104 protein-coding genes and 1 riboswitch (2 of these 105 only partly in view) are annotated in these 115,343 nt (G+C 36.3%); of the genes, 50 read left to right on the top strand and 54 right to left on the bottom strand.

What is annotated here, in order from left to right:
• The 3 genes in view from ACEN25_RS06030 to ACEN25_RS06020 are tightly spaced (at most 17 nt apart) and all read left to right on the top strand, a layout consistent with a single transcriptional unit that may run on beyond the window.
• Positions 1-1,292: the final stretch of a gliding motility-associated C-terminal domain-containing protein gene (locus ACEN25_RS06030; RefSeq protein ID WP_441802125.1), read on the top strand. The gene continues 2,458 nt to the left of window position 1, outside the view; only the last 1,292 of its 3,750 coding nucleotides appear in the window; its start codon lies beyond the left edge, outside the window; the stop codon is at positions 1,290-1,292.
• Between the two features lie 13 nt (positions 1,293-1,305).
• Positions 1,306-2,250 (top strand): PorP/SprF family type IX secretion system membrane protein, encoded by a 945-nt coding sequence (locus ACEN25_RS06025; protein WP_441802124.1) that lies wholly within the window; start codon positions 1,306-1,308, stop codon positions 2,248-2,250.
• A gap of 17 nt (positions 2,251-2,267) precedes the next feature.
• Positions 2,268-4,139, top strand: coding sequence for an OmpA family protein (locus ACEN25_RS06020; protein ID WP_441802123.1), 1,872 nt, complete (start codon positions 2,268-2,270; stop codon positions 4,137-4,139).
• 106 nt (positions 4,140-4,245) lie between these two features.
• Here the strand turns inward: ACEN25_RS06020 and ACEN25_RS06015 are convergent, their stop codons facing one another.
• From ACEN25_RS06015 to ACEN25_RS06005, 3 genes are all read right to left on the bottom strand, one after another.
• A complete protein-coding gene (locus ACEN25_RS06015) occupies positions 4,246-5,709 on the bottom strand; it encodes a magnesium chelatase (protein WP_441802122.1) in 1,464 nt (487 codons plus the stop codon).
• A gap of 23 nt (positions 5,710-5,732) precedes the next feature.
• Positions 5,733-6,854 carry a vWA domain-containing protein gene (locus tag ACEN25_RS06010; protein WP_441802121.1) on the bottom strand — a complete coding sequence of 374 codons (1,122 nt, stop codon included), beginning with the start codon at positions 6,852-6,854 and terminating at the stop codon, positions 5,733-5,735.
• Positions 6,855-7,029: 175 nt separating this feature from the next.
• A complete protein-coding gene (locus ACEN25_RS06005; protein ID WP_441802120.1) occupies positions 7,030-7,629 on the bottom strand; it encodes a fasciclin domain-containing protein in 600 nt (199 codons plus the stop codon).
• 180 nt (positions 7,630-7,809) lie between these two features.
• Between ACEN25_RS06005 and ACEN25_RS06000 the strand changes: the two genes are divergently transcribed.
• Complete coding sequence (locus ACEN25_RS06000) at positions 7,810-11,034, top strand: WD40/YVTN/BNR-like repeat-containing protein (RefSeq protein WP_441802119.1); 3,225 nt, start codon at positions 7,810-7,812, stop codon at positions 11,032-11,034.
• A 70-nt stretch (positions 11,035-11,104) separates the two neighbouring features.
• Here the strand turns inward: ACEN25_RS06000 and ACEN25_RS05995 are convergent, their stop codons facing one another.
• Complete coding sequence (locus ACEN25_RS05995) at positions 11,105-12,082, bottom strand: App1 family protein (RefSeq protein ID WP_441802118.1); 978 nt, start codon at positions 12,080-12,082, stop codon at positions 11,105-11,107.
• A gap of 64 nt (positions 12,083-12,146) precedes the next feature.
• Between ACEN25_RS05995 and ACEN25_RS05990 the strand changes: the two genes are divergently transcribed.
• The 6 genes from ACEN25_RS05990 (at position 12,147) to ACEN25_RS05965 (ending at position 18,205) form a co-directional block, all read left to right on the top strand.
• A complete protein-coding gene (locus tag ACEN25_RS05990) occupies positions 12,147-13,022 on the top strand; it encodes a diacylglycerol/lipid kinase family protein (RefSeq protein WP_441802117.1) in 876 nt (291 codons plus the stop codon).
• 105 nt (positions 13,023-13,127) lie between these two features.
• Entirely contained in the window at positions 13,128-13,715 is a 588-nt protein-coding gene (locus ACEN25_RS05985; protein ID WP_441802116.1) for a superoxide dismutase family protein, read from the top strand.
• An 88-nt stretch (positions 13,716-13,803) separates the two neighbouring features.
• The gene (locus tag ACEN25_RS05980) at positions 13,804-14,334 is read left to right on the top strand and encodes an RNA polymerase sigma factor (RefSeq protein WP_441802115.1); all 531 of its coding nucleotides are present in this window, start codon (positions 13,804-13,806) and stop codon (positions 14,332-14,334) included.
• A gap of 1 nt (position 14,335) precedes the next feature.
• Positions 14,336-15,145, top strand: coding sequence for an anti-sigma factor (locus ACEN25_RS05975; protein WP_441802114.1), 810 nt, complete (start codon positions 14,336-14,338; stop codon positions 15,143-15,145).
• Positions 15,146-15,596: 451 nt separating this feature from the next.
• Complete coding sequence (locus ACEN25_RS05970) at positions 15,597-16,802, top strand: LETM1-related biofilm-associated protein (protein WP_441802113.1); 1,206 nt, start codon at positions 15,597-15,599, stop codon at positions 16,800-16,802.
• A gap of 74 nt (positions 16,803-16,876) precedes the next feature.
• Positions 16,877-18,205 carry a DUF2254 domain-containing protein gene (locus ACEN25_RS05965; protein ID WP_441802112.1) on the top strand — a complete coding sequence of 443 codons (1,329 nt, stop codon included), beginning with the start codon at positions 16,877-16,879 and terminating at the stop codon, positions 18,203-18,205.
• On the opposite strand, the gene ACEN25_RS05960 is transcribed toward ACEN25_RS05965, so the two are convergent.
• The 5 genes from ACEN25_RS05960 to ACEN25_RS05940 form a co-directional block, all read right to left on the bottom strand.
• On the bottom strand, positions 18,202-18,960 hold the full coding sequence (locus ACEN25_RS05960) for a LytR/AlgR family response regulator transcription factor (protein ID WP_441802111.1): 759 nt from the start codon (positions 18,958-18,960) through the stop codon (positions 18,202-18,204). The genes ACEN25_RS05965 and ACEN25_RS05960 overlap by 4 nt on opposite strands.
• Before the next feature lie 41 nt (positions 18,961-19,001).
• The gene (locus ACEN25_RS05955) at positions 19,002-19,337 is read right to left on the bottom strand and encodes a 2TM domain-containing protein (RefSeq protein WP_441802110.1); all 336 of its coding nucleotides are present in this window, start codon (positions 19,335-19,337) and stop codon (positions 19,002-19,004) included.
• Positions 19,338-19,354: 17 nt separating this feature from the next.
• Positions 19,355-19,669, bottom strand: coding sequence for a 2TM domain-containing protein (locus tag ACEN25_RS05950; RefSeq protein ID WP_441802109.1), 315 nt, complete (start codon positions 19,667-19,669; stop codon positions 19,355-19,357).
• Between the two features lie 102 nt (positions 19,670-19,771).
• Positions 19,772-21,109 carry a 2TM domain-containing protein gene (locus tag ACEN25_RS05945; RefSeq protein WP_441802108.1) on the bottom strand — a complete coding sequence of 446 codons (1,338 nt, stop codon included), beginning with the start codon at positions 21,107-21,109 and terminating at the stop codon, positions 19,772-19,774.
• A 12-nt stretch (positions 21,110-21,121) separates the two neighbouring features.
• On the bottom strand, positions 21,122-21,286 hold the full coding sequence (locus tag ACEN25_RS05940) for a hypothetical protein (protein ID WP_441802107.1): 165 nt from the start codon (positions 21,284-21,286) through the stop codon (positions 21,122-21,124).
• Positions 21,287-21,511: 225 nt separating this feature from the next.
• On the opposite strand from ACEN25_RS05940, the gene ACEN25_RS05935 reads away from it, so the two are divergent.
• The 3 genes from ACEN25_RS05935 to ACEN25_RS05925 all read left to right on the top strand — a co-directional run bounded on the left by ACEN25_RS05935 (position 21,512) and on the right by ACEN25_RS05925 (position 27,075).
• On the top strand, positions 21,512-25,177 hold the full coding sequence (locus ACEN25_RS05935) for a hypothetical protein (protein ID WP_441802106.1): 3,666 nt from the start codon (positions 21,512-21,514) through the stop codon (positions 25,175-25,177).
• A 91-nt stretch (positions 25,178-25,268) separates the two neighbouring features.
• Positions 25,269-26,687 carry an MBL fold metallo-hydrolase gene (locus tag ACEN25_RS05930; protein ID WP_441802105.1) on the top strand — a complete coding sequence of 473 codons (1,419 nt, stop codon included), beginning with the start codon at positions 25,269-25,271 and terminating at the stop codon, positions 26,685-26,687.
• 4 nt (positions 26,688-26,691) lie between these two features.
• Entirely contained in the window at positions 26,692-27,075 is a 384-nt protein-coding gene (locus tag ACEN25_RS05925) for a rhodanese-like domain-containing protein (RefSeq protein WP_441802104.1), read from the top strand.
• A 138-nt stretch (positions 27,076-27,213) separates the two neighbouring features.
• On the opposite strand, the gene rpiA is transcribed toward ACEN25_RS05925, so the two are convergent.
• A complete protein-coding gene (gene rpiA, locus ACEN25_RS05920; RefSeq protein ID WP_441802103.1) occupies positions 27,214-27,891 on the bottom strand; it encodes a ribose-5-phosphate isomerase RpiA in 678 nt (225 codons plus the stop codon).
• Positions 27,892-27,932: 41 nt separating this feature from the next.
• A complete protein-coding gene (locus tag ACEN25_RS05915) occupies positions 27,933-28,514 on the bottom strand; it encodes a nucleotidyltransferase family protein (protein ID WP_441802102.1) in 582 nt (193 codons plus the stop codon).
• 150 nt (positions 28,515-28,664) lie between these two features.
• Here ACEN25_RS05915 and ACEN25_RS05910 point away from each other — a divergent pair, with 150 nt between their 5' ends.
• Entirely contained in the window at positions 28,665-29,126 is a 462-nt protein-coding gene (locus ACEN25_RS05910) for a (2Fe-2S)-binding protein (RefSeq protein WP_441802101.1), read from the top strand.
• A 10-nt stretch (positions 29,127-29,136) separates the two neighbouring features.
• The gene (locus tag ACEN25_RS05905) at positions 29,137-31,293 is read left to right on the top strand and encodes a molybdopterin cofactor-binding domain-containing protein (RefSeq protein WP_441802100.1); all 2,157 of its coding nucleotides are present in this window, start codon (positions 29,137-29,139) and stop codon (positions 31,291-31,293) included.
• A gap of 72 nt (positions 31,294-31,365) precedes the next feature.
• Here ACEN25_RS05905 and ACEN25_RS05900 read toward each other — a convergent pair whose 3' ends face one another.
• Together ACEN25_RS05900 and ACEN25_RS05895 are read right to left on the bottom strand one after the other, a co-directional pair.
• Entirely contained in the window at positions 31,366-33,738 is a 2,373-nt protein-coding gene (locus ACEN25_RS05900) for a TonB-dependent siderophore receptor (protein ID WP_441802099.1), read from the bottom strand.
• Positions 33,739-33,957: 219 nt separating this feature from the next.
• Positions 33,958-34,647: a VIT1/CCC1 transporter family protein gene (locus tag ACEN25_RS05895; protein ID WP_441802098.1), complete on the bottom strand. Its 690-nt coding sequence runs from the start codon at positions 34,645-34,647 to the stop codon at positions 33,958-33,960.
• Between the two features lie 129 nt (positions 34,648-34,776).
• On the opposite strand from ACEN25_RS05895, the gene ACEN25_RS05890 reads away from it, so the two are divergent.
• The 3 genes from ACEN25_RS05890 (at position 34,777) to ACEN25_RS05880 (ending at position 38,250) form a co-directional block, all read left to right on the top strand.
• On the top strand, positions 34,777-35,355 hold the full coding sequence (locus ACEN25_RS05890) for a non-canonical purine NTP diphosphatase (protein ID WP_441802097.1): 579 nt from the start codon (positions 34,777-34,779) through the stop codon (positions 35,353-35,355).
• Positions 35,356-35,531: 176 nt separating this feature from the next.
• Positions 35,532-37,391, top strand: coding sequence for a DEAD/DEAH box helicase (locus ACEN25_RS05885; protein ID WP_441802096.1), 1,860 nt, complete (start codon positions 35,532-35,534; stop codon positions 37,389-37,391).
• 73 nt (positions 37,392-37,464) lie between these two features.
• Positions 37,465-38,250 (top strand): carboxypeptidase-like regulatory domain-containing protein, encoded by a 786-nt coding sequence (locus ACEN25_RS05880; RefSeq protein ID WP_441802095.1) that lies wholly within the window; start codon positions 37,465-37,467, stop codon positions 38,248-38,250.
• Between the two features lie 74 nt (positions 38,251-38,324).
• On the opposite strand, the gene ACEN25_RS05875 is transcribed toward ACEN25_RS05880, so the two are convergent.
• Positions 38,325-38,981, bottom strand: a complete 657-nt coding sequence (locus ACEN25_RS05875; RefSeq protein ID WP_441802094.1) for a TrmH family RNA methyltransferase — start codon at positions 38,979-38,981, stop codon at positions 38,325-38,327.
• Positions 38,982-39,173: 192 nt separating this feature from the next.
• Here ACEN25_RS05875 and ACEN25_RS05870 point away from each other — a divergent pair, with 192 nt between their 5' ends.
• Complete coding sequence (locus tag ACEN25_RS05870; RefSeq protein WP_441802093.1) at positions 39,174-39,854, top strand: SIR2 family NAD-dependent protein deacylase; 681 nt, start codon at positions 39,174-39,176, stop codon at positions 39,852-39,854.
• Here the strand turns inward: ACEN25_RS05870 and ACEN25_RS05865 are convergent.
• Positions 39,823-40,296 carry a heme-binding domain-containing protein gene (locus tag ACEN25_RS05865; protein WP_441802092.1) on the bottom strand — a complete coding sequence of 158 codons (474 nt, stop codon included), beginning with the start codon at positions 40,294-40,296 and terminating at the stop codon, positions 39,823-39,825. The two genes, ACEN25_RS05870 and ACEN25_RS05865, sit on opposite strands and share 32 nt — an antisense overlap.
• 36 nt (positions 40,297-40,332) lie before the next feature.
• On the opposite strand from ACEN25_RS05865, the gene ACEN25_RS05860 reads away from it, so the two are divergent.
• Together ACEN25_RS05860 and purB are read left to right on the top strand one after the other, a co-directional pair.
• A complete protein-coding gene (locus tag ACEN25_RS05860) occupies positions 40,333-40,887 on the top strand; it encodes a hypothetical protein (RefSeq protein WP_441802091.1) in 555 nt (184 codons plus the stop codon).
• 86 nt (positions 40,888-40,973) lie between these two features.
• Complete coding sequence (purB, locus tag ACEN25_RS05855; protein ID WP_441802090.1) at positions 40,974-42,317, top strand: adenylosuccinate lyase; 1,344 nt, start codon at positions 40,974-40,976, stop codon at positions 42,315-42,317.
• Between the two features lie 171 nt (positions 42,318-42,488).
• On the opposite strand, the gene ACEN25_RS05850 is transcribed toward purB, so the two are convergent.
• The 6 genes from ACEN25_RS05850 to ACEN25_RS05825 form a co-directional block, all read right to left on the bottom strand.
• On the bottom strand, positions 42,489-43,676 hold the full coding sequence (locus ACEN25_RS05850) for an acetate/propionate family kinase (protein ID WP_441802089.1): 1,188 nt from the start codon (positions 43,674-43,676) through the stop codon (positions 42,489-42,491).
• 27 nt (positions 43,677-43,703) lie between these two features.
• Complete coding sequence (gene pta / locus ACEN25_RS05845) at positions 43,704-45,797, bottom strand: phosphate acetyltransferase (protein ID WP_441802088.1); 2,094 nt, start codon at positions 45,795-45,797, stop codon at positions 43,704-43,706.
• Between the two features lie 163 nt (positions 45,798-45,960).
• Positions 45,961-46,503, bottom strand: coding sequence for a DUF4252 domain-containing protein (locus ACEN25_RS05840; RefSeq protein ID WP_441802087.1), 543 nt, complete (start codon positions 46,501-46,503; stop codon positions 45,961-45,963).
• A gap of 1 nt (position 46,504) precedes the next feature.
• The gene (locus tag ACEN25_RS05835; RefSeq protein WP_035899307.1) at positions 46,505-47,029 is read right to left on the bottom strand and encodes a DUF4252 domain-containing protein; all 525 of its coding nucleotides are present in this window, start codon (positions 47,027-47,029) and stop codon (positions 46,505-46,507) included.
• A 17-nt stretch (positions 47,030-47,046) separates the two neighbouring features.
• Positions 47,047-47,484, bottom strand: coding sequence for a hypothetical protein (locus ACEN25_RS05830; protein WP_441802086.1), 438 nt, complete (start codon positions 47,482-47,484; stop codon positions 47,047-47,049).
• Positions 47,471-47,980, bottom strand: coding sequence for an RNA polymerase sigma factor (locus ACEN25_RS05825; RefSeq protein WP_028374869.1), 510 nt, complete (start codon positions 47,978-47,980; stop codon positions 47,471-47,473). Before ACEN25_RS05825 ends, ACEN25_RS05830 begins: the two co-directional genes overlap by 14 nt.
• Positions 47,981-48,088: 108 nt before the next feature.
• Here ACEN25_RS05825 and ACEN25_RS05820 point away from each other — a divergent pair, with 108 nt between their 5' ends.
• A complete protein-coding gene (locus ACEN25_RS05820; protein WP_441802085.1) occupies positions 48,089-49,531 on the top strand; it encodes a S41 family peptidase in 1,443 nt (480 codons plus the stop codon).
• 54 nt (positions 49,532-49,585) lie between these two features.
• The gene (locus tag ACEN25_RS05815) at positions 49,586-51,073 is read left to right on the top strand and encodes a S41 family peptidase (protein ID WP_441802084.1); all 1,488 of its coding nucleotides are present in this window, start codon (positions 49,586-49,588) and stop codon (positions 51,071-51,073) included.
• Positions 51,074-51,154: 81 nt separating this feature from the next.
• On the opposite strand, the gene ACEN25_RS05810 is transcribed toward ACEN25_RS05815, so the two are convergent.
• A complete protein-coding gene (locus tag ACEN25_RS05810; protein ID WP_441802083.1) occupies positions 51,155-52,198 on the bottom strand; it encodes a YncE family protein in 1,044 nt (347 codons plus the stop codon).
• Between the two features lie 9 nt (positions 52,199-52,207).
• Positions 52,208-54,046 (bottom strand): TonB-dependent receptor plug domain-containing protein, encoded by a 1,839-nt coding sequence (locus ACEN25_RS05805; RefSeq protein WP_441802082.1) that lies wholly within the window; start codon positions 54,044-54,046, stop codon positions 52,208-52,210.
• A 30-nt stretch (positions 54,047-54,076) separates the two neighbouring features.
• Positions 54,077-54,357, bottom strand: a riboswitch (cobalamin riboswitch).
• A gap of 99 nt (positions 54,358-54,456) precedes the next feature.
• On the opposite strand from ACEN25_RS05805, the gene ACEN25_RS05800 reads away from it, so the two are divergent.
• The 6 genes from ACEN25_RS05800 to ACEN25_RS05775 are packed head-to-tail and all read left to right on the top strand — an operon-like array spanning position 54,457 to position 59,804.
• A complete protein-coding gene (locus ACEN25_RS05800) occupies positions 54,457-55,599 on the top strand; it encodes an ABC transporter substrate-binding protein (RefSeq protein WP_441802081.1) in 1,143 nt (380 codons plus the stop codon).
• The gene (locus ACEN25_RS05795) at positions 55,592-56,620 is read left to right on the top strand and encodes an iron chelate uptake ABC transporter family permease subunit (RefSeq protein WP_441802080.1); all 1,029 of its coding nucleotides are present in this window, start codon (positions 55,592-55,594) and stop codon (positions 56,618-56,620) included. The genes ACEN25_RS05800 and ACEN25_RS05795 overlap by 8 nt, the downstream gene beginning before the upstream one ends.
• A 3-nt stretch (positions 56,621-56,623) precedes the next feature.
• Positions 56,624-57,415, top strand: coding sequence for an ABC transporter ATP-binding protein (locus ACEN25_RS05790; RefSeq protein ID WP_441802079.1), 792 nt, complete (start codon positions 56,624-56,626; stop codon positions 57,413-57,415).
• 41 nt (positions 57,416-57,456) lie between these two features.
• Positions 57,457-58,791, top strand: a complete 1,335-nt coding sequence (locus tag ACEN25_RS05785) for a DNA recombination protein RmuC (protein ID WP_441802078.1) — start codon at positions 57,457-57,459, stop codon at positions 58,789-58,791.
• Positions 58,792-58,836: 45 nt separating this feature from the next.
• Positions 58,837-59,205: a hypothetical protein gene (locus tag ACEN25_RS05780; protein WP_028374860.1), complete on the top strand. Its 369-nt coding sequence runs from the start codon at positions 58,837-58,839 to the stop codon at positions 59,203-59,205.
• A gap of 53 nt (positions 59,206-59,258) precedes the next feature.
• A complete protein-coding gene (locus tag ACEN25_RS05775; protein ID WP_441802077.1) occupies positions 59,259-59,804 on the top strand; it encodes an acyl-CoA thioesterase in 546 nt (181 codons plus the stop codon).
• A 56-nt stretch (positions 59,805-59,860) separates the two neighbouring features.
• Here the strand turns inward: ACEN25_RS05775 and ACEN25_RS05770 are convergent, their stop codons facing one another.
• The 3 genes from ACEN25_RS05770 to rpmH all read right to left on the bottom strand — a co-directional run bounded on the left by ACEN25_RS05770 (position 59,861) and on the right by rpmH (position 63,703).
• Entirely contained in the window at positions 59,861-60,454 is a 594-nt protein-coding gene (locus tag ACEN25_RS05770) for a T9SS type A sorting domain-containing protein (RefSeq protein WP_441802076.1), read from the bottom strand.
• A 127-nt stretch (positions 60,455-60,581) separates the two neighbouring features.
• On the bottom strand, positions 60,582-63,434 hold the full coding sequence (gene carB / locus ACEN25_RS05765) for a carbamoyl-phosphate synthase large subunit (RefSeq protein ID WP_441802075.1): 2,853 nt from the start codon (positions 63,432-63,434) through the stop codon (positions 60,582-60,584).
• Between the two features lie 107 nt (positions 63,435-63,541).
• On the bottom strand, positions 63,542-63,703 hold the full coding sequence (gene rpmH, locus ACEN25_RS05760; protein ID WP_028374856.1) for a 50S ribosomal protein L34: 162 nt from the start codon (positions 63,701-63,703) through the stop codon (positions 63,542-63,544).
• Positions 63,704-63,921: 218 nt separating this feature from the next.
• Here rpmH and ACEN25_RS05755 point away from each other — a divergent pair, with 218 nt between their 5' ends.
• Positions 63,922-64,479 (top strand): DUF2892 domain-containing protein, encoded by a 558-nt coding sequence (locus ACEN25_RS05755; protein ID WP_441802074.1) that lies wholly within the window; start codon positions 63,922-63,924, stop codon positions 64,477-64,479.
• A 171-nt stretch (positions 64,480-64,650) separates the two neighbouring features.
• Positions 64,651-65,355, top strand: coding sequence for a TlpA family protein disulfide reductase (locus tag ACEN25_RS05750; protein ID WP_441802073.1), 705 nt, complete (start codon positions 64,651-64,653; stop codon positions 65,353-65,355).
• 87 nt (positions 65,356-65,442) lie between these two features.
• Here the strand turns inward: ACEN25_RS05750 and ACEN25_RS05745 are convergent, their stop codons facing one another.
• Both ACEN25_RS05745 and ACEN25_RS05740 read right to left on the bottom strand, forming a co-directional pair.
• Positions 65,443-66,399, bottom strand: coding sequence for a lytic transglycosylase domain-containing protein (locus tag ACEN25_RS05745; protein ID WP_441802072.1), 957 nt, complete (start codon positions 66,397-66,399; stop codon positions 65,443-65,445).
• Between the two features lie 37 nt (positions 66,400-66,436).
• Positions 66,437-67,087, bottom strand: coding sequence for an alpha/beta hydrolase (locus ACEN25_RS05740; RefSeq protein ID WP_441802071.1), 651 nt, complete (start codon positions 67,085-67,087; stop codon positions 66,437-66,439).
• A gap of 152 nt (positions 67,088-67,239) precedes the next feature.
• Between ACEN25_RS05740 and ACEN25_RS05735 the strand changes: the two genes are divergently transcribed.
• Positions 67,240-67,539 (top strand): GNAT family N-acetyltransferase, encoded by a 300-nt coding sequence (locus tag ACEN25_RS05735; protein WP_081817300.1) that lies wholly within the window; start codon positions 67,240-67,242, stop codon positions 67,537-67,539.
• Positions 67,540-67,586: 47 nt separating this feature from the next.
• On the opposite strand, the gene mtaB is transcribed toward ACEN25_RS05735, so the two are convergent.
• Positions 67,587-68,927, bottom strand: a complete 1,341-nt coding sequence (gene mtaB / locus ACEN25_RS05730) for a tRNA (N(6)-L-threonylcarbamoyladenosine(37)-C(2))-methylthiotransferase MtaB (RefSeq protein ID WP_441802151.1) — start codon at positions 68,925-68,927, stop codon at positions 67,587-67,589.
• A gap of 214 nt (positions 68,928-69,141) precedes the next feature.
• On the opposite strand from mtaB, the gene ACEN25_RS05725 reads away from it, so the two are divergent.
• From ACEN25_RS05725 to ACEN25_RS05705, 5 genes are all read left to right on the top strand, one after another.
• Entirely contained in the window at positions 69,142-70,761 is a 1,620-nt protein-coding gene (locus ACEN25_RS05725; protein WP_441802150.1) for an ABC transporter substrate-binding protein, read from the top strand.
• A gap of 551 nt (positions 70,762-71,312) precedes the next feature.
• Positions 71,313-71,936, top strand: a complete 624-nt coding sequence (locus ACEN25_RS05720) for a TetR/AcrR family transcriptional regulator (protein ID WP_441802070.1) — start codon at positions 71,313-71,315, stop codon at positions 71,934-71,936.
• On the top strand, positions 71,926-73,254 hold the full coding sequence (locus tag ACEN25_RS05715; RefSeq protein WP_441802069.1) for a TolC family protein: 1,329 nt from the start codon (positions 71,926-71,928) through the stop codon (positions 73,252-73,254). The genes ACEN25_RS05720 and ACEN25_RS05715 overlap by 11 nt, the downstream gene beginning before the upstream one ends.
• A gap of 14 nt (positions 73,255-73,268) precedes the next feature.
• On the top strand, positions 73,269-74,351 hold the full coding sequence (locus tag ACEN25_RS05710) for an HlyD family secretion protein (RefSeq protein ID WP_441802068.1): 1,083 nt from the start codon (positions 73,269-73,271) through the stop codon (positions 74,349-74,351).
• A 4-nt stretch (positions 74,352-74,355) separates the two neighbouring features.
• Positions 74,356-75,945, top strand: coding sequence for a DHA2 family efflux MFS transporter permease subunit (locus ACEN25_RS05705; RefSeq protein ID WP_441802067.1), 1,590 nt, complete (start codon positions 74,356-74,358; stop codon positions 75,943-75,945).
• Here the strand turns inward: ACEN25_RS05705 and ACEN25_RS05700 are convergent.
• Both ACEN25_RS05700 and rpsA read right to left on the bottom strand, forming a co-directional pair.
• Positions 75,942-77,120, bottom strand: a complete 1,179-nt coding sequence (locus ACEN25_RS05700; RefSeq protein WP_441802066.1) for a GlmU family protein — start codon at positions 77,118-77,120, stop codon at positions 75,942-75,944. The genes ACEN25_RS05705 and ACEN25_RS05700 overlap by 4 nt on opposite strands.
• Before the next feature lie 271 nt (positions 77,121-77,391).
• Positions 77,392-79,245 carry a 30S ribosomal protein S1 gene (gene rpsA, locus ACEN25_RS05695; RefSeq protein WP_028374843.1) on the bottom strand — a complete coding sequence of 618 codons (1,854 nt, stop codon included), beginning with the start codon at positions 79,243-79,245 and terminating at the stop codon, positions 77,392-77,394.
• Between the two features lie 194 nt (positions 79,246-79,439).
• Between rpsA and ACEN25_RS05690 the strand changes: the two genes are divergently transcribed.
• Entirely contained in the window at positions 79,440-80,276 is an 837-nt protein-coding gene (locus tag ACEN25_RS05690; RefSeq protein ID WP_441802065.1) for an alpha/beta hydrolase, read from the top strand.
• 63 nt (positions 80,277-80,339) lie between these two features.
• Here the strand turns inward: ACEN25_RS05690 and ACEN25_RS05685 are convergent, their stop codons facing one another.
• From ACEN25_RS05685 to lon, 5 genes are all read right to left on the bottom strand, one after another.
• Positions 80,340-81,770, bottom strand: a complete 1,431-nt coding sequence (locus ACEN25_RS05685) for an NAD-dependent succinate-semialdehyde dehydrogenase (RefSeq protein WP_441802064.1) — start codon at positions 81,768-81,770, stop codon at positions 80,340-80,342.
• Between the two features lie 303 nt (positions 81,771-82,073).
• Positions 82,074-83,234: an MFS transporter gene (locus ACEN25_RS05680; RefSeq protein WP_441802063.1), complete on the bottom strand. Its 1,161-nt coding sequence runs from the start codon at positions 83,232-83,234 to the stop codon at positions 82,074-82,076.
• A gap of 21 nt (positions 83,235-83,255) precedes the next feature.
• Positions 83,256-83,951: a (d)CMP kinase gene (cmk, locus tag ACEN25_RS05675; protein WP_441802062.1), complete on the bottom strand. Its 696-nt coding sequence runs from the start codon at positions 83,949-83,951 to the stop codon at positions 83,256-83,258.
• Between the two features lie 52 nt (positions 83,952-84,003).
• Entirely contained in the window at positions 84,004-85,023 is a 1,020-nt protein-coding gene (gene porQ / locus ACEN25_RS05670; protein ID WP_441802061.1) for a type IX secretion system protein PorQ, read from the bottom strand.
• 117 nt (positions 85,024-85,140) lie between these two features.
• A complete protein-coding gene (gene lon / locus ACEN25_RS05665; protein WP_441802060.1) occupies positions 85,141-87,591 on the bottom strand; it encodes an endopeptidase La in 2,451 nt (816 codons plus the stop codon).
• 227 nt (positions 87,592-87,818) lie between these two features.
• Between lon and ACEN25_RS05660 the strand changes: the two genes are divergently transcribed.
• Genes ACEN25_RS05660 through ACEN25_RS05645 form a run of 4 tightly spaced genes read left to right on the top strand, consistent with a single transcriptional unit; the run spans position 87,819 to position 90,751 of the window.
• Positions 87,819-88,376, top strand: coding sequence for an RNA polymerase sigma factor (locus ACEN25_RS05660; RefSeq protein WP_396512044.1), 558 nt, complete (start codon positions 87,819-87,821; stop codon positions 88,374-88,376).
• A 5-nt stretch (positions 88,377-88,381) separates the two neighbouring features.
• Positions 88,382-88,921 (top strand): hypothetical protein, encoded by a 540-nt coding sequence (locus ACEN25_RS05655; protein WP_441802059.1) that lies wholly within the window; start codon positions 88,382-88,384, stop codon positions 88,919-88,921.
• Entirely contained in the window at positions 88,902-90,002 is a 1,101-nt protein-coding gene (locus ACEN25_RS05650) for a hypothetical protein (protein ID WP_441802058.1), read from the top strand. Before ACEN25_RS05655 ends, ACEN25_RS05650 begins: the two co-directional genes overlap by 20 nt.
• 20 nt (positions 90,003-90,022) lie before the next feature.
• Complete coding sequence (locus ACEN25_RS05645) at positions 90,023-90,751, top strand: head GIN domain-containing protein (RefSeq protein WP_441802057.1); 729 nt, start codon at positions 90,023-90,025, stop codon at positions 90,749-90,751.
• Positions 90,752-90,812: 61 nt separating this feature from the next.
• Here the strand turns inward: ACEN25_RS05645 and ACEN25_RS05640 are convergent, their stop codons facing one another.
• The 6 genes from ACEN25_RS05640 to ACEN25_RS05615 form a co-directional block, all read right to left on the bottom strand.
• On the bottom strand, positions 90,813-92,147 hold the full coding sequence (locus tag ACEN25_RS05640; RefSeq protein WP_441802056.1) for an MFS transporter: 1,335 nt from the start codon (positions 92,145-92,147) through the stop codon (positions 90,813-90,815).
• Positions 92,148-92,229: 82 nt separating this feature from the next.
• Positions 92,230-93,042, bottom strand: coding sequence for a M48 family metallopeptidase (locus ACEN25_RS05635; RefSeq protein WP_441802055.1), 813 nt, complete (start codon positions 93,040-93,042; stop codon positions 92,230-92,232).
• An 86-nt stretch (positions 93,043-93,128) separates the two neighbouring features.
• Positions 93,129-95,522 carry a glycoside hydrolase family 31 protein gene (locus ACEN25_RS05630; RefSeq protein ID WP_441802054.1) on the bottom strand — a complete coding sequence of 798 codons (2,394 nt, stop codon included), beginning with the start codon at positions 95,520-95,522 and terminating at the stop codon, positions 93,129-93,131.
• Between the two features lie 107 nt (positions 95,523-95,629).
• Positions 95,630-97,552, bottom strand: a complete 1,923-nt coding sequence (gene glgB / locus ACEN25_RS05625; RefSeq protein WP_441802053.1) for a 1,4-alpha-glucan branching protein GlgB — start codon at positions 97,550-97,552, stop codon at positions 95,630-95,632.
• Positions 97,545-99,182, bottom strand: a complete 1,638-nt coding sequence (locus ACEN25_RS05620; RefSeq protein WP_441802052.1) for a trehalose synthase — start codon at positions 99,180-99,182, stop codon at positions 97,545-97,547. The genes glgB and ACEN25_RS05620 overlap by 8 nt, the downstream gene beginning before the upstream one ends.
• Positions 99,183-99,217: 35 nt before the next feature.
• Positions 99,218-101,152, bottom strand: coding sequence for an alpha-1,4-glucan--maltose-1-phosphate maltosyltransferase (locus ACEN25_RS05615; protein ID WP_441802051.1), 1,935 nt, complete (start codon positions 101,150-101,152; stop codon positions 99,218-99,220).
• A gap of 179 nt (positions 101,153-101,331) precedes the next feature.
• Here ACEN25_RS05615 and msrB (ACEN25_RS05610) point away from each other — a divergent pair, with 179 nt between their 5' ends.
• The 5 genes from msrB (ACEN25_RS05610) (at position 101,332) to lpdA (ending at position 104,961) form a co-directional block, all read left to right on the top strand.
• Positions 101,332-101,802 (top strand): peptide-methionine (R)-S-oxide reductase MsrB, encoded by a 471-nt coding sequence (gene msrB / locus ACEN25_RS05610; RefSeq protein WP_441802050.1) that lies wholly within the window; start codon positions 101,332-101,334, stop codon positions 101,800-101,802.
• Positions 101,803-101,878: 76 nt separating this feature from the next.
• Entirely contained in the window at positions 101,879-102,280 is a 402-nt protein-coding gene (gene msrB / locus ACEN25_RS05605; protein ID WP_441802049.1) for a peptide-methionine (R)-S-oxide reductase MsrB, read from the top strand.
• Between the two features lie 81 nt (positions 102,281-102,361).
• Positions 102,362-102,907: a collagen-like protein gene (locus ACEN25_RS05600; protein ID WP_441802048.1), complete on the top strand. Its 546-nt coding sequence runs from the start codon at positions 102,362-102,364 to the stop codon at positions 102,905-102,907.
• 22 nt (positions 102,908-102,929) lie between these two features.
• Positions 102,930-103,499: a uracil-DNA glycosylase family protein gene (locus ACEN25_RS05595; RefSeq protein ID WP_441802047.1), complete on the top strand. Its 570-nt coding sequence runs from the start codon at positions 102,930-102,932 to the stop codon at positions 103,497-103,499.
• An 85-nt stretch (positions 103,500-103,584) separates the two neighbouring features.
• Positions 103,585-104,961 carry a dihydrolipoyl dehydrogenase gene (gene lpdA / locus ACEN25_RS05590; protein ID WP_441802046.1) on the top strand — a complete coding sequence of 459 codons (1,377 nt, stop codon included), beginning with the start codon at positions 103,585-103,587 and terminating at the stop codon, positions 104,959-104,961.
• A gap of 120 nt (positions 104,962-105,081) precedes the next feature.
• Here lpdA and ACEN25_RS05585 read toward each other — a convergent pair whose 3' ends face one another.
• The 7 genes from ACEN25_RS05585 to ACEN25_RS05555 form a co-directional block, all read right to left on the bottom strand.
• Positions 105,082-105,807 (bottom strand): diphthine--ammonia ligase, encoded by a 726-nt coding sequence (locus tag ACEN25_RS05585; RefSeq protein WP_441802045.1) that lies wholly within the window; start codon positions 105,805-105,807, stop codon positions 105,082-105,084.
• Between the two features lie 6 nt (positions 105,808-105,813).
• Positions 105,814-106,239: a type II 3-dehydroquinate dehydratase gene (gene aroQ / locus ACEN25_RS05580; protein ID WP_028374822.1), complete on the bottom strand. Its 426-nt coding sequence runs from the start codon at positions 106,237-106,239 to the stop codon at positions 105,814-105,816.
• 51 nt (positions 106,240-106,290) lie between these two features.
• Positions 106,291-106,479, bottom strand: coding sequence for an outer membrane beta-barrel protein (locus tag ACEN25_RS05575; protein ID WP_441802044.1), 189 nt, complete (start codon positions 106,477-106,479; stop codon positions 106,291-106,293).
• Positions 106,480-106,482: 3 nt separating this feature from the next.
• The gene (locus ACEN25_RS05570; protein WP_441802043.1) at positions 106,483-106,863 is read right to left on the bottom strand and encodes a hypothetical protein; all 381 of its coding nucleotides are present in this window, start codon (positions 106,861-106,863) and stop codon (positions 106,483-106,485) included.
• Between the two features lie 82 nt (positions 106,864-106,945).
• Complete coding sequence (locus tag ACEN25_RS05565) at positions 106,946-107,473, bottom strand: outer membrane beta-barrel protein (RefSeq protein ID WP_441802042.1); 528 nt, start codon at positions 107,471-107,473, stop codon at positions 106,946-106,948.
• A 195-nt stretch (positions 107,474-107,668) separates the two neighbouring features.
• Positions 107,669-108,271, bottom strand: a complete 603-nt coding sequence (locus ACEN25_RS05560) for a porin family protein (RefSeq protein WP_441802041.1) — start codon at positions 108,269-108,271, stop codon at positions 107,669-107,671.
• Between the two features lie 339 nt (positions 108,272-108,610).
• Positions 108,611-109,222, bottom strand: coding sequence for a porin family protein (locus ACEN25_RS05555; RefSeq protein ID WP_441802040.1), 612 nt, complete (start codon positions 109,220-109,222; stop codon positions 108,611-108,613).
• 108 nt (positions 109,223-109,330) lie between these two features.
• Between ACEN25_RS05555 and ACEN25_RS05550 the strand changes: the two genes are divergently transcribed.
• Entirely contained in the window at positions 109,331-110,227 is an 897-nt protein-coding gene (locus ACEN25_RS05550) for a site-specific tyrosine recombinase (protein WP_441802039.1), read from the top strand.
• A 55-nt stretch (positions 110,228-110,282) separates the two neighbouring features.
• Here ACEN25_RS05550 and ACEN25_RS05545 read toward each other — a convergent pair whose 3' ends face one another.
• The 4 genes from ACEN25_RS05545 to ACEN25_RS05530 all read right to left on the bottom strand — a co-directional run bounded on the left by ACEN25_RS05545 (position 110,283) and on the right by ACEN25_RS05530 (position 113,382).
• Positions 110,283-110,654, bottom strand: coding sequence for a hypothetical protein (locus ACEN25_RS05545; RefSeq protein ID WP_441802038.1), 372 nt, complete (start codon positions 110,652-110,654; stop codon positions 110,283-110,285).
• A 185-nt stretch (positions 110,655-110,839) separates the two neighbouring features.
• On the bottom strand, positions 110,840-111,202 hold the full coding sequence (locus ACEN25_RS05540; protein ID WP_441802037.1) for a hypothetical protein: 363 nt from the start codon (positions 111,200-111,202) through the stop codon (positions 110,840-110,842).
• Between the two features lie 228 nt (positions 111,203-111,430).
• Positions 111,431-112,627 carry an ADP-forming succinate--CoA ligase subunit beta gene (sucC, locus tag ACEN25_RS05535; RefSeq protein ID WP_028374816.1) on the bottom strand — a complete coding sequence of 399 codons (1,197 nt, stop codon included), beginning with the start codon at positions 112,625-112,627 and terminating at the stop codon, positions 111,431-111,433.
• 98 nt (positions 112,628-112,725) lie between these two features.
• Positions 112,726-113,382 carry an LON peptidase substrate-binding domain-containing protein gene (locus tag ACEN25_RS05530; protein WP_441802036.1) on the bottom strand — a complete coding sequence of 219 codons (657 nt, stop codon included), beginning with the start codon at positions 113,380-113,382 and terminating at the stop codon, positions 112,726-112,728.
• A gap of 148 nt (positions 113,383-113,530) precedes the next feature.
• Here ACEN25_RS05530 and lysA point away from each other — a divergent pair, with 148 nt between their 5' ends.
• A complete protein-coding gene (lysA, locus tag ACEN25_RS05525; RefSeq protein WP_441802035.1) occupies positions 113,531-114,748 on the top strand; it encodes a diaminopimelate decarboxylase in 1,218 nt (405 codons plus the stop codon).
• Between the two features lie 5 nt (positions 114,749-114,753).
• Here the strand turns inward: lysA and ACEN25_RS05520 are convergent, their stop codons facing one another.
• Positions 114,754-115,143, bottom strand: coding sequence for a glyoxalase superfamily protein (locus ACEN25_RS05520; RefSeq protein ID WP_441802034.1), 390 nt, complete (start codon positions 115,141-115,143; stop codon positions 114,754-114,756).
• 139 nt (positions 115,144-115,282) lie between these two features.
• Between ACEN25_RS05520 and ACEN25_RS05515 the strand changes: the two genes are divergently transcribed.
• Positions 115,283-115,343 carry the 5' end (the start) of a DUF4159 domain-containing protein gene (locus tag ACEN25_RS05515; RefSeq protein ID WP_441802033.1) on the top strand. It continues 587 nt past the right edge of the window, so the window shows 61 of its 648 coding nt (coding positions 1-61); its start codon is at positions 115,283-115,285; its stop codon lies beyond the right edge, outside the window.

Raw genomic sequence — 115,343 nt, 5'->3', positions numbered from 1 at the left:
CTCTTGATGCTCTAACCTTAGCTAATGCAGGAACAACTACTTTGACTATTAAGTCAATTACAAGCACAGCGTCCACCTGTATTAACGATACAAGTTTAACTACATCTTTTGAGGTGAATCCTATTCCAGAACTTGCTGATGAAAGCGTGATAGCTTCAGATATATGTGTAAATGAACCAGGATTAGTTAGTATTGCAAATGCAGCAGATCTTACTGATGGCACGTATACAGTAACTTATGATTTGTCTGGCACGAACACAGCCTCAGGTCTTTCGGCAACCGTAACTGTAACAAACGGAACCGGAGTATTTGAAATACCAGCTACTGCTTTAACACAAACAGGGATTACAACCATAGCTATTACAAGGGTTACAAGCGCATCAAATTGTGCTTCTGGTACTTTAACTGTGAGTGATGATTTTGAAATATACGGTTTACCAGACGCTACCGGTGTTGTAGTAACTGGTAGTGATGTTTGTTTTGGAGAACCGGTATCTGTATTAATAAGCGGTGCTTCAGCATTAGTAGATGCAGATTATTTAGTTACCTATGCGCTTAGTGGAGCTAACACAGTACAGTCTGTAACTGCTACATTGCCTTTCACAGCAGGCGCTGCGACCTTGTCTATAGATTCTTCAGTACTGATAAGTGCAGGCGTTACGACCGTAGAAATTATAGATATTCAAAATTTTACAACATTGTGTAGTGCTTCAAATTTAACTGCTAATCCTGCTGTAATAAACCTTGAAGATCCTACTACCCCATCACTTACCGCATCAGGAAATGTGTTTTGCGTTAACGACGATCCTACCGTAGCTGATCTTTTAGCAAATGCAAGCTCAGGTTTTGACATCTTAGTTTACGATGCTGCAACCGGCGGCTCTCTTGTAAGTTCAACCACCGCTTTAACTGCAAATACAACCTATTATCTTGCTGCTCAAAACAGTTCTTCAGGTTGTGAAAGTTCACAACGATTAGCTGTAACAGCAGATTTAACGGGTTGCGATTCGGTATTTATACCTGATGGTTTCTCTCCTAACGGCGACGGAATAAACGATCTGTTTGAAATGAAAAATATAGATATTATTTACCCAAATTATACTATTGAGATATTTAACCGTAACGGTAATGTCGTGTTTAAAGGTAATGCCTCTACAGGCTTCTGGAACGGACAGGCAAATCAAAACCGCTTAGGAGGAAACACACTTCCTAACGGTACCTATTTCTACATTATCAATTACAACAACGGCCAAACAAATTCTAAACAAGGTAAAGTTTACCTAAACAGATAAAAGGATGATCTCAATGAAAACTTCAACTTCAAAATTTACGTTTTTTGCAGTGCTTGTCCTTTTTTGCACAAGTATGTTTGCACAACAAGACCCAGAATACACGCAGTATATGTATAATATGAGCGTAATTAACCCAGCTTATTCATCTGTAAATAAAGCTAAAATAGGTGGCATTTACAGAGCACAGTGGGTAAGTATAGATGGTGCTCCCACAACTGCCAGCTTTTTTGGCCATTTACCCGTCTCTGATAAAGTAGAGCTGGGTCTAAATATTGTTCACGATGAAATAGGCGATGTAGTACAGGAAACTAATTTAAATGCAGATTTTGCTTATAAATTACCCGTACAGGAAAATGCTACACTTGCCTTAGGTATTAAAGCCGGAGCTTCGTTTTTTAGTACAGACTTTAGCAGACTTCAACTAGGCAGCGGTGGTCCTGCAACAGACCCTTCTTTTGATCAGAATATAAACCGCACGTATCCTACAATAGGAATTGGAGCTTATTATTTTTCAGATAAATATTATTTAGGAATTTCTGCACCTAACCTTGTAGCCTCTCAACATCTTGAAGATCAAAATGGCGTTCAGCGTCTGGGAAGTGAAAACACACATTTCTTTTTTACCGGTGGTTATGTATTTGAGCCGTCTTCAGACTTTCAGATTAAACCTTCATTTATGGCGAGATGGGTAAATGGCGCTCCGGTAAGTATTGATGTTAATGCCAATGTGCGTTTTTATCAACGTTTTGAAGCAGGTATAGGCTACCGAATTGATGACGCCGTAACCGGAATGCTAAATTTTGAGGTAACGCCAGGTGTTCGCGTAGGCTATGCTTATGACTACACCACATCAAATTTAGGAGCATACAATAACGGAAGCCACGAAGTTATGGTTCTTTTTGATTTTGACCTGTTAAGCAAATTACCATCGTATCTTAAATCTCCTCGCTTCTTTTAATTTACAGTATTATAACTATGAGAACTTATACCATTCTATGTATTCTGCTGATTGTTTTTCAAGTGGGATTTTCACAAAGCAAAACATTAAAAGAGGCCAATAAGCTTTTTGCTAATCAGGCATACGCCGAAGCAATACAAGCTTATGAGACAGAAGAAACTTTAGATTCTACAGCTACCTTAAAATTAGCTGACGCTTATTATTACACTGCAGATGCTCAAAACGCTTCTGCCACTTATGAAAAAGCGTGGATGCTAAATCCTAATCAAAGCCTAAATACTTATTTTAGATATGCAGATGCCGCAAAACGCAACAAAGATTATGACAAGGCAAATGAATTGTTATCTACTTATACAGGTGAAGCAATTTCTATATTAGAAACTACTGAAGCTAACGATCTTAAACTTCCACAGTATTTTATGCCTACGGTTTTAGATGCAGCTTCTGCTTATGACGATTTTGGAGCCGCTTATTTTGACAGACAAATCGTATTTGCTTCAAATCGTAATGCAGAACGACCGCTTTATGCCTGGACCGGAAAACCCTTTCTAGATTTGTATTATGCTAAAGTTTTGGGAAGTACGATAACTGATGAAGGTTTGTTTCCGGGAGCGATTAATACAGATACGCACGAGAGTAATGCGGTATTCACGGCAGATGGTAAACGTATGTATTTTACACGTACCAGCTCACAATTAAGTAGAATCGACAAAAGTAAAGTAGGTGTTCTACAAATTTACAGTGCTGAGCTGGTAGGTACACAATGGTCTAATGTAAAACCTATTGAAATTAATAATCCGTTATATTCAATAACCCATCCTGCACTTAGCTCAGATGGCAGCACACTATATTTTGCCAGTGATATGCCTGGTGGTTTTGGTAATTTTGATATTTATAAGGCAGAAATAAATCCTGATGGCAGTATAAGCAATCCTGTAAATTTAGGGCCTCAGATAAATACAGATAAATTAGAGCAGTTTCCATTTGTATCAGAATCGGGCAACCTGTATTTTGCCAGTAATCGCGTAGAAGGTCTGGGTGGTCTAGATGTTTACCGAAGCGACTGGGAGTCTGGTGATTTTCAAGAAGCATTCAATCTGGGCTCATCCATAAATTCAAATGCAGATGATTTTGCTCTTATTTTAAAAGAGGGATATGGCTCTGGATTTTTCTCTTCTAATCGAACCGGAAAAGACAAATTATATGCCTTAGAAATCTATCCTAACGTTGATTATGTGGTCTTGGGAAATGTAGATGATAAGACTACCTTGAAGCCTATTCCAAGCGCAGAGGTAACGATGTTTAATACTAAAACCGGTACCATTACTAAAACTCGTTCTGCTGAAGATGGAAGCTTCAAATTTGAGGTTCGCCCTAACAGTTCCTATAAATTTAAAGCAAATAAAGAACTTTATGTTCCTACCGAAAAGGAAGTGAAAATTGAATATTCGCCACTTACTAGAACGGTTATTAAATTAGAGATGCTTGCATACGCAGATTCAGACAGTTTAATTGTTTTTAATAAGCGTAATCAAACAACACAGATAAATCTTGAGAAAATATTTTTTGATTTTGACAAGGCAACTATTCGTCCTGATGCTGCTAAAATCTTAAATAAACTCGTTGAGGTAATGCAAAAATATCCTAATATGAATATTGAAGTTGCATCGCATACAGATAGCAAAGGTTCTGATAGTTATAACTTACAATTGTCTGAGCGTCGAGCACAGGCTACAGTAGCCTATTTAATTTCTCAGGGTATTAATGAAAGTCGTTTAACCGCTAAAGGTTATGGAGAAACCGATTTGATAAACGATTGTAATTCTATGAATTGTACAGATGCTCAACAGGATGTAAACCGAAGAAGTGAGTTTACCATTTTAAAATAATACGCAAATTATTTGAGTCTTCGATTACAGAAGTACTTCTATTATCTCATTAAAAAACCCCGCTAAGTAAATTTAGCGGGGTTTTTAATTTTAAGTTTTAATAAGTCTAAAGACCGTTTATGTAACTACCGTATAAATCTTTAAAACGCATCCCTTCAGACATACGGTATTTGCTTAATTTCTTAAACTCTACCAGTGCCCAAAGAATGAACTCTTTCATAAAGTACTGATCTTTTTTATCAAGATCTGCCTGGTAGGTATTTATAAGTGTTTGCAAAGGCGCGACATCATCTAGCATCTTTTTATATTCCGCTTCATTTAAATCGTCAAGCAATTCAAAATCGGTTTGATCAAAAAACCAGGCTATAATGGGGTCGTAGGGGTTATTTTCATTCTGTTTTTCGAGCTTTTTAATTTCGGGGAAATAACTAATAAATAAAGTCTTTATCGCATCTCCTATCAAGGTATGTGCTACAGAAGCTGCTCCCTCCTGCTCTCCTTCGTAAACTAACTCTACCTTACCGGTGATTGCAGGTATCATTCCCATAAAATCTCCCAGACGTACAGTCGTGGTCTCCTCGCCTGCCAGTAATGCTCTGCGTTCTGCAGTACTTAGAAGATTCTCGTAAGCAGTAATGCTCATACGTGCACTCACCCCACTTTTAACATCTATATATTCACTATCACGGGCCTCAAAGCTTATTTGCTCTAAAAGATCTTTTGCTAATGAGGGTACATAAATCTGCTCTTCATTACGACCGTCTCTGCGTGCTTCTTGCTGCGTTATGGTGCGCGCTATCTCTATAGTTTCAGGATAATGTGTAAGAATTTGAGAACCTATACGATCTTTTAACGGTGTTACAATACTTCCTCTATTTGTATAATCTTCAGGATTTGCAGTAAATACAAACTGAAGATCTAAAGGCAAACGCAATTTAAAACCACGTATTTGTATATCTCCTTCCTGTAAAATATTAAACAAGGCTACCTGAATACGAGCCTGTAAATCTGGTAATTCATTAATAACAAAAATGCAGCGGTTTGCACGAGGAATCATCCCAAAGTGAATCACGCGATCATCTGCATAACTTAGTTTTAAATTAGCAGCTTTAATAGGATCTACATCCCCAATTAAATCTGCTACGGTAACATCTGGAGTTGCTAGCTTTTCAGCAAAACGATCGTCTCTGTGAAGCCAGTCTACTTGTGTATCGTCTCCTTTTTCATTAATTAATTCTTTAGCATAACGCGATAAGGGATTAAACGGATCATCATTTAATTCTGAACCTTCAACAACAGGTACCCACTCGTCTAACAGTTGAACCATTAAACGTGCAAGACGTGTTTTTGCCTGCCCTCTTAAACCCAATAAATTAATATTGTGCTTGGAAAGAATTGCGCGCTCTAATTCTGGTATTACCGTATATTCATAACCATGAATACCTTCAAAAGAGTTTTTTCCTTCTTTAATATTTCTAAGTAAATTTTGACGAAGCTCATCTTTAATACCACGACTGGCATAGTTTGCTTTCTTTAACTCACCTAATGTTTTAATAGCTGGTTTGCTCATAGTCTTTTCTTTATTTCCTTTTTCTAGCGTATTTTCTTTTTTCTATTAGTCTCATAATCTTCAAAAATCATTTCTCCCAGTCCTTTAAGGCCTGTGTAAAATGCTTTTCCTTGATTAGCTTCAGTAAACTGGCGTACAAACTGCATCAGATACGGGTCTTGTGCAATCATAAATGTAGTTATAGGTATTTTAAGTTTACGCGCCTGGCTGGCCTGGCTGTAACACTTATTTACTATATATTCATCTAAGCCCACACTGTTCTTATAATAACGACCGTCTGCTTCACGTATACAACTAGGCTTACCATCTGTTATCATGAAAATCTGCTTATTGGTATTACGTTTACGACGCAAAATATCCATAGCGAGTTGCAAGCCGGCAACGGTATTGGTGTGGTACGGCCCTACCTGCAAATACGGTAAATCTTTAATTTTAATAGGCCACGAGTCATTACCAAAGACAATAATATCAATAGTATCTTTAGGATAGCGGGTCGTAATCAATTCGGCGAGAGCCATCGCTACTTTTTTAGCAGGTGTAATGCGATCTTCGCCATACAAAATCATACTGTGACTGATATCTATCATAAGCACCGTACTCATTTGCGCTTTATGCTGAGTTTCTTCAACAATAAGATCTCTTTCGGTTAAATCAAAATTACCCATACCATTATTGATCTGAGCATTTTTGAGACTTTCCGTCATAGAAACCCGTTCAAGACCATCACCAAAACGATACTCCCGGGTTTCACCAGTATGCTCATCGCCATTACCTACTCTATTGGTTTTATGGTTTCCTAAACCACCACGTTTAAGCTTACCGAAGATTTGATCTAGAGCACGTTGTCGTATTGCCTGCTCTGTTTTAGCAGTAATTGATAAAGAACCTTTTCCGTCAAGTTCTAGTTCTTCTTTGAGATAGCCTTTATCTTTAAGTTCCTGCACAAAATCATCTAATGTATAATCTTCATTAGTTAATTTATATTCCTTATCCAATTCCTTAAGCCAGTCCATTGCCTCATCAAAGTCTCCCGAAGTATGCGTTATCAGCTCTTTAAAAATTTCAAAAAGTTGATCAAACAACGACTGTTCGGGGGCTTCGTAAGTTTTAAAGACAAATCCCTTACGTATATTTTGTTTTTTCATAGCGACTTAAAATTACGGAATTTTAGACTTTTGACCACGCCCAGAATAGAAAAGCTAGACTTAAAAATTAGCCAATTTTAGAATAAGTTTAGACGTTTAAAACTAAACGGGATTACACTAAAAACAAAAAAACCCTTCATTGCTGAAGGGTTTTATAAAGGACTTATATATAGTCTTACATTTTTGGCATCACAACTGCATCAATTGCGTGTATCACACCATTTGAAGCATCTACGTCTGCCATAACAACTTTTGATTTGTTACCATTAGCGTCAGTAATAATAACATTGTCACCATCTAGAGTAGCAGTTAACTCACCACCTTGTACAGTTTTGATCACAAAACTTCCGTTATTATCATTAATTGCTTTAACTACATCTGCAGCCATATACTCTCCAGAAACAACATGGTATTTTAAAAGACCAGCTAATTTCTCTTTGTTTTCAGGTTTTGTCAAATCCTCTAATGTACCTTCAGGTAATTTATCGAATGCATCATTAGTAGGAGCAAAAACAGTAAAAGGACCAGCACCGTTTAAAGTCTCTCCTAATTCTGCAGCTTGTATAGCCGTTACAAGAGTTGTAAAGTTCTCATTGCCCATTGCTATAGTAGCGATAGTTTGTTGCTCTGGCATTTCTTCTTCAGTAGTTGCTTCAGCTTCCATAGCCATTTGCTCTTCGGTCATAGCTTCATCAGCTTCTTTGTTTTCATTGTCTTTGCAAGAAGTAAAAGCTAAAGTAGCAAGTACTGCCATACTTAAAAATATCTTTTTCATAAGTGTTGTTTTAAATTTTAGTTGCTCAAAAGTATAATGAATTTCTCAAGTTTTTACGTTCAGGTTTATAAGCTTCTGTTAATTGTATTTTTTTTATGTTAAGATGACCTAAAAATGCAAATCAGATCAATATTTTTAAGTTTTCCTTAACTTAGAAAAAAATTCATCATATTTTAAACTATGAAAAAAACACTACTACTCTCCTTTTTAGCATTGTCACTAGGAATGTCTGCCCAAAAAGTAAATCTCTATTTACTCAAAAATATAAAACCACGTAGCGTAGGACCTGCCGGAATGAGTGGCCGTATTACATCAATAGATGCGGTTACTGCAAACCCAGATATAATTTATGCAGGAGCTGCGAGTGGTGGTATCTGGAAATCAACCTCGGGTGGCGTAACCTGGAAACCGGTTTTTGAAAACGAAGCAACCGCTTCTATAGGGGCTGTTGCAATTCAACAGTCTAATCCAGCTGTAGTTTGGGCCGGTACAGGAGAAGGAAATCCCCGTAATAGTCTAAATGGTGGTTTTGGAATTTACAAAACTCTTGATGGTGGTAAAACCTGGAAATGTATGGGGCTTGAAAATACCCGTCATATATATAGAGTACGTATTAACCCAACAAATCCTGATATGGTTTATGCCGCTGCAATAGGATCGCCCTGGGGCGAACACGAAGAACGCGGTGTTTACCGCACGCAAGACGGAGGTAAAAGCTGGGAGAAAATTCTTTATGTAGATTCTAAAACTGGAGCTGGTGAACTTATAATGGATCCTACAAACCCTAACAAATTAATTGCTGCAATGTGGCAACACAAGCGCGACCCCTGGTTTTTTAATAGTGGTGGTCCCGGGTCTGGCTTGTATATTACCTATGACGGCGGTGATACGTGGAAAGAGATTACTTCTAAAAACGGGCTGCCGGAAGGCGATTTAGGGAGAATGGGACTGGCAATTGCCGCTAATAAACCCAATATCGTCTATGCATACATAGAGTCTAAAAAGAATGCCTTATACCGTTCTGAAGATGGTGGTGAAAACTGGAAAAAAGTAAATGATAATACAGATGAAATAGGAGATCGCCCTTTTTATTATGCAGAAATTTACGTCGCCCCTAATAATGAGAATAGAGTGTATACCGTTTTTACCTACATAAATGTATCTGAAGATGGTGGTGCCAGCTTTAAAGAACTTATGCCTGCCTATGGAGTTGAAAATGGTGTTCACCCAGATCATCATGCGTGGTATATACATCCTACCAACCCTGATTTTATGATAGACGGGAATGATGGCGGACTTAATATTACACGAGATGGTGGTAAAACGTGGCGCTTTGCTGAAAATATTCCGGTGGGTCAATTTTACCATATTGCTGTAGATAACGAATTCCCCTATAATGTTTATGGCGGTATGCAGGATAACGGGAGCTGGAGAGGTCCCGCATATGTTTGGAAAGATCAGGGAATACGGAATGCTTACTGGCAGGAAATCTCTTTTGGTGATGGCTTCGATGTAGTTCCAGATAGAGACAATTCACAATACGGGTGGTCTATGAGCCAGCAAGGTTTTGTAAGCAGATACGACTGGGTTACAGGTAACAATTATTCAGTACGACCTACACACCCGGATCCTGAAGTTGAACTACGCTTTAACTGGAATGCAGCAATTAATATCGATCCGTTTGACAACAGCACACTTTACTTTGGAAGTCAATTTGTACATAAATCAACAGATAAAGGACTAACCTGGGAAGTTATATCGCCAGATCTCACCACTAATAATCCCGAAAAGCAAAAACAAAGTGAAAGTGGTGGATTAACGATGGATGCTACAGGAGCCGAAAATCACACAACAATTCTGGTTATTGAGCCTTCTCCTGCTGAAAAAGATATGCTCTGGACTGGTTCTGACGATGGTAAGGTATTTTTTACTACAAATGGTGGTAAGAACTGGACTGATGTTTCAAAGAATATTAAAGGGCTACCAGAAGGCAGCTGGATTGCACAGATTAAAGCTTCAGCCACCAAAAAGGGTGAGGCGCTACTCGTTGCAAATAATTACCGAAGATTTGATTACAAACCGTATGCATATCGCACTACAGACTATGGTAAAACCTGGAAAAGTATTGTAGATGTTGATGATGTAGGTAGCTATACACTCTCTATATTAGAAGATAAAAAAGAACCTAATCTTATGTTTTTGGGTACAGATGATGGCTTGTATATCAGTTTTAATGCCGGTACAGATTGGCAAAAATGGACAAACGGCTTCCCTACTGTTCCTGTTAAAGATATGGTGGTTCAGGAGCGTGAAGATGATCTTGCCATTGCAACTTTTGGCAGATCAATCTGGGTTTTAGATGATCTTAAACCCTTACGCGCACTAGCGGGCAATAAAGATTTAATCGCTAAAATGAGTAGCTCAGAAACACCTACTCTTGAGGTTTTCCCTCCTGCCGTTGCCTATCAAAACGCTTCACAGCAACCTATGGGAAGTAGATTTGGTGCAGATGCTACCTTTAATGGCGAAAACCGAAGCAGCGGCGCTCAGATAAAATACTTTTTTAAACCCAAAAAAGACGAAGCAAAGAAAAAAGAAGATGTAAAAGAGAATATTGAAGATGAAGAGATTTCTGAAACTGCTGTAAAGTGGGATAGCATCACACTAACTATCTACGATGGTGAGCGTCTTATTAGATCTTTAAAAACAAAAACTCCAGATAGTGCAGGTACGTATAGCATCCGCTGGTATATGGATGAGAAAGGCAGCGACAGACCTTCGCGTACACTACGCAAGCGTACATCAGAATCTGGCGGAGTTTCGGTAAAACCAGGAACTTACAAAGTGGTGCTTAACTATGGTGATCTAAAAGATAGTCAAACCATAACAGTTAAAAGTGACCCGCGTTTAGATATTTCAGCAAATGCTATAAATGAAATATATGCTGCTGAAAAGAACCTGGAAGAAATGATTCAGGTTTCGGCAGATGCTGTAAAACAACTTGTTGAAAGTAAAAATATAGCAGATAACTATATATCAGATTTAAAGAAACTCGATAAAACCAAATACAAAGTTCAGATTGATAGTTCAAAAGCCATTACTAAAAAAATAGATGCTCAAATCGCATTATTCTTAGGTAAGGAAGACGATAGACAAGGAATCACCAGAAATAAAGAAGTCACGGTGCTTAACCGTATTTATTCGGCTCGTGGCTATGTAGGAAGCAGGCCTAACGGCTTAACTAAGACTGAAAATATTCTAGTTACTCAGGCAAAAGAAGAATTGACTCAAGCTTTAGCTGCTGTTAATACCTTTTTTAATGAAGACTGGAAAACTTATAAAGCAGAAATGCAAAAGCTAGAACTTGATCCTTTTAAAGAAATTGAAACGTTTGAGTTTAACTAACCTGATTATTAATTTATATAAAAGCCCGGAAGCACAATACTTCCGGGCTTTTTTTACAACCTGATGAGTTTCAATTTTTGATAATTCCCACTTCTTTAGAATGTGAAATAGCCTGATTACTTTTTTTAAAATAACATGTCGCTACTTGCAGGCGTTCCATTTTAGAGAGTGCCTCTTGTACTTTTACTTTTTTAGAGCGTCTGGTTTGTCTTAAATAAACAGCCCTAATATTCTTAGGAAAGGTTTTACAGATACGCTCATAAATAAACGCATCTTGTTGTGAGTCGTCACCCAAAAGCACGTATTGCTGTTTTGGATAAAACGAAATTATATCCTTTATTTTTACAAATTTGTGATCGTGATCTCCGCCTCCTGTCGTTAAGAAATCTGAGATCCCGGTTTTGATATCCTTCAATTTTATTACAGCTTTAGGTAACCGCTGTAATTTTGTAAACTGTACGATAAAATCATACAAATTCCATTCGCTACTTGACACATAAAAAAAAGAATTGCTTTGTCCCTCTGCTTTATGCCCGCTGTTACTTAAAGCGTCATAATGTTTAACAACGTCTTCAAAAGTTTTTCTTTTATTCACATTACGCGCCAGCATCACATAAAGTTTTTTAAATAGGTTTCCGCTATGCGAAATCAAAAAAGTATCGTCTATATCTGAGATAATACTTAGTTCGCTTTCAAAAGGCTTTAGCAAATCTGCCTTCTCAACAATTCCGTACGTTGCTTCTTCGGGTTTGCAACTCACCTCATACTTGTGCCAGCCACTTTCCAGACTATCGGTAAATGGAACCGTAAATCGAAAATACCCGTCCTGCATGGTCAACGTTGTAATGTCGAGGTTTTTAAACTTAAGTCGTACTTCAACATCTTTTAAGGGTGAAATTCTAAACATATGAAGTACAGAAAAGGCATGTTTAAAACCTTTACGATCTACCTGATATTTATCTGGAGCCCAGGATTTAAACACATGTCCAAAAACAATGAGTTCACCTTCATTTACATAACCTCTATATAATTGTAAATCTAGTTTCACTATTGGTAGTTTGTTAACGTTTTCAGGTGTTCAAAATACCTAATTTTAAATCGAAATTTACTTAATGAAAGCACAAAAGACCATTCTCCTTGTCATTAATCCCATTGCGGGAGGTACAGACAAAAAGCCCATTATTGAGGCTTTTAAAAATCACGTTAATGATAACGGGAATACTCCTGTAGTCTATGAGACCACTGGTGATGATGATAATGAGGCTATAAATAAACTTATTGAATTACATCAAATTGATAGGGTACTCATTTCAGGCGGTGACGGTACTATACGCGAAGTGGCCGAAATTTTAAAAACAAAAGATTTAAAAATAGGTTTACTCCCTTCGGGCTCTGCAAACGGATTAGCTTCTAATTTTAATATTCCTGAAAAATTACAAGATCAGCTTAACATCGCGCTGGGTAATAATTATATAAATCTTGATATTATAGAGATTGATAAAATTACCTGTTTGCACATCGCAGACTTAGGTGTCAATGCAAAATTGATAGAAAATTATGAAAAGTCTGAAATACGTGGCAAACTAGGCTATTTTTTACAAGCTATACCTACTCTATTAAATTCAGATTATCCTTTTGATGTTGAAATTTATGCTAATGGTAAACATTATAAAGAACAAGGTGTTTTAGTTGCAATCGCCAATGCTAATAAATTTGGTACCGGGGCAAATATTAATCCCAAAGGCAAAATGGATGACGGTATTTTTGAAGTTTTAATTTTTAAAAATTTAAGCGTCAAAGGAATTATTGAAACCTTTTATGATGACGCAGCGCTCAATCCAGATTTTGTAACTGTAATCTCGTGTAAAGAAGCTGAGATAACCTGTAAAAAGCCAATAGCTTTTCAAATTGATGGAGAATTTATAGGTGAAAAAACTTCAGTAAAGGCAATTATGACTCCGCATCATTTATGTATTGCGATTCCCTAACAATTAACATCTTCTTAATACTTTTGTTAAGCTATATATAATTCTTTGGTAGGCGTTATTCAATCCTTTACTTTAGTACTCTACTAAACAATCAAAATTATCATTATGAAAAATTACGCAATACTTTTTTCACTTGCTTTAGCTTTAGGTTTTACATCCTGTAAAAACGACAATAAAGACAAAGAAACAGAAGAATTAACAACAACTGAAACTACGGAGGCTGTACAAGAAGCACCAGCAGTTAAAAAAATTACGGTAAAATTAGATTCAAAAAGTGGTAGTACTGCAGAGGGGTCTGCTGTATTTAAAGAAGAAGATGGTAAAGTTACGATGACAGCTGTTTTTGAAGGTCTAGAACCGGGAATGCACGCAATACATATTCATGAAAATGCAGACTGTTCTGCAGACGATGGTACATCAGCCGGTGGTCACTGGAACCCTACTAAGGAGCAACATGGTAAATGGGGTGATGCTGCAGGTTATCATAAAGGAGATATAGGTAATTTTCAGGCAGATGAGAATGGAAACGGTACAATCACTATGACAACAGATGAGTGGTGTATAGGTTGTGAAGATAATATGAAAAATATCGTAGGTAAAGGTTTAATTGTACACCAGGGTGCAGATGATTTTAAAAGTCAGCCTAGTGGTGATGCAGGAGCTCGTGTGAGCTGCGGTGGTATCATTGAATAATACAAGCCTTAATATATAATACTAAAAGCAGCCAGATGGCTGCTTTTTTAGGTTTTATTTAATACATTTAAACCAACTAAATTTAGCTATGCAGCCAGACGATTTAATACTGAAATTACAACAAAGAGATGAAAAAGCGTTTGAGCGTTTATACAGTCTCTACTCTCAAAGCATTTTTGGAGTTATTAATAGTGTTTTACACGATACAGAAGCTTCAGAAGAAGTTTTACAAGATGTTTTTATTAAAGTATGGGACAATTGTGACTCCTATTCTTCAAAAAAAGGGCGTTTTTTTACCTGGCTTCTCAACATAGCTCGCAATGCGGCTATAGATAAGACACGTTCTAAGTCATTTAAGAATCAAAAGAAAAACCTCACACAAGAATATTTCGTAGATATAATTGAAAGCAAGAATAGCTTTTCAAACAAGATGGATGCTATAGGAATTAGCAAGTACATTAAGACATTAGGTGAAGAATGTAAAAAGGTTATTAATCTATTATTTTTTAAAGGTTATACCCAGAAAGAAGCTTCAGAAGAGCTTAACATGCCTTTAGGTACTATTAAAACCCGTAACAGACTTTGCATTAACAAATTAAGAGAAATATTAGTAGAGTAAGATGAATATACAAGAATATATAGATTCTGGAATCCTCGAATTATATGTATACGGGGCTTTGACTTCACAAGAAAGCGAAGAAGTATCAAAGGTACTTATGCAATATCCTGAGGTTGAAAGTGAAGTTTCAGAAATTGAAGAAGCTTTGCAAAGCCTCGCAACGGCAGCTGCACCTTACAATCCTGAAGAAATGTTAGCTGCTATAAAAGCAAAATTGCGTAATCATAATGGGGTAATACAACTTCAGCCTACAGCAGCAAGCAAACGTACTAAGCTTATCTCGTTTATAAGTGTGGCGGCTTCGCTTATCTTTTTAATAGGAATATTTGTTCTCTTAAACAGAACAAACAACTTACGCCAGGAGTTGAGAGTTGCTGAAGCTCAAAAAGCGATAATGGAGACTAAAATGCAAGATGCTGAAAATTCATTACAACAGACTAAAACTATTTTAGCTGTAATAAGAGATCCTAAAGTGACTAAGGTTCCTTTGGCAGGTCAACAAGTTGCCCCAGATGCTTACGTAAATGTATTTTGGGATAAAGATCAGAATAAAGCATATATAGATGCAATGGGATTACCAGAACCTCCAGAAGGTATGGTTTACCAGGTGTGGTCCTTAAAACTTGATCCGTTAACTCCTACGAGTATGGGACTATTAGATGACTTTAGCGCAAATGAAAACAAGGTGTTTACATTTGATAATCCAAATGAGTCACAAGCCTTTGGGATAACATTAGAACCTGCAGGTGGTAGTGATACCCCTACGATGGAACAACTCTATACATTAGGGGTTGTTAGTACAAATGCTTAAAACTCATCGTTAATTCAATAAAAATGCCTCTAAACAACTAGAGGCATTTTTTTATGTTTAAAACCTTCAAAAAAAGGGCATAAAAAAAGAACCACCTGCCTTCTCCAAAACATGGTGGTTCTCCAACTAACAAAAAATCCAAAAAAACTAATCAACTAACCAATTGATTTCCTTTCCTTTTTCATATTACCCCCCGATAAATCGAGAAACTGGATTTTTACATAGTAAAAAGTTAAATGCCCAATTTAACTTATTCACTACATTTACGTAAAAGAAAAGCGTATGGTTTTGTAGAATCTAAACTTTCTGCTAATAATACTGTTAAAGTTTTTTAGTTGAGTTGCTCTAGGTATAAATCCTGGATAAGCATCCTTCTTAAAAATAATTAAGTGGTTTATTATCAAAACTTTAAGCTGAACAAAACCAAATTGAACTTTATAAATAGAATTGTATGAATCCCTCATCTCCCGGATGGATTACAAAACATCAATCTGTAATTAAAAAATTGCTGCACGCAACAGAACCTAATTCTGATGTTCTTTACAGTCAACTTTTACAAACCGGCTTTATTTATGGCGTTTCTGTAACAACACTGAGTTATGGTACTAATGAACCTTTACAGTGGACGGAAATTGAGCGTGCTAAACTCAACTTCTTTGACTGTTTATACTATATCTATTTTAAACACAATAGAGACGATACCCATTTTTATGCGGCTGTGATAGACTTCTACTCGCAGATTAACCCTAAGGAGTATCAGTATTTCAGCAGTTTTAAAAACCCTAAACCCAATTCCGCTTCATTAGAAAAAATCATACAGGAGCGTATACAAACTAATGAGCCTATTCTTCAGAAAAACTTTAGCAATGTAATTACTAATGCACTGCTATTTCTTGACGTTATCGCTTTTGATTATTTTTTGAATCAAGGAGAGAACAGCATTGCATTTGCTCAGGAATTAGAGGCAACGCTAATGAATACAATTTGGCTCGCGCTAATGCAAAAAGAAGAGAAAGAGCATTACGACAAACTGCTCCTCAAGTTATTTGAGAAATCACTGCGGTACACGCGTAATTTAATGCGAGAAGTACAAAGTATTGAAGATTTACCCTTAGTTCACTTCCCAAAACTTACGCAACGCAGATATTTGTTAGACCTTGCAGCGCTTGCCATTTGGGATGATGCCAAATTAGATTATACAGAATATCTCTTTCTTAAGAATTTTGGTAAATTACTGGAGTTGCCTACAGAAACTATTAATACTTCGGCAACCTATATACATGAATTTATTGTTAAAAACCGAAAGAAAATATCATACCTCAACTATAGTAATCCGGTAAAACACTTTTACAATCAAACCAGTCAAACCGTTAAAATTCTAATTCTTAGAAATAAAAAACGCTTAATACAGGAGCTTTCAGAAAGTAAAGATTTAGTTATGTTACTCAGCCAATCAACTTTTAGAGATTTAAGCAAAGCTGAAAAGAAAAGAGTTAAATCACAACTCTTAAGTATCTGCAAAAGCATACCATCTCTTGCAATTTTTATACTTCCCGGAGGTGGTATCTTATTACCACTGCTTGTTAAATTTATACCTGAGTTATTACCCAGTGCATTTAACGAAAATAGAATAGACTCAGATTTTGATGAAAACTAACATTTAGTGTCTGTAGGTGTTAAGAGAATACAAATAAGACTGTAGGTTAAATAATTAAATTAGAAATTCGTTCAATGCGTCAACTTGTTACAAAAATCAAACTCTTTATTGTCAATCTCACCGGAAAAATAGGCTTTTATCCTTCTGTTATCGCTTTAATAGGTCTAATTGCCGGTTTTATTATGCTTTATGCAGAAAGCCGTGGCATTTCAGGTTTTCTTATAGAGCATGTTCCTAACCTTGTCATTAATGATGCAGATACCGCAAGAACACTACTAAGTACCTTCATTGGAGGAATTATCTCTCTTATGGTTTTTAGTTTCTCTATGGTTATGATTCTTTTAAACCAGGCATCAAGCAATTATTCCCCACGTATTTTACCCGGACTTATTTCTAATAAAAAGCATCAATACGTTTTAGGGTACTATATAGCCACACTTATTTATTGTATCCTCATTTTATTAAGTATTGAACCTACAGAAAATAAATACCAACTTCCAGGATTTTCTGTACTGGTAGGTATTGGTCTTAGCATGCTTACACTTGCCCTATTTATCTATTTTATACATTCAATTTCTGAAGCCATACAGGTTAACCGTATTGTTGAAAATATTTACAGCAAGGCAAAATCACGACTTGATCAGATTATAGCGAAATCTGCAAATATCTCAAATCACCCTGATTTTCCTGATACCAGTGACTGGCAGGAAATACGAATAGACAAAACCGGCTACCTGCAAACAATAGCTATTGATACGCTACTTGACATTTGTAAAGAGAAAGACTGCAAAATACATATTATGCAACCTAAAGGGACATTTATACTTAAAAACATCCCAATAGCACGCTGTTCTATAGATCTAAATGATGATTTTAAAGAGCAGGTGTTGTCTTGTTTTGGGTTTTCACGTAGCGAAATTGTAACTCATAATTATGTTTTGGGTTTTAAACAATTAACAGAAATCGCAATTAAGGCAATGAGTCCTGGTATTAACGACCCCGGCACGGCTATTACCTGTGTTGATTACCTTTCAGAACTCTTTGCATTACGCTTAAAAAAAGAAGATTATAGTTTTATACGTAATGAAAATGACGAGGCAGTTATAAGTCTACGTACTTTAAATTTTGAGGAACTCATCTATTTTGTTTTTGTGCCTCTGCGCGTATATTGTAAACATGATGTGATAATGCTGCATAAAATGTTAACAGCATTATACTTTCTACTGCAGGTAGAAAGCGTAATTAAAAATGTAGATCAAACCCTCATCAGGGAAGCTAACCTTATTCTGGAAGATGCAAAAAAAGCCATTGACAACCGCACAGATTTAGAAGGTATATTTACCATCGCCAAAAAAATACAGGCTGTAAATAACACAGATGTAGCTGTTCTCAGCTTAGATTAAGAAATCCACAGTTTAAAATCCTTGACGCGCTCCCTACTTACAATAATTTCTAAATCATCAGCAGATTTAAGTTTTATTTGCAAACGCGAATTGGTATAGCTAATGATATCTTGTATCGCCTGTACGTTTACAAAATACTTTCGGCTTACTCTAAAAAAAACATCTGGAGCAAGCTCATTTTCTAAAAGTTCTAGTGTAGTGTCTAGAAGATAATCGCGTTTATCTAAAGTACGCGCATACGTGCCTTTGTTTTCACTGTAAAAACACACTACATCTTCAATAGTAATCATTTTAAGATGTTGCCCTATCTTAACGGTAAAACGCTTTTTATATTCGCGCTCAACCGGATTTACACCTAATAATTTGCGTATATCGTCAAAGTTAAGTTTAACATCCTGAGTTGTAGTATTCTGTTTTCTGAATTTTGTTACCGCCGCTTCAAGCTCTTCATCATCTATAGGTTTTAATAAATAATCTATACTATTCAGTTTAAATGCCTGCAATGCATACTCATCATAGGCTGTTGTAAATATGATTGCACTTGTAACGTCTACAGCATCAAAAATCTCAAAAGACAATCCGTCACTTAATTGAATATCTAGAAAAATGAGATCTGGATGTTTATTTGAAGAGAACCAATTTACTGCTTCCTCTACAGAATTTAATTGTGCCTGTACATTTAACGCTAAAGCTTCAAGCATTCGCGTGAGTCGGCGTGCTGCGGGTTTTTCATCTTCGATGACGAGTACATTCATAGTTTAAAAAATGGTTCTATAATTTAAATTGTTCTGTATCATTATTCCCAACGATCTAAAGAAGAAACACGCTCTTCTTCACGTTTTAGATACTCTTCTATTTTACGATTTTCCCATTGTTTGTAATACGATTCAAAGAATCTTCCGTGTTTAAGGTAAATGGAATAGCCTACAAGACTTAAACCATAACCAACTACCATACACACAGGTGACCAAAATGGAATGTATTGACTAAATCTACCTCCGTCAAAAGCACCCAGACAAAAAGCAACATAAAGTGCAGATATGATAATATAAACAGGAATATGATTGTATAAATTTTTAAGCTGTTTCACACGGTTTACAACTTCTTTGTAGGTTTTGTCTTGATCTTTCATAATATGCGAAATTTTAGTTATTCCCAACGGCCCATATTAGATTGTGACTTTTCTTCACGCTCCATAAACTCCTTTATCTTTCGGTTTTCCCAATCTTTACTTACAATAGGGTTCCAGTTAAATGCTTTAGCTGCTTGAAACAATAAACCTACTCCCCATCCTAAAGCTGCCCAAAGAAACCAGGGGTACCTAAAATTGTTTGTATAATAATTAAGTGCTGCTAAAGCTCCTATTACAAGCACATAACTCATAAGGCTACCGTAAAATTTCTTGATTTCTGCTACTTGTTCTTTAGCTTGCAAGTATCTGTTTTCTTTGTCAAAATTTTCCATTTTATTTTGTTTTATTGTTTATACTGAAACAAATTTGCTGCGATTTCAGGTTAAATTCAATTTCAAATTACCCGATTGTCATTTTAAGTGACTCAACTGTAATTACTTTCTTTTTTGTTGATCCATCAACTGTTTAATTTTTCGTTCTTCCCAGCTTTTACCTAATAGAAAATTCCAGTTAAAAACATCTGCACCATGAAAAAATACCCCTAACCCCCAGCCCAATGCCGGAAAAATAGCCCAGGGAAATGAGCCACTGTACAGGTTTAAACCTATTAATATGGGTATAATTAAACAGTATAGACCAAAGTTTATATAAAAGCCCTTTAACTTTTCTACGTGTTCTTTAGCCATCGCATATTTCTTTTCTGAGAGGTAATATTCTGTATTCATAACCGGTTGTTTTAATTGGTGAGTGAGTGTGGGTATTTTAATTATAAACGCTGTTTCAGTAGTGTTAATTTGAACAGTTCGTGATGTTAATAACGCATAGCGCTGTTTGATATTTATAAGTCCTACACCACTGCTCTTTGACATTATTTTTTTAGGCTGAAGATTATTTTTTACTATGAGATAGTTACCTACTTCTTCAATAGTAATATGGAGTTTATGCTGGTCACTAACAACATTGTGTTTAACGGCATTTTCTAGTAGCAGCTGCAAAGCCAGTGGCACTACTTTAGCATCAGGATTAATAACGTGTTGTGGCATAGTAAACACAATACTATCTTCGTATCGCATCTTAAGCAAGGTCATATAGGTTTTAGCAAATGCAAGTTCTTCTTCAAGCGAAATAAGCTCCTTATTCTTTTGTTCTAATACATAACGATATACTTTAGAAAGCGAGGTGGTAAACTTTTGTGCCTGCTGCGGATTTTCTTCAATTAAACTGGTGAGAACATTAAGACTATTAAACAAAAAATGCGGATCTAATTGATTCTTTAATGCATCAAACTGTGCCGATGCAGTACCAGCGATAATTTTCTGCTCCTTTACCTGCCGGTCTTTTTTATACCGGTAGTAAAAGAAAAAGTAGAAAATTAGATTACAAACAAGCGCGATAAAAAGAGGCATCCAATATCCTGAATAAGACTCCTCCTGTACAAATTTTATAAGATCTATTTCCTGTGTTACAGACTTAAGAAACATACGTATTAAAAAAATACCAAAAACAGTAACTACAAGACTTGCCGTTATGGCTCTAATTTGATGCTTATACGAGTACAAATTGTTTAAATTTTTACCATAGTAATATTTAAAAACACTCATATTAAGTAGATACAACACCACTGAATACACCATACTTTGTGCAAAATCTTCAGCTAGTGTTCTATTAAATAACAAGGCATTTCCGCCTCCTAGATGAATGATTAAAAAGACAATATAGATAGCAATTCCTACTATAACAGCTTTTCCTAATTCCTTTAAAAAATTGGTCATACTTAAATTTTGTTAGGGTAATCTTAATGATATTTCCCCCGTTTTAAAGTTATTACAATCTCCAGAACTCTCGTAGACTACTTCAGTCACTAATTCATTTAAAACGTTTTGCGCATAGCCCTCACGAGTAGTTACTAATGTAGATTGTGGCATTGTTGATAAAGCAATTGCATGCACTAGCCAGATAAATAATTTAATCATAACTGTTCAAATTTTTGATTAGACACCTCAAAGTTTCTAATAAGATCAGCATTCAATAAATCTGTCTTACTCAATTGTTGATTTTAAATGCCCAACTGTAAACTATTAAGGTACTAGTGAATAACGTTAACAATTACACAAAAACTTTAAGCGTAGAGCAGATTTAATAATTTTGCTCAAATACGCATACATAGCCCCATAATGAAACAGAAACTACATACCTATTCCCTACTGCTAATTGCTGCATTTTTAATTTATTCCTGCGCCAGTAAACGCACGCAATTTCTCGATTCAGAATTTAAAATAGGGGTTTCATCTATAGACACTACTGCTTACCGAAGCGTTTTTCTACTAGGAAACCTGGGCTCTAGCAAAAAAGGACCTAATAGAGACCTTTTGACTGGTTTTAAAAATTTTCAAAAGGAAAGAGCGCATCAAGACGATTATCTGATGATTCTGGGAGATAATGTTTATGCTAGTAAGCTAACCGAAGATAATAATGAAGAGCAGCTTAAAGATGTAATTGAATTAATTGAAGACTTTAACGGAAAAACACTTGTGATTCCCGGTGAAAATGAATGGAACGATCACGGTGTTGCAGGTCTTGAGAAGATTGAAGATTTTATAGAAAAGAAAATGGGGAAAGACAACCATTTTCAACCAGAAAATGGGTGTGCTATCGAAACGATTTCTGTAGATGAGGAAACCGAAATAATTATTGTAGATTCTCAATGGTATATCGAAGACTGGAGTAAGCACCCGGGTTTTAACGACAAATGTGGAATTAAAACGCGCGCACAATTTTTGACTATTTTAAAAGATGAGGCGCGTAAAGCACGACATAAAAATGTGCTTCTGGTGATGCACCATCCCTTATATTCTAACGGAATTTATGGTGGTGAGATGAGTACCCGTGCTTTATATAGACCTTCTGCCGAAAATGCTTATATACCTGGTGCCGGCTTCATTTGGGCTTTTGCCCGTACACAGGGCGGCATATCAAAACAAGATCAATTTAACCCGTTAATGAATAGCTTGATGCAGGAGCTTAAAACGATGGCTATAGATCTTCCCAGACTGTTTGTACTTTCTGCACACGAGCGCTCTATGCAGTATATAGAAAACGGTTCTATACGCCAATTAATAACAGGCACAGGAAGTAAAACCGAATATGCAAGATTGGGTAAAGACGGCTTATTTGCTTCGGTAGAACCGGGATTTTCAGAAATACGTTTGTTTAAAGATGGTGCCTCAACAGTACATTTTTATACCTTAAATACTCAAAAACAAATCGTCGAGACTTTTTCAAAAGAAGCGTTTTTAAAACCAAAAGCCTACCCTGTAGATTCGTTACCCGTAACATTTCCGAAGACAAAAAAAGCACGTATTTATCCTAAAGAACTGGTTGAAGTTTCTAATAAATATGAAAAAAAATGGGGTAAACATTATAGAGATTTATATGGTGTTGAGATTGAGGCTCACGTTGCACTACTCGATACACTTTATGGCGGTCTAAAGGTTGAACGTGCCGGTGGCGGACATCAAACGCAGTCATTACGACTGGTAGACAAAGACGATAGAGAATACAATATGCGGGCTTTAGCTAAAGATCCATTTGCATTTTTAAAATCTTCTGGCTATGATGATCTGGATGCTCAGGTATATTTTAAAGGGACCTTACCTGCTCGCCTTATTGAAGATTTCTACACCGCATCACATCCTTATGGCGCATTTGCAATACCTAAACTTGCAGGCGCTGCAGACCTCAACCACACCCATCCTAAGGTATTTTATGTACCTAAACAGAAAGAATTAGGTGATTTTAATGAAACCCACGGGGATCGCCTATATATGATTGTAGAAAAGCCTGACGCCGATTTTAATGGGGATCATATGTTTGGTTTTAACGAAGATGTTGAGAGCACCACAGACCTATTTGAAGCCATACGTGAAGATGAAAAGAATGTGGTTGAAGAAAATGATTACATACGAGCACGAGTTTTTGATATGCTTGTGGGAGATTGGGACCGTCACGAGGACCAGTGGCGCTGGGCAGAACGTAAAGACAGTGCAGATGTAGCAACATATATTGCAATACCCCGCGATCGCGATCAGGTGTTTTCAAAATTTGATGGTAAAATTATCAAAATGCTTCAAAAATTTATGGCAAGTACCCGCGAACTCGCTAATTACGGTCCAGATATAGAATTTATTGAGAAGTTTAGTGAAAGTGCAATCACGTTAGATCGCGCTATATTGCAGAAAAGCACAAAAAAAGAATGGCTAGACGCTGTTGATTACATTCAAAAACAAATTACTCCTGAAGTGGTTGCAAAAGCTTTTGCAGACATTCCTGACGAAATTCAAGATGAAGATTGGTTGCAACTACAAGATGATTTGCTAAAGCGCAAAAGCAACCTTAAAGACATCGTTGAGCGCTACTATGCATTCTATATTAAGTTTCAAACACTCAAGGGAACAGATAAAGATGATCATTTTTATATTACCCGCAATGATGATGGCACAACGCGTATAAAAGCAGTTAGAATTGAAGATGATCAAGATGGGACTTTGCTCTTTGACCGCACATTTAATCCTCAGGAAACTGCCGAAATATGGATTTATGGTCTTGATGATGATGATGTTTTTACAACAAATGGTAACGGAAAAAGCAGCATTAAATTAGTTATTGCAGGTGGGCTTGATGACGATACTTATGATCTTAAAAATGGAAATAATCTAACCATATACGATCAGCCTAAAGGCAATAAAATAGAATCTAATAATGGGGCTCGTATTCGTTTTAGTTCGGTTTATGAAAACCATATTTATGACACAGAACGTCGTCCCGGAGAGGCAAAAAAAATAGGTCTGGAGTTACCCTATAATCCAGACTGGGGAGTGGCACCACATTTACGATTTGCACGTCAAAAATTAGGTTTTGAACGCAACCCGTTTACCTCACAATTTGTCTTAGATGCGCAGTATTTTTCACTTACGCAGGCAGCAATTTTTAAAGCCGAAGTACATTTTGCAAATATTTTTCCGGAGTGGAATTTTAAAATTTCTAGTCTTGCAACAACAAATAATTATACAGAAAACTTTTTTGGCTTCGGAAATGAAACTTTAAATGATGCCACAAATTTTGATTTTAACCGCATCAATATGCAGAAATTTGAGGGCGGCGCAGGCGTGTATTATAACGGTGAATATGGTAGTTCATTTGAAACCTTTCTTAAGTTTCAAAAATTTGTACTTGATCCTTCACTTTTAATAAATACAGCTAACAATCTCATTAATAATGAATATGCTACCGTTAGCGCAATTTATTCCTACAAGAGCATAGACAACATAAATTTTCCTACACGAGGGATGTTTTTTGAAGCTTCGGGGTATTATAGTGATAACTTAAATTCTGCTGAGACCGTTTTTGCTGCAGACCCCAAAATCACTTTTTGGAATGCGATAGACAGCTCAAGAGATTTGGTTTTAAAAACACAGGTTGACGGGCAACTGCGTTTTGGTAATGACATTCCATTTTATCAGGCGGCTCGTTTAGGAGGTAGTTCCGGTTTGAGAAGTTACCGTCTAGATAGGTTTACAGGAGACCAATCGCTTCGTGCTTCCGCAGATATTTTATATCAATTTAAACCCTTAAAAACCGCTCTTTTTCCCGTACGTTCACACCTGTTTGCAGGTTATGATTTAGGTCGCGTATGGCTCAATAATGAAGACTCAAAAATGTGGCATACCAGTTATGGAGGCGGTCTTAATTTTAGTATAGGTGCATTTTTAAATAGTAGCTTTAGTTACTTTACAGGTGATGAGGGTGGCCGCTTTCAATTCGGGTTAAAATTTGGTGCTTAAACAAAAAAATCAATTCTGTTAAATCAATGTAACACGAGTTACCCAGATACCACAACAGGTGCCTTATCTTTGTAATAGAAAATTAGAACAGATGAACATAGAACAGATTTATACCGGTTGTTTAGCTCAGGGAGCCTATTACATAGAAAGTCAGGGCGAGGTTGCCGTTATTGACCCACTTCGGGAAGTAAAACCCTATATCGAGCGCGCAGAAGCAGACAATGCAAAAATCAAGTATATTTTTGAAACTCATTTTCACGCAGATTTTGTTAGCGGGCATGTAACACTCGCTAAAGAAACGGGTGCGTCTATTATTTATGGCCCCAATGCAAACCCTACTTTTGATGCAGTTATCGCAAAAGACAATCAGGAATTTAAATTAGGTGCTATTACTATAAAAGCGCTTCATACGCCGGGACATACTATGGAGAGTACTACCTACCTTCTTATAGATGAAAATGGAAAAAATCACGCTATTTTTAGTGGAGACACTTTATTTTTAGGTGATGTGGGACGTCCTGATCTGGCTCAAAAGGCTAAAGAATTAACTCAGGAAGATCTTGCCGGTTTTTTATACGATAGCTTACGCGAAAAAATTATGCCTCTGGCAGATGATGTCATTGTATATCCTGCTCACGGCGCAGGCTCTGCTTGTGGTAAGAATATGATGAAAGAAACCGTTGACACGCTGGGAAATCAAAAGAAGGTAAATTATGCCTTGCGTGCAGATATGACTAAAGAAGAATTCATTAAGGAGGTTACAGATGGTTTATTACCGCCTCCCTCTTACTTTCCGCTTAACGTAAAAATGAACAAAGAAGGCTACGACGATATTGATGATGTAATAGAACGCGGTACACAGGCTTTATCTCTAGATGCATTTGAAACTGCAGCAAATGAAACCGGCGCCGTTATTCTAGATGTGCGCAATCAGGCTAGTTTTGCTGAAGGCCATATCCCCAGATCTATATTTATAGGTATAGATGGTGGTTTTGCTCCCTGGGTAGGTGCTCTTATTGCAGATACCGCACAACCTATTTTACTAGTTGCAGAAGAAGGTCGTGAAGAAGAGACAATTACGCGTCTATCTCGAGTAGGATTTGATGGGACTATAGGATATTTAAAAGGCGGATTTAAAGCCTGGGAAGCTGCTGGCAAACAAACCGATCACGTAAAATCTGTTACAGCTACCGAGTTAGAAGCTGCTGTACTCGCTGATAAAAACACCTCTGTTTTTGATGTAAGGAAGCCGGGCGAATTTGAAGCAGAACACTTAGAAATTGCATCAAGTACGCCCTTAGATTTCATAAATAAACACTTAAGTGAATTCCCAGATACTGAAGAATTCTATATTCACTGTGCAGGAGGGTATCGCAGTATGATCGCAGCAAGTATTTTAAAAAGCCGCGGAATTCATAACTTAGTAGATGTGCAGGGTGGTTACAAAGCTTTAAAAGAAACCAACTTAAAAACAACTAACTTTGTATGCCCTTCAACTCTTAAAAAATAAAATTATGAAAGTATTATTAACTTTTTTCCTTTTTGTTTCGCTTGCTTTTCAAGCGAACGCGCAAGAGTCTAAACACGAAGTTTTAGACAAAGCTACTTTTAAGAGTAGTATTGAAAATAATACTGTAGCATTAGTTGATGTTCGTACAGCTTCAGAATTTGAAGCTGGTCATATTGATAATGCAAAAAATATCGATTTTTTAGATACCGCAACATTTAATAGTAAACTACAAACCTTAGATAAATCTAAACCTGTTTATATTTATTGCCGTTCTGGAAATCGCAGTAGTAAAGCTGCCGAAGTGATGAAAGACTCTGGTTTCACGACAATTTATGAACTTGAAGGAGGTTATTTTAATTGGAATTCTGAAGATCCTACTGAAGACTAAACAGGAAGTTTGAACATATACAAAAGCCCGAAAATTATTTTTCGGGCTTTTATTTTATAGATTGATCTCAATGCAATCTCTAGTAAATAACAATTACTAATTAATTCAATATTAAGTTAATGCAAAAATAATATAGCCTTAATTGCGAAATTTTACCTCAGGACCACCCTCTCTACCTACTATAATCAGACTAGTTGTATCAAGAAATAAACCGGTTTCTACGATGCCGGGTACTTTTAGTAATTTTATTTCTAAGCTTTGAAGATCATCAACCCCTGAGATATCGATATCTAATATGTTGTTATTTTCATCTGTACGATACGGCAGCTCTTCTTTCATTCGCTGTACTGGTTTTAAACCTTCAGCTTGCAAATAATTAAAAATTTGTTTTGTAGCAAATGGTATAACTTCAACAGGAAGCTTAAAGGCTCCTAGCTTTTGTACATCTTTACTACTGTCTGCAATGATAATGTTATATGCCGTGTTCCACGCTAGTATTTTTTCACGTAATAAGGCTCCACCACCTCCTTTTATGAGTTGAAAATCACCATCAAACTCATCTGCACCATCTATAGTGACATCTATTTTATCAACTTCGTGAAGTTCAACAATGGTAATACCAAGTTCTCGCGCCAGCTTTTCTGTAGCATCAGACGAAGGTACACAGGTAAGATTCATCCCATTTTTAACAAGATCCCCTACTGCTTCAATCATATGTTTTGCAGTAGAACCGGTACCCAGTCCTACGACCATATTATCTTTTATAAATTTAACAGCTTCTAATGCAGCTTGTTTTTTCTCTTGATCGGCAGTCATTTGATTAAATCGTGTTGTGGTTTCAGTGATTAAAAATAAGTTTATTTTTTTAGCAAAAGTCTATAATCTTCGGGAGTATCAATGTCTTGAATTTTATTTTTTGCATCAATTGACACCACAAAATCAGAACCTGAGTTTAACAATTTACGTGCACCCAAATCTCCAGAAAGCTCTTCGAGCACTTCAAAATAGCTTCTAGGAAATACCGCTGGCACCCCGTTTTTAATACCATAACCAGAAGCTATGCATTTATTATCGTCTACTTCAGCAGTATCAATTAATAGATTCAAATAGTCTGTATCTATTTTAGGTTGATCTGCAAGCATCACTAAAACACGATCAAAGTGCGTATTATTTAAGTGTTTAATACCTGTCGCTATACTATTTCCAAGGCCTTGTCCCCAATCTGGGTTATAAATCAAGTGGATTTTTTGTGGAATACCTTTTTCAATAACTTCTGCATTGGCCCCTAAAACACAATAAACAGCCTCAGCTTTAGAGGCTAGAGCCTGCATCATTGCATGACCTAATAAAGTGCTGCTGTTATATGGGAGTAATTGCTTGGCTTTTCCCATTCTACTGGCACTTCCTGCTGCAAGAATTAATATTGCTGTAGATTTCATAACTCTGATTTTACCGTATAAATCTAATTCATTGAAACATCAAATGATCTGAAATAATCTTTCTCTTTTTTTGAATCTGTATAAATAGAAGTAACGGTCTAACAAACCTGTTAAGTTTTTATTAATTTAACCAAAACAAAAAAAAATGCTATGCCCGTTTACAATCTAAAAGTTAATGGTAAATCGATGAGCGTCGATGCAGATCCCGATACGCCGCTATTGTGGGTTTTAAGAGATGCTCTTGATCTTGTAGGAACAAAATTTGGCTGTGGTATAGGCCAGTGTGGTGCGTGTACCGTTCATATTGATGGTGCCGCAACCCGAAGCTGCTTATTACAGATAAGCTCATTAGAAAATACCGAAATCACCACTATTGAAGGCCTTTCTGAAGATGGCACGCACCCCGTGCAAGTCGCTTGGAAAGAACATGACGTACCTCAGTGTGGTTATTGCCAGGCCGGCCAGATTATGACCGCCTCTTCTTTTCTTAAAGACAATCCTAAACCTTCAGAAGCCGAAATACGAGACGCGATGAGTGGCAATCTTTGCCGTTGTGCATCGTATAATCGTATTGAAAAAGCGGTGGCAGATGCCGCAACTAAACTTGCCTAACCTAGTGATGATGAAAAAAGAACAAAAAATGACATTTAGCAGACGTGGGTTTATACGCACCTCTGCACTGGCAAGTGGTGGTTTATTAATAGGATTTAATTTTCTTACAGCCTGTAAAGAAGATGTACAACCGCCTGTAGATATTGCCAATCTTAACTTCAATGATTTTAATGCCTATATACAAATTGCAGACAATGGGTATGTAACTATTTTTTCACCCAACCCAGAGATTGGACAAGGTGTAAAAACGTCTATGCCTATGATTGTTGCAGAAGAGCTTGATGTACCGTGGGAGCACGTTTTTGTAAAGCAAGCCGGTTTGGACACTGATAAATATAGAGGTCAGGTTGCCGGTGGTAGTCAGTCTATACGACAAAACTGGGATGTATTGAGACAAACAGGAGCTACAGCAAAAAAAATGTTGATCAATGCAGCCGCTGCAAAATGGCAAATAGATGCTGCAGATGTAACTGCCTCTGCAGGTGTGATTACAAGTAAAACAGGGGAAACTCTAGGCTACGGGGATGTAGTTAAAGAAGCTGCAACTTTAGAAGTGCCTGAAGGAGTTACCTTAAAAGAGCCCAAAGATTTTAAGATAATAGGTAATGATGCTATCAATGTAGATTTAGATAAAATCGTGACCGGTAAACCACTTTTTGGTTTAGACTATAAAAAAGAGGGTATGCTATACGCTTCGGTAATGCGTCCTCCGGCTTTTGGCCAGACCTTAGTAGATTTTGATGATACAGATTCACGCGCCGTAAGTGGTGTGAGTGATGTAATTCAATTTGGTGATAAAATAGCTGTACTCGCTAAAAATACGTGGTCTGCTATGAAAGGTAAAAAAGCATTAAAGGCGAATTGGCAAGATAATAACTTAGAAAGTACCGAAAAACATGATGCGCTTCTAATAGGTCTTTTAGATAGCAAAGAAGGTGAAGTACGTCGTGAAGATGGCGATGTCAATAAAGCATTTGCAGAAGCAGATCAGGTTTTAGAACGCACCTATGAATCGCCGTTTTTACCACATAATTGTATGGAGCCTATGAATTTTTATGCAGATGTTACTGCGGAAAGAATTCATCTTGCAGGACCTATACAAACTCCAGAAGGTACTGCGGCGCAGGTTGCTAAACTATTAGATCGTACACCCGAGGAAGTAGATTTAGAACTAACCCGTATGGGTGGCGGTTTTGGTCGCAGACTTTATGGTGATTTTGTTCTGGAAGCTGCAGAAATCTCAAGTAAAGCAGGTAAACCTATAAAGTTAGTGTATTCTCGTGAAGACGACATGAGTGCAGGAATTTTTAGACCTGCTATAAAATATAGAATTTCAGCTTCACTAAAAGATGGTAAAATCACTGGTTACAAATTAAAAGAAGCAGCAATAAACAGCAATATGTATGGTCTTATTCCGCACTTTTTCCCGGCGGGAGCCATTCCTAATTTAAAAATAGAAAGTGCAAATTACTCCAGTAATATAACAACAGGAGCATGGCGCGCACCCTACACAAACTTTCTGGCTTTTGCAGAGCAAAGTTTTTTTGATGAAGTTGCAGAAGTATTAGATCAAGACCCTGTTCAGTTACGTTTAGATTTGCTAGACCAGGTTAATGAAGGAGCAGATGAACGTATACAGTACTCAGCTTCCCGAATGAAAGAAGTGATAAAACTCGCTGCTAAAGAAGGAGACTGGGGCAATGCTCCTGATGGTGTTTTTAAAGGTTTTTCGGCTTATTACAGCCATAACACGCACGTTGCTGAAGTCGCCGAAATACGTATGCAAAACGGAATTCCTAAAGTTGAGCGCGTTACTGCAGCTGTAGATTGTGGTATCGTAGTAAATCCTACAGGTGCAAATAATCAAGTGGTAGGTGGCGTTCTAGACGGTATAGGTCACGCGATGTATGGTGATTTTACCTTTACAGATGGTAAACCCTCTTCAACAAATTTTGATACCTACCGTCTTATACGTATGCACGAGACACCAAAAGTTGCTGTTCATTTTGTTAAAAGTGAAATTGCTCCTACCGGTCTTGGAGAGCCGGGACTTCCTCCTGCAGGTGGCGCTGTTGCAAATGCTATTAAGGCTGCAACCGGAAATCGTATTCTCAAACAGCCATTGACTAAATATATGACTGAAACAGAAACTACCGTAAAAGGGTAATTTTAATGAAACTTATAAAAAATAAGAGACCTCAAATGAGGTCTCTTTTTTATGCTTATAAATTGATAAATATCAAAAACTATAGCCTATTGAAACGCTATAGTTTCTAGGTGCAATAGGATTAATACTATTGTCATCATGTACATTATAATTTAATTCGTCTGTAATGTTTGCAAGTTTAGCGCGTATGCTAATATTGTTGCTAAAGGTATATGCTAAAGTTGCATCTAACTGAAAATAATCTGAAAGTGGTATAAGCTGTCTTCCACTATCTGGATTTGTAGTTTGAAAAGACCTTCCTGCAAAACGAGTTCCGAAGTACGAACTTACAACTCCTAGATTTAAGCCATTTAAAGCACCACTGCCTATTGTATAGTTAGCACTTAAATTGGCTGTATTTTTAGGATTGTATCTAAATAAACTTCCAACGACATAGATATTAGATTCAGTATACTTCATTTCGTTAAAACTGTAACCTGCCATAAGACGTAAACCTTTAGTAGGATATGCTGTAATATCAACTTCAACACCTTTACTTTCAGTAGCACCGGCAAGTTCCTGCACGTTATTATCTGTCAAAGACGTTTGTGCCAGATTGCTGTTTTTAATAATGTAACCGGTAATATTCAGAAGTAATTTGCTTCCGAAGAATTCATTTTTAACACCTACTTCAAACTGATCTATAATTGAGGGTTCTAAAGCCTCTCCATTAATATCAAGGCCTGTATTGGTCTCAAAAGAGTTTGCATAACTCGCGAAGATCGAGTTGTGTCGTGTAGGTTGAAGAATTAAACCAAATCTTGGCGTAAAAGCATCGTCATACAAATTAGTTACTGTTGTGTTCCCACTCGGGTAATTTGTGATCTCACTTTCTGTATCCTGATAGGTATAGCGCACACCGGCTAATACCTTTACATAATCATTAACAGCGATCAAATCCTGAATATAGATACCAAATCGTGAAACCGGAGTTGTAGTAAGTCTGCTTCGATCAAGATCTGGAATATCATTTCTAAAATTTGCATAATCAGGATTAAATATATTGATCACATCATAGAAGTTTTCGCCATTATCCTGATCTGAAAAGGAGTTGTAGCGCGTGTCTTTTGTTTTATAATTCTCAACATCTGCACCTATTAAAAACTGATGTTTTAAGAAACCGGTATTGAATAAACCTTTTAAATCAAGCTGATTGATGTTATAGTTATCACGAGTATCTCTCTTCTGAATATTGCGCTGCCAATCTCCATTTTCCTGCACCGTACCTCCTGAAGTATTGGGTCTGGTATTTGAAAATAAATGGGTATTGTAATGGCGAAACGAATTTATATAGGTCAAGCCCCAATTATCTGAAAATTGATGATTTAAAGTTGCCGTAACAGAAACCTGTTCAGAATCAAAATATCCCCACTTAACCCCTACAAATTGATCTCTGGGAAGATCTACTAATTGATAATTGATTATCCCTGCCCCAAAATCTGGCGTGCGCGAATCATTTGTATAGTCTGCCTCAATTAAAAGATTAGTCTTATCTCCTAGTTTAAATACTAATGAAGGATTGAAATAATAGGTATCTGAAGAAACAAATTTTCTAAAACTATCTGCAGAAGCATACGAGCCGTTTAATCTAAAGGCAACCGTTTTAGAATCATTTAATGCTCCGTAAATATCAAATGTGGGCTTAACAAGGTTGAAGCTGCCAAAAGTAAGATCTACCTTTCCGCCAAAATCAAAACGCGGTTTTTTAGTAATTAAATTTAAAATACCCCCGGCTTCAACATTACCAAAAAGAATAGCAGCGCTTCCTTTTAAAATTTCTGCCTGCTCAATACCGCTGGTCTCCAACTTCATTCCATTAAAATAGCGCACTCCGTTTTTAAACGTATTGCTGCTTCCTAAACTATAACCGCGTGAAGCAATCTCTTCTTGATAACCACCTGTATTCCCCATAATGTAAACCCCGTTTGCATTCTTCAAAATATCGGTTAGGGAATTCACTTGTTGGTTTTCTAAGGTTTGTTGCGAAATAACCGCAGCACTTTGTGGCAAATCTAAAGGTCGTATACCCGCTTTAGCAGCATTGGGAGTTTTGTTAAATAAACTTCCGGAAACGATAACTTCATTTAGTTGATTGTTTGCTTCTTTTAATTGTATTACAGGAATCTGAGTCGTTTCTCCTGCACTAATAATTGCCGATACTTGTGCCGGCTGAAATCCTAAATGAGAAATTCTTAAAACATATTTCCCGGGCTTTAAATTCTCAATTACATAAAAACCTTCCTTATTTGTAATTGCATATTTGTTTGTATCATCAATTGTAATGGTGACTCCATCAACAACTGTGTTGTTTGGGGATTTAATTTGCCCAGATAATTTTCCGTCCTGAGCCCATACACAGCAAGACATGAATAAAATACTTATTAAAAACTGAAACTTCAATTTCATCTTTGTTTAGATTAATTAAAAATAAAGCGCGAATCTAAAACTTGAAATGAATTTAAACAAGCTTATTTAGACTAAATATGCTTAATAAAATGAAATTAGTTTGTAGTGTATTTTTAATTCGATAAAAATCAATCTTTTGTAAATAAAAAATAATTGAATTTTGAAGGTATATGTATTAAATATTCTAAAAGTTTATAGAAGATTTTGGTGATAATAAAATTATATAAGCGTTGTATTAAATAGATAGCCTATAAGTGCTGTAGCTACCATTGCCAGAGTACCCCACAACGTAATTCTCAAGATAGCCGCAAACATACTCGAACCTCCGGTTTTTGCAGCAACTGCTCCTAATACAATTAAAAAAAGAAGTGCAGAGGCATATTGTATATATTCCATATAGGCAACAGGCGCTATAAAGGCAACCAGTACGGGTAGCCCACCTCCTACTGTAAATGCAGCACCGCTAGAAAATGCAGCTTGCAGCGGTTTAGCCTGGGTTATCTCGTGCATTCCTAACTCATCACGGGCGTGTGCTTCAAGAGCATTGTGTGCCGTTAATTGTTTTGCAACCTCAAGAGCTGTAGCTTCTGTGAGACCGCGAGCGATGTAGATTCTCTTTAATTCGTGTAACTCTTCATTAGGCATCGTTTCCAGTTCGTTTTTTTCACGTTCCAGATCGGCCTTTTCAATATCACTTTGCGAACTTACCGACACATATTCACCTGCTGCCATAGACAAAGCTCCGGCAACAATACCTGCAACCCCGGCAAGAATAATAGGCTCGCGAGTGGTGCTCGCAGCAGCCACCCCTATGATTAGACTTGCTGTAGAGAGAATTCCGTCGTTTGCACCTAATACTGCAGCACGTAACCAGCCGCTGCGATGTGCATAATGATCTTCAGTTTGCATCCTGCTAAATTAAACCAATACCTGCTGTATACCAGTGTATAAATTGTTTTTAGATACTTTCCAAATAGCTGCTAACTCGTTAAGATTAGCTTCAGATTTGATAAATTGCTTCTCCTAAATTCTATTCATATGACTCTTGTTTTTGCTACACATAACCCTAATAAACTTCGAGAAATACAGGCGTTGATGCCAGATTCAATTCAACTTAAAAGCCTAACAGATATAGGTTGTACCGAAGATATTATAGAAGATGCACCTACGATAACAGGCAATGCTTTACTAAAAGCCAGATATGTAAAACAAAAATATGGTTATGATTGCTTTGCAGACGATACCGGCTTAGAAGTTGACGCTTTAGATGGTGCTCCCGGCGTCTATAGTGCGCGTTATGCCGGTGAGCAAAAAGATGCTAACGACAATATTGATAAACTGCTCTTTGAACTCAAAACTGAAGAAAACCGAAAAGCACATTTTAAAACTGTAATTGCTTTAATTATTGGTGAACAAACAACTTGCTTTGAAGGAATTTGTAAAGGTGAGATTACTTCTGAAAGAATGGGCGCCGAAGGTTTTGGTTATGATCCGGTTTTTAAACCTGAAGGACATCATGAAACTTTTGCTCAAATGCCACTCTCTTTAAAAAACAAAATAGGTCACCGCGGAAAAGCTACTGAAAAACTAATTATTTCACTTCAAAATTCTGAATAATTAGCGCTTATATTCAATAATTTACTTTAATACTTGTATGCTAAGCACATCAATACTATCGCAACAGATTGATATCAAGTCAACTAAATGAATATTCACTTCTACATATACTTACATTAATTAACATTATCTTTGCACCCTCTTAAATCGACGTTGATTTGAGATAATTTTTTTATATGAATACATTTAAAGCGTTAGGACTTAATGATGCCATCTTGCAAGCTGTAACCGATATGGGTTTTACAGAGCCTTCAGAAGTGCAAGAAAAAGCCATCCCAGTCCTATTACGCGAGGCAACAGACGTAGTTGCACTCGCCCAGACAGGAACAGGTAAAACGGCAGCATTTGGTTTTCCGCTTATTCAAAAAGTAGATGCAACCAGTCGCAAAACACAGGGATTAATAATCTCTCCCACTCGTGAACTGTGTCTACAAATTACAAACGAACTAAAAAGCTACTCAAAATACATTAAAGGTTTAAATACTGTTGCGGTATATGGTGGAGCTAACATTCAGGAACAGGCACGTCAAATTTCACGTGGTGCTCAAATAATCGTTGCTACGCCGGGTCGTATGCAGGATATGATGCGCCGTAATCTTGTTGATATTAGTGGTATTGATTTTTGTATACTAGATGAAGCTGATGAGATGCTAAACATGGGATTCTATGAGGATATAACAACTATTCTTGCAGATACACCTAAAAACAAGCAAACCTGGTTATTCTCGGCTACAATGCCAAAAGAAGTAGCTCGTATTGCTAAGCAGTTTATGAATAATCCTATTGAAATTACAGTAGGAACAAAAAACATGGGAGCAGAAAATGTTTCTCATGAGTATTATCTAGTAAATTCTAGAGATCGTTACCAGGCACTTAAGCGTCTTGCTGATGCAAATCCAGATATTTTCTCGGTTGTTTTTTGTAGAACAAAGAGAGACACGCAAAAAGTAGCAGAACAACTTATAGAAGATGGTTACAATGCTTCTGCATTGCACGGTGATTTAAGTCAAAATCAGCGTGATCTGGTTATGAAAAGCTTTAGAGCACGTCAAATACAAATGCTTGTTGCTACAGATGTTGCTGCACGTGGTATTGACGTAGACGATATTACCCACGTTATCAATTACCAGTTACCTGATGAAATTGAAACTTACACGCACCGTAGTGGTCGTACAGGACGTGCAGGAAAAACAGGTATTTCTATGGTTATTGTTTCTAAAAGCGAAGTACGTAAGGTTAGAACACTAGAAAAGATAATCAACAAAAAATTTATTCAAAAAGATATCCCCACAGGGATGGAAATTTGCGAAGTACAGTTAATGCACCTTGCAAATGATATTCGCAATACCACGATTAACGAGGAAATCAATCCATATCTTTTTAGCATTAATGAAGTTCTGGAAGGTTTAAGCCGTGAGGAGCTTATAAAGAAAGTATTTTCGGTAGAATTTACACGTTTCTTTAACTACTACAAAAAGACAAAAGATCTTAATGCAGGAGTGGTTGCAGATATGAAAGAAGATTCTGGAGAGTCTACTCGTTATTTTATCAACATAGGTCAACGTGATGGTTTTGACTGGATGAGTTTAAAAGACTTCTTAAAAGATCTTACAGGATTAGGTGAAGGAATTTATAAAGTAGATTGTAAAGATTCATTCTCTTTCTTTAATACAGATACCGAACACAAAGAAGCGATTTTAGCTTTGTTTGAAGACTTTAATCTTAAAGGACGCTCGGTACACGTAGAAATCACCAAAGACACCAGAGGTGGCGGCGGTGGCGGTGGCGGAAAACGCAAACGTAACGATCGCAGAACCGGACCATCTGGTGGTGGTAGCGGCGGCGGAAGACGTAGAGATGATTCTGGCGGTGATGGCGGTTTTAAAAAACGCAGATCTTCTGGTGGAGGAAGCGGTAGAGATCGCAACAGCAGCAGTGAACGTAGCGGCGGCGAACGCAGAGGCAAAAGCAAACCTGAAGGAGAACGCGAAAATAAAAGTCCGTTTTCAGGAAAAAGAAGAAGAAGGGATCGTTAATACCGTAATAATTTTACAAGAATTGTCACGTTTGGTATGATTTTATCGTCTCTTTTTCTAAATTGAATACTATATGAAAAAGATTTTTATACTACTCCTGTGTGTTGTTTTACCCGGTGCCATTTTTGCACAACAAGTAGAAACAGATGAGGCTGAAGATAGTATCATAGAAGGTACTGTAATTAACGCAACAACAAATCAAGCACTTGAAGGAGTAAATATTATAAACCTCAATACCGTAAAGGGTACCACAACGGGTACAGACGGAACATTTAAAATCAGGGCATCTTCTACAGATACCCTGTTTTTTTCATTTTTAGGATTCAAAACCTTACAGGTACGTGTTACTAATGACTGGAAACGTTTTGGTGATGTAAAAGTTAAGATGACCGAAACCGGAATTGCTCTCGAAGAAGTTGTTGTTAAGAATATAGAACTTACGGGTTATCTTGAAATTGATGCGCGCAATGTTCCTGTTTATAAAAACGTTCGTTACAGTATTTCTGGTTTAGACACTGCTTATGAAGCAGGGAATTCTCAACCAGGTGCAATTAATAAAGTACTAAGTGCCATATTTAATCCGGCAGATTTTTTGAATAAAGTATTCTCTAATAAGAGTTCTCAAATGCGGAAGCTTAGACAAATGAAAGAAGACGATAATATTAGAAATCTTCTGGTTACTAAATTTGACCGAGAAACGCTATCAGCATTACTCCAGGTTCCTAAAGAAGATATTGAAGCTATATTGGGACGCTGTGATTACTCGCAAAGCTTTGTGAAATCTGCAAACGATCTTCAAATACTAGATGCACTCAGCAGCTGTTATGAAGAATACAAAGTACTCAACAGAGATAAGTAATCTCTTAAAAATTTTAGACAGCTATTTTACAACTTAAAAAAAGCCTTCATACAGTTAAATGTATGAAGGCTTTTTTAATTTATTTCAGAACTATAGCGCTTAACAAGTTCATCATAATTTTTAAGATTGCGAGCTAACCAGAGTTGTTTAATCTGTATAATATCTAAAGGTTTTAAAGCCCAATCTATGTCTGAATTGCGCAGTCGCTGAGTTAATTCTTGAAGTAAAATTGCCGCACAAACCGAAATATTCAAACTTTGCGTAAAACCAAACGTGGGAATATATATATATTCATCTGCTGCATCGATAACAGTATCAGTCAAGCCATCTTTTTCACTTCCGAAGAATAAAACCGTAGGTTGATCTAATTTAAAATCTTCTAATTTATGAGCGGTATGATGCGGAGTGGTGGCTACTATTTTGTAACCCTTATTTTTTAAATTACTAAGCGCTTCTTCTGTGCTGTCATATCTGTAAACACTGGTCCATTTCTGCGCTCCCATTGCAATCTCACGATCTATACGCTTACCTTTAAGTTCTTCTATCACGTGTACATCCTGAACGCCAAATGCATCGCAACTACGCATCACAGCACTTGTATTGTGCAAATGCCCTACATCTTCTATAGCAACCGTTAAAAAGCGTGTACGTTGTTTAAGGACTTCTTTAAATAGCTGCTGGCGTCGTGGAGTTAAGTAGGATTCGAGATAGTTCTGTAAATCTTGTTTCATGAAATTCAAAATTAATTGAATATATTGAATCACAAGAGCTATTCATTACATTTATAGTTTAAGAATAATTTATACACAGATCAACATTATAAATCTTTAAGAAGAGAAGTTCTAGTTCTGGAATAATTCTAAAGACTTTCAAATTTAAAAGCGTAGCAAAAATTGATTGATTCGTTTAAAAATATAATTAGTATGAAAAAAATTGTCGTACTCTCTGGCGCAGGGATAAGTGCAGAAAGTGGTCTTAAAACGTTTAGAGATGCAAACGGTTTATGGGAAGGGCACGATGTCATGGAAGTTGCCAGTCCCGAAGGTTGGTCTAAAAATCAAGAACTCGTATTAGATTTTTACAATCAACGCCGGCGACAACTTAAAACGGTACAGCCTAATGCAGCGCATAAATCGCTGGTAGATTTAGAGGCTAAATATGAGGTAGACATCATTACTCAAAACGTAGATGATTTGCATGAACGAGCAGGAAGCAGTTCTGTAATACATCTACATGGCGAACTTTTAAAAGCCCGAAGCACAGCCGACGAAAGCATTGTTTTAGATTGGGATATTGATATTAATATCGGTGATCGCTGTTCAAAAAACAGCCAGTTGCGCCCGCATATTGTTTGGTTCGGAGAAATGGTTCCTTTACTAGATACTGCTGCAGCACTGGTCTCTCAAGCTCATTATATTATAATTGTGGGTACTTCTATGCAGGTTTATCCCGCTGCAGGATTGATTAACTATGCTAAACAAGATGCTACAATCTATTTTATAGATCCAAAGCCCAGCATTAATTCCCGTAAAAACCTCAGCGTTATTGCTGAAAAAGCTACTATAGGTATTCCTACTGTGGTTGAGGAATTGATGAATAGCTAAGTCGTGCAGCTTTTACCCAATTAATAATAGCCTGAGACTGTGCAGCGCTCAACTTTGCATCTTGATGAATTAACGTATACGAATCTAGCGGCATCTCGTTTTTTTCAATCTCTTCAAGAACTTCTTCTAATTTATGATCTTTTCGCTTTGCTGTATAATTAACCCAATCTGCAAAGTTTAAATGTTCTTTTCCTTCCTCTACATGGTGTGCAAGAAAGAAACTTACAGGTGACAGATGTGCATACCACGGATACTGTGTTTGATTGCTATGACAATCATAGCAGGATGTTTTTAAAATGCCGGCAACCTGCTGAGAAGGTCTCGTTTCAGCAAGAAAAGGTTCTAATGATTCATAGCCTCCTTCATTTTTTTCAACAGGAAAAAATTGAATTACAATGAGAACCAAAAGAGCCAACTTAAGAAAACGTTTAATCCAGATCATTTTTTTATTTTTAATACCCTTAAACTTAGGCCAAAAATGGATACTGCCCACTGGGATTATCTACTATCTCAAACCTGCGCTTCCCGAAGCAGCAGATACTCTCACGCAAAAGTTTTACTTCAAAATAAAAATCTGTTAGCTTTTACTTTAGCGTGTATTTCTGAAAAAAAATCTGAAAACCATATTAAGGCTGCCTGGATTCTAGAAATGGCTCTCCGAGAAAAAATTCAGTTTCTAATACCTCAACTCGATCTATTTTTTGAAGTAGCTCAAAATTTGACTAACGATGCTACGAAGCGCTCTTTCTCAAAAATTTTTGAATTACTTACCGAAACACACTATATAAAAAAACAAGAGTTACTGAATAATGCACAAAAAACCTTACTCGTAACTTTGTGTTTTGATCTATTAATCGCAAAAGAGAAAGTTGCTGCTCAGGTTTATGCAATGCAAAGTCTTTTTTATTTAAGTACAGATTTTAAATGGATTAAAAATGAATTACAATTACAGTTAGAGTTGATGTATCCTCATGCAAAACCTGGTGTAAAATCACGCACAAAGAAGATTTTGAAAGCTTTAAAATGCTCGTAATAGATTCTACTTACGCATTCTTTCTATTTGAGGTTTGTTACTAGCTTTGAGCTATGTATCTTTGCCGTTTAAATTAAAAACTAATTATGTCGCTATCTTCATTAGAAGCTGTATCACCTATAGACGGTAGATATTCAAATAAAACGGAAGTATTATCAGCCTTTTTTTCTGAAAAAGCACTTATAAAATACCGAATTAAAGTAGAAGTAGAATATTTTATTGCGCTTTGTGAAATTCCGTTACCACAGTTGGTTGATTTCCCAAAGAAACATTACGCAGATTTAAGAGGTATTTATGAAGATTTTAGTACAGAAGATGCAGAACATGTTAAAAATATTGAACAGGTAACCAACCACGATGTAAAGGCTGTCGAGTACTTTATTAAGGAGAAGTTTGATGCGCTGGGACTTACAACATCAAAAGAGTTCATTCATTTTGGCCTTACTTCTCAGGATATAAACAACACCGCGATACCGCTTAGTTTAAAAGACGCGACCAATCAGGTTTATTTACCGCAACTTCTTGAAGTTTTAGATCACCTTAAGCAACTTGCAGATGAGTGGGAGTCCATACCTATGCTTGCACGTACTCACGGTCAACCTGCTTCGCCTACTCGTTTAGGTAAAGAAATAGAAGTGTTTGTAGTACGCCTTGAAGAGCAAATACGTTTACTTAAAGATATACCTAGCGCTGCAAAATTTGGTGGTGCAACCGGAAATTACAACGCACACCACGTGGCCTATCCACAAATTAACTGGAAGAGTTTTGGAACTTCTTTTGTAAGCGGAACTTTAAAACTGCACCACTCCTTCCCTACTACTCAAATTGAGCATTACGATCACATGGCCGCTCTTTTTGATACTATGAAGCGCATAAATACAATCCTGGTAGATCTAAATAGAGATTTCTGGCAATACATCTCTATGGAATATTTCAAACAAAAAATTAAAAAAGGAGAAGTGGGGTCTTCTGCAATGCCACATAAAGTAAATCCTATAGATTTTGAAAATAGTGAAGGAAATTTGGGTCTTGCAAATGCCATCTTTGAACATCTTTCTGCAAAATTACCTATATCAAGACTACAACGCGATTTAACAGACAGTACGGTTTTACGCAATATAGGTGTACCCTTAGGCCATACCATAATCGGTTTTCAGAGTACATTAAAAGGTTTAAACAAACTACTTTTAAATGAAGGCAAGTTTGCTAAAGATCTTGAGAATAACTGGGCTGTGGTTGCAGAAGCAATACAAACCATCTTAAGAAGGGAAGGCTATCCCAATCCTTATGAAGCTTTAAAGGGTTTAACTCGTACAAACGAAGTAATTAATCAAGCTTCAATGCACGCATTTATAGACACTTTAGAAACGAGTGATGCTATAAAGCAAGAACTCAAAGCTATAACTCCTGCAAATTATACAGGCATCTAAAAAATTATGAAAATATCGCTAAATCTAGTACTGGTACTTGGGTTATATATAGGTATTCTTTCTGCGGGCCTTGCGGGAATACTTAAAAATACTTTTGTACTTTCAGGTTTAGCGTTTATTTTTTTTAGCTTACTTGTTAACCTTATACGGTTAAGGAATAGGTAAGTAATCCTATTCTTGTATTAGGTCATATACTTGATTTGCAATCTCTAATTCTTCATTAGTAGGAATAACCATAATTTTAACACGAGAGTTTTCACTTTGCAGTTCTCTAAGCTTTTTAGAGCGTTCTGCATTTAAATTTTCGTCTAAATAAATTCCGAGATAATCCATCTGAGCACAAACCTTACTGCGTAAATAAGAACTATTTTCACCTATACCTGCAGTAAATACAATTGCATTTATTCCATTTAAAGCTGCGGCATAAGCACCTATATACTTTCTAATACGGTAAGCATTCATTTCAAGTGCAAGCGTACATACAGAATCACCAGCAGCAGCAGCTTCTTCTATATCCCTTAAATCGCTGAACCCCGTAAGTCCTAGCATTCCACTTTTCTTATTTAGAATATCGTTTACTTCTGGTATAGAATATCCCAGATGTTCCTGCATATAGAAAACAACACTTTGATCTATATCCCCCGCACGCGTACCCATAATTAATCCGTTAGCAGGCCCAAAACCTAAAGAGGTATCTATGGGCTTACCATCTTTTATGGCTGCCATACTACATCCATTTCCTAAATGTATGGTAATTATCTTAGCATCTGGTTTCTGTAAATAATCTAAAGCCTTTTTACTCACATACTTGTGACTGGTCCCGTGAAAACCATAAAGCCGTATTCTATTTTCGGTCATAAAATGCTGCGGAATTGCATATTGATATGCTTTCTGCGGAATATCTTTAAAAAATGCTGTGTCAAATACACAAAATTGTGGCGCTTTGTCAAACAACTTTTCGGCTACTTCAATACCGGTTAAATTTGCCGGATTGTGCAAAGGTGCCAGTGAAAATAATCGAGTTATGTTTGCTTTCACATCGTCATTTACCTGTATCGTTTCCGTAAATTTCTTACCTCCGTGCACCACACGATGTCCTACTGCATCTACTTCATCTGTATTATCAATCACACCGTATTTTAAATCCATCAAAAGGCTGGATATTCTATACAAACCTGCCGTATGATCTTCAAAATTCGTTTTTTCAGTAAATTCTCTTTGTCCGGCTTTGTAGGTAATTTGACCACCATCTATCCCTATACGCTCTACCATTCCTGATGCCATAACGCTCGCTTCGGGCATAGCTATAAGCTGAAACTTTATCGAAGAGCTTCCGGAGTTAATAACTAATATATTCATAGTTTGAATGCTATCTTGTTTTTTAATTTATAATCCCTGCGCCTGAATCGCAGTAATAATTACCGTATTAAATACATCATCTACCGTACAACCTCTACTTAAATCATTTACCGGTTTGTTTAAGCCTTGCAACATAGGCCCAATGGCTAATGCACCGGTTTCCCGTTGTACCGCTTTATAAGTATTATTTCCGGTATTTAAATCAGGAAAAATAAGCACACTGGCCTGGCCTGCAACTTCAGAATCTGGCAATTTACTTTTACCTATAGTTGCATCTACCGCTGCGTCATATTGAATAGGACCTTCTATTTTTAAGTCTGGCCGTAAGCGTTTTACAATTTCGGTCGCCTCCCGTACGCGGTCTACATCTGCACCTTTTCCTGAAGTTCCTGAAGAATAGGAAAGCATTGCTATTTTAGGTTCGATACCAAAAGCAAGACTGCTTTCTGCGGAAGAAATTGCAATTTCTGCAAGCTCTTCTGCGGAAGGATTGGGATTAATAGCACAATCACCAAATACAGAAACGCGATCTTCAAGACACATAAAAAATACAGAGGATACCACAGAAACTCCCGGTTTTGTTTTTATAAACTGAAGCGCGGGTCGTATGGTATGCTGTGTCGTATGAGCCGCTCCGCTAACCATACCGTCTGCGTGCCCTTTATAAATCATCATCGTCCCAAAATAAGAAACATCGGTCATCCAGTCCCGAGCAATATCCATATTTACATTCTTATGTTTACGCAACTCATAAAATGTGGTCACATAATCATCAAAATATGCCGATTTAACAGGATCAATAATTGTGATTTTATCTAAATTAAGGGGAATATTTAGTTTCACAGCTTTCTCCTTAACCTTTTCAGGGTCTCCTAACAATGTGATTTTTACAATATCTAATTCAACGAGTCGCACAGCTGCAGTTAAAATACGATCATCTGTACCTTCTGGCATTACAATATGCTTCTTTGCAGTTCGCGCTCGTTTCATCAACCCGTACTGAAACATTCTGGGCGTGATGCCTTTCGGTTTTAAATTTATAAGACGTTCTAATAAGGTATCAAAGGAAACTTCTTTTTCAAATACGGTTAATGAGGTTTCAATTTTCGGCTTACTCGATGCGTAAATTTGAGATTTAATATTACCTATTCGGTTTGTCACCGAAAACGTACCGTCTTTTACCGATACGATAGGTACAATTTGTGATAAACCACGTATCAACTGAAGTATAGGCTCTTCAGGGATTAAACCTCCCGTTAGTATTATACCCGAAATTCTAGGGTAATTTGTAGAAATATGGGCTTGCAAAGCTCCTAAAATAATATCTGCCCGATCTCCCGGAGTAATTACTAAACTATCTTGTTTAAGATGCGTAAGGTAGTTTCTCAACTGCATGGCTCCTACTCCAAAATTTCCGGTTTGATTATCAAGCAACTTTTCTCCAAAAAGCACTTCACCATCCAGCTCGTGCACAATTTCTTTTATGGTAGGATGCGCTAATTCTTCAGTAAAGGGAATTGCAAATACCTCAACAGCTTCGGGTAAAAATGATCGCAATCCCTTTTTAGCTTTACTTAGATTTACCGGTTCAACTTTATTTGCCACCACTCCCATCACCGATACATCTTTATCTAAAAAGCTGGTATAGGCGATTTGTAAACTCCCGAGTAAATCATCTTCAGTTTTCCCTATACCGCTTCCTACTAAAATGACGGGAAGACCTAAATTTTTTGCGATAAGAACATTAGTATCAAATTCAAACACAGTACCTTCTCCTGTAAAATCTGAACCTTCAACCAGTATAAAATCAAATCGATCTTCGAGGTTTTTATATTTGGTAATTATGGTATCTAAAATTTCTCCCGCTTTGCCTTTATTCCGTTTTTTTATAACCTCACTTCTGGTAAAAGCAAATGCCTCATTGTAATCTAGCTGAATATCAAAATACGAGAGTACCGTATTGATGTGATTGTCTTTTCCTTTATTTTTTACATCATCAATTATAGGTCTAAAATATCCCACTTTTGCAGTTTTACCCAGCAAGGTGCGCATTAAACCGAGAGAGATAATTGCCTTACCACTATTGGGTTCTATCGTTGCTATATATATTCCTTTACTCATAGTTTTATGTAATTAGTTAAAAATACGATTAATCATTTTTAACCCCTAAGCAGATTGCGATTATAACTCATAAACTGAACGAGTAAAGCATCACAAACCGAATTGTGTTAAACAAAAAAAAGGATCTCAATTGAGATCCTTTTTTAATCTATTAAAACTGCACTTATTTATTTTTGAAAACATCCATCACGCCTTCAAAACCTGCTGTATTAAAATTTGTACTGCTGGTGTCCATTGTTTCTGCAAACCGTACCATATCTGCTACATTCATTTTATCGCCCAGTACACGAGCGAGTACAAATCCTTTATTCTCATCCTGAGCAAAAACAACCACCTCATCTATCGCTTCATCCTGCCCTTTAATAAAAAGACGCATACGCTGTCCCGGTTTTCCAAACTTCATCAACTCCTCATAATCATCATCAGCAAGAATCTCTTTGACTTTTACCGTTTCAGAATTATAAAACTCACTGTCTTTCATAGAATATGCCAGTAAGTTTACTTTTTTAACTGAGTTAATTACCCGCTTTTGATCTTCAGTCATTTCCTGAGTAACCGGAGCTATTAAGCTTGTAGGTAAATCAACCATTATAAAGGCGTCATTTTCCTTACTATCTATATAGTATTCTTGTAGAGTCTGCTTATCCTGACAACTGGATAATGCACCAACCATAAGAACTACTAAAACTGCTTTTAATGTGCTCATCTTAGTTAACTTTTACATTTTTAAGCTCTTCACTTCCCTTAAAATTGATGCTGTTTGCTATTTTACCTATTTCTTTAAGGTTAATATCACCGGTAATTCTAATAAGTACCGTATCGTCTTTTGTAGACATACCATCTAAAAACATCACAAACTCGCTTACAAAGTTTTCACTTTTGCCGGGCTTGTAATAAAAATTCACATTTTTGCCATCATCTTTTACCTGCATCAATTGTTGCAGATTAGCACTGGTTAAATACGATTTAAACTCACCCTTCATTTGTTGAGCTGCGCTTATATTTTTTGTCGTAAACACTTTAATATCTTCAAGGCTATTTACCATCTCGATATAACTTTTCATCTCTGGGTCTTTAGAATCAAGATCCATCTGCCCTAATAGTTTGAACATTTTTTGATTCATTACCATTGAGGTAACGTCTTTCATGTCTTCAAACTTATCAAAGTTTTTTTGTGCAAATGCAGTAAGACTCAATCCTACAAACATTAATGTAATTACTAATTTATTCATCGTTTTTTGATTTAAGATTATTTTAAAATTTCGTTGGTCGTTTCTTCAAACGTATCTAGTTTATTTAATTGTGAGGTACTTTTATTCATAAAATTACCCATCATAAAGAGCGCTTGTTTTGTTTTTAATACAGCAACTTCAGGATCTTTATAAGTACCTAAGTCGTTATCTGTGCCTTTTTTAGTATTAAAAGTTAAAAACAAACCTACACAAAGTAAAATACTTGCTGCGATAGGTATCCATTGCCAGGATCGTTTTGATTGAGGCAATTCAATCTTACGATTAAAGCGTTCTTGTTTTGCTTTCGCGAAAGCGGTAAAAAGAGGTATGTACTCCTCTAAGTGCGGGGCAACTTCATCACTAGTAAAGTATTCCCTAAGCTTAGCTTCCTGCTCTAAGGAAGTATCTCCCTCAAAGTAGCGCTCAAGCAGGTTTTCTATATTATTTAAGTCCATAGTTATGTTTTTTAAGCAATTCTTCTCGTATTGTTTTTCGGGCTCTAGACAGCGCAACACGTACCGCTGTTTCATTTAATTCTAATTCTTCTGCAATCTCACTATTTGTAAACTGTTCTACATCTCTAAGGTGTAAGATCATTCGCTGTTGCTCTGGCAGGTCATTCATTAACTTATAAACCCAGGCAACACTGTCACTTACTTCACTTTGCCGTACGGTATTGTAATGCTGATCTTCGTAATTAGTATGTACCAGTTGTAAATTAGAACTGCTTTTTGCCTTGAGCTTATCTAAACAATAATTCTTAGTCATCGTTACTGCAAAAGCTTCAATACTCCGCAGCTTATTCATTTTTTTTCGCTGAGACCACAACTTTATAAGAACTTCCTGAGTAGCATCTTGTGCCTCATCTTCAGAAACCAGTAATCGCTTTGCTAAACGATACAATCTATCCTGAACGGGAGTAACTCGTGCTAAAAACTCTTTTTGGTTCATTTATTGTTGTGGTTAGTTATAAGGAAGACGATTATGTCTAAAATTTGTTACACAGGAAAACCAGTAATACAATTATACCGTATTTTTAGTATGCTAATAAACCGCTTTATGAAGAAGATTGCGCTACCCCTAATAGGTCTTTGTTCACTTATGATACTGCTATCCTGCAGCGAGGACCGCGATGATGTTCAAATTTCAAATAATTTAGAAATTAAGAATTTTATCTATTCAGCAATGAATATTTATTACCTCTACAAACCCGATGTACCGGTATTGGCCAATGATTTTTTTGATTCGCAGGCAGATTTAAACATCTATCTAGATCCTTTTAATACGCCGGAAGATTTATACGAAGATTTATTGTCTAATGCAGATCGCTTTAGCTTTATGACCGACGATTACCGCGAGTTAGAGAATAGATTTGCGGGTATAAGCAAAGACAATGGTTTAGAGTATAGGCTGGTGCGCGTTTCTCCCGGAAGCGATGAGATTATAGGTTATGTACGCTACATTATCCCTAATTCTAATGCATCTACTAAAGATATAAAAAGAGGCGATGCTTTTACTAAAGTGAATAACACGCCGCTTACCATAACTAACTATCTAGATTTATTGGCGCTTGATACCTATACCTTAACACTTGCTGATTTAATAGATACTGGTAATGCTGTAAGTATTACTGAAAATGGCCGGTCTGTAACCTTAACCAAAGAAGAAGGTTTAATCGAGAACCCTATACTCATAGCAAAAACACTAAACATAAGCGGCCAGAAAATAGGCTACTTAATGTATAACGCATACACTGCAGATTTTGATGATGAATTAAATGCGGCTTTTGCTCAATTTAAAACAGATGGCATAACCGATCTGGTGCTGGACCTAAGGTATAATGGCGGTGGTTCTGTAGAGTCTGCAATAGATTTAACGTCAATGATTACGGGTCAATTTAACGGTGAAGTTATTACTAAACAACAATGGAATCCTGAAATACAGGCAGCATTTGAAGCAGAAGATCCTGAAGCGTTAATTGACCGTTTTAATAACACTATTAGAACAGGTGAATCTATTAACAGCCTAAACTTAGGTCGTTTATTTGTAATAGGCACAGGGAGTACTGCTTCTGCAAGCGAACTTACCATAATAGGTCTTAAGCCGTATATAAATGTACAGACGATAGGCACAACTACGGTAGGAAAGTTTCAGGCTTCTACGACTTTGTATGATTCTGAAAATTTTAGCAGACAAAATGTAAACCCAAATCACTTCTACGCTATTCAACCTTTAATCTATACCTACGCAAATGCTGACGGCACTGTAGGACCACCTACAGGAATCGAACCTGATTTTGAGATCGCCGAAAGAGCTTCAAACCTGGGAGTTTTAGGCGATCCTAACGAGCCACTTTTAAAAATGGCATTAGACCAAATATTAGGTCGCAGTGCTTCTACAAAAAGCTTTGAAAATACAACTCATCTAGAAACTGTAGGAGAAAGTAAAATGTTTAACCCAGATTTTCAACGTATGTATGTATTGGATTTGCCTAAGAGCTAGCTAAATCTTATTTTACCACACTAAATCACACCTATATCCCTTAAAAAAATAAGTATGAAAAAGTATTTTTTAGTATCACTCTTAGCTGTAGGATTTTTAAGTTCGTGCTCTAGCAATGATGATACCGCAGAACCAGTAGTTGTTGATCCTGTTGAAGAACCGGAGCCAGAACCAGAATTAAATCGCGCTGATTATCCTATCCAGGATTTTATGTATCAGGCGATGAATGTGTATTATTTATACAAACCAGATGTAGATGTATTAGCAGATGATTTCTTTACTGATACACCTACATACGTGAAGTTTTTATCAGAAAATCCTGTACCCGAAGATTTCTATTCTAATGTACTTGTTACTAATGGAGATCGCTTCAGTTTTCTAACAGATAATTATGTAGAACTCGAAAATAGTTTTTCTGGTGTTAGTAAAAGTAACGGATTAAAATTTAGCCTCGTTCGCTTTTCAGGCACTGATGATATATTTGGATACGTACGCTACGTTGCACCTAATTCTACTGCTTCCGCAAGTATAATTGAACGTGGTGATTTATTTACGCGAATAGATGGTACTACATTGACTATTAATAATTATCAAATGTTATTAGCTCAGGATACGTACACCTTGAGTTTAGCAAGTGTAACCAATAATACAGTTAGCGAAACTGGCGAAACTGTAGAATTAAATAAAGTTGAAGGATTTGTAGAAAATCCCGTATACATAGCTAAAACTCTAGATATAAATGGCACTAAAATTGGTTATTTGATGTACAACTCATTTGTCTCAAATTTTGATGGAGAACTGAATGATGCTTTTGCCCAATTTAAGGCTGATGGAATAACAGATTTAGTTTTAGATTTAAGATATAATGGTGGTGGTTCTGTTGCCACCGCTATTGATTTGACTTCAATGATTACCGGTCAATTTGAGGGTCAAATTTTAACAAAACAACAATGGAATCCTGAAGCTCAGGCTTATTTTGAGTCTGAGGCTCCAGAAAGTTTATTAAGTAGATTTAATTCTACTATATATACAGGAACTCCTCAAGAACAGCCTATAAACAGTTTAAATTTAAATCGCCTTTATGTTATAGGTACGGGAAGTACCGCTTCTGCAAGTGAATTAACAATTATAGGTTTAAGACCGTATATAGATGTAAAAACTATAGGTAAAACCACAGTTGGTAAATTTCAGGCTTCGACTACACTGTATGATTCAAATAATTTTGGAAGAGCAAATGCAAATCCTAATCATACCTATGCCATTCAACCTTTAATTTATACCTATAGAAATGCAAATGACGTTATAGGTCCTCCTACAGGTATAGAACCGGACTTTGAATTAGAGGAAGATCTTACTAATCTTGGAGAACTGGGTAATCCTACAGAACCATTATTAAGTCTGGCATTAGATCAAATTTTAGGTCGAAAATCTTCAACTAAGAGAAGCGAACCAAGATCTTTTGAGTTATTAGGTGAGAGTGAAATGTTTTCTCCTACCTATCAACGAATGTATGTTGACAAAGTTCCTCAAATCAAAAAATAAATTAAAATTTTTTGATAAAAGTAAAGCGGCTTAACCAAATGGTTAAGCCGCTTTTTTTATATAATTAATTGAATTAAAAGTTTAGTTGAAATAAAAACCATTGGGTCCTAATCCTACAGGGATATTCTTTAATAGTTCACCATCTAAAGTATAAATTTCAACAAAGCTATCTGAAGAAAAATCACCCCCGTCTGCTATATAAATACGATCATTTTTAACACTAAAACCATACATAACTCCAAATGCGGAATTAGACTCGTATGTTAATAATGGTGTCACAGGCTCTTCTAAAACCGAAATAAGCATACTGTAAACTGCTTTTCCGTTTGTGAAATAAGCCAACCCATTCTCAACATCTAAGTTTACAGGATTATTTAAAGTCGTAAAGCTTAAAGAAGAAACCTCTGCTCCTGTAGATTTACTAAACTCTTGAAATTTGCCACCTCCTATTGTGTAAACTACGTCTCCTACTACCTCAAAAGAATCTAATCCTTCTGCAGTAGTTATAGATTTTAACACGGCTTCTGTACTAGGATCAAAAACATTTATTTTATTGCCACTTCCAAAAGCACTTCCCTGAATATAAAGTAAGCCCTCACTTTCTTGAATTTTTTCTACATAATTTCCTATAACTACAGATTTTTCTACGGTTAGCGTAGTTAAGTCTATAATTGCAACATAGTCATCAGCGTTTGTGGTATAGTCATCTTGATTTGTTACATAAGCCTTACCATCTAAAACTGTTCCGTAACGTGGGAATGATAGCCCCTCATCGATTACATCTATTAATTCAAAAGTATATCGATCTACAACTGTTATTAAATTTGAGCCGTTAGAGATTACATAAGCACGTGAATCATCAAAAAATATAGATTGCGTAAAAACGCCTAAATCATTTGCATTAGGATTTACTACATTAAAAATATTTTGTTCTACAGTATTAAGGTCATCACTAATAAATGAGACCGTTCCCCCATCATTAAATCCTCCTTCATTTACCACAAAAAAACCATCAGTATAATCACCTTCAGGAATTAATTCTATTAAATCGTCATTATCGTCTGTACACGAGTTGAATAAAAAAGCACCTAAGAGTGCTAATACTGCTAGTTTATTAATTTTCATAATTGGTATTTATAATTTAAAATTTAGATACATATTAAAATTCCTTCCCGGCATCCAGCGGCTTTCAACGCTTTGATATTCGGTGTTTAAAAAATTGTTTACACGAGCGCCCAATTCGTAGTTCTTTTCTTTTCCGAAGCTATAACCCAGACTAAAATTACCCACGTTATACGCATCCAGATTATAACGGCTATTGTTATCGCTACGGGTAAAGACTTCGCCTACATACAGATACTGCAATGATGCATTAAACCTTTTATAACCATAATCTAGTGTCCCTGTAGCTTTATGAAAAGGCACATAGATAAGTTGGTTCCCGGTTTGTTTATTTTCAGATACTGTGTATGCGTATGTTGCATTTAAAGAGATACGATGCTCTTTATTGAAATTTTTAGACCAACTTAACCCAGATTCAAGACCGTAAATCTCCACTTCGTCTACATTACTTGGACTCCAAACACCACCCGCTCCCGGCAACCAGCGAATCATATCTGTGATAGAATTGTAATAACCCGTTAGATTAAGCTGAATAGAATTGAAGTTAAAAACGGCACCCAACTGACCTTGAAGTGATTTCTCTGGGAGTAAATCCAGGTTGCCGCCGGTTTCCCAGTACAAGTCGTTGTAGGTAGGTATTCTAAAATTTCTTGATACGTTAAGGTTTAAGCTGAAAAAATCACTTAAGGCTTTTGTTGCTCCAAAAGAAAATAAAAACGGACTATCATAATTCTCAGTTTGCTCTTTCCTTATTCCTAATTCATAATTAAAATCGTTTGCCAGTTGATGCTTCAATAACAATGCGGCAGCAAAAATATTACGGTCATTATCGCCAAAACTAGAACCAAAACCGCTGGTAGATGTATTAGTCAATACGGAATTCAGTTTGAGCCGGTCTGAAATTTGATAGCTCAAATCATACTTGGTAATAAACGTTTTAGCCTTTCCGAAAGAATAAACTTCACTATCTATATTTGCAAAATATTTATAAAACTCTTCAAGATAGGCCACATGAGCTATACCCTTAAAGGAACCAAAGCTGTGTTCCCATTCGAGTAAATTTTTACTGTTAAGATCCTGATATTTAGTCTTAGTTTCTGAAGCCCGTGTAATTGCAAAATGTCGTTCTCCGTTAAAAAGTTCACTAAATATGCGTATTGAATTTTTTGAATTGATTTTAAATCCGAGTCCAACATTTAAGGCTGTGTTTTCAAAATTTCCGTTTAAATTTTTTCTTCTATTTGGAAGCTCATAATCATTATCGCTGCTGTTATGGGTTAGAGCTAGATTTAAACTCCATTTTTTGGTACCCAGATTCAAATTGTATCGGGCATCCTGGGTGTTATAACTACCGTATTGCAGAAAAAGATTATGCGCTTGTTGATCTTCATAGGTTAACCGCGTATTCAAATGTACACTACCTCCTATTGCACCGGTACCATAAACAACACTACTACCACCGCCACGCACAGCAATCTCGCTGTAAGCGCCCGCATTAACCGTATTAAAATCTAGCTGGCCGTTTAATTGAGAATTTATATTTATACCATTCCATAAAACAGCAGTTTGTGAAGCTGTAGTACCTCTAAATGAGGGTGAGGATACCATTCCCAATCCATTTTCTTTAAAATAAATAGGCGTGTTAAAATTGAGCGTATTGGTGAGAAGTGGCCTGTTTTTACGCAATATCGTATCTGATAAAACGGTAAGATTTCTTCCTGTAGAAAATTCTTTTAATTTACTATCTGTAAGATATACAGAGTCTAAGGCAGTGAACGGGCGTTCCTGAGCTTTTAGGGATAATGCAGTAAGCATTACCAGGGTGATGATGTAATTAGATATATATTTCATATTCGCCAGACCTCTATCCCGAAAGTCATTTGTTAAATGTTATTTCTGGCAGGTCTCCTGGCTTGCGTATAAAGATTAACCTTCCCACCTAAAAAGGCAGTGGTATTTAAGAACAATCTTTACCATCCGTCAAATGCGGACTAAGCTTACAGTTGCGGGAACAGCTCAGGAATTTTCGAACTATGAAGTGAAAAAAATACAAAATCATTAAATTTCGTATTAGCTCATTCTACTTCGTATGTGAAATCACCTGATTCCCTTTTAAGTCATTTTTTAGAATAAAAAATGACACCAAAAACTAAAGCGCGAAGTTAATCAAATGTGTTACGCTACCTTGCTTTTTTTAATTAATCTTACTTTTGGGTTTTGAATAATACATTCTAAATCAATTTTAAATCTATATAATTCTGATGCGCAGTTTATTACCTATCGTATTTATTTGTTTATCATGCTCTATATCCTCTTGTAAAAAAGAGAACAAAGAAGTTGATAAGCATTTTCGTGAAGGAATTGAGCAAAAGATTAGTTACGCTAAGGGTTTTGAAATTATCCGTTACAAAACTTTTAAAATTATCACAGTCTCTAAAGCCTGGCCTAATAGTGATAAGACATTTAACTACGCCTTGGTTCAACGAGGGATCCAATTACCAGATAGTATTACAGCAGATGCGGTGATAGAAATACCCGTAGAAAAGATCGTGGTAACTTCAACCACACACATCCCGGCATTAGAGTTACTGGGTGTGACACAAACGTTAAAAGGATTTCCCAATCTGGATTATATTTCTTCGGAAACAGTACGAAAACACATTAAAAACGGCGCTATTAAAGAGTTAGGGCAAAATGAATCTATTAATACTGAAAGTACTATAAATCTTAACCCTGATGTTTTAGTAAGTTTTGGTGTTGATGGTGAAAACAAAGCGTTGAGTTCTATTAAAAGAGCAGGAATACCAGTTATTTATAATGGCGATTGGGTAGAAACCACGCCTTTAGGACAGGCAGAATGGATTAAATTTTTTGCAGCACTTTACGATAAAGAGGCAGAAGCAGATTCTATTTTTAATAGGATTGAAGGTCAATATCGTAACCTAAAAACAAAAGCTGCTCAGGCAAAATCAAAACCCTCCGTTTTAAGCGGAGCCATGTTTAAAGATGTCTGGTATTTACCTAAAGGAGATAGCTGGGCAGCTCAACTTGTTGCAGATGCGCACGCAGATTATATCTATAAAGAAACTAGAGGTACCGGTAGCGCTGCCCTAAGCGTAGAAGAAGTTTTAAATACCGCTCAGAATGCAGATTTCTGGATTTCACCAAATAGTTTTGAAACCTACAGTGATCTGAGCGCCGGCAATGCTGTTTATAAACAATTTAAAGCCTTTAAAAATCATAAAATTTATGGCTTCGGAAGTGCAAAAGGTGCAACAGGAGGTCTGCTTTATTACGAGCTGGCTCCTTCAAGACCAGATTGGGTACTTGCAGATTTAGTTGCTATTTTTCACCCGGAACTAACTGTAAATTATAAACCTCATTTTTTTAAACCTCTTGATTAGCCCTAAAAACCACAGCTCAAAATTCGGTTTACTGGTACTATTGCTTTTTGCTTTATTTCTGGTCAACATTGCTTTGGGCTCTGTTCATATTCCTATAGAAGCGATTTTTAAGATAATTCTGGGTGACGAGCGTGTAAAAAGTGCGTGGACCTACATTATCATAGATTATCGAATTCCCAAAGCGATAGCAGCTATTTTAACCGGTAGCGGCCTGGCGATTGCCGGTTTAATGATGCAAACACTATTTAAAAATCCGCTTGCAGGACCATTTGTTTTAGGAATAAGCAGTGGTGCAAGTCTGGGCGTTGCTTTTTTAATTCTAGGCGGAAGCGCTTTAGGACTTTCGGCTATTATCGCTCCCGGAAGCTGGGGTACCATACTTGCTGCAAGCATAGGCAGTTTTGCCGTGTTGAGTGTTGTTTTACTCGTAGCCTCCCGCGTACGTGACGCGATGGCCTTACTTATTATAGGGTTAATGTTTGGAAGTTTAACCTCTGCCGTCGTAAGCATTCTAGCCTATTTTAGTCCCGCTGAAGAATTACAGCGGTATATGTTTTGGTCTTTTGGAAGCCTCGGAGATATTTCCTGGAGTGCTCTGGGCATACTTACTATTTGCTACACAATAAGTATAGTATTAGCCTTTACCATTTGTAAAAGTCTCAACAGTCTATTACTTGGAGATTTATACGCACAGTCAATAGGTGTTTCTCTTCAAAAAAGCAGATTTATAATTTTAATAGCCACCAGTATTCTTGCAGGAAGTCTAACCGCATTTTTGGGACCTATTGCTTTTGTAGGACTTGCGGTACCGCACCTTGTACGACAGTGGTTTACCGCTTCAAATCACTGGGTTCTTATGCCAGCCTGCCTTCTGGGTGGTGCTGTATTGATGTTAATTTGTGATACACTGGCACAAATGCCAGGATTAGAGTTTACACTTCCTATTAACTCAATAACATCAATTATAGGTGCTCCTGTTGTGATTTGGCTTTTAATTCGAAAAAAGAAACTCTTGTTTTAAAATATGGAAGTTTCTCAAAAACATACAAATCTGAGTTGTGAAAATCTATCTGTGGGCTATTACGTTAAAGCAGAAAATAAAACAATTGTTAGCGAGGTAACTCTTGATCTTTCTCAAGGAGATTTCACAGCAATGGTGGGTATAAACGGCTCAGGTAAATCAACACTGTTGCGTACGCTTGCAGGTCTTCAAAAACCCCTTTCTGGGAATGTTTATCTTGATAACAAAACTTTAGACTCCTACCCTGCACTTTTAAAATCTAAACTTTTAAGTCTGGTATTGACTAACCAACAAATTTCAAAAAACCTAACGGTTCTTGAATTGGTTACGCTAGGCAGACAACCGTATACAAACTGGCTGGGATCACTTTCTAAAGCTGATAAAACACACATTCTTGATGCAATTGAAGCTACAGAGCTAGAACAATTTAAGAATACAAGTTGTTTTGAACTAAGTGACGGCCAATTACAACGTGCGCTTATAGCTCGGGCCCTTGCTCAGGATACAGATATAATTTTATTAGATGAACCTACAACGCATCTTGATTTACATCACAAAGCCTCCATCTTTATATTGCTGAAAAAAATTGCGCATACTAAGAATAAAACCATCTTATGTACTACTCACGATATTGAATTGGTTCTTTCGCTTTGTGATAAAATGATTGTATTAAAAGAGGGAAAAAGTCATATCAACACACCGGAACAATTAATAAAATCGGGAATATTTGAAAATCTGTTTCCCGATGATAAAATAGGTTTTGATATGCAATCACAACGGTTTTTTATTCGGTAAGAGAAGAGCCTAATCCTTATCTTTGAAACAAAGTAAATCTAATGAATGAAAGCCTACTACTTCTTGGAGTTGCTCTAGTCTGTATCGTCGTTGGTGTTGTATTAGGCTATTTTATCGCATCTCTCAAAAACAAAACGGAGACTGGTAAATTGAATGAACGCCTCAATCTTAAAGCAGAGCAGTTAAATACTGCAACGCAAACCAATATCGACTTAAAACAAGCAAACGCACATTTACAACAAAAGAAGGAGTTTTTACAAAACGAACTTACAAGTACTACAGTTGCTTTTGAGAATTTACAGCAACGTATAGAAGAAAAAACTTCTGAGTTAGAGCAGCTGCAAATTAAATTCACCAAAGATTTTGAAATTGTAGCCAATAAAATACTGGATGAGAAATCTTCTAAATTCACACTTCAGAATAAAGAAAATCTAGATCTTATTTTAAAACCACTTCAGGAAAAAATAAACAGTTTTGAAAAGAAAGTGGAGGATACAAATAAAGAAAGTTTAGGTCGGCATAGTGAACTAAGACAACAAATAAAAGGTCTGGCCGAACTTAATTTACAAATGAGTAAAGATGCAGACAATCTTACTAAAGCTCTTAAAGGAGATGCTAAATTACAGGGTAACTGGGGCGAACTTATTTTAACCCGGGTTCTTGAAAAGTCTGGTCTTGAATTGGGAAGAGAATATACCTTACAAGATAGCCATACCACAACAGATGGAAAACGTCTGCAAACTGATGTAATCATTCATTTACCAGATGGTAAGAAAATGATTGTTGACAGCAAAGTTTCACTTGTTGCTTTTGAACGTTTCGTTTCAGAAGATGATGCAGATTTAAAGTCGACTTATCTTAAACAACACATACTTTCCGTTAGAAAGCATATAGATACGTTAAGTACAAAGAACTATCACGTTCTTTTAGATGAAAGTCCCGATACCGTTTTTATGTTCATTCCTATTGAGCCGGCTTTTGCAATAGCTTCTGCAAATGAACCCCAACTCTATGAAGATGCTTTTACAAAAAATGTAATAATTGTTACACCTTCTACACTCCTGGCGGCGCTAAAACTGGTAGAAAATCTCTGGCAAAATGACAAACAAAAACGCAATGCAATAGAAATTGCTACCCAGGCCGGAAGGTTATACGATGCGTTCACCTTACTCACAGACGAGCTCCTAAAAATAGGAAATCAACTAGGTACGGTAAACGCTACATACGAGCGTACTATGACTAAACTTACCGGCAGAGGTAATCTTATAACCCGCGTTGAAAACCTAAAAACGTTAGGAGCTAAGGCTACTAAGCAACTTGATCAAAAACTGGTTAAAAGAGCTAAGGAAGAATTAGATTATGAAAAAGAAATCTAGAGTTGCATCTTGCAGCTTATTGAATACTAAACAGAATTTGTTTTTATGAAAAAACTACTCCTCATCGTTTTAGCTGCAATTGCATTATTTGCAGTTTTATTTTATAGCTTTATTTACGCCGTCCCATACAGTGAAGGTACTCGTGCGGGTGAGCTTATTAAATTTAGCAGCAAAGGTGTACTTATTAAAACCTGGGAAGGACAAATAAGTCAAGGTATTAGCGGAGCTCAAATATTTGATTTCTCTGTGATGGGAAGCGAAGATGATGTTATTGAAAAACTGAAAGAATATCAGGGAAGTTATGTAAAGCTCACTTATGTTGAGCGCTATGCTACTTTTTTCTTTTGGGGAGATACAAAATATTTTATAACAGACATATCTAAAGAAAACTCCCCACATTTTAACAGGCAATAAATCACTTTTAGATATACTAAATAATATAATTAACCCATTACATAAAATTCCTATTGAATACATTTAAGAGAATTGAACAATCACAGGTAACCATAAGTGAGCTTATGCTGCCCTCACACACTAATTTTAGCGGTAAGATTCACGGTGGCTATATTTTATCCTTAATGGATCAAATTGCATTTGCCTGTGCTTCTAAACACTCTGGAAATTATTGTGTAACTGCTTCTGTAGATACCGTAGATTTTTTAAAACCTATTGAAGTAGGCGAACTGGTTGTTATGAAGGCTTCGGTTAATTTTGTGGGGCGTACATCAATGGTTGTAGGAATACGTGTAGAATCTGAAGATATACATAGCGGCATTATAAAACATTGTAACTCGAGTTATTTTACTATGGTTGCAAAAAACGATAAAGGTGAAAGCATGCCGGTTCCAGGTTTGGTTTTAAAAACCGAAAAAGAAGTACGAAAATTTTTAAAGAGCCTAAGGAGACAGGAAATGAAAAAAACGCATCGAAAAGAGACTTCTGAGAAACAAGAAATCAATAACGAAGATCTTGAAATATTGAAAAACTCCCACAAGGTAGAGCTTCAGTATTAAACATAAAAAAAGCGAATCATTAAGATTCGCTTTTTTATTATATAATTTTATGTGTTTTAATTTTTCACTAGCTTCTGAGTAAATGATCGTGAGCCATTATCTATTTGAACCAGATATACGCCACGTTTTAATTCACTCACATCCATTCCGCTTTGCGCCATTGAAGAACTTAGCAAATTACGTTTTACTTGTTTTCCCAACACATCGTAAAATGTTATCTCTAAAGGATCTGATTCTGCAGGATTTTCAAAGTAAATACGGTCTTTAACCGGGTTAGGATAAATCTTATAGCCTTCCTTTTCTTTTAAAAAATACGATTTTGAATCTGTAACCTTGATTGAACCTTTTAAGCTCTTTTTAAAACTGCTCTCAAAAGTGTAGATGCCTTTTTTGTCAAACACAAACTCATATACACTACCTTTTACCTGAAGCTTCCGCAGCCCAAAATTTGTTGAAGTCCCGAAAGAGGTATTCATTAAATTTTGAGGAATGGTCTCTCCAAAAACCCATTGTACGGTATCTCCTACTTCAATCTCTAGTGTAGATTGCAAGGACTTAGATCCAGATTTCCAATCGATTATATGTGTTTCTTGCGCACTTATTGACGCAACAACAACAAATACTAAAATGTAGAGCCAGGTAAATTTCATGCCATATTACTGTGTTTGAGGACATTGTAAAGTTAAATAACTTTGACAAATTAAATACTAAAATTTTGCCATTATTATACTAATCTTTCACTAATGACGTTCGCGACAATAAAATGTTGCAAAAAAATTATCTACTTAAGTACATTTTTCTTCGAGCATAGATTTCATAGAACTCATCATCCTTCAGACTGTCTATAAATAAGATACTTTCACCTGTACTTTTCATTTCAGGTCCTAGTTTTTTATTTACATTATGAAACTTATTAAAAGAGAAAACCGGTTGCTTAATTGCGTAACCTTCTAGTTTAGGATTAAAATTAAAGTCGGTTACTTTTTTCTCACCTAACATAACTTTAGTCGCATAATTTACATACGGCTCGCCGTAAGCTTTTGCAATAAACGGCACCGTTCTGGATGCTCTAGGATTTGCTTCAATGATATATACCATATCGTCTTTAATAGCAAATTGTATATTTATTAAACCTACTGTATTAAGCGCTAATGCTATTTTATGTGTATGATCTTTTATCTGCTGAAGTACTAAATCTCCTAAGTTAAAAGGTGGTAGCGTTGCATTAGAATCACCTGAGTGAATTCCACAAGGCTCAATATGCTCCATAATACCTATGATGTATACATTTTCACCGTCACAAATTGCGTCTGCTTCAGCTTCTATTGCACCATCTAGATAATGATCTAAAAGCAATTTATTATTTGGAATCTTCCGAAGTAAGTCAACAACAGTTTCTTCTAATTCGTCTTTATTAATTACAATTTTCATTCCCTGTCCTCCTAATACATAAGAAGGTCTTACCAAAATTGGGAAATCTAATTTATCTGCTACAGCAAGTGCTTCTTCAGCAGTTTCTGCAACATCAAATTCTGGGTAAGGAATGTCATTTGCTTTTAATAATCTAGAGAAACTACCGCGATCTTCAGCTAAATCAAGAGCTTTATAACTAGTACCGATAATCTTAATTCCATATCGATCTAACTTTTCAGCTAACTTAAGAGCTGTTTGCCCACCTAACTGCACAATAACTCCTACCGGGTTCTCGTGACGAATGATATCATAAATATGTTCCCAGAAAACAGGTTCAAAATAAAGCTTATCTGCAATATCAAAATCTGTAGAAACCGTTTCGGGATTACAGTTTATCATAATAGTCTCGTAGCCGCATTCTGCAGCTGCAAGCACACCGTGCACACAACAATAGTCAAACTCAATACCCTGTCCTATTCGGTTAGGTCCAGATCCTAAGACTACAACTTTTTTCTTTTCGGTTACTTTACTTTCATTATCTGCAAATCGCTCGCCAGAGGCTAATTGCATATCATTCTCAAACGTAGAATAAAAATAAGGTGTCTGTGCAACAAACTCTGCAGCACAGGTATCTACGAGCTTATATACTCGGTTTATTTTTAATTCATCACGCTTCATAGTAACCTGACTTTCTAGGCAGTCAAGCATATGTGCAATTTGACGGTCTGCAAAACCTTTTTGTTTTGCCTCTAAAAGTAAATCTCTAGATAGTGTGTCTATATTGTATTTACCTATTTCTTTTTCTAAAGCGTCCATCTCTTCAAACTGCTTTAGAAACCACATGTCGATTTTTGTAATTTCGTGAATACGACTCAAGGGGATTCCCATTTGAATTGCATCGTAGATTACAAAGACACGATCCCAGCTTGCGTTTGTGAGTTTTTCAATAATGGTATCGTAATTCTTATATCCTTTACCATCTGCTCCTAAACCATTTCTCTTGATCTCAAGCGATTGTGTAGCTTTGTGAAGTGCTTCTTGAAATGAACGCCCAATACCCATAACTTCACCTACAGATTTCATCTGTAGTCCTAACGTACGGTCGCTACCTTCAAACTTGTCAAAGTTCCAACGAGGGATTTTTACAATTACATAATCTAAAGTTGGCTCAAATAATGCCGAAGTAGATTTTGTAATTTGATTTTGCAATTCATCTAAATGGTAACCTATAGCAAGCTTAGAAGCTATTTTAGCAATAGGATAACCGGTTGCTTTAGATGCTAGTGCAGATGATCTTGATACACGCGGATTGATTTCAATCGCAATAATATCTTCATTATCATCAGGGCTTACTGCAAACTGCACATTACAACCTCCGGCGAAATCCCCTATAGATCGCATCATATGAATCGCCATATCACGCATTTTTTGGTAGGTAACATCGCTTAAAGTCATTGCCGGAGCTACCGTAATAGAGTCACCTGTATGAATACCCATAGGATCCATATTCTCAATAGCACAGATAATAACTACATTATCATTCTTATCTCTAAGGAGTTCTAACTCATATTCTTTCCAGCCTATTAAAGCCTTATCTATCATCACCTCATGAATAGGTGATATCTCAAGTCCTCTACTCAAAAGCTCATCAAAATCTTCTGCTTTATGAACAATAGAAGCTCCTGCACCTCCTAAAGTATAAGATGCTCTAATTACTAAAGGAAAACCAAATTCCTGTGCGATCTCTTTTCCTTTTAAAAACGAAGTAGCAGTAGCTTGTGGAGCCATCCCTACGCCAATTTTCAACATCAATTCACGGAATTTCTCGCGATCTTCAGTAATATTTATTGCATCAATGTCAACCCCTATTAATTCAACACCAAAATCTTTCCAAATTCCTTTTTCGTCAGCCTCTATACACAAGTTTAATGCTGTTTGTCCTCCCATTGTAGGCAGCACCGCATCAATTTGTGGGTGTTCTTTAAGAATTTTTACAAGTGACTTTGTAGTTAGCGGTAACAAATAGACGTGATCTGCCATTGTGGGATCTGTCATTATTGTTGCTGGGTTAGAATTGATCAAAATAGTCTCAATTCCATCTTCACGTAATGAACGTAAAGCTTGAGTTCCCGAATAATCAAATTCACATGCCTGGCCTATAACGATAGGGCCAGAACCGATAATTAAAATAGACTTTAGGTTGTTGTTTTTAGGCATTTTAGCTCAGATTAAGAGTTTTGTATAAAATTACGGTAGGCGTATTTATAAAAAAAGGTGTTACTTAAAAAAGTAACACCTTGATATTTTAACGGTAATTCACCATTTTATCTTTTATGTCTTAGCTCAGAAGATACAGATAGTTTTTTTCTACCCTTAGCTCTTCTACGAGCAAGTACTTTACGACCGTTTGCGCTAGCCATACGCTCGCGGAAACCGTGTTTATTTTTTCTTTTTCTTTTTGAAGGTTGAAACGTTCTTTTGCTCATTGTGTATCTTCTTTAATCTTCCTTTAACTTTTCTATACTAAATGCTTTAAGAAATACCTTCTCAAAAGCTGGGCGCAAATATACAAACACTTTCCGTTTCGGCAAATGTAAAGTTTAAATTTTTTCAGATTGTTTTTATTACATTTGCATGCTCAATTTTATTGATAGATTTTTCAACTATTTAAAGCGGGTCAAACCTAAAAAAATTCAATCAACATATGTTTAATAAAAATATAAAATTAGTTCTTGCCGTTGTTATGATAGGATTAGCAATCTGGCAGTTTATAGATAGATCTATAGGTAATGGAATTATGCTTATTCTTTTAGCCGCTATTTTTGTTCTATTGTATTTTAAAAATGAAATCTTAATACTTGCTTTTCTGCGTTTGCGTAAACAAGATTTTGAAGGATCAAAAAAATGGCTTGATAAAATTAAAAATCCGGAAGGTGCCTTAACACAAAAGCAAAACGGGTATTACAATTATCTTAATGGTCTTATGCTATCGCAAACAAATATGACGCAATCTGAAAAATACTTCAAAAAAGCAGTTCAGTTAGGTCTTAGTATGGATGCTGACCTGGCTATGGCAAAAATAAATCTTGCCGGTATTGCGATGACTAAAAACCGAAGACGTGAAGCTGACATTCTTCTAACCGAAGCTAAAAAGCTAGACAAGCATAATATGCTTGGAGAGCAAATTAAAATGATGAAAAAGCAGATGAAACAGGCAGCTAATATGCCAAAACAACAATACGGTAGAGGAAGTAGAAGATAATTTCTACTTCTTAACCTATCATTGCCAACTGTCATTACCAATTCTAATCGTCTTATTTCTCTTAGTTAACAATCAAATACTTACGTTTGTTAGCCGATAAACAAATCCTTTTATCGATAAGTTTTCGCCATATCTCGTACTAGATCTAACTTCGCATTATATCGAAAGTACATGGCAAAAACACTACTCTTTCTTTTATTGGTATCTATTTTAAACATGTCTGCTCAGGAAGATCAAAAAATCTTTTTTTCTGAAGCTTTAGCTCTTAATATAGACGCATACAACACGAAAGTAGATACAGCTTTAGAACGTGGAGAATTTGACTATGCTAAATCCTTATTAGATACACTGGTTAAAGATCATCTTCAAGGTAGTTATATAGACCCTCTTCAATTTGAGAGTATTAATACATTTCTTACCTCAACCGAAGACATTGAACGACCAACGCTAATACTTACTTATGCCTCCTGGTGTATTCCCAGCGATGGTGAAATTCCTGTTTTAAATAAGTTAGCAGAACGCTATGGTACTATGGTTGACTTTGTAGTTCTCTTTTGGGATAATAAATCAACCGTAAAGAAGCTTTCAAAACAATTTGATAAAAATATACAGATTGTATATGTAGATGAAACTCAAAACAAGCATATGCAAACTGTGAATTTATTAAAACATGCTTTGGGGCTTTCTTTATCATTTGTTATAGCCAGCAATGGTGAGATTCTAGATATTAACAGAAGACCGGCAAATAAGTTTAATGCCAGTATTGAAGAAAACATTATTCAAAATATGAGATTTTTAACCCGGCAAATAGCAACCATTAATCTTGATCTTAACATCAACATTAATGACCTGCCAGAATCTTTAGCTACATTTTAAAATCAAAAACCAACTTGTTTATAAAAAAAAAGGAACCTCATGAGGTTCCTTTTTTTTTATAAATTTTATTTTAGTTTAGCAACAATACTATTGTCCTACAGTATAGCTATAACTTCCTTTTTCTGGGATTTCAATAAAATACTCCTTTTTAGAACTGTTATTAAGATGATCTTCGCGCAACCAGGGGTTGTGTAATTTCAAAATCTTATAATTTATTCCATAACCCTGAGCAAACTTGACAAAATTTGTAACCGGAGTATCTACCTTAACTTTATAAGTAGGAACTTTATTATATAAATCTTGCCTGGTAAAATTTAGACCGTACTTTTTAGGATCTGATAAAATTTCTTTTAGAGCTAGTATTCTAAAAACATATCTACCCGTTTCCTCCCCCAATAATAGATCATAATAGTCATTAACATCCTGCTCTCTTAATCGGCGACTAATCCCCGCGTTACCAGCATTGTAACCTGCAGCAGCAAGCGTCCACGATCCCAGATTATTTTTTGCAGCTTTAAGATACTTACAAGCTGCCCGCGTAGATAATTCTACATTATAGCGCTCATCTACATTGTCATTAACTTCAAGCCCTAATTCTTTACCGGTAGAACTTAAAATTTGCCAAAACCCGGTAGCACGTGCGGGAGAAACCGCCTGTGTTAATCCGCTTTCTATAACAGCCAGGTATTTAAAATCATCTGGCAAACCTTCCTCTTTTAAAATAGGTTCGATAATAGGAAAGTATTTATTTGCTCTTTTTATTAAAAGAAGCGCATTTGATTGCCAATACGTATTTACGAGAAGTTCTCGATCCATACGCTCTCTAATGTCGGGATCATTAAGTGCTAATTTTTCACCTGCAAAATCCATCTCACCAGGAAGCGGTATCGCATAGACATTATAATCGTTTACTAGTTTTTCTTCGTTAATCGAATTTTCCTTAATATTTTCGGGATCTGCGGTGTTTTGCTGCACAGCTTGCACGCAGATTGCTGTAGTTGCGATTAAGCCTATACCGGCTAATATTGATTTTATATTAATCATAAAAAATTAGTTTTGATGTTATTCTGCAAATTAGGGATTAATTACCGATAATTTTAGGGAGGTTTTTGTTAAACCATTTGCATTTTGAGATAATCATAACGTGGGTTCCACCCTTAACCGGTATACATTTATCTATATATTTATACGGAAAAACCGGATCTTCAGTTCCGTGAATATGCACTAAATCATCCAGGTATTCGGTTTGTTCCCAACACAGCATTTGCTTCAAAGCCCAATTGAGATAAATGGGATTTGTAATTGATAAGTACTTCTTGTACAATGCAACTTTATGCTTTAAACGATCTCCAACAGCATAATTAGAAAGTGTATCTATGTTGCGTACTAATTTAACCGGAGCAAGATGATATAAGCCTAATGCTCTTGAAAAGCGCATACGTCTGGGTAATTCAGCCTTACTTTTTACACTGCTTATAATTATTACTTTCTTATACTTGATATACTTCGCCATTTCCTGAACCACAACACCACCAAAACTCACACCTATAAGTACAGGATTTTTTTCCCTTACTTCTAAAAGCATTTTTTTAGCATAGTCTTCAAGACTGTCACTAACTTCAGGAATTTTCCAGGTCAGCGGGTGCAATTTATAATCGGTTTTTGGCAGTTTTATATATTCAAAAATGCTAGGGTTTGCTGCCATCCCTGGCATTAGATAGATATGAATCATACGCCTTAGTATTAATGCTTTAACAATTAAACTTCAATAAAACCACATTTTTTTTGTATATTTGTAACAATGTGTCAACATAATTATATTTTTTCGCATTATACCCCAAATTCTTTTCTTGAGTAAACGTAATTTCTTAAAACAAATTTTATATGGATGTAATGACAGCGATTGAATTAACAGACAACGAGTTTTTAAGACAATTTGAAGCAACCTTTGATGGCAAAATGGCAAAGATTGAATATTCACTTCAAGATCGAAAAATATTTCTTACAAAAATTAATATGCCCGAAGGAACTGAAGATAAAATGAATGACTTTATCGTAACAGTCTTTAAAGAAGTTGAAGATCGCAACATCAGCTTAGTCCCTACAAGTCCTGAGATCGCAAAATTTATGAGATCTAACCGCAGAAAGTATAAAAAATTACTTCCGGTAGGGATTAACATTTAATCCCAAGGACATTTAAAACCAAAAACCTGCCTCAACGGCAGGTTTTTTTATGCTGTTAATAGATCTTCGTTTTGATATGTAAACCGCACCAATCCGTCTTCATCTATTTCAGTAAGTTCTATTTGATGTATGGTGTTTACTAATGCAGGATCCCACGGCGCTTTCACTTTTACATAATTTTCAGTAAAACCATTAATATAACCGTTTTTGTTTTCTCCTTCAAATAAAACCTTATGAGTAGTATTAAGCTGCGATTCGTAAAAGGCTCTTCGCTTTTTAGCAGAAAGACCTCTTAACATTTTACTACGCTTTTTTCGCACTTTTAAAGGCACTGCACCGCTCATTTCTGCAGCCTTGGTGTTATCTCGCTCAGAATATGTAAAAACGTGTAGGTAGGAAATATCAAGCTCGTTTAAGAACGTATAGGTATCTAGAAAATGCTCATCTGTCTCTCCAGGAAAGCCAACAATCACATCGACACCAATGCACGCATTTGGCATTAATTTTTTAATTTCGGCAACCCGATCTACGTAAAGTTCACGCTTATACCTTCTACTCATTTTACCTAAAAGTTCATTATTACCACTTTGCAAGGGTATATGAAAATGAGGTACAAATGCACGGGATTGTGAAACCAGCTTTATCGTATCATTTTTTAAAAGATTAGGCTCTATACTAGATATACGTAAACGCTCAATACCATCTACTTTGTCTAAAGCTTTTACCAGATCTAAAAAGGTATGCTCGTGTTTTTTATTCCCAAACTCACCCTTACCATAATCGCCTATATTCACACCGGTAAGAACAATTTCTCGAATTCCCTGAGCTGCAATCTCCTTTGCATTAGCGATAACATTTGCTAATGTATCGCTACGAGATATGCCTCTAGCCAAAGGTATTGTACAATAGGTACATTTATAATCGCAGCCATCCTGAACTTTTAAAAAAGCACGCGTACGATCGCCTACAGAGTATGAGCCTACATAAAAATTAGCATCTTCTATCTCACAGCTGTGTACTTCTCCCATATCATTTTTAGAAAGATCATTTAAATAGTCTGTGATTTTAAATTTTTCGGTAGCTCCAAGAACCAGATCAACACCATCAACATCTGCAAGTTCTTCAGGCTTTAACTGGGCGTAACAACCTACAGCTGCAACAAAGGCATCAGGATTAGTTTTCTGAGCCTGCTTTACAATAGATTTAAATCGCTTATCTGCATTTTCAGTAACACTACAGGTGTTAATAACATAAATATCTGCAGCCTCGCTAAAATCTACCCGGTTAAAACCTTCACTTTTAAAACTTCTTGAGATTGTAGCTGTTTCAGAAAAATTAAGCTTACAACCTAAAGTGTAAAAGGCTACTTTTTTACCTGCTTCGTTCATTAGAATCTTCTTCACAATTGGTTACTTTTGTTTTTCTTTCGCAAAAGCGAAAAAAAAGGCGCCTGTTTAAAGTGCAAAGTTAACTACAATAATTCTATTGTTAAAGCTTTAGCCCCTATCGAATGATTAGTAACTTATGAATGCGTATTACCAAAGGTCTCAAAATATAATATCAAGTACAATTGTTCCCAGTACCCCATCACTCGTTTTCAACTTGAAAATTAATAGTTTAAAAAATCTTTGCATAGCTCTTTTAACCTGCTATTTACTTACATCGTGTAATTCTAAAACAGACACTTCGAATGAATTGAACGTTTTTAGATACAACGAGCATTATAATGTTGCCACGTTAGACCCGGCATTTGCCCGTAACCCTCCTATTATATGGCCCACAAATCAACTTTTTAATGGTTTGGTTCAACAAGATGATTCTTTAAATATAGTTGCAGACATTGCTAAAAGCTGGACGATAAGTGAAGACACAAAAACCTATACGTTTACACTACGTGATGATGTTGTATTTCATAAACATACTCAATTTAAAACTAAAGACAGTACACGAAAAGTTGTTGCTTCTGATTTCGTTTATAGTTTTGACCGTTTAAAAGATGCACAAGTTGCCTCTCCCGGCAGTTGGGTTTTAAACAATGTCAAAAGTTATTCAGCCGTTAACGACACCACGCTAGTTATAAATCTTGATAAAGAATTTCCGGCATTTATAGGACTTTTGACGATGCGATATTGCTCTGTAGTTCCTAAAGAAATTGTAGAATTTTACGGTACTGAATTTAGATCACATCCTATTGGTACCGGTCCTTTTAAATTTAAACGCTGGGAAGAAGGTGTAAAACTTGTTCTTCGAAAAAATGAGAATTACTTCGAAACAGATGAAAATGGAACGCCTCTACCCTATCTTGAAGCGGTAGCAATTACATTTTTACCCGATAAACAAAGTGAGTTCCTTCAATTTGCGCAAGGTAATCTGGATATGCTCAACAGCTTAGACCCTTCTTACAAAGACGAACTTTTAACTGCCACAGGTGAACTTAAGGGAAAGTATAAAAATGAAGTAAAAACTATTTCAGGTCCGTTTTTAAACACCGAATACTTAGGCTTCTTTTTACCCAGTAATGCAGAAGAGGTGCGTTCTATAGCCCTAAGACAGGCTGTAAATTATGGCTTTGATCGCTCAAAAATGATTAAATATCTGCGAAATGGTATAGGAACTCCTGCAAATGCCGGCTTTATTCCCACTGGATTACCCGGATATGGGACACCCGGATATGAATACAATCCTGCTAAAGCGCGAGAATTAATTAATGCCTATATTAAAGAAAGTGGTAATCCTGTGCCATCAATAACCATAGGTACAAATAGTCAATATCTTGATATATGCGAATACATTCAACGTGAACTTGGCAAATTAGGATTAAAAATTACTATAGATGTAATGCCACCATCTACACTTAGACAACTCAAATCTACCGGAAAATTAGATTCATTTCGTGCAAGTTGGATTGCAGATTATCCTGATGCCGAAAATTACCTATCTCTATATTACAGTAAAAATTTTACTCCTAACGGTCCCAATTATACACATTTTAAAGACGAATTGTATGACCGGCTTTATGAACAGAGTTTTAAAATAGCTGATATTGAAAAACGAAAAGTTATATATCAGAAAATGGACTCAATATTAATTTCAAAGGCTCCATTTGTCACGCTGTACTATGATCAGGTTATAAAGTTTGTACACAAAAATGTTACCGGACTTACTGCAAATCCTCAAGACTTTCTCGTTTTAAAACGCGTAAAAAAGTTAACTACGAAATAAATCAATGTATAAACAAGTAACTTATAATAGCCTAATCATACTAATAGATTATTAAAGGTAAATTTATGAGTTTTGGCGGGGCAGTCTCGGCGATGATTACGTCGATTAAAAACAACAAACGAGAACGTAAATCGAAATTTAATAATAGAAGTTCTAATACTACATCCACGACCTACAAACCTTTTGTAGATCATAAAAGGCCGAGCCCTAAACAACTAGAAAAATTACGCACAGAGATACGCTTAAATGCTAAAAACTATAAAAAGCGCGTACTTATCTATTTCATTTTTAGTCTTATAATTTTGATTCTATTTAGCGTTGCTATCGTTTATTCTGTTTAAATCTTAAATCTATAAAGCACGTAAAAACTTGAAGGCGATCAATTTTTAAGTTTTTTTGACAATCATTTTTCGGGATACGAATTTCATTACATCTTCCGCAGAGATTTATAACTACCCACGAAAACGATATAAGTTAAAAATAAATCAATTTAAATTTAAACAAACGTTTAATTTAAACAATTGTTTAATTTTGTACTCTAATATTAGCGTATGGATTTAAATGAGAAACAACTTCAGATCATTCAAGTAGCAGAAAAACTATTTTCAGAGCAGGGATTTGACGGTACATCCGTACGTCAAATAGCTAAAGAAGCAGATATTAATATCGCTATGATCTCTTACTATTTTGGATCTAAAGAAAAATTACTTGAGGTTCTTATGGTGTATAGAATGGCCAATTTTCAGGGAGATCTTCTTGGCATAATAGCTAATGATTCTATTTCCTTTTTTGAACGAATAGATTTAATAATTGCCATGATGATTAAGCGTATTCACGCAAACAGACGTATATATACGATTATACATTCTGAATCATCTAATAACAATCGCAGTATACAACTAGACCAGTATATTTCTCAAAAAAAAGACAATTTTAAAACCTTAGAAAATTTTATAAAGCGCGGTCAGGACGCTGGCAAATTTTCAAAGACTGTAGAAATCTCATTAGTGCTGCCTACACTCATAGGCACCTATTTTCACTTTCATTATAATCTTGAATTCTTCAAAGGTATTTACGATTTGAGTACCGAGTCAAAAATTCAAAACTATATAGAAACCACGCTAACAACACATTTACAAAATTTGATTAAAGCCCTATTAAAATATGAAAATTAGACATATCCTATTGAGTCTCTTTGTACTCTTAAGTGCAATATCTCTTAAGGCTCAAGAAAAAAAACAACTTTCGCTAGAGGAAGTGGTTACCATAGCACTCCATACTAGTGACGCATCTAAAATTAACAACTCACAAGTTGACATTGCTAAAGGCGCACTAGCAATTAGTAAAAATCTACAGTACCCAGATGTAAAAATTTCAGGACAATATCAATATCTAACTACGCCAAATATAAATCTGCAAATACCCATTACAACTACAGATTCTGGTTCTGAAGGCACTGCACAAACCTCACAACCTAATAATGTTAATGGTTTGTTGCTAGGCGCTGCAAATGTTTCAATGCCCCTGTTTTCAGGTTTTAAAATTAAGAATAGTATTGCTGCCAGAGAAAATCAATTGCAGGCAGCCATTTACAGCGCAGCTAATGATCAGGAACAACTCGCTTTAGATGCTGTTAAACTTTATTTACAATTATACAAAGCTAACGCCTCTGTAGATCTTGTAGAAGATAACTTAAAAAGTGCAACGCAGCGCGTGAAAGATTTCACAGCTATGGAAGAAAACGGCTTACTGGCTCGTAACGACCTTCTTAAAGCTCAATTACAGCAAGCAAATATTGAGTTAACGCTTGCAAATACTATAAAAAATGCACGCATCTTAAATTATAATTTAAATGCATTACTAAAATTGCCTGAAGATACGGCTATAGAAACTAATGTAAGCCCTTTCACCCCTGTAACAACTACATTACCCAGCATTTCAAAACGCAATGATCTTCAGGCTTTAAACTATCAGCAAGAAGCGCTTCAAGATGAAATTAAAGTTGCTAAAGGTGATTACCTGCCTTCGGTTGCACTTCTGGGTGGTTACACGGCATTAGACATCAATAACGCCTTAACTGTAACCAACGCGATGAATGTAGGAGTGGGTATATCTTACGATCTATCATCACTTTTTAAATCAAAAGCAGAGGTAAAATTAGCACAAACTAAAGCAGAGGAACTAAGCTACAAATTTGATTTAGCGACTTCTAAGGCCGAAGTAAATGCAAAAAATGCCTTAGAAGAATATAATCTAGCATTAAATACGCTTGAAGTTTACAAAGTTTCTGAAGAGCAAGCAGTAGAAAACTACCGTATTGTTAAAGACAAATACGACAATGGCCTTTCTGATACTAACGATCTGTTGGAAGCAGATGTACAACAACTGCAAACCCGCATAAATCTAGCTTACGCAAAAGCAGATATTACCCAAAAATATTACGAATTACTAAGTGCTGAAGGTGTGCTTACCAATCAATTTTCTAAAAATTAATCCTGCTAAATAAAATGGAACAAAAGAAAAAAACCAACAAAAAGTTTATTGCTATTATTTCAGTTTTACTGGTAATAGGTGTAACATACGGTACAATTAAGTTTATACACTCGCTTTCTCATGAAGAAACAGACGATGCTCAGGTTGAAGCTAATATGAACTCAATAATACCACACGTAGGAGGTTATGTTGAGAAAATCTACGTGACAGATAATCAATTTGTAAAGAAAGGAGACACCATTCTTGTTATTGATCAACGAGATTACACTGTACAATTAGAACAAGCACAAGCACAACTCGCCGCCGCTCAAAGCCAGGTAGGCATAGCAGAATCTACAATAGGTTCTTCGCAGGCTAATGCTTCTGCCTCAAGTGCACAGGTATCGTCATCAAGAGGAAGTATTGAAACTGCGAAGATTCAATTAGGTCGTGCGACTAATGACTTCAACAGGTATAAAAACCTTTACGAAAACAAAAGTATTACCACACAACAATTTGAGCAGGCTCAGGCAGCGATGCAGGAAGCTGAAGCAAATCTTTCGATTTTAAAGAATCAGCAAAAAGCTTTACAAAGTCAGAACTCGGCTGCATACTCGCAAACAGATGTTACTAAAAAGCAGGTAACAGTTGCTCAAGCAAATGTAAAAAGTGCTCAGGCAATGGTAGATGCTGCTCAACTCAGTCTTGATTATACTGTTATTACAGCTCCTATAGACGGGCAACTCTCTGCTGTAGAAATACAAAAAGGTCAATTTGTACAACCGGGTCAGGCGCTGTTCTATTTAGTAAATACAACAGATAAATGGGTAGTTGCCAACTTTAAAGAAACCCAACTTAGCGATATGAAGGTGGGTCAAAAAGTAGGCATCGAGATTGACGCATATCCTGATGAAGAGTTTGAAGGAGTTATTACAAACTTCTCTCCGGCCACAGGTGCTCGATTTTCATTACTACCACCTGATAATGCAACCGGAAACTTTGTAAAAACAGTACAACGTTTACCTGTAAAAATAGATTTTACAACAAACAACGATACTGAAAAATTAGCACGTTTACGCACAGGTATGAATGCCAACGTAGATGTTCATTTGAAATAATAGTATGGCAGCAGTAGCAATTGAAGAAGAAGACAGCTTAGTAGAATATGGCTTTAGAAGGGTGATTATTACAATTACCGCAATATTGTGCGCCCTTTTAGAAATCGTAGATACGACAATCGTAAACGTTGCTCTTAATGACATGCGTGGTAGTTTAGGAGCTACCCTAACAGATGTTGCCTGGGTAATTACTGCGTATGCTATTGCAAACGTAATTATCATACCTATGACCAGCTGGTTGAGTAAGCAATTTGGTCGTAAAAATTACTTTGCGGTTTCAATTGTAATATTTACGTTTTCCTCTTTTCTCTGCGGAAACGCAACAAATATTTGGGAACTAGTAACTTTTAGATTTATACAAGGTTTAGGTGGTGGTGCTTTATTGGTTACCGCACAAACCATTATTACTGAAAGTTACCCAATGGCAAAAAGAGGGATGGCTCAGGCAATTTATGGTATGGGCGTTATCGTAGGTCCTACATTGGGGCCTCCATTAGGTGGATATCTGGTTGATAATTTTTCATGGCCCTATATTTTCTACATTAATATACCTATAGGAATTATCGCTACCATTTTAACAATTATGTATGTGAGAAGCCCTAAGTATGGAACAAAATTAAAAGCAAGCCAGGTTGACTGGTGGGGTATTATCTTTCTTGCTTCTTTTATAGGTTCCTTACAATTTGTTTTAGAACATGGGCAACAAGATGACTGGTTTGAAAACAACATTATTATTACGCTAAGTATTGTTTCCGCATTTGGATTATTAGCCTTTATCTGGCGAGAATTGGTTTACGATAATCCTATTGTAAACCTACGGGTTCTAAAAAACACTAATTTATGGACGGGTACCATAATGACCTTTATTTTAGGTTTTGGTCTTTATGGCTCAACATTTATAATACCCATATACACCCAGTCTGTTTTAGGGTGGACGGCCACAGATGCCGGTTTGTTACTCATTCCAAGTTCAATAACTACAGGAATCATGATGCCTATTATAGGTAAGTTGCTAGAGCGTGGAGTTTCTCCAAAATATCTGGTTGCTCTTGGTTTTATTGGTTTCTTTTTCTTTAGCTTCTGGATGCACAATATTATCACACCAGATACTGCTTCTGAAGTAATGTTTTGGCCTTTAGTATTAAGAGGCGTTGGTTTAGGACTTTTGTTTGTCCCCATAACAACTTTGGCATTGTCAACTTTAAAAGGAGCAGAGATAGGTGAAGGTGCAGCTTTTACAGGAATGATGCGCCAGTTAGGAGGCTCCTTCGGGATCGCAATCATAACCACAATGATCTACCGCTTTAATCAACAACACCGTGTAGATTTATTACCGAATATTAGCGCCGTAAATACACAAACTCAAAGTCAGGTGTATGGATTGCAGAAAATGTTTATGAGTAAAGGATTTAGCTTTAATGAGGCTTTAGACCGCGCATATCAGGTATTTGAAGGCAAAATAGCATTGCAAGGTACTGTTCTTACCTATATGGATATTTTCTTGAGTCTGGGAATCCTATTTTTAATATGTGTCCCATTTGTGCTTATGCTTAAAAAAGGTGCTGGTAAGGTAGATGCTTCAGCGATGCACTAATACCTCCTATATTTAGCTGTTTGCTCAAATACATGTTCCAGAATTGCCGCTTCCTGCTCATCAAAAGGTATGTTGCGGCGTTCTGTAACTAATTTTGCGGTCTGAAATGCTTTTTCTGTTTTATACGTTGTAAAACCACTCGCACCACCCCAGGAGAACGAGGGCACAAAATTACGAGGAAAACCGGGACCAAATATATTAACACTTACCCCTATTACCGTGCCGGTATTAAACATTGTGTTGATTCCACATTTACTGTGATCGCCCATTATTAGACCACAAAATTGAAGTCCGGTTTTGGCAAAACCTTCGGTCTCATAATCCCAAACACGCACTTCTTCATAATTATTTTTAAGATTACTATTATTAGAATCTGCTCCTATATTACACCACTCACCTAATACTGAGTTACCCAAAAAACCATCGTGCCCTTTATTAGAATAGGCCATTAAAACCGAATTATTAATCTCACCTCCTACTTTGCAATAGGGTCCTATAGTAGTGCCTGTATAAATCTTTGCTCCCATTTTCACTACCGCACCTTCACATAATGCAAAAGGCCCACGTATTAAGGCACCTTCCATTATCTCAGTATCTTTACCAATATAAATTGGACCTTCGGAAGCATTTAAAGAACAGAAATTAACTTTAGCTCCTTCTTCAATAAATATATTACCAGGATTAGTTACCTGTACATTCTTCGGAATTTTCAAAGATTCACGTTCTTCTGTAAGCAACTCGTAATCTAGCTGAATAGCTTTATGGTTTTTACTAAACAAATCCCACGTGTGCTCAATTTTAAAAAGAGTTTTTTGATCTAATTCTAGTTGCTCATATGCATCAAAATCTATTTCCTCCTGTGAATCCTGTGTATAAAAAGCCACCACATCTTCACCGTCAAATAACGCTTGCATAGGCCTTAAATTAAAAACAGAATCTATTAAAGCTGAAGTAGGAATATAGGCAGCATTGATCATAATATTATTTTCAAATTCTACCATTGGGTATTTATCTGCAAGATATTCTTCCGTTACCGTTGAAGTAGTGCTTCCTAAATGCTTCTCCCATTTTTCTCTAATGGTTAAAATACCAATACGCAAATCTGCCACAGGTCTTGTAAAGGTCAAAGGCAATAATTGATTGCGAACAGGGCCGTCAAAAAGGATATAATTCATGATTTAATTTAATTTCTTGTTTCCTATGATAAGCCTGGTATAACTTACTTTATAGGAAAATATAGTTTTAATTACAGGCCCTCAAAAATAACTAAATCTCTCGGACTTGCGTTAGGGATTGCAGTGAAAATCCCGCAATTGCCGAAGCGGTAGTGAAGGCTATGAGGAATTGAAATTTAAAGCCTGACCTCACTTTTTTTAGTGAGGTAACGCCATAAAAAAAGCCCCTTAACTTACGTTAAAGGGCTTTCTATCTTTAAAATGTTAAGGCTTAGTTACCGCCATTTTCCATTTTCTTTTTAAGTGCTGCAAGAGCATCATTTGCATCTCCTAAAGTAGGTGCACTAGCTGCTGCTGTGTCAGCTGCTTTCTTAGCTGCCTGCTTAACAATCTTAGCTTCCTCTTCTCTAAATAATGAAGTATGCGATGCAACTACACGTTTAAAGTCTTTATTAAACTCAATGATCTGGAATTCGGCTTTATCACCTTTTCCTAGCTTGCTACCATCTTCTTTTTCTAAGTGACGACCTGGCACAAATGCCACGATATCCTCATTAAATTCGATAGTTGCTCCTTTATCAACCACGTCTCCAATTACACCAGTATGTTTTGTACCTACTGCGAAATCATCTTCGTACTTATCCCAAGGATTTTCTTCTGTTTGTTTGTGACCTAAGCTTAGTTTACGTCCATCTACATCTAATTCAAGAACTACAACTTCTAGCTTATCACCAATGTTTGTAAATTCTGATGGATGTTTGATTTTCTTAGTCCAAGAAAGATCAGAGATGTAAATAAGACCATCTATACCTTCTTCTAATTCTACGAATACACCAAAGTTAGTGAAGTTACGTACAATACCGGTATGACGTGATCCTACAGGATACTTAGAAGTAATATCTGTCCAAGGATCTTGAGATAATTGTTTGATACCAAGAGACATCTTACGCTCATCACGATCCATAGTAAGAATTTGAGCTTCTACCTCGTCACCAACATTTACAAAATCCTGAGCGCTGCGCAAGTGCGTAGACCAAGACATTTCAGAAACGTGGATTAAACCTTCTACTCCTTCTTCTACTTCTACAAAAGCACCATAATCTGCGATTACCACTACTTTACCTTTTACTTTATCACCTATGCTTAAAGTCTCGCTAAGAGCATCCCATGGGTGCTTCTTAAGTTGTTTAAGACCTAGTTGAATACGTGTTTTATCCTCATCAAAGTCAAGAATAACCACGTTTAATTTCTGATCAAGATCAACGATCTCATTCGGGTGGTTGATACGAGACCAAGAAAGGTCTGTAATGTGTACCAAACCATCAACACCACCAAGATCAACAAATACTCCGTAAGAAGTAATATTTTTAACAGTACCTTCAAGTACCTGACCTTTTTCAAGCTGCCCAATGATTTCTTTTTTCTGCTCTTCAATATCTGCTTCGATAAGCGCTTTATGAGAAACAACAACGTTTTTAAATTCCTGGTTGATTTTAACAACTTTGAATTCCATTGTTTTGTTCACATAAGCATCGTAGTCACGAATAGGCTTAACATCGATTTGAGAACCTGGTAAGAAAGCTTCTATACCAAATACATCTACGATCATACCACCTTTAGTACGTGCTTTTACAAAACCAGTAACAATAGTACCTTCTTCGTGCGCTTTATTTACACGATCCCAAGCCTTAATCACACGAGCTTTACGGTGAGAAAGAACTAATTGACCTGTAGCGTCTTCACGTACATCTATTAATACTTCTACCTTATCTCCTACTTTAAGATCTGGATTGTAACGAAATTCGTTAAGAGAAATTACACCTTCAGATTTTGCGTTGATGTCAATAATAGCATCACGATCTGTAATGTTTATTACTGTACCTTCTACTACTTCATCATCAAGAGTATCTACAAAGTTCTCAGCTACTAATTTTTCAAATTCACTCAGCTTCTCATCGTCGATAGGATCAATTCCTTCTTCGTAGTTGTGCCAGTTAAATTCTTCTAGAAATTTCTCAGGATTTTCTTGAGAAGCGCTTTTGTAGTTTTTTGGCGCTGCTGCTTGAGCAGTGCTTGTTTCTTCAACTGCAGGAGCAGTTTCCGGATTTTGGTTTTCTTCAGCCATTGCTGATTAATAATTTGTATTTTACGCTTTCGCGGAAGCTAAACAACACAAAACCATAAAAGAGGTTTAATTCATTTGTTTTCAACACATACCGATTAAAACCGATATCGAAGTCCTTTTATGCTTCCTAACATTGCTAAAAGGTGTGCAAAATTACGCAAAGTTTTCTTATTTTAAAGTCCTAAACTAAAAATATGTTTGAAGAAGTTTCTACCGAAACATTTCAAGGGCAAACCTCACGACATGAGCTCTTTGGAAAATCCTGGAGGGTTGCAAATCCCAAAGCTGTTGTTTGTCTTATTCACGGTTTTGGAGAACATCTGGGAAGATACGAGCACGTAACCCGTCATTTTAACACCTGCGGTATTTCTTGCTACGCTATAGATTTACCGGGTCACGGTAAATCTAGCGGTAAACCAGGGGTTGTACAATCATTACAAGATTTTATACTTGCCGTTGACTATATCTATGAAAAAACAGTTCTCGAAAACGAGGGTTTACCCGTTTTTATCTACGGTCACAGTATGGGTGGTGGTATTGTTTTACGCTACTTATTATTAACCTCGCTACCTCCTGCCGGAGCACTTATCACTTCTCCCTGGCTAGATCTGGTAAAAAAACCAAATGCTTTTGAAGTGGTGATCGCAAGAACTCTTTTAAGCCTTGGACTAAATAAAACTCAGAAAGCAAAACTTGATCCTGATGCCCTATCCCGAGACACTACAATAGGTCAGAACTATTTAAACGATCCTTTAGTGCACAGCATAGCCTCAATACGTATGTATTTTGCATTAAATGACAATGGAGTTTATCTAATGGATAAAAAATTTGACTTTCAAACACCCATTTTATTGGCACATGGTACTGCAGACACCATTACAAAATATAGGGCTTCCCAAATTTTGGCCTCAAGACATCCTGATCAAATTACGCTAAAGCTTTGGGATGGATTGAGACACGAGACCCATAACGAACTTAACAAAGAAGAAGTTTTAAACTTTTATTCTAATTGGATTCTAAAGCTATTATAATGAAAAAATCCCTCTCTAGATATCTAGAAGAGGGATTTTTAATTTATAAATTGTTATCTATTATTAGCCTTCAAGACTCATTATTGCTTTTTCATTTACAAATTCTTTAAGACCGAACCCACCGTGTTCTCTACCATATCCTGAGTTTTTCACTCCACCAAATGGCATATTAGGCTGTGCAACGCCAAAACTATTTATGAATACCATACCTGTATCAAAATGATTTTTTGCAAGTTCAAAAGCTTTCTTCTCGTCTTTTGAGAAAATACCACCACCTAAACCAAATCGACTATCATTTGCAATACGCATTGCATCCTCATCATCTTTGGCTTTAATAAGTGAAGCTACAGGTCCAAACAATTCATCATCATATGCAGGTTGCCCTGGAGTTACGTTTCCTAAAATAGTAGCAGGGTAAAAATAACCTTCACCTTCAGGTAATTTTCCTCCACAAAGAATTTCTGCTCCTTTTTCTACACTCTCTTCAACTTGCTCATGTAATTTTTCGCGCAAGTCTTTACGTGCCATAGGGCCCATGTCATTTGAATCATCTGTAGGATCACCTACTTTCAACGCGCTCATTCCGGCAACAAACTTTTCTTTAAATTCGTCATATACTTTTTCAGTAACCACAAATCGTTTTGCGGCAACACAGGTTTCACCATTATTATAGGTTCTACCTTGTATACACCATTTAACTGCAGTATCTACATCAGCATCTTCTAAGACAAGGTATGCGTCATTTGAGCCTAATTCTAATACCATTTTCTTTAAAGCTTTTCCTGCTTTCTCTCCAATAATTTTACCTGCTGCCCCACTACCGGTAAGTGTAACTCCCTGTACATGGTCATTATCTATAATAGCATCAGATTGATCGTGGCTAATACGCAATACTGTAAACAAGTTTTCAGGAAGACCGGCTTCATCTAAAATTTCTTTAATCAGTAAAGCAGAACCCGTAACGTTTTCGGCATGTTTTAATAAAATACTGTTTCCTGCCATTAAATTGGCTATAGTGTATCGTACTACTTGATAAGTTGGAAAATTCCAGGGTTGAATACCATAGATGACCCCTAAAGGAGAATAGGTAATTAAGCCTTTACCTCCATCAGGAAGCGTTCTATTTACATCTTGTAATTCTTTAGGTCCATTTTCTGCCGTATAATCACAGATAGCAATACAAAGATCAATTTCCTGCTCCCCCTGACTTAGCATTTTACCCATTTCTGCCGTCATTAACTTAACGAGCTTATCTTTGTTCTTTTTAAAACTTTTGCCAATATTTTTAATATGTTCAGCACGTTTTTCTAAGGATACAAGTCTCCATTTAGTAAATGCTTTGTGTGATGCTTCGACGGCTTCTTTGGCCTCATCATCACTCATCATCTCATATTGATTCAATTCTTTTCCCGTAGCCGGATTTATAGTTTTCAGGAATTCTTGTTTAGATTCTGAATTCTTATTTTTTGGTTTGTCCACAGTTTCTGTACTCATCTTTTTTCTTTTATGTTAGCAATAGATAATTCTGTAGATTTTGATACAATCTCAGTTTTATCTTTATATTCTGATATAAAATTAAAAAACATACGCTCCGCATTGGGTTGTTTTAGCAAAGCCTTAAGTACATCTTATAAATACTTTAGGAGAACTGATAGGATTTATGTAAGTCTTGATGAAATTGAAATAATTTAGAGCACTTTGAATGACTTTAACACGGTACGTGTACGGTACAGTTATGATCGCAGTCTTAAGGAATAGAGTAATGCTATTAAATAAAGAAAAGGTGTAAAAAAAAGCTTACTCAGATTTTAGTAGGGTATTAAATACTAAGATTAGGATTGAAAACACCAGACCCAGGGTGGCAACACCCATCCATTGAAAATGCTCCCAGGCATAAGCACCTGCAACAGTACCAAACGCACCGCCTATAAAATAACCTACCATATAAATGGTATTCACCCGATTTCTGGCGTCAGGATTTTTTGAGAAAATGATGTTTTGATTGGTAACGTGCAGCGATTGTAAACTAAAATCTACAAGCAAAACACCTATAACCAAACCAATAATCGAATTTCCGGAAAACTGAAAAACAACCCACGATAAAATTAATAGTGCCGAAAAGATTAAAACAAGTTTTTTTTGTTTGTATTTGTCATTTAATTTTCCTGCAAGAGCAGCGCCTAAAGCACCTATCATCCCCAGCAATCCAAACATACCCGATACCGCACTACCATAACCAAAATTGGTTTCCATAAGAAAAACCAGCGTAGTCCAAAATGCACTAAAACCGGCAAAAGCGAGACCACCACGTATGGCAGCAATGCGCACTTCGGGCTTCGTCTTCATGATATTAATCAGAGAGCGCATCAATTCTGCATAAGTTCCTTTAAAATCTGTTACAACATTAGGCAGCTTATAATATAGTAAAGTGGCATAAACAACCATGATTCCGGCTGCTAGATAATACATAATACGCCAACCATAGTATTCCCCTATTAATCCGCTTAAAAAACGACTTCCTAAAATTCCTATTAGAAGACCACTCATAACAATACCTATTACCTTCCCTCGGGTTTCTTCTGTAGCTAATTCTGCAGCCATAGGCACAAATAATTGAGGCACTACAGAGGTAAAACCTACAAGAAAGCTAGAGACTGTAAGTATCCACAAAGACGGAGCAATAGCTGTTACAAGCAAGGCAGCTATGATTGCTATAAAATCAAAAAGTATAATTTTTCTTCTTGAAAATTTATCGCCCAGCGGAATGATAAATAATAGACCAAAGGCATAACCCAATTGAGTAGCAAGCGGAATTCTGCTCACCTGAGACTCGGTTACCTCAAAAGTTTTAGCCATTAAATTAAGAAGTGGTTGATTGTAATAATTATTAGCAACTACAAGACCGGCGCCTACAGCCATTAAATAGAGTAGGCTTTTGCTAAGCTTAATATTTTCCATAAATGGTTTAGAACCTAATTGCTAGCACCTTCCGTAAATACGGTCTTTCGCTAACTGAAGAAGTATATGAAATTGATCTTCTATATTAGTGTGTGTATTGTCTAATAATATAGCATCATCTGCCTGCACAAGTGGAGAATCTTCGCGTGAAGTATCAAGCTGATCACGCTTTTGCACATTTTCTAAAACCGCCTCAAAACTTACATCATCACCTTTAGCGATGAGCTCATCATAACGTCTGCGAGCACGCTCATCTGCGCTGGCAGTCATAAATACCTTAAGCTCTGCATCAGGAAAAACAACAGTTCCTATATCGCGACCGTCCATCACGATACCCTTTTCTTTTCCCATCTCATGTTGCTTTTGAACAAGAAGTTGGCGCACTTCAGAAATAGCAGCAATAGGACTAACAAAATTAGAAACCTCTAGAGTTCTAATTTCCTTTTCTACATTCTCGTTATTTAAATAAACATCTGCAATCCCTGTCTCCGTATTCAATTTAAAATTTACAGATACTAGAAACAGATTACGTATTAATCCCTCTTTATCAAAATGCCCATCTTTTATAAAAAGTTTCCGCATTGCAAACAAGGTAACAGCTCTATACATCGCACCGGTATCTACATAAATATAGTCTAATTCTTTAGCCAGCATTTTTGCGACTGTACTTTTACCTGTAGATGAGAAGCCATCAATGGCTATAGTTATTTTTTTCAAATTTTTAAAATTGAAGATTAGAATGTAGCTTTTATTAAAACAGAGCCTTGCTTTACCTTAAATCCATATTTAAACCAAAAAATCCTGAACTCGCTGCGCTGTTGTATCTGGCGTAGCTGTAACTAAGCCGCAATTTATTAAACTTAACACAAAAACCGGCACTAAGACCTGCAAAACTACGCTGATCTAGAATCCGTAATTCTTCTGCTCTGCGCAGGTTGTATCCCACACGAATATTGAAACCTTTATCTGGAAACAATTCTGCTCCTATGATCATATGCCGAAGGGCCTCATCAAAAAAACGTATTGTTTCTGGCGTTGAATTTCCATTTAAATCTGAAGTTGCCCTGTTAGGATTTTCAAATGCAAGATTCCAGTTTTGGAGATTTTCTAAGGTAAAATGCCAGCGTAGCGGTACGTGTGCAGGTTGTTGAGAAATTCCTATATCAATCTCTAACGGAAGCTTTTCATAAACTGCATCATAAGCCGTAAGCTGCGTTCCCAGGTTGCGCACCACGCCTCCTATATTAAGATTTATATCTTCGTTTACATAGATAAAACCCAAGTCTATTGCTCCTCCCAGGGAATTATATTGTTCTAATTTAGAGGATATCAACTTTAGGTTTGCTCCAATAAATAAATCGGTATATGGAATATTATATGCGTAGCCTAAGGACAAGGCTACTTCCCCACCGCTAAAATCTGATGTCGCATTACCTTGCTCATCATATCCCGAGAAATTTCCGTAATTAACATAGGTAACTCCGGCGTGAATGACTTGCGTACGCCTGTCATACAAATACGCATAACTTGCGGTACCGTAATTCACATCTGCCAGATAGTTAACATAATTAAGTGAAAGTTGATTATCCATCGCTGCATTAATCGTTGCAGGATTAAATAATGCAGCTGTGGGATCGTAACTATAATCTGTTACTACTTTACCTCCCATCGCAGCCTGTTTAGGAGAAGATACTAAATTAAGAAATTGATAGGTTGACCGCCCTCCCAATTGAGCCCAAAGACCTGAAGCATAAGCTATAGAAATAAGAACTAGTAGTTTTTTTATCATAAAGCAAACAGGCTCCCGGTCATTTATAAAACGTTTACAATAATACTTTATTTCTAGCCCATAAAAAAACCCGCTAACTCAGAGAGTAACGGGTTTTAGCTATATTAAACACTGTTCTTACAGCTCTTTTGCATTAGAAACTTTCTCATTTGTAAGAGCAATTTCGAGTACTTCACTCATATCATTTACATAATGAAACGTAAGACCTTTTAGATATTCTTCGTTAATTTCTTTAATGTCACGCTCGTTTTCTCTGCACATAATAATCTCTTTTATGTGTGCGCGCTTTGCTGCCAGAATTTTTTCTTTAATTCCACCTACGGGAAGTACTTTACCTCTTAAAGTAATTTCTCCTGTCATTGCAAGACTCTTTTTCACCTTACGTTGGGTAAATAACGAAACTAATGATGTTAGCATCGTAATACCGGCACTAGGTCCATCTTTAGGCGTTGCACCTTCCGGCACGTGAATGTGTACGTTATACTTCTCAAAAACCGAAGGATCCAGATTTAATAATTCTGCATTTGATTTAATATACTCTAATGCAAGGGTAGCACTTTCTTTCATCACTTTACCCAGGTTTCCGGTAACCGAAAGGACTCCTTTACCTTTAGATAAAATAGATTCTATAAATAAAATATCACCACCTACCTGTGTCCAGGCAAGACCTGTAACAACACCGGCAACATCGTTGTTTTCATACTTATTGCGCTCTAACTTAGGAGCACCTAAAACATCTATAACGATCTCATTATCAACCTTTATTTTATACTCCTCTTCCATTGCAATATTCTTAGCTGCATAGCGCACCATTTTTGCAATTTGCTTTTCTAAGCCACGTACCCCAGACTCACGGGTATAACCCTCTACGATTTTCTCTAGTTGAGGCTTCGCAATTTTTAATTGATCATCTTTAACCCCGTGCTCTTTTAATTGTTTTGGCAATAAATGACGCTTACCTATTTCTACCTTTTCTTCGATGGTATAACCGGTAACATTTATGATTTCCATACGGTCGCGTAGCGCAGGCTGTATTGCACCTAAATTATTTGCAGTTGCTATAAACATAACTTTAGAAAGGTCGAAACCTAATTCTAAGAAGTTATCGTGAAAATCTGCATTTTGTTCAGGATCTAAAACTTCTAATAAAGCAGAAGAAGGATCTCCCTGATTACTGTTGCTTAATTTATCTACCTCGTCTAAAACAAAAACCGGATTGCTGGTCCCTGCCTTTTTAAGACTTTGTAAAATACGGCCAGGCATCGCACCTATATAAGTTTTACGATGACCCCGTATTTCTGCTTCGTCTCGTAAACCACCTAAACTCATTCGCACATATTCCCTTCCTAAAGCCTCTGCAACAGATTTACCCAAAGAGGTTTTACCTACTCCCGGTGGACCATACAAACACAATATAGGCGACTTCATATCATTACGCAGTTTTAGTACTGCGAGATATTCTATAATCCGTTTTTTTACATCATCAAGACCATAATGATCACGATCTAGAATTCGTTTTGCACGTTTTAGGTCAAATTTATCTTTACTGAATTTATTCCACGGAAGGTCTAAAAATAAATCAAGATAATTACGCTGAATGCTGTACTCTGCCACCTGCGGATTCATACGTTGCATTTTAGCGAGCTCCTTATTGAAGTGCTTCGCAACCTTTTCATCCCAATTCTTTTTCTTTCCGCGCAAGCGCATTTCTTCTAACTCATCTTCTTGAGAAACACCGCCTAGCTCTTCCTGAATGGTCTTCATTTGCTGATGCAAGAAATACTCCCGTTGCTGCTGACTCATGTCATTATGCACCCGATTTTGAATATCGTTCTTAAGCTCTAACTTCTGCATCTCGGTATTCATATGACGCAGCGTCTGCAAGGCACGCTCTTTTAAATCTCCAATTTCTAAAAGTTTCTGTTTTTCTTCAACCGTTAAGTTCATATTTGAACTCACAAAATTGATTAGAAAAGACTCACTTTCAATATTCTTAATTGCAAAGCCGGCCTCACTAGGAATATTTGGAGATTGCTTAATTATCTGCAATGCCTGCTCCTTAATAGACTCAATAATAGCTTTAAACTCTTCATTGCCTTTCTCAGGGCGCAGTTCAGGAACTTCGCGAACTGTAGCTACTATATAGGGTTTTTCAGTAATAACCTCGGCGATATTAAAACGCTTTTTTCCCTGAATAATAACGGTAACATTACCGTCTGGCATCTTTAAAACTCTAAGAATACGCGCCACAACACCGGTGGTATTTATATCATCTGCCGTTGGATTTTCTATAGACTCGTCTTTTTGAGAAACTACTCCAATGATTTTTGAACCCTTGTTTGCCTCATTAATAAGATCTATAGACATATCGCGTCCTGCTGTAATTGGGATTACAACACCGGGAAACAATACCGTATTTCTGAGTGGTAAAATGGGTAAAGTTTCGGGTAATTCTTCTTTATTTATCTCTTCCTCGTCTTCTGGGGTCATCAATGGGATTAAATCTGCTTCACCATCAAAATCCTGCAATGACAGATTGTCAAGATTTGTAAATTTTGTTCTAGCCATACTATTTAACGTCACATTGTCACAAATTGAATTAATCTGTGTGAAATGTAAACTTTTTTTATTTGATTTAAAGACCTGTAAAGCACTATATTAAATACTTTCAGGCTTTCTTACACTACCTATATTTCAATTAATATGCCACCGTAAAGACCTAATAAATGAAATATTTTAATGGCAACTGTAACAAATTAAAAACACATCTATCTTTATAATGAAGCACAAACCAATTGAACACAACTAACCATCATATTGATTTGCTTTTAGAGCAATGCAAAAACGGAAATCAGCAAGCACAGCTCGCTGTTTACAAACGCTATTACAAAGCGATGTACAATACCTCATTGCGCATTGTTAAAGATAGTAATGAAGCAGAAGACATCATGCAAGAATCGTTTTTAAGTGCTTTTACTAAGCTAGACAGCTATAATGCAGAATCTTCTTTTGGAAGCTGGTTAAAACGTATTGTGGTTAACAACAGTATAAGTAGCTATAATAAAAGTAAACGTCTAAAAGAAGATGACCTGGACGACTCGTTATATAAGCTCGAAGACGATCAGGGAATAACAGATTGCGACACCAGTAGTTTTGAAGTTCAACGCGTGCTGCAGACGATGAACGAACTTAAAGAAAATTACAGAGTTGCGCTTACCTTAAACCTAATTGAAGGTTTTGACTATGAAGAAATGAGTGAAATTCTAAACATTAGTTATGCTAATTGCAGAACTACAGTATCAAGGGCTAAAGATAGCCTGCGGAAAAAATTAAGTGATTTAATAAGAGATTAAATAGTATGAAAAATAAGTTAGATAACTGGTTTGAAGAACAGCGCAACTGTTTTGATATCGCAGAACCAGCCGATGATCACGAGGCACGCTTTTTAGCCAAATTGAAAGCTACCCCGGTAAATCAAAACTCGGTACGTAAACTAAACTGGTGGAAGCCATTAGCTGCTGCGGCAGCAGTGCTAATAGTGTTTTTTGTGGGTTACAGCACTTATCAGCCATCGGTAAATGCAGATCTGGCAGCTGTATCTCCAGAAATGGCAAAAACTCAGGACTTCTTTACTAAAGCAATTGAAGAAGAATTGTACAACATCAATGAGGCCCGTACCCCGGAAACTCAAAAACTCGTAAACGACGCTCTTAAACAATTAAAAGTCTTAGAAAATGATTACTCAAAACTGACTGAAGATTTAACCGAAAGTGGCGAAGACAAACGTGTTATTTATGCGATGATCTCAAACTTTCAAGCACGCATCAACTTGTTAACCTCAGTTTTAGAAGAAATTGAATCAATCAAAAATACAGATTATGAAAACCAACTACTTTAAATTTATATTACTTCTGTTTGTCTCTACGTTTTCTGCAATTGCACATACTACAGATCCCAAGTTAGGAGGCAGATATACTAAAGAGAAAAAAATAACTAAAGAGTACACGGTAAATGCAAACGCATTACTTAAAATCAATAATAGCTATGGCAACGTAGATGTAATCACCTGGGATCAAAACCGCATTACGATTGAAGTTACCGTTAAAACCAACGGGAATGACGAAGACAAAGTAATTAAAAAACTTAATGACATTGATGTTAAGTTTCAGGGTGATGCAACAATGGTTTCTGCAATTACCGAAATTTCTGAAAGCAACAGCTCATGGTGGAGCGCCTTTACCTCTGGAAGCAACAATGTAAACATGGAAATTAATTATAAAATTAAAATGCCTGTAACAAACAATGCAGATTTAAGTAATGATTATGGCGGTATTTCACTTGATAAAATCAAAGGCCAGGCGAAGATTTCGTGTGATTACGGTCATTTAGATATAGGCGAATTATTAGGTGACAATAATTTATTGAGTTTTGATTACACAAACAACTCAAATATCGCATACATGAAAAACGGAAAAATTAGCGCAGATTACAGTTCGTTTACACTAGATAAAGCAGATAAGGTGCTTTTGAGTGCAGATTATACAAAGTCTAACTTTGGAAGCGTAAAATATCTAAAATACAACTGCGATTACGGAAGCATCAGCGCTAATGCAGTGGGTACTGTTGAAGGGAGCTCAGACTATCTTAGTGTACGCTTAGGTAAAATAAATGGCGCGCTAGATATCAATATGGATTATGGCTCTCTCAAGATTGAAGAAATCACCGCTAATGCCGGAGACGTGCGTATAAATACAGAATATGCAGGAGTAAAAGTGGGATACAATGCAAACGCTAATTTTAGATTTACAATTAAACTTGATTATGCAAGTCTTAAAGGAGATGAAAATTTAGAAGTAACAAAAAGACAAATCGAGTCAACAGATAAATACTATGAAGGCTATTACGGTAGCGCTTCATCAAAAAATACAATCACTGTAAATTCTGAATACGGTGGGGTAAGTTTTTATAAAGTCAATTAATCAAATAACGTAAATCAAAAATGAGAAAATTAACACTAATCGTAGCGCTTGTTTTAATAGCCGCCACTGCAAATGCTCAATCCTGGGGCAGTAAAAAAATACAGGGTAATGGTAATCTGGTTACAAATAATCGGGATTTAGGCAATTATGATGAAATAGCTGTTGCCGGCTCTTTTGATGTGATTTTAATCGCAGGTAAAGAAGGGAAAATCACGGTTGAAGCTGAAGCAAATTTACAGGAATACATTATTACTGAAGTTAAAGGCGATAAACTTAAAATTTATACTAAAGACGGTTATAATTTAAATACAAGCAGAAATAACGGTATTACGATCACGGTACCTTTTGAAGATATCAATAAAGTAAGTATGGCAGGTTCTGGAGATGTTATAGGAAAAGATCTTATTGCCGCAGATCGTTTTGAATGTGCTGTTGCCGGTTCCGGAGATATGGTTCTTGAGGTTAATGCTAGGGATGTTAGCGCTTCAGTTGCCGGTTCTGGTGATTTAACCATTAGGGGGAAATCTGAAAGAAGCGTTCTTAAAGTTGCTGGAAGTGGCGATTTAGACGCTTCAGATTTAAAGAGTACAGATGCGGAAGCAAGTGTCGCGGGCTCTGGTGATATTAACTTAAACTGTGATGGCGGTGATTTAAAAGCAAGCGTAGCAGGTTCTGGCGATATTCGCTATTCTGGCAAGCCCAATAATGTGAACTCTAAAGTAGTAGGTTCAGGAAGTGTGAGCAACTAAAATTAAATACATCAATCAAAATATTAATCTGAAAAAGGCTGCCTAAATAAGCAGCCTTTTTTTATTTTAAAGTTTCTGTAATACGTTTCCGCGGAACAAAAAGTAATAAAATTACTCCGGCAATAAAAAATACGATAAAAAACAGAATAGCATACCTGATACTTCCTGTAAGCTGTGCAACATAACCATAACTCAACATACCTATTACAATTCCTATTTTTTCAGAAACATCATAAAAGCTAAAATATGAGGCCGTGTCTTTCTCCCCTTCCGGAATTAATTTTGAATAGGTAGAACGCGACAGGGATTGGATACCTCCCATAACTAAACCTACAAAAGCTGCTGTAAAATAAAATTCAAATGGCGTGGTGATTGTATAAGCGTAAATGCAAATCGCAATCCAGATACAGTTAATAACTATAAGCGTTTGAATATTTCCAAATCTTGCTGATGCCTTAGAGGTTAGCCAGGCTCCTAAAACTGCTACAAGCTGAATTAATAAAATACTTACAATTAATCCTGTGGTACTGTTTGTAGTACCCCAGTCTAACTCTTCAATTCCAAAATACGTAGCTACGAGCATTATGGTTTGTACAGCCATACTGTAGACAAAGAAAGCAGTTAGATACGTACGCATAGGCTTATCTGATTTCAGTTTTTTCCAGATTTTTTTAAGTTCTCTAAAGCCGTTAAATAATACGTCTTTGGTGAACTTTTCTTTCTTGTTTCCCTTAGGTAAGTAATAATAACTGTACTGGCTAAAACCTAACCACCATAAACCTGTAAGTATAAAAGAAAGTCTTGTGGGTAAACCTTCATCTTCAAAGCCAAATGTCTCATACATTAAAATCATTGCAAGACACAAAACTAAGAGTATCACGCTTCCTATATACCCTAAAGAATAGCCTTTTGCACTTATTTTATCTTGCTGTTCTGGAAACGCGATGTCTGGTAAATACGAGTTATAAAATACAAGGCTCGACCAAAAACCTATTAAGGCCAAAAAATAACAGAGTAAACCAAACCACAAATATTCTATATCAAACCAAAAAAGACCGATACAGGAAACTGCTCCCAGATAACAAAAAAACTTCATAAAACTTTTCTTGTTTCCTATATAATCTGCAATACCACTCAGCAACGGACTTAATATTGAAACGACTAAAAACGCAGCAGCTGTGACATAACTAATGAGCGTATCATTATTAAAGTCTATGCCTAAAAAAGTAATCGTATCATCCAGTATTTTTCCGTTCTCGTCTTTTACCAGCGTTAAAGCACCATAAAAAATAGGGAAAACAGCAGATGCAATTACAAGACTGTACACTGAATTTGCCCAGTCGTAGAACGCCCAGGCATTCAATAATTTTTTACTTCCTTTAGGTAATACTTCCATAAATAAATGCTCCTTATTGAAAGCCCTAAATTAAGAAAGCCGCTCTAATAGAGCGGCTTTTACTTTTTTATTTTTTAGTTACCTATTTAAATGAAGTAACCCCAAACTTTTTTGCTTCGGCAGCTGCTCTGGGAGCTATAGCCGTTAAAGCTTGAATACGTGTATCTGGAGAAGGGTGCGTACTTAGTATTTCTGGAGTTCCTGAACTTCCCTGAGCCTTCATGCGTTCCCATAATTTAGGAGCTTCATAAGGATCATAACCCGCAATTGCAGCAATAATTGTCCCTATCTCATCTGCTTCAGATTCGTGCCCTCTGCTAAAAGGTAAAATAGCACCTATAGTACTTGCAGTACCATAGTATTGATTGAATAACTGACCAGATTTAGAATCACCCAGAGCCAAACCACCTACAGCTCCTACAACAGCTTGTGCTTCTCCTGCAGTCATACGTTGACCACCGTGATTTGCTAAAGCGTGCGCAAGTTCGTGCCCTAAAATCATTGCTAAACCAGCTTCATCCTGAGCAATGGGTAAAATACCGGTATATACAACTATTTTTCCGCCAGGCATACAGAACGCATTTACTGCCTCATCCTGAACTAAATTATATTCCCAACGGTAATCATCAAGATAATTAGGATACCCTAGAGCGGTCATGTAACGCTCTGCAGCTTTTGCGATATTAGAACCTACACGTTGCACCATTTGTGCCTCTACTGTACCTTTTACCACTTTATTTTCCTTTAAAAAAGCATCGTATTGTTGAAATGCCATTGGAAACAGCGTAGAATTATCATATCTGTTAAGCGTTTGCTTACCTGTGAATGGACTTGTCTTACAGCTCACTACAAAAAGTACAGCGACAAGAGCCAGAAGTATTGATTTAGATTTCATTTAAATTATATTTAGTTAGTGACCGAAAGTTACAAATTATACACAATGCGCTTTTATAGATTAGCTAAACTTTAGCAATAGCCATTTTAACCAATAAGATGTACAACCGTAAAATTCTTGTTAAGTTTCAGATATTTACCCTCTTTATCAAGATTATTTAAATCATACTCCACATTGTCTACCGTAATTGTTTTAATAACAAATGGCAGTCCTATTAAGTGCAGCTTTATGGTATCGTAAGATGTTTCAAAACTACCTGATTTATGCTGCTGAATAGTTAACTCTTTTTCTTTACCCGTTAAATTTAAATTACGAAGACTAAAACGTCCCTTCTTGTAATCATAACCGTCGTTCGCATCTTCATAAACCTGAGATGCCTCTTTACCCATTTTGTAGTACACATCAAGTTTTAACTCTGTTATCACTTTCTCTTCAACATACTGCTGAACAGGGTATCTGGGTATTATAGAGCCTTCCTTAACAAACATAGGAATGCGATCTAAATCTGCATCTACCCACAATTCGCGACCACCTTCAATTACCGTTTTATCCCAGAAATCATACCACGTTCCGCGCGCAAGATACATCCGCCTCCCCTTAGAATTAGGCTCAAGAATAGGGCAAACTAAAATATTGTTCCCAAAGATAAACTCATCTGTGCGATAGTTTGTATGCGGGTCTTCCTGATCGTAATACACCAGGGGTTTAATCATAGGTATTCCTTTAGTAGCATACTCATAAAACATCGTATATAAGTACGGAAGAAACGTATAGCGCATTTCAATAAAGCCACGAGTAATATCGGTTATCTCATCGCCAAAAGTCCACGGCTCCTGATCTCCATGATGTCCTGAAGAATGCACTCTACAAAATGGATGAAAAACGCCCAGTTGAATCCAGCGGGCAAACAATTCGCCCGTGGGTTGTTCTGCAAAACCACCAATATCGGTACCCGTAAATGACATACCCGAGAGACACATACGCTGTACCTGATTATTGGCTATCCATAAATGCTCCCAGGTTGCTACGTTATCACCCGTCCACGAACTGGTGTAACGCTGGGCGCCGCTATAAGCAGATCTGGTGATTACTAAAGGTCGTTTAGGATACACATATTTTTTTACACCCTCGTAAGTAGCTCGTGCCATTTGAGTCCCATAAACATTATGGGCTTTACGATGACTACACGGGTGACCGTCATAATCGTGACGCACATCATCAGGAAAGGTTTTACCGGGAACCTCCATTACTGCAGGTTCGTTCATATCATTCCAAACACCGCGTACGCCTATATCCCCTACAAGTTCTTTAAAAAGACCTGCCCACCACTCACGTACTTCAGGGTTTGTAAAATCTGGAAAGGCACATTCTCCCGGCCAAACTTTACCTATCATGTATGGCCCATCTGCACGTTTACAGAAATAGTTATTTTCTAATGCTTCTTTGTAAACCCAATATTCAGAATCTATTTTAATACCGGGATCTATAATTACTATCGTCTTAAAACCATCTGCCTCAAGCTCCTTTACCATACGTTTAGGATCAGGAAAATATTCCTTATTCCACGTAAAGCATCTAAAACCTTCCATGTAATCAATATCCAGATAGATACCATCACACGGAATTCTAAGATCTCTAAACTTTTTAGCTAAAGACTTTACCGTGCTTTCAGGATAATAACTCCATTTACTTTGCTGAAAACCTAAGGTCCACAACGGTGGTAATTCTGGCTTCCCTGTAAGGTGTGTGTAATTAGCGACCACGTCACTCATATTAGGACCGTAGAAAAAGTAATAATTCATTTCTCCTCCCGGAGCCCAAAAATTAGTAACATCTAAACGTTCCTGACAGAAATCAAAGTTGGTTTTAAAACTGTTGTCAAAAAATATTCCGTAGGCTTTCTTTTCTTTAAGACCTATATAAAATGGTACAGACTTGTAGATAGGGTCTGTGTCTTTACCAAAAGCATACGAATCTGTAGCCCAGTTAGCAAAACGCTTTCCTCGTAGATTAAGGTGTACAGGTTTGTCTCCCAGTCCAAAAAAGGTTTCTCCGGGATGAGCCCGTTTACTCATTTTTACAATATTTCCACCTAAAGTAAAACTCTCTTCATAATGAAAACCTATCTCATCTTCATTGATTAAAAAACCCTCACTATCTAGAATCTTAGTTTGCAAGCTTATTTTTTCGATTTTAATAATAAGCTTCTTTGTGGTAACTATATAGAAGTTCTTGTTCTCTGAGAGTTCAAGATGATTATAACCTATATGACTATCGGGATCTATGGCGTATGAGAAATCATCTTCTAAAATGCCTCTGGTACCGTATCTAAATCGTATAACACTATCCCGTAAAACGGTAAGTTGTAAAATGACTTCATTAAAGGTTGTAAAGTACAGTGTATCTACTTCTTGCCGCACTTCTTTTATCTCGTTAGGGAATTGATTACCCTTCTGCTCTAACTCTGTATTAATGATCATAAATCGCGCCTTACATTTATGTTAGCCTTACCAAAGTAATATTTTCCATCTTTCATGTAAGTCTTAAAAATAAAAAATACCCACTACTATGCAACACTGTACATTTACTATTTTAAAGTATAAACCATCATTGCTAATGGCGCTAAATCAACTTGTATAGAATGTGCTCTACCATTCCAGGAGGTATCTTCTACCGTTAGTTTATCGGTAATAAAATCGCCACTACCACCGTAAACAGTCTTGTTACTATTAAAAATCTCCTTAAGATTCTTTTTTACTTTAAATACTTCGGAAGGTAAACCTATACGGTAATTTTCTCGAGGTACCGGTGTAAAATTACAGATGACAACAACCGTATCTTTTGGCTTAGTTCCTTTTCTCATATAGGTAAGTACACTATTCTCATTGTCATTCCATTCTAACCATTCAAAGCCTTCGTGACTAAATTGTTTTTCATAAAGTGCAGGATAGGTTTTATATAATTTATTTAAGTCCCGTACACAGTTTTGTATTCCGGAGTGGTACTCATATTCTAATAAATGCCAGTCTAAGCTCTGCTGAAAATTCCATTCTGAACTTTGAGCAAACTCACCTCCCTGAAAAATCAGATTCGCTCCGGGATGTGTAAACATATAACCAAACATCAATCTTAAGTTCGCAAAACGCTGCCATTCTGAACCGGGCATTCTGTCTAAAAGTGACTTTTTACCATAAACCACCTCATCGTGTGACAGCGGTAGCATAAAATTTTCAGTAAAGGCATAAGTCATACTAAAAGTGATGTCCTGCTGATGAAATTTTCTAAAAGCGGGATCTTTCTTAAAATACTCCAGTGTATCATGCATCCAGCCCATCATCCACTTCATACCAAAACCAAGACCACCTGCAAAAACAGGAGTTGAAACACCGGCATAATTTGTTGACTCTTCGGCTATGGTTTGTACATCAGGGAAATTCTCATAAACTGCAATATTCAATTCTTTAAAGAAGGATACAGCATCCAGATTTTGATTTCCACCAAATTCATTTGGCTCCCACTGTCCCTCTTCTCTGGAGTAATCTAGATAAAGCATAGAAGCTACTGCATCTACCCGCAAACCGTCAACGTGATATTGATCTAACCAGAATAGTGCATTGCTAATTAAAAATGCACGTACTTCATTACGTCCATAATTAAAAATGTACGATTTCCAGTCGGGATGCCAGCCTTTTCTAGGATCTGGATGTTCGTACAGATGAGAACCATCAAAGTTACCCAGACCGTGTGGATCTTCAGGAAAATGAGAAGGAACCCAATCTAAAATAACACCTATGCCCGCCTGATGAAACTTATCTACAAGTAATTTGAATTCTTCTGGGTATCCAAAACGTGATGTTGGCGCAAAATACCCGGTGAGTTGATATCCCCAACTAGGATCATAAGGATACTCCATGATGGGCATAAACTCAACATGAGTAAACTGCATATCCTTAACATAGCTCACCAGATCGTCTGCCATTTCTGTATAGCTGAGACTTCGGTTTTCTTCTCCTGTTTTTCGCCAAGAGCTTAGATGAACTTCATAAACAGAAATCGGAGCGTCTAATGCATTTTTTTTGCTTCGGTTTGCCATCCACTTTTTATCCTTCCACTTATAATCTGCTTCATAAACTACTGATGCTGTCTTGGGCGGGTGTTCTGCTCTACGTGCAAAAGGATCTGCTTTTTCGGTCTTAATATCGTTATTAGTAGACTGTATCTTATATTTATAGATTGTGCCAGCCGCAACACCTGGAATAAAACCTTCCCAAATACCGCTACCATCCCAACGTACATTAAGTTTGTGATCACCTTCTATCCAAAAATTAAAGTCTCCCACAACAGATACCGCTTTTGCGCTAGGAGCCCAGACTGCAAAATAAGTACCCTTTACGCCATTAACGGTTGTGGGATGTGAACCTAATTTTTCATAGAGTCTAAAATGTTTTCCCGCTTTGAAAAGATCTATATCAAAATCAGAAAAAAGACTATAAACGTGTACGTTACTCATAATTTTGTTGGTTAAGTATATTTGAGATTCCTTTTAAAGGAATAATTGCCCAGGTGGGTCTGGCATTGAGCTCATAACCCAGCTCATACACCGCTTTTTCAAGCAGGCAATATTGCAATAAAAATTCGATTTCTTTTATGTAGCCTATGTTTAAATTGGCTGTTTGAACTTCTGTGATATACGTCTTTAAAAATACTCCTACGATGTGACTGTATAAAACATCAGCTATTTTAAAAAGTGCTTCCTGACTAAAATCTAATTCGTTCTCATTATTAAATATGGTGGCATATATAGCATAATTAAATGATCTAAATATACCCGCAATATCTTTTATAGGAGGTTGCTTTACTTTACGGTCCCTAATTGTGCTCTCTGGCTCACCTTCAAAATCTATGATGTAAAAATCGTGACCCTGAACTAAAATTTGCCCCAGATGATAATCCCCGTGAATGCGTATGCGCTCACTTTTTAACTTATCCTCGTCAAAATCAAGAAGCTGTTTCCGTATTATTTTTTTCTTACTCAGCAGTTCTTCAGCTAATTCAAGCGCTAAACCACTAAGCTTATAAATATTATTCTCAACTAGATTTATTCGGTTTTCAAACTGATAAATAAGTCGGTTTTTTAACCAAACGGTATAATCATTTCCAAAAGCCTGAGGTGTAAACGCTGTGTTAGACCGTTCTGAACCCAGCGCAATATGCATCTGGGCGGTACGCTTTGCTATTTGTGCCACGTCTGTAAAAAAACTTTGAGGACACCAGGCTAAAATTTCAGAAGGAATCTGATCTATACGTATTTGCTCCAAATACTTAGTGACTTGCAGGGAGTCTACATTTGGTTTTTGTCTTGATAATTCTTCAAATATAAGTTTGAGTTCGTGTGTAAAATACTCCCACGCATCACCTTGATTAGGCACTAAAGCCTGAAGTAAGCCTAATGTAATGACATTTTTATTACTAAAACGCAGTGTAATACTTCCTAAATATTTCGGGGTATTTATAAATGTCCCCTTCATCGTTAAGTATTTACTAATCTCATAATCGGGATTTTCATCTACATAAACCCTTCTAAAAATTTTTAGAATGTACTTATCATTGTAAATTATTGAAGTATTACTTTGCTCAACTCCCATAAGTCTGCTACTCTCATAACTTTTAGCATCATTAGTACGCCCTCGTCTATAGGCTACTTCTTTATATTTAAACTTATCACCCTCGAGTATTTTTTCAAATATTTGCTTTCTGAATGATTCTAAAATAAGTGCATCAACGAGATAGCCATCGACTCCGTTTAATTTTATGCGCACAATATATTTATCACCTATTAGGTCTGCATCTGTTACAAATGCAATAGGAAGAAAATAATTTTGAACAAAAGCTTCCTTGTAATTCACTTCCAAGACGATACCATAAAAAAGATCTCCTTCCCGCTCTATAGGAAAATCATCAATAATTTCTATATACTTTAACGCACTTGCTTTGCCGCCATACCAGCGTTGATTTAAGATATACTGCTCAAGGATATTCTCACAAAGCTCTCTTCTAAAGCGCTCCTCTTCTAGTAGGTTTTTCCATTCTACATCATAATGTATTAAAAAACTCCCCTCTCCGTGAATATCCTGACTCATATTTTTGTCTTTGTTAGTTTTAAATGTTAGCTGTATTACCTGAAAATCTGAAAAATATGAAAAGGCAATGATGGGTGCAATTCAATATAATTCCATTCTTCATTCCAGTTGTACGTGCTGTCAGTAATTAAATCTTTTACCATTACGTGTGCTCTAGGGGTGTGACGCATTAATTCATAGGGTAACCGTACTTTTCCAGCTTGTTTGTAATACGGGTCAAGACTTACAACAATTAGAAGTTCGTTAGTCATATCCTGATCCCATTTATAATAGGCGATAAGACCTTCATTACCAATGTCACAAAATCTAATTTTATTAGTTTGCTGCAATGCCGTTTGCTCTTTACGTATAGCATTAATTTTTGAAATCACTCGAATAAGCTTATTATCTGTGTTCCAATCCCAATGCTGAATTTGATACTTTTCAGAATTATAATACTCTTCTTTTCCCGGTACTGCCTCTGTAACCATAAACTCATAAACAGGACCATACAGCCCTATGTTACCGCTCATCGTTGCAGCTAGTGCATATCTAATTAAATGCTGTGCTTCATTTGCTCCCTGTAAATGATAGGGATTTATATCTGGTGTATTAGGCCAAAAATTAGGCCTGTAATATTCTTTTTGTTTGGTTTGTGTTAATTCAGTCATATACTGTGTTAGCTCGTGTTTGCTGGTTCTCCACGTAAAATAAGTATAAGACTGGCTATAACCTTCTTTACCAAGTTGCTGCATCACTTTGGGTCTGGAGAATGCTTCAGCTAAGAACAATACATCTGGATGTTTTTTCTTGATTTCTGAAATAAACCAGTTCCAGAAATAAAATGGCTTGGTATGCGGATTATCTACTCTAAAAATCTTTATTCCTAAATCTATCCAATGAAAAGCTACACTCAAGAGCTCTTTCCAAAGATCTTTATAGTCGTCAGATTCCCAATTGAAGTTTACAATATCCTGATATTTTTTAGGCGGGTTTTCTGCGTATTGCATCGTACCATCTGGTCGTTTCTTAAACCACGACGGGTGCTCCTTAAGGTATGGGTGATCTGGTGCTGCCTGAAACGCAAGATCCATAGCGATTTCAATCCCCATCTCATCTGCCTTCTTAATTAAATGTTTAAAATCTTTCTCAGAACCTAATTCGGGATGTATCGCTTTATGACCTCCAAATTTAGAACCTATTCCCCACGGCACACCGCTATCTCCTTCAATAGCATTAACCGCATTATTTTTACCTTTTCGGTTTACTTCTCCTATGGGATGTATAGGAGGAAAATACAATGTATCAAACCCCATAGCTGCAACGCGAGGCAATAAACGCTCACAATCTTTAAACGTACCGTGCTTACCGGGCACTTCACTGGCTGATCTGGGGAAAAACTCATACCAGGTACTAAAACCAGCCTTTTTTCGGTCTACATAAACCTGAAGTACCTTACTGTCTTTAGCAAATTTTCGGGTAGGGTTGTCTAAAAATATTTGGTGTAAATCGCCAGATTGCGCTATTGTTATAGCCTCATCATAACGCGCTTCATCTGCAAAAGCTTCCTTAGCATTTTTTAAATACTTCTTACCCTCCTTATCAAGCTGCTTTTCAATGGCTTTTATATACTGAATACCATCTAACAACTCACTCTTCACGTATTGACCATCTTTTAACTTTGCTTCAATGCCGTGCTGCCAGTTTAAGGCGTGATCTATCCAACCACTAACCTTATAATCGTAAAAACCCTGATTTTCAACCTTAAATACACCAGTATACACATCATTCTCTAGAGGTGTTAGCCGTATCGTTTCCCAGTTTTTAGAATGCTCCCACTTGTAACAAATTTCTGCCTGTAATACGTCGTGACCGTCTCCCAGTACATCTGCGGTTACCTCAATTAACTCTCCTACTACTCTTTTTATAAAAAACTCACCATTTTGTAATTGGGGCTCTATATTTTGTATTACGATACGTTCTCGTGTCAAGATTGAATATATTTTAAAAGTTGATACCTAAAATTAGCACTAATTAATTATATGAGTACGTAAAATACTAATTTGACGACTCTTTAACAAAAAGAGTCTCTTAGTTAGGCTTTTGTTAAATAATCGACCAATGCTGTCGCAAGCTTTACGCTTTAATTAATTTTATCAAAAATAGATCTATGAGAAAATTAGTAATACTTAGCCTTTTGGTTTCCTTAACCGCATATAAAGGCACAGCACAAAAAGAAAAAAAAGAATCTTTTGAAATTAATAAAACAGAGGCAGAATGGAAAGCTTCTTTAACCTCAGAACAATTTTACATTCTAAGGGAAGAAGGGACTGAACGCCCGTTTAGCAGTGAATTACTCAACATTAAGAAAGAAGGAACTTACGTTTGTGCAGCTTGTGAGACACCACTATTTAAAAGCAATACCAAGTTTGATAGTGGCACCGGCTGGCCTTCTTTTTACGATTATATTGAAGGTAATGTAGCCTTTTCTACAGACCAAAAATTAGGATATACCCGCAGTGAAGAACATTGTGCAACCTGTGGCGGTCATTTAGGTCACGTTTTTAATGACGGACCAAAACCCACTGGTAAGCGCCACTGTATTAATGGTGATGCCCTAAAATTTATTCCTGCGGAATAAGCACAAAACATTGCATTTAAGTATTAAAAGAATTAATGAGAGATTTCCGTAGTTACGGAAATGAAAAAAACTAGTTATGAAAGAATACCCTATACAAAAAACAGAAGCCGAGTGGAAAGAACAGTTGGGACCAGAACGCTATTATGTTCTGCGCCAAAAAGGTACCGAAAGACCACACACCGGAAAATACAACTTGCATTTTGACAAAAACGGTAGCTATCACTGTGGCGCCTGCGATGCAAAGCTATTTGAAGCAAATAGTAAATTTGAAAGCGCTTGTGGCTGGCCAAGCTTTGACGAGTCTATAGAAGGTGCTATAGAGTATGTACGCGATACTACATTGGGAATGATGCGCACCGAAATTCTATGTGCCAATTGCGGCAGTCACCTGGGTCATGTATTTGATGATGGCCCCACAAAAACGGGACAGCGTTATTGCGTTAATAGCGCTTCAGTAGACTTTGAAACAAATCAGTAATTTGTAAATAAAATCAAGAGTACTTTTTTTGGAACAACTCTTGATACACTCTAAAATATAAATCAATTAAAAAACTACAACATGAAAAAAATAACAATAATTCTTAGCTTATTTACCTTAGTACTTGCCTCTTGTTCCGGTTCTGACGGAAGAGATGGAATAGATGGTCTTGATGGAATAAATACGCTAAGTGCTGTATTTGAAGTTACAGGCATAAATTACGTTTATGATAGTGCAAATAATGAATGGTTTACTCAAAATCCTATTCCATTTGATGGTATAGAAGTATTAGAGGGTGATGCAGTATTAGTATATCTAGCTGATGGTACTGTAACTGCATCAGATGGTCAATCAACAGATTTATGGAAATTAATGCCTATCACATTTTTTGATACTAGTGGTGAATTTCAGTACGAGTTCAATTATACATTTGATAGCGTAGAGTTAAATATTGTTGGAAACTTCGATTTAAGCACTTTAAATAATGCTGCCGTTTCCAATCAAAAAGTAAGAATTGTAGTTATACCTGCTGAATATGCTCAAGATTTTAATGGAAACTTCTCAAACTATAATGAAGTGATGTCTACCTTAGAATTAAAGGAATCTGATATTCAAGTATTAGACTAAAGAATCTTAATTAATAAATTTTATGAAAGGCTTACTCACGGAAATACGCAATTGTACCGTTTGTAAGCCTTTTTTGCCTTTAGGTGCCAACCCCATCATTTCGGCTTCGCCAAAAAGTAAAATAATTTTAGCAAGTCAGGCGCCGGGAAGAATCGCTCACGAGAAATCTATTGCCTGGGATGATCCCAGCGGGCGGCGTCTACGGGAATGGTTAGACGTTGACGAAGAACTTTTCTACAATGCAGATAATTTTGCCATTCTGCCTTTAGGCTTTTGTTTTCCAGGAAAGAGTAAAACCGGTGATTTGCCTCCCAGACCCGAGTGTGCTCCACTATGGCATCAGCAGGTTGTAGAAAAATTTGAAGAAAATCCACTTTATATTTTAATAGGTAACCACGCACAAAGCTATTATCTACAAGACAAGTTTACCCTTACAAAGCGTATTCAGAATTTTGAAAGCTACCTGCCTAATTATTTTGTACTACCTCACCCCTCGCCTGTTAACCATTTCTGGATTAATAAAAACAAATGGTTTTTAACCGATGTAATCCCACACTTACAACAGGAAATTAAGCACCGATTGCAGCTATAAAACAGCGCGTAAATCCAGAGGAGTTCCGGTTCGTTTTTTAGGCTTTTTATGTGTAAATTTGTCGCTTCAAATTTCACTGATAACTATGAGTAAATACGATATTATTGTCTTAGGAAGTGGACCCGGTGGTTATGTTACAGCTATTCGTGCTTCACAATTAGGTTTTAAAACCGCTATTGTAGAAAAAGAAAGCCTTGGAGGTGTTTGTTTAAACTGGGGTTGTATCCCTACTAAAGCCCTTCTAAAAAGTGCACAGGTTTTTGAATATCTTAAACATGCTGAAGACTACGGTCTAAAAGTAGAAGGTGCAGATAAAGATTTTGATGCCGTAGTTAAACGTAGCCGCGGTGTAGCAGAAGGAATGAGCAAAGGAGTTCAATTCTTAATGAAAAAAAATAAAATTGACGTTATTAACGGTTTTGGTAAACTAAAACCAGGTAAAAAAATTGACGTTGACGGTACAGAATATAGTGCTGATAATATTATAATCGCTACCGGTGCTCGCTCTCGCGTGTTACCTAGCTTACCACAAGACGGTAAAAAAGTAATTGGATACCGTGAGGCAATGACCTTAAAAGAGCAACCCAAGAGTATGATCATAGTAGGATCTGGCGCTATCGGTTGCGAATTTGGTAGCTTCTACAACTCTATGGGAACCGAAGTTACAATCGTTGAGTTTATGCCAAATATCGTTCCTGTTGAAGATGAAGAAGTATCTAAACAATTTGAACGCAGTCTTAAAAAGACCGGTATTAAAATAATGACCAACTCTTCTGTAGAGTCTGTTGATACTTCTGGCGACGGTGTGGTTGCAACAGTAAAAACGGCCAAAGGAGAAGAAAAACTACAGGCAGATATCATCCTTTCTGCTGTGGGTATTAAAACTAACATTGAAGGTATAGGCCTTGAAGATGTAGGTATTATTACAGATAAAGATAAAGTGATTGTAAATGACTGGTATCAAACAAATATGCCGGGTTATTATGCAATAGGTGACATCACACCAGGACCTGCATTAGCACACGTTGCTTCTGCAGAGGGAATACTTTGTGTTGAAAAACTTGCAGGAATGCATGTTGAAAAATTAGACTACGGAAACATCCCCGGTTGTACATATGCATCACCGGAAATCGCATCTGTAGGTATGACCGAAAAACAAGCTAAAGAGGCTGGTTACGAACTTAAAATAGGTAAATTTCCATTCTCTGCATCTGGTAAAGCAAGTGCTGCTGGTAATAAAGATGGCTTTGTAAAAGTGATTTTTGATGCGAAATACGGCGAATGGTTAGGCTGCCATATGATAGGTGCCGGCGTTACCGATATGATTGCTGAGGCAGTTTTAGGGCGCAAGCTAGAAACTACCGGTCACGAAGTGCTAAAAGCTATACACCCACACCCTACGATGAGTGAGGCTGTGATGGAAGCTGTTGCTGCTGCTTACGATGAAGTGATACACTTATAAAATTCAGAGTTCGGAGTTCAGAGTTTCAATAAAATTAAAATCCCTTGAATGCTAAGTGTTTCAAGGGATTTTTTATTTATTGCCAAATATGTTGATGTCACATCGAGCGCAGTCGAGATGCTAAACCGGTATTAAATCACAAAACCAAAACTTAGTATCCCAGGATTTTTGATCATCAGAAAAGCAATTATCATCATCACTTTCTGAAGGTTCATAGCCACGTAACACTTTTTCACCTATGCTAAAATCAATTGAAGTTTTAAAAATAGGCCCATCATAGACAAACGTGTGAAACTCGCCATTCTCTCCACAGGGATCAATACCTGCTGGTAATTCTTCAATAAATTCTTTATCAATCACGCGTCCTACAAATGACTCATCAAGAAGTTTAGCATTTACGCAAACCGTAATGGCTTTAAAACCCAAATCAATAAACTCATTAATAAGTGCTTCTGTGTCCTGTTTCCAAAGCGGAAAAACGGCTTTTAAACCCGCTTTCTGAAGTTGCTCCTCGCGATAGGCTTTTAAATCTTCCAAAAAAATATCTCCAAAAATACTATGCGTATTTCCTGCTGTTACTAATGCTTCAGCGGCATCTCCCAGAATTTTTGAATATTGAGACATGCTCACGTTGCCCGAAAGCAGAATTTTCTCAAGTGGTAATCCCAGGCTTTCCGCCTGAAGGTCTAACAGCTCTTCCCGCAGGCCGTGCATAGAAACACGATCTACATCAGAATTTAATGTCGTCACCAGCTTTGTAATATTAAATTCTTGTTGCTCCAGAATTTTGTAAAGCGCAAAAGCAGAATCTTTACCACTACTCCAGTTAAAATAAGCCTGTTTCAAATTGAATTATAAAAAAGATTTAATTGCCAACTCGTAACTTTTAAGACCAAAACCTACGATGATTCCTGCAGCATTTTTTGAAATGTATGAATGATGGCGAAAAGATTCACGTGCAAACGTATTAGAAATATGCACTTCTACAACCGGTACAGAAACTGCCGCAATTGCATCACCTATACCTACCGAAGTATGCGTATATGCTGCTGCGTTTAAAACAATACCATCAAAAACACCATCTGCCTCCTGAATTTTTGAAATTAAATCTCCTTCACTATTTGATTGAAAATAGGAAAGCTCAGTTTCTTTAAACTGAAACTGAAGCGTAGAAAAATAGTCTCCAAACGATTGATTCCCATAAACATCGGGTTCGCGTTTGCCTAAAAGATTAAGATTGGGACCGTTTATGATGAGTATTTTGAGTTCTTTTGCCATTGCTTTTATTTGTGATTCAAATATAGCCGTTTCCTTCAAATTCAAAGAATACTAAAACCGATAACCTAATCCTAAATTCAAGTAATTGGTTTTTATTTTGGGTGCATTATCAATTTTAAAATAATCATTCAATTGAAAGATATAGCGTGCTTCTAAAAATAGATTTTCAGTAAAATCATATCCTAATCCTGCACCAGCTCCTATATTCAACTTATTGATGTCATCTTCAAAAACTTTCAAGTCTTATAATATATAAGAAAACTGGGGTCCTGCCTGAATATTGAATCCGCTATCACCCAAATAATAATTCAACAAAACAGGTATTTGTAAATAGCTTGATTCGGCATAAGATGCGTAATTAATATGCCCGGTTAAACCCACTTTTTCAGAAAAACGCAATTGTCCACCCAAGCCTATAAAAAAACCACTTTCAGAATTAGTTTCGTCTAAATCACCATTTTGTATAAAGGGATCATTAGGAGTAAAGATATTGAGTTGAATTAGATCTACTTGAAATCGTGTTGTAGCCAGCAAATACCCAGCATTAATATCAAATTTGAAATCTTGAGCGCTTAGTAAAAAGGATGAAAGTAAAAATACTAAGTAAAAAATAGTTTTTTGCATATTAGAATTTTTTAATAATTGTTTAAACACCATTTATACAAAAAAAGCTCCTTTAAGGAGCTTTTTAAATTGTTTTCAAAAATTAAAACTTATACCCTACTCCTATTTGAAGTGTATTAATCCTTCCTTTGTAATCTTCAGGTATTCCTTGCACATCGCCAATACGATTGGTTAATTCAAGACTATATCTCGCGTCAATGAAAAAGTTGTCAGTAATGTCATAACCTACACCAAAACTGGCATCAATTCCTAATTCATTATATCCCTCACCTCCTTCTTCTAGGTCTATAGTAGCCTGAGGTCCTGCCATAATATTAAAGTTAGATTCTGAGATATAATATTTTAATAAAACAGGAATAAATAAGACACTACCATCGTTAATATTTCCATATAATACTTCTGGCTGTAAGTGAAGTGAACCATTAAGGTCAATGTCTGCAAGTGCTCCTACATAAAACCCGGAGTCCGATTCTGAAATCGACCCTTGATTGTCTGCGCTAATTTTAACTTCTGCGTTTAAGAAACCTCCTGTAAAACCAAATTTAGTTTCTTGCGCAGATACTGATAATGCCGATAAGGCAAACAATAGAATAAATGTAATTTTTTTCATTGAAAAAGTTTATTTGTTTCTGCTAAAATAAAACTTCAACTAATATAATAGTTAAACGTCAATTATATTTAGCACAAATAAATTATTAAAATATTGATAATCACAATTTTATATTTACAATAAATTATTAATCTAAATAATAAAAAAGCCCCACACAAGTGGAGCTTCTAAATAGTTGGTTAGTTTAAGCGTTTTTTAGAATACAAAACCTACGCCTGCCTGTATTGCATAGTTGTATGCATTTACGTTATCATAGATTTTTGTAAAACCTCTTGTGTAACGGCCTTGAATGAATAAACCGCTATCAAATTTATATTCTAAACCTGCTGCTGTACCAAATTCAAAATCATTTGCACCATCTACGATATTGATGTCACCACCATTGTTAGTTGGCTCATAATCGATTTCTTCATTAACTAAGAAATTAAAAGAAGGTCCTGCCTGTAGGCTCAAACCATCTACTAAATAAATCTTAGCCATAAGTGGTACCTGAATGTAATCTAATTGATATTCTGTGTTATCATCAACATCAAAAATATTATCCTGATCTATAGTAGCAATAGTTGCTCCCTGTGCAGAATAGATAACTTCTGGCTGAATAGAGAATTTTTCAGAGATAGGTAACTCAGCTACCAGACCTGCATAAAACGCAGTTCTTGAATCTGGATCGTTAGAATCATCACCTGCAATATTTGCAAAGTTAACCCCACCTTTTACACCAAATTGAAATGACTCCTGAGCTTTAGCTGCGGTTGTTCCTAAAGCGATAAAACTTGCAATTAAAATTAGCTTTTTCATAAATTGTATGTTGTTTATATTTCGCTGCAAAGCTAGATTCTGCAAGGCTTAACGAATGCTAAGACTTTTCTAATTTTATCTAAATAATTGCCAATTGGCAAGCTGTTTACTTTTAAAAACTGAAAGTTTTGACTGTGTGTGATTTAAGGATTTTTGGCCGTTTTTTAGGGTACTTAAGATCCATTTAAAATATTGACTCACATAATCTTGCAATTTATTGTGATTAAGCTACATTTTATTTTCGGTGTTAAAATATGTTAACAAAACTCGGATTTAATATATCAGAAAATAATAAAGCCCCGCATTGCGGGGCCTTAAGTTATCTCTAATTAGACTTTCTTAGTTAAAACTAAACCCAAGTGATGCAGAGAACACACCATTTTTTGCATCTAGTACACCTGTATCAACATTGTTTCCATTGTCATATACATCAGAGAAACCTTGAGTGTAACGTGCGTTTAAAAATAAGCCTCCGTCAAACTTATAACCTACTCCTACTGCTCCTGCAAAATCAATATCATTAAAGTTATCTTCATCAATATCAATACTACCGTTAGGACCATCAATTTTACTGTCTACTAAAAAACCTATTTGTGGACCTGCTTCAACATAAAGTCCCTGAACTAGGTATAGCTTTGCTAGCACTGGTACATTAATATAGTTTAGTTGAAATTCTGTATCCTGCTCATTATCGCGTTGAACCAAATCAAAACCCTGACCCGAATAAACAACCTCTGGCTGTACTGCAAATTTTTCAGTTACAGGAATTTCAAGAACAGCTCCCAAATTGAAAGATGTTCTGGCACTATCGTCGTCAAAACCGTCACTACCATCACCTGTGAAGTTTGAGAAGTTTACACCACCTTTAACACCAAATGCAAGGCTACTCTGTGCCATCATTGCTGAAGATCCGATTACAAATACTATTGCTGCAATAAATAATTTTTTCATAATGATAAGTTTTAAATTTGAGACAAATCTACCAGGTCTTTTAACTGAAGAATCTTAACAGACAATTAAATATTATTTAAATAACTCCCAAAGAGTACATCAGAATTAATGAATTGGCAAAAATCCTTAACAGATTACAAAATATACCTAAAACTAGAGCGTGGCCTTTCTGAAAATTCTATTATTAACTATGAGTTTGATATTCAGAAATTAATTGACTGGTTAACTCTTTCTAATACTGAAGCAAACCCGATAAACATTACTAAAGAACATTTACAGCAGTTTATATATACTGCTGCAAAAGAACTTAACGCAGCCTCACAATCTCGTTTAATATCAGGATTAAAAGGCTATTTTGATTATCTCGTTTTTGAAGATTATCGCAAAGATAATCCTACAGATCTTATTGAATCTCCTAAAATAGGCCGAAAACTACCCGATACACTTTCTGAAGATGAAGTAAATAGTATTATTGATGCGGTAGATTTAAGTCTTCCGCAGGGAGAACGCAACAGAGCAATTTTAGAAACGCTATACGGCTGTGGTTTGCGCGTTTCTGAATTATTAAATCTTAAATTGTCTGATTTGTTTTTTGATGAAGGCTATATACTCGTTACCGGAAAAGGAGACAAGCAGCGCTTTGTACCTATTGCTCCTATTACGCAGCGTTACATAAACATATATAAAGATCAAATACGTATTCACGAAAATCCTAAACCCGAATATAAAAACATACTCTTTCTCAATAGAAGAGGCGCCCAACTCACGCGCGCTATGATTTTTACAATTGTAAAGCAACACACTAAAATAGCTGGTATTCAAAAAACTATTAGTCCGCATACGTTTAGACATTCTTTCGCAACACATCTATTACAAAACGGGGCAGATTTACGCGCAATACAATTAATGCTGGGACACGAAAGTATTACAACCACCGAAATTTATATGCACATAGATCGTACTCATCTTACTCAGGTAATGAATGAATACCACCCCAGAAAATAACGCATAAAAAAACCGACAATTAAGTCGGTTCTAAGATTTAAAAAAATGAGTCTCATTAATTGTTAACTACTAAACGTAAGGGTAGAAAATAAGTTTGCCCTTTTATGACCTCTGCGGATAACTTTTTATAGTTTAACCTATTTTGAATAGCAGCTCTTATAACCGAATCTTCTGAGGAAACATCGAGAACCACAATCTCATTATCTTTGTTAACGGTAAATGAAATTTGTATAACCGTCTCTTCATTTACTTTGAAAGTCGCATCAGTTAATAAATGTATTAACTGTTTGTTCATAGAAGCTTTTGCTTCTTTACTGGTAGTCTTACCTACCGGCTTAGTAGGATCTACTGGATCTATTGTGTTTGCTTTTAAAACACTTCCACTAATGATTGCAATTGCAAGCATAAAAATTTTGATTGATTTCATGATATTTGATTTTTTGATTGATAGTATAAAGACAATCAGAAAACCTTAGAGTTACAGTTAAATACAACCGTTAACATACTTTTAACTTTTTATATCATTGAATATTAGTTTATTATAAATTTTTAACAAAGAAAAAGCCCGACTTAACAGCCGAGCTCATTCCCCTAACTAAACAAAATTTTTGTCTATAATCCACTTTCTAAAATGACCGGTAGATGATAGGTCTGTCCTTTTAAAGCATTCGCTTTGATTTTCTTATAATTTAATCTGTTTTGAATAAACTGTTCAACCTGTGCATTTTCTGTTTCTACATCAAGCACAACAACCTCGCTGTTGCTATTAATTGTGAACGAAACAGTTGCAGAAACGGTTTGCTCTAATTTGATCTTTGATTCTGTTAATAAAGCACCCAGTTCTTTATTCATTGAAGCCTTAACAGCTTCACTAGTAATTTTCTTTACCGGGTTTGTAGGTTCTGGTACGTTTGCGTGCAAAACACTGCTAAAAACGATTAATCCTGCTAATGCGATTGTCTTAAAATAATTCATAATGTTTGATTTTTGATTGATAATTAAAAGACGCTTCAAACGTAATTGAGTTACAGTGTGTGAACTATTTTAACACGACGTTAACGTATTTAAGACTTGATAATCAGTCTTTTAAAACAATCACTAAATCAATTAATCTACTTATAGTGCTTTGATTTTCAATATCTTATAAAAACAAAAAAGGCTCTCCAAATGGAGAGCCTTTTTTTGAGTTTAAAATTTAAACCTCTATAAATTAGCAAGTACCTTTTGTACTTTATCTGCTGCTTCCTGAAATTGAATTGCACTTTGAACATCTAGACCGCTATTGTCTATTAGTTCTTTAGCGATATCTGCGTTTGTTCCTTGAAGACGTACAATGATAGGCACATTTATAGTTCCCATATTTTTATATGCATCTACTATACCTTGAGCTACACGATCGCATCGTACAATACCTCCAAAGATATTAACTAAAATTGCCTTTACGTTAGGATCTTTAAGAATTAATTTAAATGCCGTTTCAACACGTTCTGCATCTGCAGTACCACCTACGTCAAGAAAGTTTGCAGGCTCACCACCCGCTTGCTTAATTAAATCCATAGTTGCCATTGCAAGACCTGCACCGTTAACCATACATCCTACGTTACCGTCAAGATCAACATAGTTAAGACCTACTTCTTTAGCTTCTACTTCTACCGGGTTTTCTTCGCGAGTATCACGCATTGCTGCGTAATCTTTGTGACGGTATAACGCATTGTCATCTAAAGAAACTTTAGCATCAACAGCAAGTATCTTGTCGTCACTTGTTTTTAAAACCGGGTTGATCTCAAATAAAGAAGAGTCAGAATCTGAATACGCTTTGTAAAGCGCAGTTACAAACTTTGTCATTTCTTTAAATGCAGTACCGCTTAAACCTAAATTAAATGCAATACGTCTTGCCTGAAAAGGTAATAATCCTGCCGCAGGATCTACTTCTTCAGTGTATATAAGATGTGGTGTTTTTTCTGCAACTTCTTCGATATCCATTCCACCCTCTGTAGAATACATAATCATATTTCTACCTGTTCCTCTATTTAAAAGTACAGACATATAATATTCTTCCGGCTCGCTATCACCAGGGTAATAGACATCTTCAGCGACTAAAATCTGATGTACAAGTTTACCTTCTGCAGATGTTTGAGGAGTTACCAGGTGCATTCCTAAAATGTCTCCTGCGATTTTCTCAACCTCTTGTAAATTTTTAGCAAGTTTTACTCCACCACCTTTTCCTCTACCACCGGCGTGTACCTGAGCTTTAATTACGTGCCATCCGGTACCTGTTTCTTCAGTAAGTTTTTTTGCAGCTTCAACGGCTTCTGCCGGACTGCTAGCAACTTTACCGCGCTGAATGCGCACTCCAAAACTATTTAGTATTTCTTTTCCTTGATATTCGTGTAGATTCATAATCAGGCGTTTCTATGTATTTGAATTTTGCAGAGCAAAAATAAGTATTTTAAGGCAAACCCTACTAGTAAAATACCTGGGATTTCGTCCTGTAGATACTAATCTATTTCCCCCAGGGTATAGTCTGTAAAATCTAATGGATTAAAGTTTTTAAAATGACCGTTGAGTTCTATGAGTTGTCTGGTGCGGTTAATCTCCTCGATAACAGGTATGGTTACGGTTAAGTGGTCTATTAAATAAATATAACGATCAGACTCACGCATCATCCTTAATAGATGAAGTTCTTGTCTTAAAGATAAACCCAGTTTGTGCGCAAAACTATAACTCGTAATCTCCTCATATGCAATGTGTGGGAAATCAACTTCGAGAACAGCATATAAACGTTGTACCAGAATAATAAAATGATCTTTCTGCCTAAGGGAACCATCTTTGTGATTTTCTATGAATGTTACTTCTGCGCCAGCGTATAACCGGTCATTTAATGTTGCCTGAAAGTCTACGATTTTAAACACACGTAATCCTCTGCAAACCACATCACTTGCTCCGGTTACATATTTCTTTTCAATTTTTTCTAATCGCACTTCGGTACCGTAAGCCATCTTGCGATTTATATATGCGGGTACTCCAAAAGTAATTTCCTTCTCTTCACAGTCGTTTATAAGTTGTTGATAGCGGTCTTCAAAAATATGCAAGGCAAGTCGCTCGTGGGGAAAAACAACCATTTCTAATGGAAACATTGCTAAAGTCGTTGTCATAACTATTTTTTTTCTTGTGAAATTATGCAAATACCCTGCAAAAAATAAATTTTCGGTATTTCTATTACAGATTTATCATTTTTTAGTCTGGTAAAGTGCTTAAGTAGATATTCTATATTAGATTTGTACGCTTAAAGTCTATATAGTTATGACCAATCAAAATCTTTTAGCAATTGCTAAAGAATTCGGCAGCCCTGTTTACGTTTATGATGCCGCTAAAATAGAATCTCAATACAACAGATTAACCAGTGCTTTTAAAAAGGTAAAGGAACTGCGTATTAATTATGCTGTTAAGGCACTTTCTAATTTAGCTATACTCCAACTTATACATAGTTATGGTGCAGGTCTTGACACGGTAAGTATTCAAGAGGTACGACTAGGTCTTGCTGCAGGTGTAGACCCTTCTAAAATTATGTTTACTCCTAACGGTGTTTCGTTAAGCGAACTGGAAGAAGTAGATAAAATGGGTGTTCAGATCAATATAGATAACCTTTCTATTCTAGAACAATTTGGTACAAAACATCCTAACACTCCGGTATGTATTCGTATAAATCCACACGTTATGGCCGGCGGAAACTCTAATATTTCAGTAGGTCATATAGATAGTAAATTTGGTATTAGTATACATCAAATTCCTCATTTACTGCGTATAGTTGAAAACACAAAAATGAATATTAACGGAATTCACATGCATACCGGTAGTGATATTCTTGATATTGATGTTTTTCTTCACGCAGCAGAAATTCTTTTTGACACTGCAAAAGACTTTAAGGATCTTGAATTTTTAGACTTCGGAAGCGGCTTTAAAGTGCCTTATAAAACGGGTGATATTGAAACCGATATTGAAGAACTGGGCGATAAACTATCTACCCGATTCAATAATTTTGCTAAATCATACGGTAAACCATTAACACTTGTCTTTGAGCCTGGTAAATTTTTGGTAAGTGAGGCCGGCAAATTCTTAGTAAACGTAAATGTAGTTAAACAAACAACTTCAACTGTTTTTGCTCAGGTAGATAGTGGTTTTAATCACTTAATACGACCTATGCTTTACGGTAGTCAGCATGAGATTCACAACATAAGCAATCCGCTGGGTCGTGAGCGCTTTTATTCGGTTGTAGGTTATATCTGTGAGACAGATACTTTTGCAACTAATCGCAGAATCCCTGAGATTGTTGAAGGTGATATACTTGCTTTTAGCAATGCAGGAGCTTATTGCTATAGTATGGCAAGCAACTACAATTCTAGATACCGCCCTGCAGAAGTATTATTCTTAGACGGGGAAGCGCATTTAATTAGAGAGCGAGAGACTTTTGACGATTTATTAAAGCATCAAATACCTTTAAAGCAAACCGAAAAAGCTTAATTACTCTAAATCATCTGGTAAAAAACCAATTCGTTTTTAAAAGGATCGTAAATGGTAAACTCTAGAGAACCCCAGGGCTTTTCTTCTAATGACGTATGATTATTAAATACGCCCATTAGCCTGTATTCTTTAAAAAGTTTTTCAATCGTTTGAACGTGTATCCTAATGATTGTGCTATTCTTAGAATTGTCATAGAACTGATTTAGATTAAACCTTTTGAAATGAATTGTAATTTTATTTCGGCGAATGCCAGCATAATTAGGATTACGTTCTTCATCTATAAAAACAAGATCGAAGCCTAATTTTTTAAGATAAAACTCGAGCGCTTCTAGTACATCAGATACATAAAGCACAGGAGTAATTTGAGTTAATAAGGCTTCAGTGGAGTTCCCCATAATTAAAAATTTTATATGCTATTGTTCGCAAAATTATTTTTAATTATCATATAAAATACTCAATAATGAATATCTTATACAATAGGCTTTTGGCTAGAAAATAGTTAATTTCGCTCTTCAATTTAAAAACAAATTTTACGTGAACCGATTATTAATCACAGGTTTATTTATCTACTCGCTGTTTTCATCTGTAAGTGCCC

This window comes from Leeuwenhoekiella sp. W20_SRS_FM14, assembly GCF_052119605.1.
Lineage (GTDB): Bacteria > Bacteroidota > Bacteroidia > Flavobacteriales > Flavobacteriaceae > Leeuwenhoekiella.
Note: the sequence above shows the minus strand (reverse complement) of the source record. Positions and strands in the feature narration are given on the sequence as shown.

Bases quoted from the DNA above. Each gene is read 5' to 3' on its own strand.
- ACEN25_RS05620 (WP_441802052.1), bottom strand. From the start codon at position 99,182: ATGAGTCAGGATATTCACGGAGAGGGGAGTTTTTTAATACATTATGAT.
- ACEN25_RS05825 (WP_028374869.1), bottom strand. From the start codon at position 47,980: ATGAACCAAAAAGAGTTTTTAGCACGAGTTACTCCCGTTCAGGATAGA.
- ACEN25_RS05925 (WP_441802104.1), top strand. From the start codon at position 26,692: ATGAAAGTATTATTAACTTTTTTCCTTTTTGTTTCGCTTGCTTTTCAA.
- ACEN25_RS05655 (WP_441802059.1), top strand. From the start codon at position 88,382: ATGAAAAATAAGTTAGATAACTGGTTTGAAGAACAGCGCAACTGTTTT.
- ACEN25_RS05740 (WP_441802071.1), bottom strand. From the start codon at position 67,087: ATGATTCATATCTATCTAATGCCAGGGATGGCAGCAAACCCTAGCATT.
- ACEN25_RS05840 (WP_441802087.1), bottom strand. From the start codon at position 46,503: ATGAGCACATTAAAAGCAGTTTTAGTAGTTCTTATGGTTGGTGCATTA.
- ACEN25_RS05785 (WP_441802078.1), top strand. From the start codon at position 57,457: ATGAATGAAAGCCTACTACTTCTTGGAGTTGCTCTAGTCTGTATCGTC.
- sucC (WP_028374816.1), bottom strand. From the start codon at position 112,627: ATGAATCTACACGAATATCAAGGAAAAGAAATACTAAATAGTTTTGGA.
- ACEN25_RS05690 (WP_441802065.1), top strand. From the start codon at position 79,440: ATGTTTGAAGAAGTTTCTACCGAAACATTTCAAGGGCAAACCTCACGA.
- ACEN25_RS05950 (WP_441802109.1), bottom strand. From the start codon at position 19,669: ATGGAAAATTTTGACAAAGAAAACAGATACTTGCAAGCTAAAGAACAA.
- rpsA (WP_028374843.1), bottom strand. From the start codon at position 79,245: ATGGCTGAAGAAAACCAAAATCCGGAAACTGCTCCTGCAGTTGAAGAA.
- carB (WP_441802075.1), bottom strand. From the start codon at position 63,434: ATGCCTAAAAACAACAACCTAAAGTCTATTTTAATTATCGGTTCTGGC.
- ACEN25_RS05805 (WP_441802082.1), bottom strand. From the start codon at position 54,046: ATGAAATATATATCTAATTACATCATCACCCTGGTAATGCTTACTGCA.
- lpdA (WP_441802046.1), top strand. From the start codon at position 103,585: ATGAGTAAATACGATATTATTGTCTTAGGAAGTGGACCCGGTGGTTAT.
- ACEN25_RS05900 (WP_441802099.1), bottom strand. From the start codon at position 33,738: ATGAAATTGAAGTTTCAGTTTTTAATAAGTATTTTATTCATGTCTTGC.
- ACEN25_RS05830 (WP_441802086.1), bottom strand. From the start codon at position 47,484: ATGGACTTAAATAATATAGAAAACCTGCTTGAGCGCTACTTTGAGGGA.
- ACEN25_RS05750 (WP_441802073.1), top strand. From the start codon at position 64,651: ATGGCAAAAACACTACTCTTTCTTTTATTGGTATCTATTTTAAACATG.
- ACEN25_RS05565 (WP_441802042.1), bottom strand. From the start codon at position 107,473: ATGAAAAAAATTACATTTATTCTATTGTTTGCCTTATCGGCATTATCA.
- ACEN25_RS05770 (WP_441802076.1), bottom strand. From the start codon at position 60,454: ATGAAATTTACCTGGCTCTACATTTTAGTATTTGTTGTTGTTGCGTCA.
- ACEN25_RS05960 (WP_441802111.1), bottom strand. From the start codon at position 18,960: ATGAATGTACTCGTCATCGAAGATGAAAAACCCGCAGCACGCCGACTC.
- ACEN25_RS05600 (WP_441802048.1), top strand. From the start codon at position 102,362: ATGAAAAAAATAACAATAATTCTTAGCTTATTTACCTTAGTACTTGCC.
- rpmH (WP_028374856.1), bottom strand. From the start codon at position 63,703: ATGAGCAAAAGAACGTTTCAACCTTCAAAAAGAAAAAGAAAAAATAAA.
- msrB (WP_441802050.1), top strand. From the start codon at position 101,332: ATGAGAAAATTAGTAATACTTAGCCTTTTGGTTTCCTTAACCGCATAT.
- ACEN25_RS05635 (WP_441802055.1), bottom strand. From the start codon at position 93,042: ATGAAATCTAAATCAATACTTCTGGCTCTTGTCGCTGTACTTTTTGTA.
- lysA (WP_441802035.1), top strand. From the start codon at position 113,531: ATGACCAATCAAAATCTTTTAGCAATTGCTAAAGAATTCGGCAGCCCT.
- aroQ (WP_028374822.1), bottom strand. From the start codon at position 106,239: ATGGCAAAAGAACTCAAAATACTCATCATAAACGGTCCCAATCTTAAT.
- msrB (WP_441802049.1), top strand. From the start codon at position 101,879: ATGAAAGAATACCCTATACAAAAAACAGAAGCCGAGTGGAAAGAACAG.
- pta (WP_441802088.1), bottom strand. From the start codon at position 45,797: ATGAGTAAAGGAATATATATAGCAACGATAGAACCCAATAGTGGTAAG.
- ACEN25_RS05550 (WP_441802039.1), top strand. From the start codon at position 109,331: ATGAATTGGCAAAAATCCTTAACAGATTACAAAATATACCTAAAACTA.
- ACEN25_RS05685 (WP_441802064.1), bottom strand. From the start codon at position 81,770: ATGAGTACAGAAACTGTGGACAAACCAAAAAATAAGAATTCAGAATCT.
- ACEN25_RS05680 (WP_441802063.1), bottom strand. From the start codon at position 83,234: ATGGAAAATATTAAGCTTAGCAAAAGCCTACTCTATTTAATGGCTGTA.
- ACEN25_RS05555 (WP_441802040.1), bottom strand. From the start codon at position 109,222: ATGAAAAAATTATTTATTGCAGCAATAGTATTTGTAATCGGATCTTCA.
- ACEN25_RS06020 (WP_441802123.1), top strand. From the start codon at position 2,268: ATGAGAACTTATACCATTCTATGTATTCTGCTGATTGTTTTTCAAGTG.
- ACEN25_RS05865 (WP_441802092.1), bottom strand. From the start codon at position 40,296: ATGATCTGGATTAAACGTTTTCTTAAGTTGGCTCTTTTGGTTCTCATT.
- ACEN25_RS05545 (WP_441802038.1), bottom strand. From the start codon at position 110,654: ATGAAATCAATCAAAATTTTTATGCTTGCAATTGCAATCATTAGTGGA.
- ACEN25_RS05880 (WP_441802095.1), top strand. From the start codon at position 37,465: ATGAAAAAGATTTTTATACTACTCCTGTGTGTTGTTTTACCCGGTGCC.
- ACEN25_RS06000 (WP_441802119.1), top strand. From the start codon at position 7,810: ATGAAAAAAACACTACTACTCTCCTTTTTAGCATTGTCACTAGGAATG.
- ACEN25_RS05715 (WP_441802069.1), top strand. From the start codon at position 71,926: ATGAAAATTAGACATATCCTATTGAGTCTCTTTGTACTCTTAAGTGCA.
- lon (WP_441802060.1), bottom strand. From the start codon at position 87,591: ATGGCTAGAACAAAATTTACAAATCTTGACAATCTGTCATTGCAGGAT.
- mtaB (WP_441802151.1), bottom strand. From the start codon at position 68,927: ATGAACGAAGCAGGTAAAAAAGTAGCCTTTTACACTTTAGGTTGTAAG.
- ACEN25_RS06015 (WP_441802122.1), bottom strand. From the start codon at position 5,709: ATGAGCAAACCAGCTATTAAAACATTAGGTGAGTTAAAGAAAGCAAAC.
- ACEN25_RS05530 (WP_441802036.1), bottom strand. From the start codon at position 113,382: ATGACAACGACTTTAGCAATGTTTCCATTAGAAATGGTTGTTTTTCCC.
- ACEN25_RS05965 (WP_441802112.1), top strand. From the start codon at position 16,877: ATGCGTCAACTTGTTACAAAAATCAAACTCTTTATTGTCAATCTCACC.
- ACEN25_RS05985 (WP_441802116.1), top strand. From the start codon at position 13,128: ATGAAAAATTACGCAATACTTTTTTCACTTGCTTTAGCTTTAGGTTTT.
- ACEN25_RS05895 (WP_441802098.1), bottom strand. From the start codon at position 34,647: ATGCAAACTGAAGATCATTATGCACATCGCAGCGGCTGGTTACGTGCT.
- ACEN25_RS05835 (WP_035899307.1), bottom strand. From the start codon at position 47,029: ATGAATAAATTAGTAATTACATTAATGTTTGTAGGATTGAGTCTTACT.
- ACEN25_RS06010 (WP_441802121.1), bottom strand. From the start codon at position 6,854: ATGAAAAAACAAAATATACGTAAGGGATTTGTCTTTAAAACTTACGAA.
- ACEN25_RS05930 (WP_441802105.1), top strand. From the start codon at position 25,269: ATGAACATAGAACAGATTTATACCGGTTGTTTAGCTCAGGGAGCCTAT.
- ACEN25_RS05800 (WP_441802081.1), top strand. From the start codon at position 54,457: ATGCGCAGTTTATTACCTATCGTATTTATTTGTTTATCATGCTCTATA.
- glgB (WP_441802053.1), bottom strand. From the start codon at position 97,552: ATGAGTAACGTACACGTTTATAGTCTTTTTTCTGATTTTGATATAGAT.
- ACEN25_RS05970 (WP_441802113.1), top strand. From the start codon at position 15,597: ATGAATCCCTCATCTCCCGGATGGATTACAAAACATCAATCTGTAATT.
- ACEN25_RS05700 (WP_441802066.1), bottom strand. From the start codon at position 77,120: ATGAATTATATCCTTTTTGACGGCCCTGTTCGCAATCAATTATTGCCT.
- ACEN25_RS05705 (WP_441802067.1), top strand. From the start codon at position 74,356: ATGGCAGCAGTAGCAATTGAAGAAGAAGACAGCTTAGTAGAATATGGC.
- ACEN25_RS05945 (WP_441802108.1), bottom strand. From the start codon at position 21,109: ATGACCAATTTTTTAAAGGAATTAGGAAAAGCTGTTATAGTAGGAATT.
- ACEN25_RS05915 (WP_441802102.1), bottom strand. From the start codon at position 28,514: ATGAAATCTACAGCAATATTAATTCTTGCAGCAGGAAGTGCCAGTAGA.
- ACEN25_RS05630 (WP_441802054.1), bottom strand. From the start codon at position 95,522: ATGATCATTAATACAGAGTTAGAGCAGAAGGGTAATCAATTCCCTAAC.
- ACEN25_RS06005 (WP_441802120.1), bottom strand. From the start codon at position 7,629: ATGAAAAAGATATTTTTAAGTATGGCAGTACTTGCTACTTTAGCTTTT.
- ACEN25_RS05710 (WP_441802068.1), top strand. From the start codon at position 73,269: ATGGAACAAAAGAAAAAAACCAACAAAAAGTTTATTGCTATTATTTCA.
- porQ (WP_441802061.1), bottom strand. From the start codon at position 85,023: ATGATAAAAAAACTACTAGTTCTTATTTCTATAGCTTATGCTTCAGGT.
- ACEN25_RS05890 (WP_441802097.1), top strand. From the start codon at position 34,777: ATGACTCTTGTTTTTGCTACACATAACCCTAATAAACTTCGAGAAATA.
- ACEN25_RS05850 (WP_441802089.1), bottom strand. From the start codon at position 43,676: ATGAATATATTAGTTATTAACTCCGGAAGCTCTTCGATAAAGTTTCAG.
- ACEN25_RS05810 (WP_441802083.1), bottom strand. From the start codon at position 52,198: ATGAAAATTAATAAACTAGCAGTATTAGCACTCTTAGGTGCTTTTTTA.
- ACEN25_RS05735 (WP_081817300.1), top strand. From the start codon at position 67,240: ATGGATGTAATGACAGCGATTGAATTAACAGACAACGAGTTTTTAAGA.
- ACEN25_RS05870 (WP_441802093.1), top strand. From the start codon at position 39,174: ATGAAAAAAATTGTCGTACTCTCTGGCGCAGGGATAAGTGCAGAAAGT.
- ACEN25_RS05935 (WP_441802106.1), top strand. From the start codon at position 21,512: ATGAAACAGAAACTACATACCTATTCCCTACTGCTAATTGCTGCATTT.
- ACEN25_RS05790 (WP_441802079.1), top strand. From the start codon at position 56,624: ATGGAAGTTTCTCAAAAACATACAAATCTGAGTTGTGAAAATCTATCT.
- ACEN25_RS05980 (WP_441802115.1), top strand. From the start codon at position 13,804: ATGCAGCCAGACGATTTAATACTGAAATTACAACAAAGAGATGAAAAA.
- ACEN25_RS05910 (WP_441802101.1), top strand. From the start codon at position 28,665: ATGCCCGTTTACAATCTAAAAGTTAATGGTAAATCGATGAGCGTCGAT.
- ACEN25_RS05820 (WP_441802085.1), top strand. From the start codon at position 48,089: ATGAAGAAGATTGCGCTACCCCTAATAGGTCTTTGTTCACTTATGATA.
- ACEN25_RS05645 (WP_441802057.1), top strand. From the start codon at position 90,023: ATGAGAAAATTAACACTAATCGTAGCGCTTGTTTTAATAGCCGCCACT.
- ACEN25_RS05650 (WP_441802058.1), top strand. From the start codon at position 88,902: ATGAAAACCAACTACTTTAAATTTATATTACTTCTGTTTGTCTCTACG.
- ACEN25_RS06025 (WP_441802124.1), top strand. From the start codon at position 1,306: ATGAAAACTTCAACTTCAAAATTTACGTTTTTTGCAGTGCTTGTCCTT.
- ACEN25_RS05990 (WP_441802117.1), top strand. From the start codon at position 12,147: ATGAAAGCACAAAAGACCATTCTCCTTGTCATTAATCCCATTGCGGGA.
- ACEN25_RS05955 (WP_441802110.1), bottom strand. From the start codon at position 19,337: ATGAAAGATCAAGACAAAACCTACAAAGAAGTTGTAAACCGTGTGAAA.
- purB (WP_441802090.1), top strand. From the start codon at position 40,974: ATGTCGCTATCTTCATTAGAAGCTGTATCACCTATAGACGGTAGATAT.
- ACEN25_RS05595 (WP_441802047.1), top strand. From the start codon at position 102,930: ATGAAAGGCTTACTCACGGAAATACGCAATTGTACCGTTTGTAAGCCT.
- ACEN25_RS05860 (WP_441802091.1), top strand. From the start codon at position 40,333: ATGGATACTGCCCACTGGGATTATCTACTATCTCAAACCTGCGCTTCC.
- ACEN25_RS05745 (WP_441802072.1), bottom strand. From the start codon at position 66,399: ATGATTAATATAAAATCAATATTAGCCGGTATAGGCTTAATCGCAACT.
- ACEN25_RS05755 (WP_441802074.1), top strand. From the start codon at position 63,922: ATGTTTAATAAAAATATAAAATTAGTTCTTGCCGTTGTTATGATAGGA.
- ACEN25_RS05540 (WP_441802037.1), bottom strand. From the start codon at position 111,202: ATGAATTATTTTAAGACAATCGCATTAGCAGGATTAATCGTTTTTAGC.
- ACEN25_RS05570 (WP_441802043.1), bottom strand. From the start codon at position 106,863: ATGCAAAAAACTATTTTTTACTTAGTATTTTTACTTTCATCCTTTTTA.
- ACEN25_RS05975 (WP_441802114.1), top strand. From the start codon at position 14,336: ATGAATATACAAGAATATATAGATTCTGGAATCCTCGAATTATATGTA.
- ACEN25_RS05520 (WP_441802034.1), bottom strand. From the start codon at position 115,143: ATGGGGAACTCCACTGAAGCCTTATTAACTCAAATTACTCCTGTGCTT.
- ACEN25_RS05815 (WP_441802084.1), top strand. From the start codon at position 49,586: ATGAAAAAGTATTTTTTAGTATCACTCTTAGCTGTAGGATTTTTAAGT.
- ACEN25_RS05885 (WP_441802096.1), top strand. From the start codon at position 35,532: ATGAATACATTTAAAGCGTTAGGACTTAATGATGCCATCTTGCAAGCT.
- ACEN25_RS05560 (WP_441802041.1), bottom strand. From the start codon at position 108,271: ATGAAAAAGCTAATTTTAATTGCAAGTTTTATCGCTTTAGGAACAACC.
- rpiA (WP_441802103.1), bottom strand. From the start codon at position 27,891: ATGACTGCCGATCAAGAGAAAAAACAAGCTGCATTAGAAGCTGTTAAA.
- ACEN25_RS05875 (WP_441802094.1), bottom strand. From the start codon at position 38,981: ATGAAACAAGATTTACAGAACTATCTCGAATCCTACTTAACTCCACGA.
- ACEN25_RS05780 (WP_028374860.1), top strand. From the start codon at position 58,837: ATGAAAAAACTACTCCTCATCGTTTTAGCTGCAATTGCATTATTTGCA.
- ACEN25_RS05640 (WP_441802056.1), bottom strand. From the start codon at position 92,147: ATGGAAGTATTACCTAAAGGAAGTAAAAAATTATTGAATGCCTGGGCG.
- ACEN25_RS05720 (WP_441802070.1), top strand. From the start codon at position 71,313: ATGGATTTAAATGAGAAACAACTTCAGATCATTCAAGTAGCAGAAAAA.
- ACEN25_RS05905 (WP_441802100.1), top strand. From the start codon at position 29,137: ATGAAAAAAGAACAAAAAATGACATTTAGCAGACGTGGGTTTATACGC.